The 115,343-nt window shown below is 39.2% G+C and carries 118 protein-coding genes, 1 pseudogene and 1 riboswitch (1 of these 120 running past the window's edge); of the genes and pseudogenes, 3 read left to right on the plus strand and 116 right to left on the minus strand.

What is annotated here, in order from left to right; all coding sequences use genetic code 11:
• The 86 genes and pseudogenes from P4V41_RS12010 to smc all read right to left on the minus strand — a co-directional run.
• Positions 1-188, minus strand: a pseudogene (locus P4V41_RS12010) (aspartate kinase); the annotation flags it as partial.
• Between the two features lie 21 nt (positions 189-209).
• Entirely contained in the window at positions 210-1,253 is a 1,044-nt protein-coding gene (gene asd, locus P4V41_RS12015) for an aspartate-semialdehyde dehydrogenase (RefSeq protein WP_328085126.1), read from the minus strand.
• Between the two features lie 153 nt (positions 1,254-1,406).
• On the minus strand, positions 1,407-2,000 hold the full coding sequence (dpaB, locus tag P4V41_RS12020; RefSeq protein ID WP_328085127.1) for a dipicolinate synthase subunit B: 594 nt from the start codon (positions 1,998-2,000) through the stop codon (positions 1,407-1,409).
• 5 nt (positions 2,001-2,005) lie between these two features.
• Complete coding sequence (dpaA, locus tag P4V41_RS12025; RefSeq protein WP_328085129.1) at positions 2,006-2,896, minus strand: dipicolinic acid synthetase subunit A; 891 nt, start codon at positions 2,894-2,896, stop codon at positions 2,006-2,008.
• A 305-nt stretch (positions 2,897-3,201) separates the two neighbouring features.
• Complete coding sequence (locus P4V41_RS12030) at positions 3,202-4,443, minus strand: pitrilysin family protein (protein WP_328085130.1); 1,242 nt, start codon at positions 4,441-4,443, stop codon at positions 3,202-3,204.
• Positions 4,444-4,519: 76 nt separating this feature from the next.
• Positions 4,520-5,494: a polysaccharide deacetylase family protein gene (locus P4V41_RS12035; RefSeq protein WP_328085132.1), complete on the minus strand. Its 975-nt coding sequence runs from the start codon at positions 5,492-5,494 to the stop codon at positions 4,520-4,522.
• A gap of 166 nt (positions 5,495-5,660) precedes the next feature.
• Positions 5,661-7,775 carry a polyribonucleotide nucleotidyltransferase gene (gene pnp / locus P4V41_RS12040; RefSeq protein ID WP_328085134.1) on the minus strand — a complete coding sequence of 705 codons (2,115 nt, stop codon included), beginning with the start codon at positions 7,773-7,775 and terminating at the stop codon, positions 5,661-5,663.
• A 193-nt stretch (positions 7,776-7,968) separates the two neighbouring features.
• Positions 7,969-8,238 carry a 30S ribosomal protein S15 gene (rpsO, locus tag P4V41_RS12045; protein WP_066240919.1) on the minus strand — a complete coding sequence of 90 codons (270 nt, stop codon included), beginning with the start codon at positions 8,236-8,238 and terminating at the stop codon, positions 7,969-7,971.
• 139 nt (positions 8,239-8,377) lie between these two features.
• Entirely contained in the window at positions 8,378-9,316 is a 939-nt protein-coding gene (locus tag P4V41_RS12050; RefSeq protein ID WP_328085138.1) for a riboflavin biosynthesis protein RibF, read from the minus strand.
• Positions 9,317-9,340: 24 nt separating this feature from the next.
• Positions 9,341-10,252: a tRNA pseudouridine(55) synthase TruB gene (gene truB / locus P4V41_RS12055; RefSeq protein ID WP_328085139.1), complete on the minus strand. Its 912-nt coding sequence runs from the start codon at positions 10,250-10,252 to the stop codon at positions 9,341-9,343.
• Between the two features lie 81 nt (positions 10,253-10,333).
• Entirely contained in the window at positions 10,334-10,717 is a 384-nt protein-coding gene (gene rbfA, locus P4V41_RS12060) for a 30S ribosome-binding factor RbfA (protein WP_198767069.1), read from the minus strand.
• A 31-nt stretch (positions 10,718-10,748) separates the two neighbouring features.
• Entirely contained in the window at positions 10,749-11,027 is a 279-nt protein-coding gene (locus P4V41_RS12065; RefSeq protein ID WP_328085140.1) for a DUF503 domain-containing protein, read from the minus strand.
• Entirely contained in the window at positions 11,024-13,315 is a 2,292-nt protein-coding gene (gene infB, locus P4V41_RS12070) for a translation initiation factor IF-2 (RefSeq protein ID WP_328085141.1), read from the minus strand. Before infB ends, P4V41_RS12065 begins: the two co-directional genes overlap by 4 nt.
• Before the next feature lie 15 nt (positions 13,316-13,330).
• Positions 13,331-13,636 (minus strand): YlxQ family RNA-binding protein, encoded by a 306-nt coding sequence (locus P4V41_RS12075; RefSeq protein ID WP_328085142.1) that lies wholly within the window; start codon positions 13,634-13,636, stop codon positions 13,331-13,333.
• Positions 13,633-13,899: an RNase P modulator RnpM gene (rnpM, locus tag P4V41_RS12080; protein WP_197127751.1), complete on the minus strand. Its 267-nt coding sequence runs from the start codon at positions 13,897-13,899 to the stop codon at positions 13,633-13,635. Before rnpM ends, P4V41_RS12075 begins: the two co-directional genes overlap by 4 nt.
• A gap of 20 nt (positions 13,900-13,919) precedes the next feature.
• Positions 13,920-15,023 (minus strand): transcription termination factor NusA, encoded by a 1,104-nt coding sequence (gene nusA, locus P4V41_RS12085; RefSeq protein WP_328085145.1) that lies wholly within the window; start codon positions 15,021-15,023, stop codon positions 13,920-13,922.
• Between the two features lie 19 nt (positions 15,024-15,042).
• Positions 15,043-15,513: a ribosome maturation factor RimP gene (rimP, locus tag P4V41_RS12090; protein WP_197127750.1), complete on the minus strand. Its 471-nt coding sequence runs from the start codon at positions 15,511-15,513 to the stop codon at positions 15,043-15,045.
• 156 nt (positions 15,514-15,669) lie between these two features.
• A complete protein-coding gene (locus P4V41_RS12095; protein WP_328085147.1) occupies positions 15,670-19,971 on the minus strand; it encodes a PolC-type DNA polymerase III in 4,302 nt (1,433 codons plus the stop codon).
• A gap of 211 nt (positions 19,972-20,182) precedes the next feature.
• Positions 20,183-21,895 carry a proline--tRNA ligase gene (locus tag P4V41_RS12100; protein WP_328085148.1) on the minus strand — a complete coding sequence of 571 codons (1,713 nt, stop codon included), beginning with the start codon at positions 21,893-21,895 and terminating at the stop codon, positions 20,183-20,185.
• Positions 21,896-21,922: 27 nt separating this feature from the next.
• Positions 21,923-23,185, minus strand: a complete 1,263-nt coding sequence (gene rseP, locus P4V41_RS12105; protein ID WP_328085149.1) for an RIP metalloprotease RseP — start codon at positions 23,183-23,185, stop codon at positions 21,923-21,925.
• 5 nt (positions 23,186-23,190) lie between these two features.
• Positions 23,191-24,348, minus strand: coding sequence for a 1-deoxy-D-xylulose-5-phosphate reductoisomerase (gene dxr, locus P4V41_RS12110; RefSeq protein WP_328085151.1), 1,158 nt, complete (start codon positions 24,346-24,348; stop codon positions 23,191-23,193).
• 16 nt (positions 24,349-24,364) lie between these two features.
• Positions 24,365-25,153, minus strand: a complete 789-nt coding sequence (locus tag P4V41_RS12115; protein WP_328085152.1) for a phosphatidate cytidylyltransferase — start codon at positions 25,151-25,153, stop codon at positions 24,365-24,367.
• Between the two features lie 13 nt (positions 25,154-25,166).
• The gene (locus tag P4V41_RS12120) at positions 25,167-25,925 is read right to left on the minus strand and encodes an isoprenyl transferase (protein ID WP_328085153.1); all 759 of its coding nucleotides are present in this window, start codon (positions 25,923-25,925) and stop codon (positions 25,167-25,169) included.
• 166 nt (positions 25,926-26,091) lie between these two features.
• Positions 26,092-26,649 carry a ribosome recycling factor gene (gene frr, locus P4V41_RS12125; RefSeq protein ID WP_328085154.1) on the minus strand — a complete coding sequence of 186 codons (558 nt, stop codon included), beginning with the start codon at positions 26,647-26,649 and terminating at the stop codon, positions 26,092-26,094.
• Positions 26,649-27,374, minus strand: coding sequence for a UMP kinase (pyrH, locus tag P4V41_RS12130; protein WP_328085156.1), 726 nt, complete (start codon positions 27,372-27,374; stop codon positions 26,649-26,651). The genes frr and pyrH overlap by 1 nt, the downstream gene beginning before the upstream one ends.
• Before the next feature lie 283 nt (positions 27,375-27,657).
• On the minus strand, positions 27,658-28,536 hold the full coding sequence (gene tsf, locus P4V41_RS12135; RefSeq protein WP_328085158.1) for a translation elongation factor Ts: 879 nt from the start codon (positions 28,534-28,536) through the stop codon (positions 27,658-27,660).
• A gap of 102 nt (positions 28,537-28,638) precedes the next feature.
• Complete coding sequence (gene rpsB, locus P4V41_RS12140) at positions 28,639-29,364, minus strand: 30S ribosomal protein S2 (protein WP_144700734.1); 726 nt, start codon at positions 29,362-29,364, stop codon at positions 28,639-28,641.
• A 157-nt stretch (positions 29,365-29,521) separates the two neighbouring features.
• Positions 29,522-29,947 (minus strand): DUF6115 domain-containing protein, encoded by a 426-nt coding sequence (locus tag P4V41_RS12145; RefSeq protein ID WP_328085161.1) that lies wholly within the window; start codon positions 29,945-29,947, stop codon positions 29,522-29,524.
• 10 nt (positions 29,948-29,957) lie between these two features.
• Positions 29,958-30,233, minus strand: coding sequence for a hypothetical protein (locus P4V41_RS12150; RefSeq protein ID WP_328085162.1), 276 nt, complete (start codon positions 30,231-30,233; stop codon positions 29,958-29,960).
• An 18-nt stretch (positions 30,234-30,251) separates the two neighbouring features.
• The gene (locus P4V41_RS12155; protein WP_328085163.1) at positions 30,252-31,592 is read right to left on the minus strand and encodes a FapA family protein; all 1,341 of its coding nucleotides are present in this window, start codon (positions 31,590-31,592) and stop codon (positions 30,252-30,254) included.
• Positions 31,593-31,603: 11 nt separating this feature from the next.
• Positions 31,604-32,368 carry a FliA/WhiG family RNA polymerase sigma factor gene (locus P4V41_RS12160; RefSeq protein WP_328085165.1) on the minus strand — a complete coding sequence of 255 codons (765 nt, stop codon included), beginning with the start codon at positions 32,366-32,368 and terminating at the stop codon, positions 31,604-31,606.
• Between the two features lie 31 nt (positions 32,369-32,399).
• Positions 32,400-32,888, minus strand: coding sequence for a chemotaxis protein CheD (locus tag P4V41_RS12165; RefSeq protein WP_328085166.1), 489 nt, complete (start codon positions 32,886-32,888; stop codon positions 32,400-32,402).
• Positions 32,881-33,513 (minus strand): chemotaxis protein CheC, encoded by a 633-nt coding sequence (locus tag P4V41_RS12170; protein WP_328085167.1) that lies wholly within the window; start codon positions 33,511-33,513, stop codon positions 32,881-32,883. The genes P4V41_RS12165 and P4V41_RS12170 overlap by 8 nt, the downstream gene beginning before the upstream one ends.
• Position 33,514: 1 nt before the next feature.
• A complete protein-coding gene (locus P4V41_RS12175) occupies positions 33,515-33,979 on the minus strand; it encodes a chemotaxis protein CheW (protein WP_328085169.1) in 465 nt (154 codons plus the stop codon).
• An 11-nt stretch (positions 33,980-33,990) separates the two neighbouring features.
• A complete protein-coding gene (locus P4V41_RS12180) occupies positions 33,991-35,997 on the minus strand; it encodes a chemotaxis protein CheA (protein WP_328085170.1) in 2,007 nt (668 codons plus the stop codon).
• Between the two features lie 18 nt (positions 35,998-36,015).
• Positions 36,016-37,062: a chemotaxis response regulator protein-glutamate methylesterase gene (locus P4V41_RS12185; RefSeq protein ID WP_328085172.1), complete on the minus strand. Its 1,047-nt coding sequence runs from the start codon at positions 37,060-37,062 to the stop codon at positions 36,016-36,018.
• 7 nt (positions 37,063-37,069) lie between these two features.
• A complete protein-coding gene (locus P4V41_RS12190; protein ID WP_328085174.1) occupies positions 37,070-37,924 on the minus strand; it encodes a MinD/ParA family protein in 855 nt (284 codons plus the stop codon).
• A complete protein-coding gene (gene flhF / locus P4V41_RS12195; RefSeq protein ID WP_328085175.1) occupies positions 37,917-39,038 on the minus strand; it encodes a flagellar biosynthesis protein FlhF in 1,122 nt (373 codons plus the stop codon). The genes P4V41_RS12190 and flhF overlap by 8 nt, the downstream gene beginning before the upstream one ends.
• Positions 39,038-41,071, minus strand: a complete 2,034-nt coding sequence (gene flhA / locus P4V41_RS12200) for a flagellar biosynthesis protein FlhA (protein ID WP_328085177.1) — start codon at positions 41,069-41,071, stop codon at positions 39,038-39,040. The genes flhF and flhA overlap by 1 nt, the downstream gene beginning before the upstream one ends.
• 23 nt (positions 41,072-41,094) lie before the next feature.
• Entirely contained in the window at positions 41,095-42,177 is a 1,083-nt protein-coding gene (flhB, locus tag P4V41_RS12205) for a flagellar biosynthesis protein FlhB (protein ID WP_328085179.1), read from the minus strand.
• A 1-nt stretch (position 42,178) separates the two neighbouring features.
• Positions 42,179-42,952 carry a flagellar biosynthetic protein FliR gene (gene fliR / locus P4V41_RS12210; protein ID WP_328085181.1) on the minus strand — a complete coding sequence of 258 codons (774 nt, stop codon included), beginning with the start codon at positions 42,950-42,952 and terminating at the stop codon, positions 42,179-42,181.
• Positions 42,953-42,956: 4 nt separating this feature from the next.
• Positions 42,957-43,226, minus strand: a complete 270-nt coding sequence (gene fliQ, locus P4V41_RS12215) for a flagellar biosynthesis protein FliQ (RefSeq protein ID WP_328085183.1) — start codon at positions 43,224-43,226, stop codon at positions 42,957-42,959.
• A 13-nt stretch (positions 43,227-43,239) separates the two neighbouring features.
• The gene (gene fliP / locus P4V41_RS12220; protein WP_137789655.1) at positions 43,240-43,920 is read right to left on the minus strand and encodes a flagellar type III secretion system pore protein FliP; all 681 of its coding nucleotides are present in this window, start codon (positions 43,918-43,920) and stop codon (positions 43,240-43,242) included.
• Positions 43,913-44,575 carry a flagellar biosynthetic protein FliO gene (locus P4V41_RS12225; RefSeq protein ID WP_328085185.1) on the minus strand — a complete coding sequence of 221 codons (663 nt, stop codon included), beginning with the start codon at positions 44,573-44,575 and terminating at the stop codon, positions 43,913-43,915. The genes fliP and P4V41_RS12225 overlap by 8 nt, the downstream gene beginning before the upstream one ends.
• A gap of 7 nt (positions 44,576-44,582) precedes the next feature.
• The gene (locus tag P4V41_RS12230) at positions 44,583-44,945 is read right to left on the minus strand and encodes a response regulator (RefSeq protein ID WP_066240809.1); all 363 of its coding nucleotides are present in this window, start codon (positions 44,943-44,945) and stop codon (positions 44,583-44,585) included.
• A gap of 18 nt (positions 44,946-44,963) precedes the next feature.
• On the minus strand, positions 44,964-46,097 hold the full coding sequence (fliY, locus tag P4V41_RS12235; RefSeq protein WP_328085186.1) for a flagellar motor switch phosphatase FliY: 1,134 nt from the start codon (positions 46,095-46,097) through the stop codon (positions 44,964-44,966).
• Positions 46,091-47,083, minus strand: coding sequence for a flagellar motor switch protein FliM (gene fliM, locus P4V41_RS12240; protein WP_328085187.1), 993 nt, complete (start codon positions 47,081-47,083; stop codon positions 46,091-46,093). The genes fliY and fliM overlap by 7 nt, the downstream gene beginning before the upstream one ends.
• A 34-nt stretch (positions 47,084-47,117) precedes the next feature.
• Entirely contained in the window at positions 47,118-47,546 is a 429-nt protein-coding gene (fliL, locus tag P4V41_RS12245; RefSeq protein WP_328085188.1) for a flagellar basal body-associated protein FliL, read from the minus strand.
• Positions 47,547-47,759 carry a flagellar FlbD family protein gene (locus P4V41_RS12250; RefSeq protein WP_328085190.1) on the minus strand — a complete coding sequence of 71 codons (213 nt, stop codon included), beginning with the start codon at positions 47,757-47,759 and terminating at the stop codon, positions 47,547-47,549. It abuts the gene before it with no gap.
• A 48-nt stretch (positions 47,760-47,807) separates the two neighbouring features.
• Entirely contained in the window at positions 47,808-48,602 is a 795-nt protein-coding gene (flgG, locus tag P4V41_RS12255; protein WP_328085191.1) for a flagellar basal body rod protein FlgG, read from the minus strand.
• 82 nt (positions 48,603-48,684) lie between these two features.
• Positions 48,685-49,059, minus strand: a complete 375-nt coding sequence (locus P4V41_RS12260; RefSeq protein WP_328085192.1) for a TIGR02530 family flagellar biosynthesis protein — start codon at positions 49,057-49,059, stop codon at positions 48,685-48,687.
• A 12-nt stretch (positions 49,060-49,071) separates the two neighbouring features.
• Positions 49,072-49,524, minus strand: a complete 453-nt coding sequence (gene flgD / locus P4V41_RS12265) for a flagellar hook assembly protein FlgD (protein ID WP_328085194.1) — start codon at positions 49,522-49,524, stop codon at positions 49,072-49,074.
• 6 nt (positions 49,525-49,530) lie between these two features.
• Positions 49,531-50,691: a flagellar hook-length control protein FliK gene (locus P4V41_RS12270; protein ID WP_328085324.1), complete on the minus strand. Its 1,161-nt coding sequence runs from the start codon at positions 50,689-50,691 to the stop codon at positions 49,531-49,533.
• 23 nt (positions 50,692-50,714) lie between these two features.
• Positions 50,715-51,281, minus strand: coding sequence for a hypothetical protein (locus tag P4V41_RS12275; RefSeq protein WP_328085195.1), 567 nt, complete (start codon positions 51,279-51,281; stop codon positions 50,715-50,717).
• Positions 51,282-51,295: 14 nt separating this feature from the next.
• Complete coding sequence (gene fliJ, locus P4V41_RS12280; protein WP_328085197.1) at positions 51,296-51,733, minus strand: flagellar export protein FliJ; 438 nt, start codon at positions 51,731-51,733, stop codon at positions 51,296-51,298.
• On the minus strand, positions 51,733-53,049 hold the full coding sequence (gene fliI, locus P4V41_RS12285) for a flagellar protein export ATPase FliI (protein ID WP_328085198.1): 1,317 nt from the start codon (positions 53,047-53,049) through the stop codon (positions 51,733-51,735). The genes fliJ and fliI overlap by 1 nt, the downstream gene beginning before the upstream one ends.
• Positions 53,049-53,843: a flagellar assembly protein FliH gene (gene fliH / locus P4V41_RS12290; RefSeq protein WP_328085200.1), complete on the minus strand. Its 795-nt coding sequence runs from the start codon at positions 53,841-53,843 to the stop codon at positions 53,049-53,051. The genes fliI and fliH overlap by 1 nt, the downstream gene beginning before the upstream one ends.
• Entirely contained in the window at positions 53,836-54,849 is a 1,014-nt protein-coding gene (gene fliG, locus P4V41_RS12295) for a flagellar motor switch protein FliG (protein ID WP_066393658.1), read from the minus strand. Before fliG ends, fliH begins: the two co-directional genes overlap by 8 nt.
• A gap of 14 nt (positions 54,850-54,863) precedes the next feature.
• Positions 54,864-56,456, minus strand: coding sequence for a flagellar basal-body MS-ring/collar protein FliF (gene fliF / locus P4V41_RS12300; RefSeq protein WP_328085202.1), 1,593 nt, complete (start codon positions 56,454-56,456; stop codon positions 54,864-54,866).
• Positions 56,457-56,537: 81 nt separating this feature from the next.
• Positions 56,538-56,837, minus strand: coding sequence for a flagellar hook-basal body complex protein FliE (fliE, locus tag P4V41_RS12305; protein ID WP_328085203.1), 300 nt, complete (start codon positions 56,835-56,837; stop codon positions 56,538-56,540).
• An 11-nt stretch (positions 56,838-56,848) separates the two neighbouring features.
• Positions 56,849-57,295, minus strand: a complete 447-nt coding sequence (flgC, locus tag P4V41_RS12310; protein ID WP_328085204.1) for a flagellar basal body rod protein FlgC — start codon at positions 57,293-57,295, stop codon at positions 56,849-56,851.
• A gap of 2 nt (positions 57,296-57,297) precedes the next feature.
• Positions 57,298-57,684 carry a flagellar basal body rod protein FlgB gene (gene flgB / locus P4V41_RS12315; RefSeq protein WP_328085205.1) on the minus strand — a complete coding sequence of 129 codons (387 nt, stop codon included), beginning with the start codon at positions 57,682-57,684 and terminating at the stop codon, positions 57,298-57,300.
• A gap of 466 nt (positions 57,685-58,150) precedes the next feature.
• Positions 58,151-58,930: a GTP-sensing pleiotropic transcriptional regulator CodY gene (gene codY / locus P4V41_RS12320; RefSeq protein ID WP_197127713.1), complete on the minus strand. Its 780-nt coding sequence runs from the start codon at positions 58,928-58,930 to the stop codon at positions 58,151-58,153.
• A 24-nt stretch (positions 58,931-58,954) separates the two neighbouring features.
• The gene (hslU, locus tag P4V41_RS12325; protein WP_328085207.1) at positions 58,955-60,349 is read right to left on the minus strand and encodes an HslU--HslV peptidase ATPase subunit; all 1,395 of its coding nucleotides are present in this window, start codon (positions 60,347-60,349) and stop codon (positions 58,955-58,957) included.
• A gap of 22 nt (positions 60,350-60,371) precedes the next feature.
• Entirely contained in the window at positions 60,372-60,911 is a 540-nt protein-coding gene (hslV, locus tag P4V41_RS12330; RefSeq protein WP_328085209.1) for an ATP-dependent protease subunit HslV, read from the minus strand.
• Positions 60,912-60,935: 24 nt separating this feature from the next.
• Positions 60,936-61,841 carry a tyrosine recombinase XerC gene (xerC, locus tag P4V41_RS12335; RefSeq protein WP_328085210.1) on the minus strand — a complete coding sequence of 302 codons (906 nt, stop codon included), beginning with the start codon at positions 61,839-61,841 and terminating at the stop codon, positions 60,936-60,938.
• 61 nt (positions 61,842-61,902) lie between these two features.
• A complete protein-coding gene (gene trmFO / locus P4V41_RS12340) occupies positions 61,903-63,207 on the minus strand; it encodes an FADH(2)-oxidizing methylenetetrahydrofolate--tRNA-(uracil(54)-C(5))-methyltransferase TrmFO (RefSeq protein WP_328085212.1) in 1,305 nt (434 codons plus the stop codon).
• A 13-nt stretch (positions 63,208-63,220) separates the two neighbouring features.
• Positions 63,221-65,296: a type I DNA topoisomerase gene (topA, locus tag P4V41_RS12345; protein WP_328085214.1), complete on the minus strand. Its 2,076-nt coding sequence runs from the start codon at positions 65,294-65,296 to the stop codon at positions 63,221-63,223.
• A 99-nt stretch (positions 65,297-65,395) separates the two neighbouring features.
• Complete coding sequence (gene dprA, locus P4V41_RS12350; RefSeq protein WP_328085215.1) at positions 65,396-66,262, minus strand: DNA-processing protein DprA; 867 nt, start codon at positions 66,260-66,262, stop codon at positions 65,396-65,398.
• An 81-nt stretch (positions 66,263-66,343) separates the two neighbouring features.
• Positions 66,344-67,258 carry a succinate--CoA ligase subunit alpha gene (gene sucD / locus P4V41_RS12355; protein ID WP_153238551.1) on the minus strand — a complete coding sequence of 305 codons (915 nt, stop codon included), beginning with the start codon at positions 67,256-67,258 and terminating at the stop codon, positions 66,344-66,346.
• A 35-nt stretch (positions 67,259-67,293) separates the two neighbouring features.
• Positions 67,294-68,454 (minus strand): ADP-forming succinate--CoA ligase subunit beta, encoded by a 1,161-nt coding sequence (gene sucC, locus P4V41_RS12360; protein WP_144700801.1) that lies wholly within the window; start codon positions 68,452-68,454, stop codon positions 67,294-67,296.
• 202 nt (positions 68,455-68,656) lie between these two features.
• Positions 68,657-68,815 (minus strand): small, acid-soluble spore protein, alpha/beta type, encoded by a 159-nt coding sequence (locus P4V41_RS12365; protein WP_328085218.1) that lies wholly within the window; start codon positions 68,813-68,815, stop codon positions 68,657-68,659.
• Between the two features lie 44 nt (positions 68,816-68,859).
• On the minus strand, positions 68,860-69,135 hold the full coding sequence (locus tag P4V41_RS12370; protein WP_328085220.1) for an EscU/YscU/HrcU family type III secretion system export apparatus switch protein: 276 nt from the start codon (positions 69,133-69,135) through the stop codon (positions 68,860-68,862).
• On the minus strand, positions 69,132-70,514 hold the full coding sequence (locus P4V41_RS12375) for a hypothetical protein (protein ID WP_328085222.1): 1,383 nt from the start codon (positions 70,512-70,514) through the stop codon (positions 69,132-69,134). The genes P4V41_RS12370 and P4V41_RS12375 overlap by 4 nt, the downstream gene beginning before the upstream one ends.
• Positions 70,515-70,584: 70 nt before the next feature.
• On the minus strand, positions 70,585-71,370 hold the full coding sequence (locus P4V41_RS12380) for a ribonuclease HII (protein ID WP_328085224.1): 786 nt from the start codon (positions 71,368-71,370) through the stop codon (positions 70,585-70,587).
• Positions 71,371-71,709: 339 nt separating this feature from the next.
• The gene (gene ylqF / locus P4V41_RS12385; protein ID WP_328085226.1) at positions 71,710-72,573 is read right to left on the minus strand and encodes a ribosome biogenesis GTPase YlqF; all 864 of its coding nucleotides are present in this window, start codon (positions 72,571-72,573) and stop codon (positions 71,710-71,712) included.
• 11 nt (positions 72,574-72,584) lie between these two features.
• Positions 72,585-73,136, minus strand: a complete 552-nt coding sequence (lepB, locus tag P4V41_RS12390; protein ID WP_328085228.1) for a signal peptidase I — start codon at positions 73,134-73,136, stop codon at positions 72,585-72,587.
• An 84-nt stretch (positions 73,137-73,220) separates the two neighbouring features.
• The gene (gene rplS, locus P4V41_RS12395; protein WP_066393605.1) at positions 73,221-73,562 is read right to left on the minus strand and encodes a 50S ribosomal protein L19; all 342 of its coding nucleotides are present in this window, start codon (positions 73,560-73,562) and stop codon (positions 73,221-73,223) included.
• A 113-nt stretch (positions 73,563-73,675) separates the two neighbouring features.
• The gene (gene trmD, locus P4V41_RS12400) at positions 73,676-74,416 is read right to left on the minus strand and encodes a tRNA (guanosine(37)-N1)-methyltransferase TrmD (RefSeq protein ID WP_328085231.1); all 741 of its coding nucleotides are present in this window, start codon (positions 74,414-74,416) and stop codon (positions 73,676-73,678) included.
• Positions 74,416-74,931, minus strand: a complete 516-nt coding sequence (gene rimM / locus P4V41_RS12405; RefSeq protein WP_197127701.1) for a ribosome maturation factor RimM — start codon at positions 74,929-74,931, stop codon at positions 74,416-74,418. Before rimM ends, trmD begins: the two co-directional genes overlap by 1 nt.
• Before the next feature lie 415 nt (positions 74,932-75,346).
• On the minus strand, positions 75,347-75,574 hold the full coding sequence (locus tag P4V41_RS12410) for a KH domain-containing protein (RefSeq protein ID WP_066393598.1): 228 nt from the start codon (positions 75,572-75,574) through the stop codon (positions 75,347-75,349).
• Between the two features lie 21 nt (positions 75,575-75,595).
• The gene (gene rpsP, locus P4V41_RS12415; protein ID WP_066393596.1) at positions 75,596-75,868 is read right to left on the minus strand and encodes a 30S ribosomal protein S16; all 273 of its coding nucleotides are present in this window, start codon (positions 75,866-75,868) and stop codon (positions 75,596-75,598) included.
• 82 nt (positions 75,869-75,950) lie between these two features.
• Complete coding sequence (gene ffh, locus P4V41_RS12420) at positions 75,951-77,297, minus strand: signal recognition particle protein (protein ID WP_328085236.1); 1,347 nt, start codon at positions 77,295-77,297, stop codon at positions 75,951-75,953.
• A gap of 15 nt (positions 77,298-77,312) precedes the next feature.
• A complete protein-coding gene (locus tag P4V41_RS12425) occupies positions 77,313-77,636 on the minus strand; it encodes a putative DNA-binding protein (protein ID WP_328085238.1) in 324 nt (107 codons plus the stop codon).
• A 392-nt stretch (positions 77,637-78,028) separates the two neighbouring features.
• On the minus strand, positions 78,029-79,018 hold the full coding sequence (gene ftsY, locus P4V41_RS12430) for a signal recognition particle-docking protein FtsY (protein WP_328085240.1): 990 nt from the start codon (positions 79,016-79,018) through the stop codon (positions 78,029-78,031).
• 14 nt (positions 79,019-79,032) lie between these two features.
• Positions 79,033-82,599, minus strand: a complete 3,567-nt coding sequence (smc, locus tag P4V41_RS12435) for a chromosome segregation protein SMC (protein WP_328085242.1) — start codon at positions 82,597-82,599, stop codon at positions 79,033-79,035.
• Between the two features lie 228 nt (positions 82,600-82,827).
• Here smc and P4V41_RS12440 point away from each other — a divergent pair, with 228 nt between their 5' ends.
• Positions 82,828-83,052 carry a DUF1128 domain-containing protein gene (locus P4V41_RS12440; RefSeq protein WP_328085244.1) on the plus strand — a complete coding sequence of 75 codons (225 nt, stop codon included), beginning with the start codon at positions 82,828-82,830 and terminating at the stop codon, positions 83,050-83,052.
• Between the two features lie 50 nt (positions 83,053-83,102).
• Here P4V41_RS12440 and rnc read toward each other — a convergent pair whose 3' ends face one another.
• From rnc to P4V41_RS12495, 11 genes are all read right to left on the minus strand, one after another.
• On the minus strand, positions 83,103-83,813 hold the full coding sequence (rnc, locus tag P4V41_RS12445; protein ID WP_328085326.1) for a ribonuclease III: 711 nt from the start codon (positions 83,811-83,813) through the stop codon (positions 83,103-83,105).
• 183 nt (positions 83,814-83,996) lie between these two features.
• Positions 83,997-84,230 carry an acyl carrier protein gene (gene acpP, locus P4V41_RS12450; protein ID WP_066240701.1) on the minus strand — a complete coding sequence of 78 codons (234 nt, stop codon included), beginning with the start codon at positions 84,228-84,230 and terminating at the stop codon, positions 83,997-83,999.
• 280 nt (positions 84,231-84,510) lie between these two features.
• Positions 84,511-85,251 carry a 3-oxoacyl-[acyl-carrier-protein] reductase gene (gene fabG, locus P4V41_RS12455; protein ID WP_328085247.1) on the minus strand — a complete coding sequence of 247 codons (741 nt, stop codon included), beginning with the start codon at positions 85,249-85,251 and terminating at the stop codon, positions 84,511-84,513.
• Complete coding sequence (gene fabD / locus P4V41_RS12460; RefSeq protein WP_328085249.1) at positions 85,244-86,194, minus strand: ACP S-malonyltransferase; 951 nt, start codon at positions 86,192-86,194, stop codon at positions 85,244-85,246. The genes fabG and fabD overlap by 8 nt, the downstream gene beginning before the upstream one ends.
• Before the next feature lie 3 nt (positions 86,195-86,197).
• The gene (gene plsX / locus P4V41_RS12465) at positions 86,198-87,196 is read right to left on the minus strand and encodes a phosphate acyltransferase PlsX (RefSeq protein ID WP_328085251.1); all 999 of its coding nucleotides are present in this window, start codon (positions 87,194-87,196) and stop codon (positions 86,198-86,200) included.
• Between the two features lie 6 nt (positions 87,197-87,202).
• On the minus strand, positions 87,203-87,775 hold the full coding sequence (gene fapR / locus P4V41_RS12470) for a transcription factor FapR (RefSeq protein ID WP_328085253.1): 573 nt from the start codon (positions 87,773-87,775) through the stop codon (positions 87,203-87,205).
• A 170-nt stretch (positions 87,776-87,945) separates the two neighbouring features.
• Positions 87,946-89,982 carry an ATP-dependent DNA helicase RecG gene (recG, locus tag P4V41_RS12475; RefSeq protein WP_328085255.1) on the minus strand — a complete coding sequence of 679 codons (2,037 nt, stop codon included), beginning with the start codon at positions 89,980-89,982 and terminating at the stop codon, positions 87,946-87,948.
• A gap of 2 nt (positions 89,983-89,984) precedes the next feature.
• The gene (sdaAA, locus tag P4V41_RS12480) at positions 89,985-90,872 is read right to left on the minus strand and encodes an L-serine ammonia-lyase, iron-sulfur-dependent, subunit alpha (RefSeq protein WP_328085257.1); all 888 of its coding nucleotides are present in this window, start codon (positions 90,870-90,872) and stop codon (positions 89,985-89,987) included.
• A gap of 12 nt (positions 90,873-90,884) precedes the next feature.
• Positions 90,885-91,547: an L-serine ammonia-lyase, iron-sulfur-dependent subunit beta gene (sdaAB, locus tag P4V41_RS12485; RefSeq protein WP_328085259.1), complete on the minus strand. Its 663-nt coding sequence runs from the start codon at positions 91,545-91,547 to the stop codon at positions 90,885-90,887.
• Between the two features lie 96 nt (positions 91,548-91,643).
• A complete protein-coding gene (locus P4V41_RS12490) occupies positions 91,644-93,320 on the minus strand; it encodes a DAK2 domain-containing protein (protein WP_328085261.1) in 1,677 nt (558 codons plus the stop codon).
• 15 nt (positions 93,321-93,335) lie between these two features.
• Positions 93,336-93,698 (minus strand): Asp23/Gls24 family envelope stress response protein, encoded by a 363-nt coding sequence (locus P4V41_RS12495; protein WP_066240675.1) that lies wholly within the window; start codon positions 93,696-93,698, stop codon positions 93,336-93,338.
• 234 nt (positions 93,699-93,932) lie between these two features.
• Between P4V41_RS12495 and rpmB the strand changes: the two genes are divergently transcribed.
• Positions 93,933-94,121, plus strand: coding sequence for a 50S ribosomal protein L28 (gene rpmB, locus P4V41_RS12500; protein WP_328085266.1), 189 nt, complete (start codon positions 93,933-93,935; stop codon positions 94,119-94,121).
• Between the two features lie 328 nt (positions 94,122-94,449).
• Here the strand turns inward: rpmB and spoVM are convergent, their stop codons facing one another.
• The 17 genes from spoVM to P4V41_RS12585 all read right to left on the minus strand — a co-directional run bounded on the left by spoVM (position 94,450) and on the right by P4V41_RS12585 (position 112,210).
• On the minus strand, positions 94,450-94,530 hold the full coding sequence (gene spoVM, locus P4V41_RS12505) for a stage V sporulation protein SpoVM (RefSeq protein ID WP_007202502.1): 81 nt from the start codon (positions 94,528-94,530) through the stop codon (positions 94,450-94,452).
• Between the two features lie 104 nt (positions 94,531-94,634).
• On the minus strand, positions 94,635-95,279 hold the full coding sequence (locus P4V41_RS12510) for a thiamine diphosphokinase (protein WP_328085268.1): 645 nt from the start codon (positions 95,277-95,279) through the stop codon (positions 94,635-94,637).
• On the minus strand, positions 95,276-95,848 hold the full coding sequence (gene thiT / locus P4V41_RS12515; protein WP_328085269.1) for an energy-coupled thiamine transporter ThiT: 573 nt from the start codon (positions 95,846-95,848) through the stop codon (positions 95,276-95,278). Before thiT ends, P4V41_RS12510 begins: the two co-directional genes overlap by 4 nt.
• An 87-nt stretch (positions 95,849-95,935) precedes the next feature.
• Positions 95,936-96,042, minus strand: a riboswitch (TPP riboswitch).
• 21 nt (positions 96,043-96,063) lie between these two features.
• Positions 96,064-96,711 (minus strand): ribulose-phosphate 3-epimerase, encoded by a 648-nt coding sequence (gene rpe, locus P4V41_RS12520; RefSeq protein ID WP_328085271.1) that lies wholly within the window; start codon positions 96,709-96,711, stop codon positions 96,064-96,066.
• Positions 96,711-97,601: a ribosome small subunit-dependent GTPase A gene (gene rsgA, locus P4V41_RS12525; protein WP_328085273.1), complete on the minus strand. Its 891-nt coding sequence runs from the start codon at positions 97,599-97,601 to the stop codon at positions 96,711-96,713. Before rsgA ends, rpe begins: the two co-directional genes overlap by 1 nt.
• A gap of 2 nt (positions 97,602-97,603) precedes the next feature.
• Positions 97,604-99,628 carry a Stk1 family PASTA domain-containing Ser/Thr kinase gene (pknB, locus tag P4V41_RS12530; RefSeq protein ID WP_328085275.1) on the minus strand — a complete coding sequence of 675 codons (2,025 nt, stop codon included), beginning with the start codon at positions 99,626-99,628 and terminating at the stop codon, positions 97,604-97,606.
• Positions 99,625-100,479 (minus strand): Stp1/IreP family PP2C-type Ser/Thr phosphatase, encoded by an 855-nt coding sequence (locus tag P4V41_RS12535; RefSeq protein WP_328085276.1) that lies wholly within the window; start codon positions 100,477-100,479, stop codon positions 99,625-99,627. The genes pknB and P4V41_RS12535 overlap by 4 nt, the downstream gene beginning before the upstream one ends.
• Complete coding sequence (gene rlmN, locus P4V41_RS12540; RefSeq protein WP_328085278.1) at positions 100,391-101,476, minus strand: 23S rRNA (adenine(2503)-C(2))-methyltransferase RlmN; 1,086 nt, start codon at positions 101,474-101,476, stop codon at positions 100,391-100,393. Before rlmN ends, P4V41_RS12535 begins: the two co-directional genes overlap by 89 nt.
• On the minus strand, positions 101,469-102,842 hold the full coding sequence (rsmB, locus tag P4V41_RS12545) for a 16S rRNA (cytosine(967)-C(5))-methyltransferase RsmB (protein ID WP_328085280.1): 1,374 nt from the start codon (positions 102,840-102,842) through the stop codon (positions 101,469-101,471). The genes rlmN and rsmB overlap by 8 nt, the downstream gene beginning before the upstream one ends.
• A 2-nt stretch (positions 102,843-102,844) precedes the next feature.
• A complete protein-coding gene (gene fmt / locus P4V41_RS12550) occupies positions 102,845-103,774 on the minus strand; it encodes a methionyl-tRNA formyltransferase (RefSeq protein WP_328085282.1) in 930 nt (309 codons plus the stop codon).
• A gap of 2 nt (positions 103,775-103,776) precedes the next feature.
• Positions 103,777-104,250, minus strand: coding sequence for a peptide deformylase (gene def, locus P4V41_RS12555; protein ID WP_328085283.1), 474 nt, complete (start codon positions 104,248-104,250; stop codon positions 103,777-103,779).
• A gap of 18 nt (positions 104,251-104,268) precedes the next feature.
• Positions 104,269-106,677 carry a primosomal protein N' gene (priA, locus tag P4V41_RS12560; protein WP_328085285.1) on the minus strand — a complete coding sequence of 803 codons (2,409 nt, stop codon included), beginning with the start codon at positions 106,675-106,677 and terminating at the stop codon, positions 104,269-104,271.
• The gene (gene coaBC / locus P4V41_RS12565; protein ID WP_328085331.1) at positions 106,674-107,882 is read right to left on the minus strand and encodes a bifunctional phosphopantothenoylcysteine decarboxylase/phosphopantothenate--cysteine ligase CoaBC; all 1,209 of its coding nucleotides are present in this window, start codon (positions 107,880-107,882) and stop codon (positions 106,674-106,676) included. Before coaBC ends, priA begins: the two co-directional genes overlap by 4 nt.
• Positions 107,883-108,022: 140 nt before the next feature.
• Positions 108,023-108,229, minus strand: a complete 207-nt coding sequence (gene rpoZ / locus P4V41_RS12570) for a DNA-directed RNA polymerase subunit omega (RefSeq protein WP_197127679.1) — start codon at positions 108,227-108,229, stop codon at positions 108,023-108,025.
• Positions 108,229-108,846, minus strand: coding sequence for a guanylate kinase (gene gmk, locus P4V41_RS12575; protein WP_328085287.1), 618 nt, complete (start codon positions 108,844-108,846; stop codon positions 108,229-108,231). Before gmk ends, rpoZ begins: the two co-directional genes overlap by 1 nt.
• 15 nt (positions 108,847-108,861) lie before the next feature.
• Positions 108,862-109,119 carry an extracellular matrix/biofilm regulator RemA gene (gene remA, locus P4V41_RS12580; protein ID WP_066240628.1) on the minus strand — a complete coding sequence of 86 codons (258 nt, stop codon included), beginning with the start codon at positions 109,117-109,119 and terminating at the stop codon, positions 108,862-108,864.
• 418 nt (positions 109,120-109,537) lie between these two features.
• Positions 109,538-112,210 carry a calcium-translocating P-type ATPase, SERCA-type gene (locus P4V41_RS12585; RefSeq protein WP_328085289.1) on the minus strand — a complete coding sequence of 891 codons (2,673 nt, stop codon included), beginning with the start codon at positions 112,208-112,210 and terminating at the stop codon, positions 109,538-109,540.
• Positions 112,211-112,308: 98 nt separating this feature from the next.
• On the opposite strand from P4V41_RS12585, the gene P4V41_RS12590 reads away from it, so the two are divergent.
• Positions 112,309-114,021, plus strand: coding sequence for an Rqc2 family fibronectin-binding protein (locus P4V41_RS12590; protein ID WP_328085290.1), 1,713 nt, complete (start codon positions 112,309-112,311; stop codon positions 114,019-114,021).
• 315 nt (positions 114,022-114,336) lie between these two features.
• Here the strand turns inward: P4V41_RS12590 and P4V41_RS12595 are convergent, their stop codons facing one another.
• Positions 114,337-114,996, minus strand: a complete 660-nt coding sequence (locus tag P4V41_RS12595; protein WP_328085333.1) for a class I SAM-dependent methyltransferase — start codon at positions 114,994-114,996, stop codon at positions 114,337-114,339.
• A 30-nt stretch (positions 114,997-115,026) separates the two neighbouring features.
• On the minus strand, positions 115,027-115,343 hold the 3' portion of the coding sequence (gene pyrE, locus P4V41_RS12600; protein WP_328085292.1) for an orotate phosphoribosyltransferase. Its footprint extends 322 nt past the window's final position; the window shows 317 of its 639 coding nt (coding positions 323-639); the start codon falls outside the window, past its right edge — the gene reads right to left on this strand; the stop codon is at positions 115,027-115,029.

Consider the following 115,343-nt stretch of genomic DNA (forward strand, 5'->3'; position numbering starts at 1 on the left):
TTTTTATCTCCTACAAGGCTCAATAAAGTATCCGTAGCGTAAGGATCACCGAAACGTCCCATTGCTGAAACCACACAAACCACTTTATAGCCTTCATCTACAGCTTTTTTAATGTGACGGATCGCTTCGACGCGTCCTGTATCATCTTTTAAAGAAGTTCCCCCAAATTTTTGCACGATTATCTTCATGAATGCACCTTCTTTGTAAAATTAAAGCAGATTTAATTTAATTAAGCTCTCTGCGATTTGTACTGAATTATATGCAGCACCTTTAAGTAAGTTATCTGACACGACCCACATATGATACGCGTTATCACGGTCTAAGTCTTTACGTATTCGCCCTACAAAAACATCAGGCAGGCCAGCTGCTAACGCAGGCATAGGATAGATCTGTTCTTCAGGCTGATCTTGAAGTGTAATACCAGGAGCTGTATTTAATAGTTCTCTGATTTCTTGAACAGAAGGGTTTCCATTCTCGAACTCTGCATATAAAGATTCTGAGTGTCCTGTTTCAACAGGTAATCGTACACATGTTGCAGCAATCTCTAAATTTTCTAAATGCATGATCTTCTTTGTTTCGTTCATCATCTTTAGCTCTTCAAATGTATAGCCGTTCTCTTCAAATTTATCAATTTGTGGAACTGCGTTAAAAGCGATCTGATAGTGCTTTTTGTCTGAAGCACAAGGCATGATAGAAGCCTCGAAAGATTCATCGTTTAAAATCGCTCTTGATTGTTCTTTTAATTCCTCAACTGCTTTAGCTCCAGCTCCTGAAACAGCTTGATAAGTAGAAACAATTACTTTTTTAAGCCCGAACTTTTCGTGAAGAGGCTGAAGAGCTACAACCATCTGAATCGTTGAACAGTTCGGATTTGCAATAATTCCGTTATGTTTTAATAGATCTTGTTCGTTAACTTCAGGTACAACGAGTGGTACGTTCGGATCCATCCTGAATGCGCTCGTGTTGTCTACAACGATCGCGCCTCTCTTTACCGCTTCGTGTGCAAGAGCCTTGGAAACTGAACCTCCAGCAGAGAACAAAGCAAGATCTACACCTTCAAATGCTTCTGGTGTTGCTTCTTGAATCGTATGAGATTCCCCATTATATGAGATGACCTGTCCTGCAGATCTTTTGCTAGCAAGAAGAGAAAGTTTCTTTATTGGAAAATTTTTTTCACTTAACGTGTTTAACATCTGCTGGCCAACTGCGCCAGTTGCTCCTACTACAGCTACATGAAATGATTTTTGGCTCATACTTTATTAACTCCTTTATTGTTTAAGGTAAGCAATCTACAACAGAAGGAGAAACTCAAAGTTTTAGTTTCTCCTAGTTAATCCATATAATTTATCATATTTTATCATAAACTTTGAGGTTATGAACGGATTTTCTTCTGTTGATTCAATCTATTACCCTAAATCTCTTACCCTAATAACGGGCTGGAGCTGTTTGCCTTGAATGGCTAGTTCAATCGTCTCAATAAGGGTATCCATATGAGCCACTAATGAATTCTGCTTTTTGACTGGATCATCTTGGCTAAACGGAATAAAATAAATATTTTTTGTCGCCATCAACCTCATAATGTTCACACCGTTCAATCCAAGACCATCGTTTGTAGATATCCCTAGAACAACCGGTTTTTGGTTTCGAAGTGTTGCTTTAGCCCCCATTAATACAGGAGAATCCGTCATAGCATTAGCAAATTTACTTATCGAGTTTCCTGTTAACGGAGCAATTACCATACAATCAAGTGGTGTTTTCGGTCCATATGGCTCAGCCTTTACGATGGAGTCAACTGGTTCATTTCCAGTGATCTGTTTAATCTTTTCCACCCATTCTCCTTCTGTTCCAAAACGTGTAGAGGTGTGCCCTACGGTATGTGTAAAGAATGGAGAAACATTCGCTCCGAGCTCCACAAGCTTTTGAATCTGTGGAAACACGGCATCATACGTACAGTGAGATCCTGTTAAGCCAAAACCGATATGCTTACCTTTAAAATCCATAATAATTACCCCTTCCGCTTAAATTCATTGATTAAGAGCTGCGAAAGTACGTTTGCAACAATCTTACCGGCTGTTTTAGGAGCTACAATTCCTGGCAGCCCAGGTGCAAGAAGTGCTTTAATCCCTCTTTTTTCTGCATACCTAAAATCAGTTCCTCCAGGCTTTGAAGCCAGATCAACAACTAGTGTATGTGAAGGAAATTTTGAGATCACATCTGCATTAACAATCTGTGTAGGAATCGTATTGATACAAACATCCGTTTCATAGACTTCATTTTTCAAATTATCTAAATGAAACGGAATCATCCCCATTTCTGAGATCCTCGCCATATGTTCAGATTTTCTTGCACCCACTTTTACGTGCGCTCCTAATGCTTGGAATGTTCTTGCTACACTCATTCCTACACGTCCAAAACCTAAGACTACCGTATTCGATTGATGGATAGTGATATCTGTATGTTGGATGACCATCATGATCGTTCCTTCAACAGTAGGAATGCTGTTATAGATCGCAACATCGTCTCTTTCAAACAACTTCGTCAGTTTTCTGTTAGTGTTTGAAGTAATACCATCTAAATAAGGGTTACTGATGCCTGAAAATACTTGGCAATGATCTTTCGTCCTTTTAAGGTGGTCTTCTGTAAGGATCATTTTTTTATTAGAGAAAATGGTATCGATCTCCCCTTGCAGCCCTGTTCCACTCACAGGAAGAATGATACTGTCTAACTTTGAGAAATCTACTTCATCTAAATTCATTTTTGAAGCACCAGTGAATCCGTGATCAAGTTGGTCATAACCGATAAGTGTAAGTATCGCATCCAGTTCTGTTAGTTTTCGAATAACCTCTAACTGTCTCGCATCGCCGCCAAAAACAGCGATATGCAAATCCGTTAACATTCTTTCTCCCCTTTCTCCGTTGTTCCTTTTTTTGCAGGGGATTGCTATCCATGTTCATCATCATATGAACACCCCGCCTATCTGGTTACAGAAAAGACATTCTGCACAACGGCACAACTGATATTTAATCATCGTTTTTAAAACGCTAAATAACACGATCATAAGCTTTCAATCAACACCATTATATTCATGAGCAACTCCTATGTTTGGGGCATTTTATGAAACGTTAAGCCCATTTTTAAAAAAGGATTTCTAAAAAACGCAAAAAAACCCGGATGAATTCCGGGTTTTGTAATGAGTATATGCTATTGTAGTCCTTTTGGAAGTTCTCCATTTGGACTGACAAGTGATGCTGAGCATCCTTCACTAAATATAGCTTGAATTAACGTGTCCACATCGACTTTTGACACTTTATCAATCGATTCCACCATATCATCAAGGGTACGGTGGTAACCTAAGATGAGCTCATGTTTACCATTACGGCTCATTCTACTATTGGTGCTCTCAAGACTCAGCATTAAGTTTCCTTTTATCTGTTCTTTAGAGTTCTTTAACTCTTTGTCAGTAATTCCGTTCTCTTTTAAATCATCTACTATATTTAAGATCGTATTATACAGCTCATCTAGTTGATGTGGAGCTGTTCCTCCATAAATAGTAAAGATTCCATTATCCTGAAACGCTGAATGGTAAGAGAACACAGAATAAGCTAACCCCTTCTGCTCTCTTACTTCTTGGAACAAGCGACTAGACATGCTTGATCCAAAAATGTTATTGAGGATAATCAAACTATAGCTGCGTTTATCTTTAAGAGAAAGTCCAGGGAAGCCAAGACATAGATGTGCTTGTTCTGTTTCTTTTTTACGAGAAAGTTTCTCTGGATGAAAAACAGGAGTTTCAATTTGAGGTTTGATAACTCCGCTTGTTTTGTAGTCACCGAACCATTTCTCTACTTCCTTAATGAACGATTCATCGACGTTTCCTGCGACAGAAATCACTACTTCTTCAGGAACATAATGAGTATCCATATAATCTCGAAGTGTATTCCCAGTAAACGTGTTCAATGTTTCTTCCGTTCCTAGAATTGGAAACCCGAGTTCATGGTTTTGAAAGCTAGCTCGACTTAGCATATCATGAACAATATCATCAGGTGTATCTTCATACATTTTAATTTCTTCTAGGACAACATTCTTTTCTTTGGATAACTCACCTTCATCGAAAGTAGAGTTAAAAAACATATCTGCTAGTACTTCTAAAGCATACGGTGAGTGTGTATCAAGAACTTTAGCATAATAACAAGTGTATTCTTTTGAAGTAAAAGCATTCACTTGTCCACCGATGCTATCAAAAGATTCGGCAATTTCTCGTGCAGTTCTCGTCTTTGTTCCTTTAAAGAACATGTGCTCCAGAAAATGCGAGATTCCGTTGTTTTTTGTGTTTTCAAATCTTGAACCTGTGCCGATCCATACACCGATCGCTACAGAACGTACGGTTGGAATGTTCTCCAGAACTATTCGCACGCCGTTTGAGCATGTATATCTATTAATCAAACTTGTTTCCCCCTAGCTGTCAGTTGTTCCATTAATCATAGGAACAATATACCATTATCATAACACGTACACAACTTTACTTGATGGTTTTAGGTACTAATCTCTTTTCATCCATCAAGTCTGACACCGTTCCAATACTGTATCCTTTTTCTTTTATTCCTTTAATTAGTTTATCTAAACCAGCAGACGATGATTCCGTTGGGTGCATCAAAATCATTGCACCAGGATGTAATTTACTAAGGACTCTGTTAACCATTTCATCAGGATTAGGTTTTCTCCAATCGATCGTATCAACCGTCCAAAGAATTGTTTTCATATCCATCTCTGAGGCAATTTGTACAACGTCGTTTCGAAAACTTCCACTTGGCGGAGCAAACCATTTTGGATGGATGTCTAGTGTTGCATGTATCACTTCATTGGTCTGTTTGAGTTCCTCTGTAATCCTTGAATTAGTCATCTTTTTTAAATCCGGATGGGAGTATGCGTGATTACCGATCTCATGTTTTTCTTCTGCAATCATTTTTGCGAGCGAAGGGTTCTTCTTCACCCATGAACCATCTAGAAAATAAGTTGACTTCACATTATTTTTTTTCATCGTCTGAAGCATACCAGGCAGATACTCATTTCCCCAAGCAACGTTCACTAACAGCGTAACCATAGGTTTTTCTGGGTTACCTCTATAGATCGGTGACGCAGGAAGGTTTTCAAGATGAACGCTTGGATTTATTTGTTTAATCACAAGTTTATTCTCATCAAATTTATTCGCTTTTTTCATCGCTTTAAAGGATGCTTCCATATCAACAACAATACCATTATAACCGGGAGTGGCTTTCCAGACTGGATCGATCTCTGCATTTTTAGGAGGGCGATTTAGCTCCTTCGCTTTCTCTTTGATCTGTTGATAGATTGAATTCGACTCCATCTGTGAAACGGCTGTGCTCTGAGCCTTCAAACTTTCGATATAGGTGCTTGTAAATGGGTTATGCAACGAAAACGCTATTGAAGTGATAACCAATACTACTAATGACCATTGAAGAATTTTATTTTTCACGTAAACTCCCTCCCTGTAACCAAAGTATGTACGAGTTGGACAGGTTAGAACGCTTAAACAACCTTCAAAGATGATCATTCTATTCAAACAACATGTAAAATATACAAATAAAAGACTGACCAATAGGATAAGAAGTATCCATTGGTCAGTCTTTTTAATTACTTTATTAAACGTTTTGCTGCTGTTCGCTCTTTGCTTTTTCTTCTTTCAGTACAACTTTGCGAGATAAGTTAACGCGACCTTGGTTATCGATCTCCATAACTTTAACCATGATTTCGTCACCAAGCTTCACAACATCTTCTACTTTTCCTACACGTTCTTCAGCGAGTTCAGAGATGTGAACAAGTCCATCCTTACCACTGAATAGTTCTACGAACGCACCAAACTTTTCGATACGTTTTACTTTACCCATGTAGTACTCTCCTACTTGAACTTCACGAACGATATCTTCAATGATTTTCTTCGCTTTTTTGTTCATAGCTTCGTCAGTTGAAGCGATGAAGACTGTACCATCTTGCTCGATATCAATCTTAACACCAGTTTCTTCAATGATCTTGTTGATGATCTTCCCACTTGGCCCGATTACATCACGGATTTTATCCGGATTGATCTTCATCGTTAAGATCTTAGGAGCATATTGAGAAAGTTGTGTACGAGATTCTGAAAGTGTCGCAAGCATAGACTTTAGAATGATCATACGCCCTTCTTTTGCTTGTGTTAAAGCTTCTTGAAGGATTTCACGATTAATACCTGAAATCTTAATGTCCATTTGAAGAGCAGTGATACCGTTTGGTGTACCTGCTACTTTAAAGTCCATATCTCCAAGATGATCTTCCATGCCTTGAATATCCGTTAACACTGTTACGTCTTCACCGTCAGAGATCAGACCCATCGCAATACCAGCTACAGGAGCTTTGATCGGTACACCAGCATCCATCAATGCAAGCGTACTTGCACAAATACTTGCTTGTGATGTTGAACCATTTGACTCTAATACTTCTGAAACGAGACGGATCGTGTATGGGAATTCTTCTTCATTCGGAATAACTTGCTCTAAAGCACGCTCACCTAGAGCACCATGTCCGATCTCACGTCTACCTGGTCCGCGCATGAACCCAGTTTCACCTACACTGAATGGAGGGAAGTTGTATTGATGCATGAATCGTTTTGACTCTTCCACACCAAGACCATCAAGAACTTGAACATCGCCAAGTGCTCCTAACGTACAGATGCTAAGTGCTTGAGTTTGCCCACGTGTAAATAGACCTGAACCATGAGTTCTTGCTAGAATACCTACTTTAGAAGAAAGTTGACGAATCTCATCCGTTTTTCTTCCGTCTGGACGAACTTTCTCCTTAAGGATCAAGCGCCTCACTTCTTCTTTGATGAGTTTATGTAAAACCTCTTTTGCTTCACTGGCTTTATCTTCATCTTCTTCATAGCGAGAAGCGACGTTTGCACTTACTGCGTCTAAAGCTTCCTGACGTGCGTGCTTTTCCACGACTTTAACAGCTTCTTTTACATCATTACCAACAAATTCACGTACTTCTTGCTCGATATCTTTATCCAGCTCATGAAGAACAACTTCCATCTTTTCTTTACCGATTTCAGCAACGATTTGTTCTTGGAAAGCGATTAACTTTTTGATTTCTTCATGACCAAACATGATCGCTTCAAGCATCACTTCTTCAGAAACTTCTTCTGCACCAGCTTCAACCATGTTGATCGCATGTTTAGTACCCGCAACAATCAGTTGAATATCACTTTTTTCGTTTTGTTCAACAGTTGGATTGATCACAAATTCGCCTTCGATTCGACCAACAGTAACACCAGCTATCGGTCCTTCAAAAGGAATATCAGAAATAGACAACGCAAGTGATGATCCGATCATTGCAGCCATTTCTGAAGAACAGTTTTGATCCACACTCATTACTGTGCTGACAACTTGTACTTCGTTACGGAAACCATCTGCGAATAAAGGACGGATAGGACGGTCGATCAAACGACTCGCTAATACCGCTTTTTCACTTGGACGTCCTTCACGTTTAATAAAACCACCTGGGATTTTACCTACTGCATATAAACGCTCTTCGTAGTTTACTGTCAGCGGAAAGAAACTAAGATTTTTAGGCTGTTTTGATGCAACAGCTGTTGAAAGTACTGCAGTATCACCATATCTGACCATTACAGCACCGTTCGCTTGTTTTGCTAATTCTCCAATTTCGAACGTAAGCGTTCTACCCGCCCAGTCCATTGTAAACGTTCTTTTTTGTTGATCCATTTTACTTGGTACTCCTCTCAACACTTAGAAAAATCCTATCATATTATGGTTCTATTATATCCTAACGTAGTCCTTCCTAAAAAGAAAAACTCGAAAGAATTTACTCATACATACCAAGAATAACATGTTTATTGCCGTTTATGGATGAATGCTTGCAATAAAAAAAGCGGGAAATATATCCCGCTTTGCTGGATTAACGACGTAATCCAAGTCTTCCGATCAATTCGCGGTAACGCGTGATGTCCTTGTTACGTAGGTACGTTAACAAGTTACGACGCTTACCAACCATTTTCAATAGACCACGACGTGAGTGGTGATCTTTCTTGTGTGTACGCAAGTGATCATTCAACTCATTGATTTGTTCAGTAAGGATAGCGATTTGAACTTCTGGAGATCCAGTGTCCGTATCATGTACCTTATACTCGCTGATTAGTTCGTTCTTACGCTCTTGAGTAATAGCCATCCTTTTCACCTCCTTAATTATAGAAACACCAATTACCGAGCAAACGTCGGTGACTCGATTTGCCAAGCAATGGTTATGTGCACATTAAAATGTACAGTTATTATCATAGACTTTTTATAGAATAATTGCAAGTTTTTTATTATAGGGATTGCTTGATTTCATATGTTTTGCTTTTATCTTCATGAAGCTGGGCGATAAGCTCGTCAATTCCACTAAATTTTTTCTCGTCACGAATCCTTTTCAACCAAGTAATTCGAACATCTTCACCGTATATTTCATTGTTGAAGTCAAAAATATGAACTTCAAGAGAAGGTTTTTTTTGATCGTCTTTAAATGTAGGTTTATACCCTACATTTGCCATCGCTAAATAACTTTTGTTATCGATGGAAACCTCTACTGCGTAAACTCCTACTTTTGGCAAAGAATATTGATCGGTGTCAAGGTTCGCAGTCGGAAACCCGATTGTACGACCTCGCTTATCACCATGAATCACTGTGCCGTTAAGTTTATATCTTCTACCCAGATAGGACTCAATCTCATCGACCAGTCCTTCTTTTAGATAGTTTCGAATCAATGTGGAACTTATCTTTTGACCATCTTTTTCTATCTTTTCAATAACAGTCTGCCCAAATTGTCCGTTAGACTCTTTTACTAAAGTTTCAACGTTTCCTTTTCCATACTTTCCATACGAAAAATCAAAACCGGTAACAACATGGACTACATGAAGTCCAATCACATACTGATCAACAAACTCCTTCGTTTCTAGACCGGCAAAAACATGATCAAATTTCACAAGATAAAATCTCTCTACACCCATCTCCTCTAGAATCTTCTTCTTCTCTTCTAAAGGTGTGATATATGTCCAATTTTGATCACTTTTGCCTAATACGACAGACGGATGAGGGTGAAAGCTCATTACAGCAGGAATAGCGTTGTTCTTCTTAGCAAGTTCTACTGCTGTGTTAATCACCCGTTGGTGCCCTACATGAATTCCATCAAAATAACCTAGCGCCAATACAGCTGGTGGCAGGTCATCTTGTTGAAAATGATGTGGATGACTTATAACAATCGTTTCCAAAAACTCACCTACTAACTTCTTTCGTTAATCAATGGCTAACACTTTAACAGGTTTTATTAAACCTGGTTTTGAAGGATGAATCTCATAAATGGCTAGACATTTTCCATCTTCATTATATACACCAAACGGGCTTTGTACCAAATCATTTGGTGCTTCAAGCACAGAACCATTTTTTATCTTGAACAACAGATCTTCAGTAACTGTCCATTTTGGAAAGTGAGAGATTCCTTTTTCAAGAGGAAACAGATAATCTTCTAAAGGCGTCTCACCGCTTTCAAGCTGCTCAAACGTCACACAGTCTTCGATCGAGAACGGCCCTGATGCTGTTCTGATCAAAGATGACATATGTGCTGGATATCCAAGTCTCTCACCGATCTCAACAGCAAGGGTCCTTACATATGTACCTTTGGAACATCTTACACGGAAAGAAAATACAGGGTCCTCTTTGTGCAAAGTATCACCATCAGCTAGGAGCTCAAGTTCATAGATGGTTACGTTCCGCTTTGGACGTTCAACAGTCATTCCTTGTCGTGCATATTCATAAAGTTTTTTCCCGTTAACTTTTACAGCTGAATACATGGGAGGAACTTGTTCAATTTCTCCAGTCAACGCTTTTAGGATGTCTTTGACCACAGAGAATGAAATATCAGCGTCAACGTGTTTCTCTTTAACTTTTTCCCCATGAGCATCTTCTGTTTCTGTAGAAAATCCTAAAGTTACTTCTCCGATATACTCTTTGCCATAGTCCGACATGTACTCTGCTACTTTAGTTGCTCTACCAATACATATGGGGAGAACTCCAGTAACTTCAGGATCTAATGTCCCTGTATGACCCACTTTTTTTGTCGAGAAGATTCTGCGGATCTTTGCTACACAGTCATGAGAAGTCATACCAGCAGGTTTTTTCAATGCTAAAATTCCTTGTCTTGCAGTCATAAACGAATTCTCCTTGTATCACTTTATCTCTTTTTAAATCAAAAAATGGATAGACAATATGAATTGCCTATCCATTTGCTATTATGGTTTCGGATGCTCTTCGTTTTCTTCGTCTTCTTCATCATCACGTTTGATATCAGATAAAAGACTTTCGATCTTGCTTCCATAATTTAAAGATTCATCAAATTTAAAAAAGATGTCTGGTGTTTTACGCATGCGGATTCGTTTCCCAATTTCTGTACGAATAAAACCTGTTGCTTTCGCTAAGCTTCGTAATGTTTGTTCCTTTTGATCGGCATCACCAAATACAGAAACATATACCGTAGCCTGCTGTAAATCACCTGTTACATCTACCGCCGTAACAGTCACAAAACCTACGCGGGGGTCTTTGATTTTTCGGCCTATAATGTCACTAAGCTCTTTTTTCATCTGTTCCCCAATACGATTGGAACGGATTGTGCCCATTTTTACTACACCCCGTTTCTTACCACTTGCGTTACAGCCACTCAATGTTTGATCGTGTAACTTCCAACTCAGTAATAGATGTAATGATCGCAAGTGCTCTTTGCAATTCTTTTTCTGCTATTATTTTGTCCGAAGAAACGGTAACCATACTTATCTCTGCGCGCTGCCACAAATCTTGATGACCTGTTTCAGATACAGCTATATTTAAACGTTGACGTAGCCGGTGTACCGCTTTTTGAACAACTGAACGTTTATCCTTTAACGACTGTGCTTCATATATGAAAAACTCAACCGTTAAGAACCCGATCATTTCACTTTAATTTCTTCCATGATGTAAGCTTCAATGATGTCGCCTTCTTTAATATCATTGAACTTTTCTAACGTGATCCCACATTCGTATCCAGCTGAAACTTCTTTAGCATCATCTTTAAATCGTTTAAGTGCATCGATCTTACCTTCGTATGATACAACACCGTCACGAATCAAGCGAACTGTGGAATCTCTTGTGATTTTACCTTCAGTAACGTAACATCCAGCGATCGTACCCACTTTAGAAACTTTGAAAGTCGTACGAACTTCAACTTGCCCGATAACTTTTTCTTCAAATTCCGGATCAAGCATCCCTTTCATTGCTGATTCGATCTCTTCGATTACGTTGTAGATAATTCTATGCAGACGAACATCTACTTTTTCAGCGTCAGCCGTACGTTTCGCACCATTATCAGGGCGAACGTTGAAACCAATCACGATCGCGTTTGAAGCTGAAGCAAGCATGATATCATACTCGTTGATCGCTCCAACACCTGAGTGGATGATTTTAACTTTTACGCCTTCAACATCGATTTTTTGTAATGATCCTGCAAGTGCCTCTACAGAACCTTGAACATCACCTTTGATGATGACGTTAATTTCTTTGATGTCACCCTCTTTAATCTGATTAAAGAGGTCATCAAGATTTAGTTTAGAAGACTCTTTACGCTGTGCATCCTGCTGTTTTTTGAAGCGAGATTCACCAACTTGACGAGCTTTTTTCTCATCAGCGAAGACCATGAACTGATCTCCAGCTTGTGGAACATCATTCAATCCAGTAATTTCAACTGGCGTTGAAGGTCCTACCGTTTTAACTCTGCGGCCAAGATCGTTCACCATCGCACGAACACGACCATATGTGTGTCCAACTACGATTGGATCTCCAACGTTTAACGTACCCGATTGAACAAGAAGAGTTGCTACAGATCCACGGCCCTTATCAAGCTGTGCTTCAATTACAGTCCCAATTGCAGTACGGTTTGGATTTGCTTTTAATTCTTCAACTTCAGAAACAAGGTTGATCATTTCAAGCAGGTCGTCAATTCCGTCACCTTTAATCGCAGATACGTTTACGAAGATCGTGTCTCCACCCCAAGCTTCAGAAACAAGTCCGTGCTCAGTTAGTTCTTGCATAACACGATCTGGGTTAGCAGATTCTTTATCCATTTTGTTTACAGCTACGATGATTGGAACTTCAGCAGCTTTTGCGTGGTTGATCGCTTCTACTGTTTGAGGCATTACACCGTCATCAGCAGCTACAACAAGAATCGTGATATCTGTTACTTGGGCTCCACGCGCACGCATAGTTGTAAACGCAGCATGTCCAGGAGTATCTAGGAAAGTAATCTGTTTTCCATTGTTCGTAATCTGATAGGCACCGATGTGCTGTGTAATACCACCAGCTTCGCCTGCAGTTACCTTCGTATTACGAATCGCATCAAGTAGTGTTGTTTTACCGTGGTCAACGTGACCCATGATCGTAACAACTGGTGGACGAACTTGAAGATCCTTTTCATCATCAACGATTTCGTAGTTTTCAAATTCAGTCTCGTCTACGATGATCTCTTCTTCTACTTCTACATCATAGTCAGCTGCGATTAATTCAATCGCTTCTTTATCAAGCTCTTGATTGATCGTTGCCATGATTCCAAGACCCATTAACTTTTTAATGATCTCCGAAGTATCTTTGTTCAACTTTTTAGCAAGTTCCCCTACTTGAAGTGATTCAGTGAAAGTAATCTTACTTGGCGTTTCAAGAACTTTCTTCTGAGGAGCTTGTTGTTGTTGGTTTCCGCCACTTCTGTTTTGCTTGTTGCGGTTGTTATTGTTCTTGTTGTTATTTCTATTGTTGTTTTGGTTTCTATTGTTATTATTCTTGTTGTTTGAATGATTGCTATTGCTCTTGTTTTGATTATTGTTGCTAGATTTATTTTGATTATTTTGGCTGTTATTCGTGGACTTTTGTCCTTTAGCTTGTGACGAGTTATTGTTCTCTTTTTTTATTTTCATATTACTCTCTTTTTGAACTTCCTTTTTATTAGATTTGGTGTCATTACCAGGGTTGCTATGTTTCACATCTGATTTAGGGAGTTGATTTTGATTTGTTGCTTTTGGTTGATCTTTGTTCGTCTTCGGACGATAGGCTTCATCCAATTTTTTAAGAGCTGCCTGATCAATCATAGACATATGATTCGCAACGTGGACATCCATCGTTTTTAGCTTTTCAATAATGTCTTTACTTTGAACATTTTTCTGTTTCGCATATTCGTATACGCGGATTTTACTCATATGTTCACCCCCGAGTTAGTGATCAAGAAGTTCCTTTAATTTCTTAGAAAACCCTTGATCATTTACAGCAACTACAACTCGTTGCTCCTTACCAATAGCCCTACCTAAAATATTGCGATCTTCTATCCAAGCAAGATCTATTTTGTAAAAGAGGCATTTATCGGTAACTTTTTTCTTTGTATTATCAGAAGCATCTTTTGATAGCAGAACAATTTTAGCGTTTTGCTTTTGGATGCTTTTCACAACTAGTTCTTCGCCGGAAATGACTTTACCGGCTCGAGCTGCTATTCCAAGAAAGTTTGCCCAAGGAGTTGGTTTCAAGATGTATGACTTCCTTTTTCTAGCTGTTCAAATAGATCAGCTGGAATCTTTGTTTTGAGATGTGACTCAAGAACCTTTTTCTTTTTTGCTTGTTCAATACAAGCTGGTTCATGACAAAGGTAGGCTCCTCTTCCGGATTTCTTCCCTGTTGTGTCGACAGAGACTTCTCCTTCTGGTGAGCGGACAATACGTGTTAATTCTTTTTTAGCCTTCATCTCTTGACAGGCTACGCATTTTCTCATCGGAATTTTACGTGTTTTCATTGTCTCCACCTCGTCTTTTCTTACTCTTCATCCTCATCAGTATCTTCAAAAAAATCACTTTGAGCGTTTGATGGATCGTACACACCTGACTCTATTGCTTCTGTTTCACTTTTAATATCAATCTTCCAACCTGTTAACTTTGCAGCTAGACGAGCATTCTGGCCTCTTTTACCAATCGCTAATGAAAGCTGATAGTCTGGAACGATAACTGTAGTCATCTTTTCTTCTTCATTCACTTGTACTTCTAATACTTTTGCTGGACTAAGTGAATTCGCTACATATACAACAGGATCTTCACTCCATCGAACGATATCAATCTTTTCACCGTTCAATTCGTTTACAATTGTTTGAACACGTGCACCTTTTTGTCCGACACATGAACCAACCGGATCTACCTCTGGATCAGCAGCATGAACGGCAATCTTTGAACGGTCACCCGCTTCACGAGCAATCGATTTAATCTCGACCGTACCATCATAAATCTCTGGTACTTCAAGCTCGAATAAACGTTTTAAAAGACCTGGGTGAGTTCGTGATACTAAAATTTGAGGACCTTTTGTCGTCTTTTCAACTTTAGTGATGTAAACTTTGATGCGGTCGTTCGTTGTATGAGATTCCCCAGGCATCTGTTCAGCAGCAGGAAGAAGAGCTTCCACTCTGCCTAAGCTAACGTACATATAACGGTGGTCTTGACGCTGAACAATTCCCGTGATGATATCTTCTTCACGATCAATAAATTCTGAGAAGATGATCCCACGCTCTGCTTCACGTACGCGCTGTGTTACTACTTGTTTAGCTGTTTGAGCAGCAATACGACCAAAATCTTTTGGTGTAACTTCTTCTTCTACGATATCTTCTAATTCATAGCCAGGGTTGATTGCTTGAGCTTCAGCCACTGAAATCTCTTGACGATCGTCCTCAACTTCTTCAACCACATTTTTTCTTGAAAAAACACGTATACTTCCTGTGTCTCTGTTAAAATCAACACGAACATTTTGCGCTTGATGAAAATTGCGCTTGTACGCAGAAATAAGGGCTGCTTCAATCGCTTCAATAATTACTTCTTTACTAATCCCTTTTTCTTTTTCTAACAATGTAAGTGCATCCAAAAGCTCGGTACTCATTTTTCTTCTCCCCTCTTCATTAAAAAACAACCGCAAGACGGGCGTTGGCCACTTTAGCATAAGGTAACTCTACCTTTTTCACTTGCGTTTTCACTCTAATTTCCATGAACAGCGTTTCACCGTCAAAGTCTTTTAAAAGTCCTTCATATACTTTTTCGCCGTTTAAAGGCTCATAAAGTTTAATGTTTACATTTTTGCCAATAGCATTTTTTACATCTTCAGGTTTTTTTAGCGGTCTTTCAACACCTGGAGAAGATACTTCTAAAAAGTAGGGCTGTTCGATCGGATCAAGTTCATCTAATTTTTCACTTAATTGTTCACTGACAGTCCCGCATTCCTCGATATCAATCCCATCTGTGGAATCGATATATACACGGAGAAACCAGTTTTTACCCTCTTTAACAAATTCAACGTCAACAAGTTCAAGTCCTAGTTTTTCAACGATTGGGGTTACAAGCTCTGTTGTGAGCTCTGTAATCTTCTGACTCATTGCTGCCCTCCTTCTTACTGAATGACCTCAAAACGTAACGAAAGAGTGGGGAGCCCCACTCTTTCGCCGACAGTTATTCATTCAACAGTATTTCCAAAAATACTATACCATAACCAATAAAATACTGCAACTTATCAAGCCTTCAGAAAGCCCTTGTTAAAAGAGTGAAAGCTGGTTTGCATCAGGCATTCCTTCCAAACATCCTTGATCATCTAAGTACTCAATAATAGTCTTAGATAACTTCGCACGCTGCTGAAGATCTTCTTTAGAAAGAAATTCACCTTGTTCTCTTGCTTTTACAATGTTTAATGCTGCATTTGTACCTAAGCCTGCGATTGAATTGAAGGGTGGTATTAATGTATCACCTTCTACTAGGAAGTCTGTTGCGCTCGATCGATACAGATCGATCTTCTGGAATGATAGCCCTCTTTCACACATCTCAAGTGCGAGTTCTAGAACCGTTTGCAAGTTCTTCTCTTTTGTAGAAGCATCAAGACCTTTAGCTGAGATCTCTTCAATTTTAGTACGCAGTTGCTTTGAACCTCTGATCATAGAGTCCACATCAAAATCATCCGCTCTTACGGTGAAATATGCCGCATAGAACCAAATTGGATAGCGAACTTTAAAATATGCGATACGAACGGCCATCAACACGTATGCTGCTGCATGGGCTTTAGGGAACATGTATTTGATCTTCAAGCATGAACCAATATACCAATCAGGTACATCGTTCTTCTTCATCTCTTCGATCCACTCATCCGGCAGACCTTTTCCTTTACGTACACTTTCCATGATCTTAAATGCAAGTGATGGCTCAAGGCCTTTATAGATCAGATAGACCATAATATCATCACGACATCCGATAACGTCTTTTAACACACAAGTGCCGTTTGCGATCAGTTCGTTGGCGTTGTTCAGCCACACGTCAGTACCATGAGATAGTCCTGAAATCTGTACAAGTTCAGAAAAAGTACTTGGTTTTGTTTCTTCAAGCATTTGTCTTACGAACTTTGTTCCGAACTCTGGAATACCTAATGTACCTGTCTTACACATGATCTGTTCTTCTGATACACCTAACACCTCTGGACCAGAGAAAATTTTCATCACTTCTGGATCAGAAGCAGGTATTGTCTTCGGATCAATACCGCTTAGATCTTGTAGCATACGGATAACGGTTGGATCATCGTGTCCGAGTATATCAAGTTTTAATAAATTATCGTGAATCGAGTGAAAATCAAAATGGGTCGTCTTCCATTCTGAATTACTATCGTCAGCTGGGAACTGCACGGGACAAAAATCATAGATATCCATATAATCTGGAACAACAATGATTCCACCCGGATGCTGACCTGTTGTTCTCTTTACACCTGTACAGCCAGATACTAGGCGATCCACTTCTGCCGATCGAATCGTTAAGTTATTATCTCCAGCATATCCTTTTACATAACCATAAGCCGTTTTTTCAGCTACAGTACCAATCGTACCTGCACGATACACATAATCTTCACCAAACAGTTCCTTCGTGTAATTATGCGCTCTAGGTTGATATTCACCAGAGAAGTTTAAGTCGATATCCGGTACTTTATCTCCTTTAAATCCAAGGAACGTTTCAAACGGTATATCTTGTCCATCTTTTATATAAAGCACTTCGCATGTTGGACATTCTTTATCTGGAAGGTCATAACCAGACCCAACGGAACCATCATTAAAGAAATGGGATTCTTTACATTTCGGACAAACATAATGTGGAGGCAGTGGGTTCACTTCAGTTATCTCAGTCATTGTCGCAACAAACGATGATCCGACTGATCCACGTGAGCCTACAAGGTATCCATCGATCAACGATTTCTTTACAAGCTTATGTGAAATTAAGTAAATAACCGCAAAGCCGTGTCCAATGATACTCTTTAACTCTTTTTCCAATCTCTTCTCAACAAGTTCAGGAAGATTTTCACCATAGATGCTTTTAGCTCGGTTATAACTCATTGAGCGTACTTCATCATCTGCTCCTTCAATCTTTGGTGTATAGAGATCATCAGGAATCGGCTTGATCTCCTGAATCATATCCGCGATTTGTCTCGTATTTTCACAGACCACTTTTTGCGCTCTTTCCTCTCCTAAGAAAGAGAACAGGTCCAACATCTCATCTGTTGTTCTAAAATGCACTTCCGGGAGAGTTTGCCTGTTAAGCGGATTTGCTCCACCTTGAGAAGAGATTAAGATCTTTCGATAGATCGCATCTTCAGGGTTTAAATAATGAACGTTTCCTGTTGCAACAACCGGTTTGTTCAATTTCTCACCAAGCTTAACGATATTAGAAAGGATTTCTCTTAAGTTCATCTCATCTGCGACTAATTCTCTTTCGATAAGATGATAATAGTTACTTGGCGGCTGAACTTCTAAGTAATCATAAAACTCCGCGATCTTTTCAACTTCTTCGATCGGTTTTTGCATCATACCTTCAAACACTTCACCTTTATCACAAGCTGAACCGACGAGTATACCTTCTCGTAGTTTACTTAGTCGTGATCTTGGGATACGTGGTGTTCGATAAAAATAAGAAAGATGTGACTCAGAGACGAGTTTGTATAAATTCTTCAGACCTTCTTGTGTCGCAGCTAAGAGTGTACAGTGAAACGGCCTAGATCTTTGAAATCCACCTTGCCCCATGTTATCGTTCAACCGATCGTGATAGAAGATATCCTTTTCAAACGTCTCTTTTAGAAGTTTCCACAAAAGATAGCCGGTTGCTTCAGCATCATAGATAGCTCGGTGATGCTGAGTAAGTTCGATATCAAACCTTTTACAAAGTGTATTCAATCTATGATTCTTTAATTGTGGAAGCAAGAACCTTGCTAATTCAAGCGTATCAATAACAGGGTTCTTCGCTTCTCCCAAACCAATCTTGCGTAATCCTTCGTTCAAGAACCCCATGTCAAAGCTAGCGTAATGTGCTACTAAGATATCTTCACCCATAAACGCGTGAAAATCCCGAAGTACTTCTTCGATCTCAGGTGCGTTTTCAACCATATCATCTGTAATTCCAGTTAATTCGATCGTTGTTTGAGATAGTGATTCATGAGGATTTGCAAACCTTTCAAAACGGTCAATAATCTCTCCACCACGAATTTTCACTGCTGCGAGCTCAATGATTTTATTGTAAACCGCTGACAAACCCGTTGTCTCAACGTCAAAAACAATATATGTTTCATCTGTTAATTTTCTTGGTGCCTCGTTGTAAGCGATCGGTACACCATCATCTACAAGATTCGCTTCAAGTCCGTACAGAATCTTAATCCCATTTTTCTTCCCGGCACTATATGCTTCTGGAAAAGATTGAACACCAGCATGATCGGTTATGGCGATAGCTGGATGACCCCATTTTTTTGCCTGTCCCACCAAAGATGAAACAGAAGATATCGCATCCATCTGACTCATGGGTGTGTGAAGGTGAAGCTCAACACGTTTGTTATCTTCATCTGCTAAATCTTTTCTAAATTCAGGTTTAATCTCATTAATATCGTTCGCAATCATGACTAGATCTCTTACAAACGTGTCATTTTGAATCCCGCCTCGGACTTTTAACCACATTCCCTTTTGAATCCCTTGAAGGATAGGAATATCTTCTTTGTCTCGAGAGAAGATTTTAATTAATAGAGAGTCCGTGTAATCGGTAATTTTAAATGTTAATAAAGTCCGTCCGCTTCTAAGTTCTCTCGTTTCGGAGTGAAAGACATAACCTTGAATCGTTATGCGTCGTTCTTCATCTTGAATTGTTTGAATCGGAACAGGATCATCCTTGATCGAGTAACCTATCATAATATCTGTTCTTGCTGCAGGTCCTTCAGATCGATTAGCAGCTTTTTCTTTTTCAACCAATGCTTCCATTACTTTGTTTTGATCTTCTTGTTTTCTCTGTTCGATAAACTTTTGAAAATCTTCTTCTGAGTGTTTAATCTCTGTTTTAACCATTACAGAATGAAAGCCAAACTGACTGTACATCTCTTTAATAACAGGAGATAGCTTTCTTTGCACAAGTGCTTCTTCTGCATCATTTCGTACCGTCAAACACAAAAAATTCCCTTCCGCTATAGGGTCTTGTGTAGAGAGCATACTTCCTAGACTCGGTGCAGCTGTCTCTACTAACCTTTCTTTACACAAAGGCCAAAATCCGAGAAGCTCCTCTGCTTGAAAACTCTCTTGTGTTTGAATAGAGAATGTTACTGAAGCAATATGTTTAAAAGTTTGTTGAAGACTGGCACTAAACCAAGCATAGCTTTCCGGTGTTAGTGGACGCAGGAGTCCTATAATAAAATGCCAGCTTCTATTTGTTTTATCTATCGTTAGTTTTTCGATCGTTCCTTCCGAAAAACCAGCTTTCATCTCATGGGGCATACCTAGTTGTTCTAAAAGAAGCGATAGCCTTTCTTGTCTGATCTGCTGATCATTTCCGCTCATACGAACCTCCTTTTAAAGGGGTTTAATTATGTTTTCACATACTAACCAACATTTTTATTCGTTACTTTTTTTATTATACTATAGCTATAAATCGTAAGCCTCGATTACCATCATAAAGATTAGATCCTTATTCGTAAAGTACAAAGAGAAAGACACCTCTTGTATGAGAGGCGCCTCCTCTATTAGTATTATAGATTAACACAAAAATTTATTAATTCTTAAGCTTGTCCCACTCATTTTTAATAAAGCTGCTAAGTTCAGAAGCAGGTACTTCATAAGATTCTCCGCTCTTACGAATCTTTACTTCAACGATTCCTTCTGAAGCACGCTTTCCAACCATTACACGAATTGGCAATCCGATAAGGTCACTATCTGTAAATTTCACACCAGCACGTTCAGGGCGGTCATCATATAAGCAATCAAACCCATCGTTTTTAATTTGAGTATACAATTCATCGGAAAGAGCTGCTTGTTCGGCATTCTTACTGTTTACAGCAATTAAATGAACATCGAACGGAGTTAGTGATAACGGCCAGATTAAACCTTTGTCATCATTGTTTTCTTCAGCTACTGCCGCTAATGTACGAGAAACACCGATCCCGTAACAACCCATGGACATGATCTGATTCTTACCATTTTCGTCTAAGTAGGAGGCTTTCATCGGCTCACTGTATACTTTACCAAGTTTGAACACATGCCCGACTTCAATTCCTTTTGCAAAAACGATTGTCCCTTTTCCATCTGGTGACAGATCACCTTCTACTACAAAACGAAGATCAGCTGTTTCATTAAACTCAAAATCTCTATTTGGATTAACATTCGTGTAATGGTAGCCTGTTTCATTTGCACCACAAACTGCGTTTACCATATAAGGTACTGCTTGATCCGCGATGACTTTCACTTCTTTTGAAGTATGAACTGGTCCGATAGATCCGTGTTCAGCATTCAACCATTTCTTTGTTTCTTCTGCCGTAGCCAATTCTACTTCTTTAACAGAAAGCACATTCTTAAGCTTAATCTCATTAACCTCATGATCTCCTCTGACTAACACTAAAACAGGTTGTTCGTCAGCGATATATAGCAATGATTTAATGACTTTTGAAGGTGCAACTTGTAAGAAATCTGAAATTTCTTCAATCGTTTTTGCATGTTTCGTTTCTACTTTTTCTAGCACCATCAAAGCTTCAGATGAACGATCTTCTCGAAGTACAACAGGAGCCATCTCTATGTTCGCTGCAAAATCTGAATCCGTTGAATACGCGATCAAATCTTCACCAATTTCTGATAAAACCATGAACTCATGATTATCTTTACCACCGATCGCACCTGAGTCCGCTAAAACAGCACGGAAGTTCAGTCCGCAACGGCTAAAGATCGCTGAGTAGGCATCTTTCATCGCTTCATACGTTTCATCAAGACTTTCTGGTTTATCATGGAAAGAGTAAGCATCTTTCATAATGAACTCTCTTCCGCGTAACAGACCGAAACGAGGGCGCTTTTCATCCCTAAACTTTGTTTGAATTTGATATAGATTAAGAGGAAGCTTTTTATATGATTTCACTTCGTCTCGAACAATGCTCGTAATCACTTCTTCATGTGTCGCTCCAAGAGCAAAATCACGCTCGTGTCGGTCTTTCAATCTCATTAATTCTGGACCGTAGCTATACCAACGCCCACTTTCTTGCCATAGTTCAGCAAGCTGCAGCGCAGGCATCATCATCTCTTGTGAACCGGCACGATTCATTTCTTCTCGTACTATATTTTCTATTTTATGAAGCACTTTTTTCCCCAGAGGCAAAAAAGAATAGATACCTGCAGCATTTTGGCGGATAAAACCAGCTCTTAATAAAAGCTGATGACTCTTTACATCTGCGTCTGCAGGTACTTCCCGTAGTGTTGGCATAAACAACTGACTTTGTCTCATAATCTCTACTCCTCAAATCATCCCTAATTAACCAAGAAAAATTTTCTGTATATCATTCCATGTTACAACAAGCATCAATAACATCAGAAAAGCAAACCCGATAAAATGAACCATTCCTTCTTTTTGCGGATCGATCGGTTTCCCTCTCAATGCTTCTACTCCTAGGAACAGAAGTCGACCTCCGTCAAGTGCCGGTAATGGCAATAAGTTAAAGATCCCTAAGTTAACACTTAATATAGCTGCCCATTGCAATAGCATATAAACTCCAGCTTTAGCAGCTTGATCTGTATATTCATAGATTCCAAGTGGCCCAGATAACTGATCAATTCCATGCTGACCCGTTATCAGTTGGCCGAGCCCTGTAAATATAGCCGTTGTCATAAACCATGTTTGTTTAGCGCCATATTCTAATGATCCAACAAAAGAGGATTCCGTATATGGATGTGCTCCGATAAACCCTTCATTCTTATCATCAGCACCTTTACGAGAGCCAAGCGTGACAGGAACCACTTTCTCTTCTCCATTACGGTTGATCGTAAACATTAATTTTTCGCCAGGATTTTCTTGAATGACGGAAACTAACTCTTTCCAGTCGTCCATTTTTTCGCCCTGAACAGCAATAATTTTATCCCCTTTTATTAAACCTGCTTTCTCAGCGCCTGCACCTTCTTGAAGTGTACCTAGTCGTGATTCATTTGTCGGGATACCTTGCATGAGTGAGAATACAACTAAGATCACAAAAGCAAGTAAAAAGTTCATTGCTGGCCCAGCGAAAATTGCGAGTGTTCTCTGCATGATCGTCTTAGATCCAAACTGTCGATTAAATGGTGCAATCTGCATCTCTTGGTGATCTGCTACAAACAGCGCATCTTCTTTAACTTTATAAGTCGAAGTTCCAGAGTCTTCATTTTCAAAACCTGTTAAATACAATTCACGTTCTAGATCAGCTTTTTCAATGGTAATCGTTTTTTGAACCGGATATTTATCACGGTGATTGACAATGATCTTCTCAACTTCATCTGCTTGGTTGAAGATCATACCAACTCTGTGACCTGCCTTAAGTTCTATACCTTCTGGATCTTCTCCAGCCATACGTACGAACCCTCCAAGCGGTAAAAGACGAATCGTATAGACCGTTTCCCCTTTCTTGAAGGCAAACACTTTTGGGCCGAATCCAATAGCAAACTCACGACACAAGATGCCTGCACGTTTTGCTAGCAATAGATGTCCGAGTTCATGAAAGAAAATTAAAGCACCTAAAATGATGATAATGGCTATCACAGTGTTCATTCCCATTACCTGCCTTTACTAAGTAGTGACTCCACATATTGACGAGTCCTATTATCTGTTTCTTGTATTGTCTCAAGGTCTGGCGTACTGACATTAGACAACTCTTGCATAGCACGTTCAATCATCTCTTCAATCTCAAGAAACGAGATATGACCATTCAAGAATAGCTCAACCGCTTTTTCGTTCGCAGCATTTAAAACCGTCGGCATCAAGCCTCCTGCTTTTCCTGCTTGAAATGCCAGTTTTAAACACCTGAACCGGTCGTAGTCCATTTCTTGAAAATGTAACTTCCCAACTTCCCATAAGTTTAACCTTTTCCCGTTTATTAATTCAAGCCGATCGGGATATGTAAGAGCGTACTGTATCGGCACTCTCATATCTGGTTGTCCCAAATGAGCGATAATGCTTGTATCAACAAACTCTACCATAGAGTGTATGATACTTTCCTTATGTAAAATGACGTCTATTTTCGAATAATCAAAGGAAAATAACCAGTGAGCTTCAATTACTTCTAACCCTTTATTCATCATTGTTGCGGAATCAATCGTTATTTTCGCACCCATAGACCAGTTTGGATGATTTAAAGCTTCTTGTACCGTAACGTGTTCTAGCTCATCGCGTGTTCGATCTCTAAAACTCCCACCTGAAGCTGTTAATATCAATCTCTCAACACGTTCACTATCTTCGCCATTCAAACATTGATAGATCGCTGAATGCTCAGAATCTACCGGAAGTATGGCCACGTTGTGCTTCTTCGCTTTTTCCATTACGAGATGCCCTGCAGTAACAAGGGTTTCTTTATTGGCTAAAGCAATTGTCTTCTTAGCTTCGATCGCTTTTAATGTAGGAAGTAAGCCTACACTTCCGATCACAGCATTCACAACAACCGTTGAATCAGTAGAAACCGAGGCTTCAATCAATCCGTCCATCCCTGAGACAATTTTTGTTGATGAATTTACTTTAGACCGAAGAACTTTTGCATCTTCTTCATTTTGAACGGCACAAATTTCAGGTTGAAATTTCTGTATGATATGTTCAGCAGCCTCAATATTCTTACCTACAGACATCGAACTTAATTTGAACTGTTCTGGATGTGAGGCGATCACATCTAATGTCTGAACGCCGATTGAACCTGTTGCACCAAGTAAACTAACCGATTTCATACTATACCTCCTAGCGTTATCCTATCAAATGAAGTACGTGGAGCAACGGGAATACAAATAACGCACTGTCTAGTCTATCTAATATTCCACCGTGTCCAGGAAGCAAAGTACCAGAGTCTTTCACATCATAGATTCGTTTGAATGCGGATTCTGCCAAGTCACCTATCTGACCAAAGATACCAACGATAATTGAAATCAGTAGAATATTTGGTAACGACATATCCACAAAATGAGTCAAATAGCTGATTACACCAACAACAAGACTAAAGAAGATACCTCCAACTGCCCCTTCAATTGTTTTGTTTGGAGAAATAACCGGCCAAAGTTTACGTTTCCCGATCGATTTTCCAACGAAATATGCGCCAGAGTCAGTAGCCCAAATCATGAATAGAATCAAGAATAGAAGTTGGACTCCACCTTCTAATATTCTCGTTTCTAGTAGATAGAAAAACCCAAAACCTACGTAAATAGAGCTAAATAACACGAACGATATATGATTGTATTCTGTATTGTTCTTTTGTACAACAGTTACGACTAGTAGTAGAAGTACTGCAAGAATAATGGCATCAGTTTTAGTGAAAGGATCTAAGAAACTCATCCAGTCTTGTGGCAATGCGATCAAGATTGCTAATAAAAATCCCATTACACCTACAAAACTTAGTTCCATCCTTTTCATACGCAATAATTCAAACATGCCAATCCCAGTTAGCAATAGTATTAATAATGAGAACGGCCAGCTTCCATAAAGGGTAATCCCTATAAATAAAACGGCTGCGATTACACCTGTTATTATCCGTTGTTTCATAAGTCCTCCTTAATTAAACACCGCCATACCGCCTGCCTCGTCCGGCAAATTGTGATACAGCTTCTCGTAGATGCTCTTCAGAAAAATCTGGCCATAACACTTCAGTAAACCAAAATTCAGAATACGCAAGCTGCCAGAGCATGAAGTTACTTAATCGAACTTCACCACTTGTACGAATCAAAAGATCCGGATCCGCTAGATCATGTGTCATCAAATGCTGTTCAATCATTGAATCATCAATTTGTGATGGCTCCAACCTTCCTTGTTTCACTTCAGAAGCCAAAGCTTTAACTGCAGCTGTAATCTCATCACGGCTGCCATAATTCAGAGCGAAGTTTAGGATTAAACCACTGTTGCTCTTCGTTTTGTTAATCGCTTCATCTACTGCTTTTACAGTGTGAAGTGGTAACAACTCCTTTTTACCCATTATTCGCACTTGTACGTTCTCTTTAATCAAATCTGGAAGAAAAGTGTTTAAAAATTCTCCAGGAAGTTTCATTAAAAAGTCAACTTCTTCACGAGGACGTTTCCAATTTTCAGTTGAAAAAGCATAAAGGGTAAGCACTTCAATCCCAATCTTATTCGCTTCTTTAACGATTTTTCGAACTGTTTTCATCCCTTCATGATGCCCGGCGATCCGTGGCATAGCTCGCTTCCGGGCCCACCTGCCGTTGCCGTCCATAATAATAGCAACATGTTTAGGGATATTTTCTTCTTTAAATGTATGATTCTTTTCTGGACTTTTTTTCTTAAAGAAAAGCTTGTCAAGCATGTATAAGCCTCCACATCTTCTTAGACTTCATAGAATCAACCTCTTATAGAGGCTTTCTCCATATGCCTATCACCGTGTTATTTAAAGTCTGGCATGGTGATATTGTCTAATAAAAAAGCCCCCTTTTATAGAGGGCTTTTTATATTTAATTGTACATGGAAAAGCTTTATACTTCCATGATTTCTTTTTCTTTTGCTGAACTTACAGAATCAACTTCAGCTGTGTATTTATCAGTAAGTTTTTGAACATCATCATTATAACGGCGAAGTTCATCTTCTGTAATCTCAGCTTCTTTTTCAAGTTTCTTCAAATCGTCATTTGCATCGCGGCGAACGTTTCTTAGAGCAACTTTCGCTTCTTCAGCAAACTTTTTAACAAGTTTAACCAATTCTTTTCTGCGCTCTTCTGTAAGAGCTGGAATCGCAATACGAATCACCTGACCATCGTTAGAAGGTGTTAGACCAAGATCAGACTTTAGGATTGCTTTTTCGATATCTGCCATGGCAGATTTGTCGTAAGGCTGGATCACAAGTAGTCTAGCTTCTGGAGTTGTTACACCTGCCAATTGATTGATCGGAGTTTGAGTTCCATAATAATCAACTTGTACTCTGTCTAATAGTGAAGGGTTTGCTCTACCTGCACGTAGAGTAGAATACTCGCGTCTTAGTGCTCCGATTGCTTTTTGCATCTTTTCTTCTGCTTGAGTTAAAACTTCTTTTGCCATTAGTTTCTCCCCCTTATAACGGTTCCTATTTTTTCTCCGGCAACTGCTCGTCTGATGTTTCCTTCTTCCATAATCGAGAAAACAACTAACGGGATATCATTATCCATACATAGCGATGAAGCTGTTGTATCCATTACAGCTAGGCCGTCTTTTAAAAGATCAAGATAAGATAATGTCGTATACTTAACAGCGTTCTCGTCCAATTTAGGATCTGCTGAATACACACCATCGACGTTGTTTTTAGCCATCAAGATGACTTCTGCTTCAATTTCTGCTGCTCTAAGTGCTGCTGTCGTATCTGTTGAGAAGTAAGGGTTACCCGTTCCTGCAGCAAATATGACAACTCGCTTCTTTTCAAGGTGACGAATGGCTTTTCTTCTGATATAAGGTTCTGCAACCTGACGCATTTCTATAGATGTCTGTACTCTTGTTTGAACCCCGATGTTTTCAAGACTGTCTTGAAGAGCTAATGAATTCATAACTGTAGCAAGCATGCCCATATAGTCTGCTGAGGCACGGTCCATTCCCATCTCACTGCCCGTCTTACCGCGCCATAGGTTACCACCACCTACAACTACAGCAACTTCTACGTCGAGTTCAACGATTTCTTTTACTTGTTCTGCAATTGACTGAACGATTTTTGGGTCGATTCCAGAAGTTTGTTCACCTGCTAGTGCTTCTCCGCTTAATTTCAAGACGACTCGTTTATATTTTGAAGTAGTCATTTGTCCCTCCATCACCTAAAAAAAATGTATTTACTTTGGTAATAAGGCTTTTCGTGTAAAGCTTTGTTGCTTGTGAAAGAGGTTGATTTCCGTTTCAGGTGCTCGGTTTCCGCGGGGCGTGCGGTGAGCCCGCAGGAGTCTCGCACCTTACACTTCAATCAACTAGTCAATGATGTCTTAAAAAGCACAAGCAACGATCTTTTTTAAAAAACCATAAATAAACCAAGGTTATTTCTGTAAAAAAAGAGGAACACAACGTGCTCCCCTCTTTTTCAAACTGTGCTTACTTTTTAACTTGAGACATTACTTCTTCAGCGAAGTTGTCTTCACGCTTTTCAAGACCTTCTCCTACTTCAAAGCGAATGAAGGCTTTAACAGTAGCACCTTTGGAAGCTACATATTTACCAACTTTTTGGTCTGGATCTTTAATGAAAGATTGGTCGTTTAAGCAAATATCTTCGAAGTATTTACCAAGACGTCCTTCTACCATTTTAGCTACGATGTTTTCAGGTTTCCCTTCGTTAAGTGCTTGTTCCGTTAACACTTTACGCTCACGTGATACTTCTTCTTCACTAACTTCGTCACGAGAGATGTATTTAGGGTTTACTGCTGCAACGTGCATTGAAACGTCTTTCGCAACTTCTTCTTCTGTAGTCCCTTCAACAACTGAAAGAACTCCAATACGACCACCCATGTGAAGGTATGCGCCGAATGCTGCATTGTCGTCTTTTTTCAAGATTTCGAAACGACGAAGTGTAAGTTTTTCACCAATTTTTGCAATTGCAGCGTTGATGTAGTCATTTACAGTTGTTCCGTTGAAATCAGAAGCCAATGCATCTTCAACAGAAGCAGGCTCTGTAGCCAACAAGTGGTTACCTAGTTCAGCGATTAAGTTTTTGAAGTTTTCGTTTTTTGCAACGAAATCTGTTTCAGAGTTCACTTCAAGGATTACTGCTTTGTTTCCTTCAACGATTACTGAAGTTAAACCTTCTGCAGCGATACGGTCAGCTTTCTTAGCAGCTTTCGCGATCCCTTTTTCACGAAGGTAATCAATTGCCGCCTCCATGTTACCATCTGTTTCAGTTAGTGCTTTCTTACAATCCATCATACCTGCGCCAGTTTTCTCACGCAATTCTTTAACCATTTGTGCTGTAATAGCCATGTGTTTTTGCCTCCTTATGGGATATGTAGTGCTGATTGTGTTTTTACATAAAAAGGGTGATAAAGGGTCATCCCCTCTACCACCCTTGAGCATTCCATTTAATTAAGCAGTAGTTTCTTCTTCAGCTGCTTCTGCTACTTCTTCTCCGCCTTGGTTAGCTTCGATGATAGCATCTGCCATTTTACCAGTAAGAAGTTTAACTGCACGAATTGCATCATCGTTACCAGGGATAACGTGATCAACTTCGTCCGGATCACAGTTCGTATCAACGATAGCGATGATCGGGATGTTTAATTTACGAGCTTCTGCAATCGCGATGCGCTCTTTACGAGGGTCAACTACGAATAATGCGTCAGGAAGCTTGTTCATGTCTTTAATTCCGCCTAGGAACTTTTCAAGACGTTCCATTTCCTTTTTAAGAAGAATAACTTCTTTCTTAGGAAGAACTTCAAAAGTACCGTCTTCTTGCATTTTTTCAAGATCTTTTAAGCGGTTGATACGCTTGCGGATAGTACCGAAGTTTGTTAATGTTCCACCTAACCAACGTTGGTTGATGTAGTACATGTCAGAACGTTCAGCTTCTTCCTTAACTGAATCTTGAGCTTGTTTCTTTGTTCCTACGAAAAGGATCTTTCCACCGTCAGCTGCGATGTTACGCATAACATTGTAGCACTCTTCAACTTTCTTTACTGTCTTTTGAAGATCGATGATGTAGATACCGTTTCTTTCTGTGAAAATGTAACGAGACATTTTCGGATTCCAACGGCGAGTCTGATGACCGAAGTGTACACCAGCTTCTAACAATTGTTTCATTGAAATTACTGCCATAATGGCACCTCCTAGGTTTTTTTACCTCCGTTTGTTTCACCTTTGAGCAATAACTGACTTGGTCAGCACCACATTACTCAAATCCGCAAACGTGTGTGATTAACACCGAGAAATAATATAACATGTTTCGTGCAATTTCTGCAAGTCTTTTTGCTTGTTATCGATAAAATTTTAAAAGCAACTCTACTTCACCTTTACCTCTGTGCAGCATTTTTGCAATTTCTTCAGCATTATATCCCTCTTGAGCTAATATTAATACTTCATTCGTATCTTTAGTTAAGCGATCATCTTGTGAAGCATTGTAATCGGTTTCGGGATCTTCAGACAGAACTGATGATTTTTCTGCCGTATCTGTCGAAAGATTTTGCTGTTGTTGGTCTTGCATAAATTTCACGATCATATTATGCAAGTGTTCATTTTCAAGCTTCATTTCTTCTGAAAACAACTCAAGAAGTTCTTCTAGCTCTTCACTTATTCTTGTGTCATTTAAATTACTTTGCTGCTGTAGTTTTTTACGCAAATTTATAACAAAATAAAAACAGACTATATTTAATAAGAAACTAAGAAAAACTAAAGCATACATCACATTCATCCTAACCTGTAAAATCAATTTTCTTCCCTTTATAAGGATGACACGGACTCTTTGAACTCATCTTTTCTTGCTGGTGCTGGTGATAGGATGGAAACAAACCTGCCTCCGCTGCTTCTTTCTGATTGACCCGTTTAGATTCATTCTTGTCTTTCTTCCGTATTTCTTCTGTGGTCTCTTGAAGTTGAAGAAGTCCTCTGTTCATAAGATCTATACTTGCTTTTGACGCATCAACTGTTCTTGGAATAGCAACTTGAAGCTCTATTAATTTCAAACTCACAGCATCCACATCCAATTCTTATAGGGAGTGAACAACAATTTCCTTCTCTTCGATAAATACTCTTGCAGCATTAAATGAAGATTGAATTTTTCGTTTGTACTTTCCGATACAGATCTCAACATTTGGGTGAAGCGTACCTTTAATAATAATAGTAGAATTTGAAGAACTTTTACATTTTTGAATTTCTTTTTGAAGGTTAACAATATCACGTTTCGCTTGAGAAATTGTATTAATGATACGATTAATCGTTTGTTGCTCTGAATTTTTCTGGATCAATACAGTCTTTAAATGATTTAGTTTCTCCAAATTCTTTTGCAGTTCAAGAATTTTTTGTTCATATTGTAAGATATCGGTCTCCATTCTGGCAATCGTTTTTAAGTGTAAAATCGTTTTGGAGTACGTCTCATTTCCTATATCATTCGCTGATATTCCCTTTCCAGCAATACACGTGCCACCTGATATATTCCCTTTTCCGCTTGTACATGTAACAGTCAATTCTGCCTCACAATGACTGTGTAGAATCGTTTGAGCTACCCTTATATTTCCTCCCGCGTATATGTTTCCTTGACTAATATACAGCGAAGTGAAATCTCCATTACAACGAACCGTTCCTTTTCCTTGACCTACGACACCACCACCGATAACAACGTTCCCGTCTGTTGTGATATCCGCTGCCTCTACAACTCCTTCGACTCTCACATCACCTTTTGCTGATATTTTAAATCCTGAAGGTACATCGCCGGTTATATGTACATTTCCTACAAAATCAATATGGCCAGTCTTTAAGGAAACATCTCCGTCCACTCGATAGACAGGATAAATATTCACACTATTTCTTTGAAAAGTTACTTCCCCGCTAGCTGAGGCATAAACGCATTGCTCTTTTTCGTTAAATACGGTATTCACACCATTCTTCACTATCAGATCTTTACCTTTTTTTGCTGGTATCACATTTCCGTATACACTGATTCCTGCGATGCCTTCTGTAGCTTTTTCTTTTCTAGCTAGCATCTCTCCGAATTCAGCTGTTGGTATTGTAAAAAGTCGTTTAAAATCAAGCTTTGCATTTTCGTTTATTTTAAGGCTTTTTTCATTTGAGAAAGATGAAACAAGTCTTGCAGGTTCTCCGTCCATCGGTAGTTTACCTTTTGCGATCTCAGCAGGGAATTTAAAAGTATCTAGATTTTCTGCTACTAAACTCAATACTTCATTTCTAATTCCATATCGTATACCTCTTGATTCGATCCAAGCTAAAAGGCGCGAAAATGTGACTTCACCTGATGGGATTTCAACTCCTTTTTTTAATAAGAGAGCCTGCGTTTCACTATCTTCCAATTTTATATGAAACCATTGATCCATATCCCTACTCCTTACATATATCGTTGTAGAACCTGTCGAATTCTAAAGAGTGCTTTCGAGTGTATTTGAGATATTCTGGATGTTGATAGACCTAGTACTTGCCCGATTTCGGTCAATGTTAGTTCCTCAAAATAGAACAAACTTACTACAAGTTGCTCTTTTTCAGATAATTCCTTGATCACTTCTGCAAGTTCGCCATGAAGTTCTTCCTGTAGCAAACTATTTTCAGGGGTGATTGCTTTTTTATCTTCTATTGTATAACTAACTTTTTCACGACTTTCTGTTTCTTTGTTCTCTTCGTCAATCGATAATACATTAGCAAGGAAACTTTCAGACATAACGGTTGTGACTTCATTTTCTGAGAATCCTAATTCATCAGCAACTTCTTTTGCACTTACGGAACGTAGATTTTCTTGTTCTAACCTTTCAATAGCAGCTTCAACTTTTTTCGTTTTTTCTCTTAAACTTCTTGGTAGCCAATCCTCTCTTCGTAAGCCATCCAATATGGCTCCACGAACACGAAATGAAGCGTATGTATCGAATTTCAGGTCTCTTTCAGGCTCAAACTTTTTTAGAGCATCGTATAACCCTAGCATACCAAGGGATCGGAGTTCATCTTTGTTAACACTTTTAGGTAAACCAACCGATATACGTTGTACATGATAATTGACAAGTGGTAGATACGCCCGCATCAGTTCGTCACCTGCTTCTCGATCACGACTAGTGTTCCACTTTTCCCAGCAAGATTGTTCTTCTACTAAAGATGGCTCCGTCATGGTAATCCTCCTCGTTTTTTTTTGTAAAATTCTAAATCACTTTCGTTCCTGCATTAACCGTTTTAATTGTTAATAATGTGTTCTCTGGATTGAATTCAATGGTTCTTCCACTCGAGCCTCCTACATCACTTGCTAATAAAGGAATTTTAAGAGCAGACAGTTCTTCTTTAACACGTTCAACGTTTCTTGGACCGATTCGCATCATTTCACTTCCGGAAGAGAACTTAAACATCTGTGCGCCGCCAGCTATTTTTGCTTTTAGCGCTTTTCCGTTAGCACCCCTCTTGATCAGCATGTTATATAAACTCTTGATTGCAGTATCTGCATACTTACCTTCATTTAACGTGGGAGTTTTTGATAGAGACGAATCTGGAAGCATGATATGCGCCATTCCTGCTATTTTTTTTACTTGATCAAAAAGTATAACGCCCACACATGAACCAAGACCTGTTGTTCTAATTGTGTTTGGAGGGGAAACGAGATTTATATCAGCGATTCCCACCTTTATGATTTCACTCATCCAACGGAACTCCTAATGCTTGAAAAATTTTTGAGAAGGAAAGAGGGTCAGGTAACAAAAAAAAGTGACCTTTTACTTCGTCTTGCCTTTCAATATCTGTAAAAGCAGTATCTATTACAATGGCATAATCGCTCACAGTAGAGATTTCGAACAGGCCAAAACTCAAGATCGCCCCAGCCATATCAATACTTGTTGCAGGTACAGATGGCTGCAGATTCAGCCCTGTGAAATCAGAGAACGATGTTAGATAGGAGCCTGATAGAATGTTCCCTACTTCCTGGAGAGCAGATAATGAAATGTCAGATTCTTCTCCGTTTGTTAACTTCACTGTTTGGCCGACTAATAAATCTTCTAAAAGCTGTTCAGCTTGTTCAACCGGAAGCATGAAGAACATACATCCGGGAGCATCGCCAACGATTCTCAAGAAAACAGAAGCCACAACATTTTCTGCTCCGCCAACCATCTCAGAAATCTCTTCAAAAGAGATCACATTCACTGAAGGGACTTTCATATCAACTGCTTTGTTCAACATCGTCGATAATGCTGTGGCTGCATGTCCTGCTCCAATGTTTCCGATCTCACGTAAGACATCTAGATGAATAGGCTGAATTCTTAAAAAATCCATCTTAAAGGATACTCTCCTTTGTAGGATGAACTTCCAACTTTTCTGGGTTCAAAACCTTCACAAGATCAAGCAGTATCAAGAGTCGCTTTTCAATCTTCGCAACACCTTCAATATACTCTGCATCAACACCACCTACTACCTCAGGAGGCGGCTCGATCGACTCTTTATCAAGATCGATTACATCGTTTGCCGCATCGACAATCAGTCCAGCTTCAATCGAACCGACTGAAACAATGATGATTCGTGTCGTATCCGTATGACTTACTTCTTCAATGTCAAATCGTGAACGTAGATCGATAATGGGACTAACGACTCCTCTTAAGTTAATTACCCCTTTTACGAAGGAAGCCGTTCTTGGAATTCTAGTAATTGGTTGCATTCTTTCAATCGATTTTACGTGCTGAACTGGCACTGCATATTCTTCATCTTTTAATTGAAATATGATCACTTTTTCTTCATTCATCATGATTAACCACCTTATTTTATGAGTGCATTGCAATCGAGAATTAATGCTACTTGTCCATCTCCTAGAATTGTTGCTCCGGAGATAGCAAATACCGATGTCAAATACTGACCAAGTGATTTTAAAACGATCTCTTGCTGTCCGATAAACGAATCAACGACTAATGCTGCCATCTTGTCCCCTTTTCTCACTACAACTACAGGAACGTGCTCACTGGATTCAAATGAACCAGGAACTTCAAATATGTCTTTCATGTTTACAAGCGGTACAACTTTACCTCTAAAATCAATCACCTTCTGGTTATGAGCTGAAAGAATATCTTCTTTCTTAATAATGGCCGTTTCAATGATCGATGATAAAGGGATTGCATATTTTTCTCGGCTAATTTCAACGAGCATAACTGACATGATTGACAGAGTCAGTGGAAGTTGTATGGAAAAAATCGTTCCTGAACCTTCCGTTGAATCGATAGCGATAGAACCACCTAAAGATTCAATCTTGTTTTTCACAACATCTAAACCTACTCCACGTCCTGAAATGTCAGAAACAACATCTGCTGTAGAAAAGCCTGAAGCGAACAATAATTCAAAACACTGTTTATCGGTCAAATTTTCAGACATTTCTTTCGTAAGAATCCCATTTTCCATCGCTTTATTTAATACTTTTTGTTTATTTATACCCGCTCCATCATCTTGAATCTCAATAAACACATGATTTCCGCTATGAAATGCTCTTAAATAGATCGTGCCTGTTTCATTTTTACCTTTAGAAGAACGTACCCCTGGGTTCTCGATGCCATGGTCAATCGAGTTTCTAAGTAGATGCACAAGTGGATCGCCGATCTCATCAATTACAGTTCGATCTAGTTCAGTTTCAGCACCTATGATCTCAAGATTAACTTTTTTACCAAGATCTTTCGCTAATCCTCTTATCATCCTTGGAAAACGATTGAAAACTTGCTCTACCTGAACCATTCTCATCGTCAGGATAATATTTTGTAGATCTCCTGAAACACGAGACATTCGTTCAACCGTTTCATTAAGTTCCATACTTTTTAATGATTTCGATATTTCTTCAAGCCTGCCCCTGTCAATGACGAGTTCCTCAAACAAATTCATAAGCTGATCGAGCCTCTCAATATTGACACGAATCGTTTTTCCGCCGCTACCTGAATTTGAGGTTTGTTGAGTTTCACTTTTTTTATCTCCTAGTGGCACTTCTTGTTGCTCTAATTTATTGTTACCCTCGTTCTCAGAGTTTGAAGAGATGTTAAGTTTATCTGCTTGTATGTCTACCACTTCTACTACATCTATCTCAGAAACTTTTAAGATACGTTCCTTTACGTTTTGAGCCGACTCTTTCGTGAGGATGGAAAGCATAAAATGAGTTCCAAATTGTTCTGTTTCAAGCATATCTACTGCTGGCATTGTTTTTATGATCTCACCGATCTGTTCGATCACTTCAAATACCATATATACTCTTGCAGCTTTTAAGATACAGTCGTCTCTTAATGAGATTGATAGCTCGTAAGCATGAAATCCTTGTTCTTTTGATTGGATAATAATCTGCTTTTCATATTGATCATAAGCTTGTAACGACTCAGCTTCATTTTTTGTATCGGGTTGAATCGTCTTCGGTGTTTCACCTTTTTCTAGTGACTCTAAATCTCTCACCGTTTCTGTCACATTACGTTTACCGCTTCCACCTTCTGAAATTTCCATTACCATTGCTTCTAAGTGGTCAAGCGATGCGAACAGAACATCCAGGACAGAAGATGAAACTTCTATTTTGTTATTACGAATTGCATCAAGAACATTTTCCATACAGTGCGTAAGATTTGCTAAATCTTCATACCCCATCGTAGCTGACATTCCTTTTAATGTATGAGCAGAACGAAATATCTCATTTACGATCGAAAGTTCTTCTGGTGTCTTCTCCAGGAGAAGCACTTGTTGATTAATAGACTGTAAATGCTCTTTGCTTTCCTCAATGAATATGTCAAGATATTGTGTCATTTCCATCGTATAATTCCTCCTAATTTACAAATGGTTCAAAATAGCTAATCCAATTGACTCTAAATGGACAACTTCATCTACTTTTTTAGTGAGAACTGCGGCTTTAGGCATCCCATAAACGATGCAAGATTCTTCAGCTTCCGCAATAACTATGGTTGAACCAGCTTCCTTTAAGTCCACGATTCCATTTGTACCGTCGGAGCCCATTCCAGTCATGATAACAGCGACCTTTTGGTAGTTTTTAAGCTTGCAAGCAGAGCTAAAAAGCACGTTTACCGCTGGCCGGTGCCCTCCTACAGGATCATCACTATCTAACGAAACATGCAATCGTCCCATTTTTTCGTACAGTCGTACATGAAAACCGCCTGGTGCGATGTAAACATGACCTTTTTGTAATAGTTCATGATCCTCAGCCTCTTTTACAGAAACGTTTGATAAGGAATTTAATCGATCTGCTAATGATTTCGTAAATCCTGCTGGCATATGTTGAACGACTACTACAGGTGCATCTAGCTCTCTAGGAAGCTTTGTGATTACTTGTTGCAAAGCTCTTGGACCGCCTGTAGATGTACCTATTAAGACTAGTTTCTCTCTATGATCAATTCTGTTTAATCTTTTAGGCGCTTTGTTTTCAAGTGTATAAGGTGCCAGCGCTTTTTTTGTTACAATATTAGCTTTAGTGGAAGCGACCACTTTTTCTATCAAACTAGTCTTTACTTTATGTAAATCTAAGGATATCGCTCCTGATGGCTTAGCAATAAAATCAATAGCTCCTGCTTCCATAGCTAGAATGGTATTTTCTGCACCGACTTTTGTTGTACTTGATAACATGATGATTGGAACAGGAAAACTTTTCATAATTGTTCTTGCCGCGTCAATCCCATTTAAAATGGGCATCTCAACATCCATCGTAATAACATCTGGTTTTAATCTTAGTGTTTTTTCAATTGCTTCTTGTCCGTTTCTTGCTGTATCAATCACAATAATCCTAGGATCTTCACTTAAGAATTCTTTGATCAGCTTTCTCATAAAGGCAGAATCATCCACAATTAGCACTCTGATCTGTTTCATGCAGCATCTACCTTTCTCTGAAAAATGACTTTAATTTCCCGATGAAGGACTTATAAGATACATTTTGTTTCACAGTACCAACATACGTTTCCGCTAACTCATAGACAGCTCTAGATGCCATTGATGATGGTTTATGAATAGAAAAGGGAACTTGTTTTTTCACTGCATGTAATACATCCTGATCCATCGGTATCTTACCTAAACAGATCAGCTCTTTTTGCAGGAACTGTTTACAAACATGACTTAATTTTTCAACCGTTTCTTTTCCTTCTCTCTCATTTTCATATCGATTAATGACTAAGTAGAAGGGAAGGTCCTTATCCTTCATATAAATGAATTTCATCATAGAATAGGCATCTGTTAGTGACGTGATCTCAGGTGTAGCTATCACCAATATCTCATGGCTTGATAGGACAAATTTTAATGCCGTTTCTGTTGCCCCTGCACCCATGTCTAAAAATATAAAGTCATAAAACCTCTCTAGTTCTTCCAGTTGCTTCATAAAATGTACCAGCATCTCATCCGTTATGCTTGTAAGAGACCCGAAATTCCTACCGCCAGCAATCGTATGAAGTCCGTCTTTTCCTTCTTCAATGATCTCCCATACAGATAATTGATTATGCAGCATATCCATCATGTGTTTGTCAGATCTTCTGCCTAGAATCAAATCTACATTTCCCATGCCTATATCAAGGTCTAGCACTAACACGCGCTTTCCCATTTGAACTAATGAAAGAGCTAGATTCACCGTTACATTTGTTTTACCGACTCCGCCTTTACCACTGACTACTGAGATTACTCTTGCACTATTTGTTGAGGCAGAGACCAATTGTTTACGAAGGCTAACTGCTTGATCAAGCATGATTTAACTTTTCCTTTAATAAGTTCTGAATAAGTTCATCCGCATCAGCCTCAAACATATCATCAGGAACGTTCTGGCCATTTGTAACATATCCGATCGGTACGTTGTTTAAGATTGCAAGGTTTAATAAAGAACCGTAAGTCTTTGTTTCATCTTTCTTCGTAAATATCACCTTATGAACCGGGAGACTCTTAAACTGACTATAAATGGTTTCCATATCTCGGTATTTTGAAGTTAATGAAAGGACGAGATAGTTTTTCATATCCTTATCAAAATGAATGATTCGTTGTAATTCTTCAATGTAAAAACGATTTAAGAAATTTCTACCTGCTGAATCTACGAGGACTAGATCATAGTCTTCAAACTTTTCCTTAGCTTTCTTAAAATCATCAGCTGTATAAGCTACTTCACACGGAATGTTTAATATTTCAGCGTACGTTTTTAGTTGGTCGATAGCTGCAATCCGATACGTATCAGTCGTAATAAACGCTACTTTTTTTCCATCTTTTAAAACCGCTTTTGCTCCAATCTTGGCTATCGTCGTCGTTTTTCCAACACCAGTAGGTCCGATTAAGTTTAAAAATTTCGATTCATAATGAAATCCGCCAAACTCACTTTTAGCCATTCTCGCGCTTAAATGACTGCTGATCCACGCATTCCAGTCATAGCTGTCTCGCTCAACTTCATCGAGACTTTCGTATTTGTTCGATAAAGATGGAATGAGTTCTTCCATTATCGTTACATCTACTTCTTGACTTAAAAGAAAAGTTTCCCACTCTTTAATGAACGGAGTTGTAACTTCTGAAGATTTAGATTGTACGGTCAACGAGTGAACCATCTTTTTCAGCTGTCGAATCTCCTTTGTCAGCTCTTCTTCTTGGAAAGCAGGTTGCTGTTCTTTTACAATATTCTTGTTATGATTCTTTGTTTGATGATAACTTACGTCTTGATCTAATCCAGCGAAAATTTCAACGTTTTTCTTTGTAAAGAATCCGAAGAAACCACCAACTTGAACCTCTCTTGTATTTAAAATGACTGCACCGCTGCCCAGATCCGCTCTAACTAATTTCATTGCTTCTGGCAAGTTCTGTGCTGTATACTTCTTTACTTTCATCAGATGTTCACCACCCCTACACTTTTCACTTCGAGCTCAGGTTCCAATTCGTTGTATGATAATACCGCAACATCCGGAAGATAACGTTCAATAAGTTGTCTTACATACATCCTTACAGCCGGAGAACATAATAGAACAACAGATTGATCAAAACTTCGCCCAGATTCAAGTTCAGTAGTAATACTGTCAAAAATCACTTGAGAATCTTGCGGATCTAGCGATAAATAATTACCATGTTCGGTTTGTTGAACAGCATCAGCTATCTTCTTTTCGACAGAGCCTCCAAGTGTAATAACGTGTAAGGGCTCATTTTCATTGCTATAGCTTTTTGAGATCTGTCTGGATAAACCCTGTCTAACATACTCTGTTAATAGATCTGTATCTTTTGTCATTTTTGCAAAATCCGCTAAAGTTTCAAAAATTATGGCTAAGTTTCGAATTGAAATCCGCTCTCGCAAAAGTTTAGATAACACTTTTTGAACCTCTCCGATCGTGAGAGCATCTGGAGTTACCTCATCCACGATTGCTGGATACGATTCTTTTAAATGATCTACAAGTTGTTTCGTTTCTTGTCTGCCAATCAATTCGTGTGCGTGCTTCTTAATTACTTCTGTTAAATGAGTAGAGACTACAGACGGCGGATCCACAACGGTATATCCTGAGTATTCAGCCCGCTCTTTCATCTCTTCACCGATCCAAATAGCTGGAAGACCAAAAGCTGGTTCCATCGTTTCTATACCTTGCACCTCTTCATCGTCAATCCCTGGGCTCATCGCTAAATAATGATCCAACAGCAATTCACCTTTTGCGACTTGGCTGCCTTTAATTTTAATTCTATATTCATTCGGTTGAAGCTGAATGTTGTCACGAATTCGAACGACAGGTACGATCATTCCAAGCTCTAGTGCAAGCTGTCTTCTGATCATAACGATCCTATCCAACAGGTCACCGCCTTGTGAAGTGTCTGCTAATGGGATCAGACTGTAGCCGAATTCAAATTCGATCGGGTCGATCTGCAGAAGGTTCACAACTGATTCAGGGCTCTTCAGCTGTTCTGTTTGAATATCTTCTTCCACCACTTCCTCTTTTACTTTTTGTTCACGTTCTGCTTTTAATAGAAGGTATCCACCGATCGCTAAAATCCCTCCGATCGTAATCGTAAAAAAGTCATTGATCGGTGTGAACAAGCCAAGCATGATGATGGTGCCGCCAGCAACAAAAAGCATGATAGGGTACGCGAGCAATTGTTTACTGATATCAAACCCTAAATTTCCTTCTGATGCCGCACGTGTAACTATAATTCCTGTCGCTGTAGATATGATCAGCGCCGGAATCTGAGAGACTAATCCATCACCAACCGTCATTCTTGTAAACAATTCTGCACTCTCACCAAAGCTAAGACCCATCTGAAGCATACCGATGATAATTCCAAACAGCATATTGATCAAAACGATGATGATACCTGCTATAGCATCACCTTTTACAAATTTACTCGCACCATCCATCGCTCCATAAAAATCTGCTTCGCGTTCAATCGTTTCACGTCTTTCTTTCGCTTCCCGATCTGAAATCATGCCAGCGTTAAGATCTGCATCGATACTCATCTGCTTACCAGGCATCGCATCGAGTGTAAATCTTGCCGCTACTTCTGATACACGTTCAGATCCTTTCGTTATTACGATAAATTGAATGATGATTAGAATGAAAAATACAACGATACCAACAAGAATATTTCCACCAACTACAAATTCACCGAAAGTATGTACAACGTTCCCTGCATCTCCCGTTGAAAGGATACTCCTCGTTGTCGAAACGTTTAGCCCTAGTCTAAAAAGCGTCACTAACAATAACAATGACGGAAATATAGAAAATTGGAGAGGCTGTGTTGTGTTCATGGCAATCAATATGATTAAAAGTGCCAGAGATATATTCGTTATGATTAAGAAGTCCAACATAAACGTTGGCATTGGTATGACGAGCATGGCGATAATAAGAATGACGCCTGCTAAAACACTCATGTCTCTAGCTTTCATCTGTTAACTCTCCTATTCATTCCTTACGCTTTTTTCTTTACACGGTATACAAAGGCTAAAATTTCAGCTACTGCTTTAAAAAGATCTTCAGGAATCACATGCCCGATCTCAACACGAGCGTAGAGCGTTCTTGCTAGAGGCTTGTTTTCAACAACCGCTACGTTATGCTCTTTTGCGATCTCTTTGATGCGTTGAGCGATAAGATCCACTCCCTTTGCCACAACAACGGGAGCATCCATGTTGTGGTCGTCATACTTTAAGCAGATCGCATAATGTGTAGGGTTTGTGATGATCACATCTGCATTAGGCACTTCTTGCATCATACGCCTCATTGCCATCTGTCTTTGTTTTTCCTTGATCTTTCCTTTAATCTTTGGATCACCTTCAGATTTTTTGTATTCATCCTTGATATCTTGTTTAGACATCCTAATATTTTTTTCGAAATCGTATTTTTGGTACATATAGTCAAGAAACGCAAGAAAAAGTAAAACGAGTGAGGCTGCAAAACCCATCTTGACCGCAAGTCCTCCAAAGACTGGAAGTGACGATTCAATACTCACTAGGCTCATTCTTAAGTAGATGTCACGTTCACTCCACAGAATGAAAAAAGTTACACCGCCAATCAGTAAAATCTTCAGCATCGATTTAGAAAGTTCAACAAGGGCACGGACTGAATAGATTCGTTTAAAACCAGATAATGGGTTGATCCGTTCAAGTTTCATTTGAATCGCCTCTGTTGATAATAAAAAGCCGACTTGCAAATAGTTCCCTAAGACACCGGCTATCATAGCAGCAATCATTACGGGTGCTATGATTATCGCCACTTCCAGCGAAAGTTCCCAAAATAACTTAGGAATGCTCGATTCCGTTACGTTATATAGAAGTTTCTTATCTAAACTATAAGCGAAGAGATGAAGCAACCTCTGACCCATCCAGCTTCCCATAAATGAAAGAAACATAACGGATGCAAACAGAACAAGCGCAGCATTGATATCAGCACTCTTTGCTACTTGACCTTTTTTTCTGCTCTCCTGCCTTTTTTTCGGTGTTGCTTTTTCCGTTTTTTCTCCTGAAAAGTATTGTAGATTGACTGGATATCTCTTCAACTTAAGCCGCCCCCAACAATTCCATTAAGTTAATCATGCTGTCACGCATCTGATCAACAAGCATCTGAACAGATACGAAGAATGCGGGCATTACTACTAAAAACAACACTAGAGCAATTAATATTTTCACTGGGAGACCGATAACAAAAATGTTCATCTGAGGAACGGTTCTTGCTACGATCCCAAGCGCTAGATCAGCTAGAAACAACGTACCTACGATAGGAATCGCCATCTGCAGAGCGACTAAGAACATACCTGAGAAAACACTTATAACAAATCTTGTAATACCGCCATCTCCAAAGTTTGATATGGTTGAATCAAGCGGCAAAAATTTATAACTATAAAAGATTCCATCGAGCAGCATGTGATGCGCATCTGTTGCTAACAAGAAAAGTATCGCAAACGTATACAAATATCTACCCATCAATGGCGTCTGAATCCCTGTCTGCGGATCAAACACGTTAGCGATCGCAAAACCCATCTGTAGATCAATAAATCCACCGGCTACTTGAATTGCATAGAAAACGATCGCTGCAATAAATCCGATAGATAGTCCTACCATTGCTTCTTTAATGATTAACAGAAAAAATGTAGCATCTAACGGAATCGGTTTTGGATCAACAGCGTATAACATGATCCATGCTAAGAATAGCGATAACCCGATTTTATGCATCACAGGTAAATTTTTATTAGAAAACACAGGAATTGTTAAGAAAAATGCCGATACTCTAGTTAGGATTAATAAAAAAGCAGGGAAAGCCACTAAATCTACCATTTCATCATCCTATATAAGTGTGTAAATTTTGAAAGATATTTGATGTAAAACTTAGTATTTGAGAAAGCATCCAGGGTCCGAAAAACACGAGTCCTACTAGAACGGCAACAATCTTTGGTATAAAAGCAAGTGTTTGTTCCTGAATCTGTGTTGTTGCTTGAAAAATACTAACGATTAAACCTACAATCAGGGCTAATAACATAAGCGGACCGCACAATAGCAAGGTCATGTATACCCCTTTTTCAGCTAAAGAAATGACAAATTGAGAATCCATGCTTCCACCTACCCTAATAGCTTAATAGCAATGATTTAACGATGAGGTACCAGCCATCAACCAGTACGAATAACAAGATCTTAAATGGCAGTGATATCATAACGGGTGGCAGCATCATCATCCCCATAGCCATCAAAATAGACGCAACGACCATATCAATGATCAAAAAAGGTACAAAAATCATGAATCCTATCTGAAAAGCTGTCTTTAGTTCACTGATCGCAAACGCTGGAACAAGAGTAGTTAAAGGAATATCCTTAATACTTTCTGGCTTCTTCGCTCCTGAATATTCCATAAACAGCATTAAATCTTTTTGTCTTGTATGCTTTGCCATAAATTCTTTGATGGGAAGACTTCCTTTATCAAAGGCTTCTTCTTGAGAGATCTCACCTTTTACTAATGGCTGAACAGCCTCTTTGTTTACTTCATGCATTACTGGCGCCATGATAAAAAAAGTTAAGAACAATGCGATCCCAATCAGAACTTGGTTTGGTGGCATCTGCTGCGTCGCTAGTGAAGTCCTAACAAAAGATAAGACAATGATAATCCTCGTAAAACAAGTCATTAGAATTAAAATACTTGGAGCAAGCGAAAGGACCGTTAAAAGCAACAATAGTTGAATGGTAGTTTCCATGTTCGCTGGATCGCTATTATTTATAAAATCCAAGTCTAAACCAGGAATAAATTCATTCATGATGTTTCCCTTTCTCTAACACTCTCTGAAGTTCTTTTTGCTGATTCTTCTTATCTTGAACGATCGATTGAAGTAGATTTTTAAATGTTTGGTTGTGATCCTTTGTCCCTGTTTCATTTGCAGGCTTACTCGATTCTTCGTTTCTGCTTTTCAGCCACTTTAATTTCAATTGATTTGTCATCGTTGTAACGTTTTGAGACGGACGCTGATCGAGCATCATTTGAACTTCATTTTCATCTGTAATCTCTTTTAGTAGTGTTACCGAATCCCCAACACCTACTACCAAGACAGAATTACCCGATTTGATCAGTTGAACAGAACGGTTCTGTCCAATTCCAATCCCCCCTAGAGATTGAAGGTTTTTCCCGTCTTGAAAACTGACAGACTTTCTTTGAATAAATCGCAAAACGAAATACAAGATCGCTAAAACGATACCCAGCATGAACACTAGCTTGACGAGCATCATAAATGTACTCTCACTTTTAGATTCTACAGGGCTAGTGTCTGTTGGTGCTTTTTCCTTCTCGCCCTTTTGATCAGAACTATTAATGGCGTCATAAACACTTTTCCCTGAACTGCTGCCTTCCGCTTGTACACTAAGTGGTACAAGCGAAAGACAAACTGCTGCAAAAAAACTAATTAACCATCGATACATGAAACGCTTAGCCTAAAGTCTTCTTGATCGCTTCAATTACACGGTCAGCTGCAAAGGGCTTTACGATAAAGTCTTTTGCGCCTGCTTGGATTGCATCGATTACCATCGCTTGCTGCCCCATCGCTGAACACATGATAATTTTTGCTTCAGGGTTCGTTTTCTTGATTTCTTTTAAAGCTGAGATGCCGTCCATTTCTGGCATCGTAATATCCATCGTAACGAGATCAGGTTTTAACTCTTGGAATTTCTCGATCGCTTGCGCACCGTCTGCTGCTTCGCCTACTACATCAAATCCATTCTTAACTAAGATATCCTTGATCATCATTCTCATAAATGCTGCATCATCAACAACTAAAATACGTTCTCCCATTTCACTTACCTCCGATAATTATTTCAATTTTTCTAGACGATCACGCTGGCTTAAAATCTCTGTTACACGGACTCCGAAGTTCTCATCAATTACAACGACCTCGCCTTTTGCGATCATCTTATGGTTTACAAAGATATCAACTGGTTCACCAGCTAGTTTATCGAGCTCTACAATCGAACCTTGTGACATTTCCAAAATATCTTTGATTGTTTTCTTTGTTCTTCCTAGCTCTACTGTGACTTGAAGTGGAATATCTAACAGCATGTCTAAGTTCTTCGTATCTCTTTGGTTCACCTCATAATCTCCAAAGTCTGAAAAACTTGCCGGCTGAATGGAAACGTCTCTCATCTGTGGTTGATAAGTAGGCTCTGGATCGTTTCTTGAGTCACTATGAACACGTTCTTGATAATGATCTACCGGTGATGGTGTTGCAACATCTTCATGAGGGACATAATCGGCAACCGGTTCATTTTCAACAATAGGTTCAGGATTCATTAGCTTATGTACAAGGTCCTTTGAGAACTCAGCATCAATCAGCTGCATGATATTTGAATCGATCAGCTCACCTACTTTAAGTCTGAAAGAAACTTTTACTAAAATCTCTTCATCAGGAATCAAACTCGTGTTTGATTCAACATCTAGAAAATCAATCTTTGGAGGTGATATATCTACCTTTTTATTAAAGATCGTAGACATCGATGTTGAAGCTGATCCCATCATCTGATTCATCGCTTCTCCAACAGCGCTTAGTTGCAGTTCTCCAAAATCTGGAGAAGGATTAGTCCCTTCACCACCAAGCATCAAATCAGCAATGATCTGTGCATCCGTCTTACGAATCACTAACAAGTTAGCTCCTTCGATTCCTTCTGTATAAGTAACTTGGACCGCAACATGCGGTATCGGAAACTCATCTTTTAACTCCGTGCGTTTCACAACAGTTACTGCTGGCGTAGTGATGTCTACCTTTTGATTTAAGAGCGTAGACAGTGCTGTTGCAGCACTTCCAAACGAAATATTACCAATCTCACCTAACGCATCGCGTTCGATCGATGATAGGTATTCTTCGGTTTCGGTCGCTCCGGACGAGGAAGGACTTCCACCATTCAGCAAAGCATCAATTTCGTCTTGTGAAAGCATATCTCCACTTACCATTGATCCTCATCCTCCTTAATGGTTTCGATAATTTGAACAGCTAGCTTTTTCTTCACTTTTCCAGGTTGACCGTAAAACTTTGGATTGTTTTCTACTTTAATCACAAGCGGTTGGTTGATTCTTTGATCTAGTTCAATACAGTCACCGATTGATAAGTTCAGAAACTCTTCTATCGACATGTCTGAAGATCCTAACTCAACCTTAAAAGGCAAAAAAGCGTTCTTTATCTTTTGTTCAATAAATTCAGTTTCTCCCGGAATTCTTGTTTTCTTTTTATTCTGCATCCAATGATGAACCGATAGCTTTGGTATGATCGGCTCAATGACAACATGTGGTAGGCAAATATTTATCATACCGCTCGTTTCACCAATCGTCGTGTTTAAAGAGATGACGACTACCGTTTCATTTGGAGAAACCATCTGTAAAAATTGTGGATTCACTTCCAAGTCGAGCATGAACGGATCCAATTCAATCACACTCGCCCATGCTTCTTTAAAACTATCAAGTGTGTTTTCGAACAACTGATTCATAATTCTTGTCTCGATCTCAGTTAAATTCTCAATCTTATTCATCCCCGCGCCGCTGCCACCCATCACTCTATCCAGCATGGCATATGCAATATTCGGATTGACCTCCATTAAGATGCGCCCTTCAAAAGGATGTGCTTCAAACACATTCAAAAGAGTCATCTTCGGAACAGAGCGGATGAATTCCTCATAGGGTAGCTGATCAACAGACGCTACGCCGATCTGGACGTACGTTCTAAGCTGAGCCGAAAAATAAGTCGTTAAAAGTCTTGCAAAGTTCTCATGCAATCTCGTTAAACTCCGAATCTGCTCTTTCGAAAAACGAAGGGCTCTTTTAAAATCGTAAACTTTAACCTTATTCTCTGACTCTTCCTTTTTAAGCTCTTCTGCATCCATCTCTCCGGTGGAAAGGGCGGAGAGAAGAGCATCTATTTCGTTTTGTGACAAAACATCAACCAAGAGTCTCACCTCTTTTCATGCCGTTTTTAGTGAATTATTGTATGATCTTTTGAGTTGTGTAGACTCTGACTACTTTCCCATCTTGCATAACCTTATTAATCTCAGATTTTAATTTATTCTCTAATGAGATCAACCCTTCTTGACCAGATAGTTCTTCTGTTTTTTTGTTCGAGATCTCATAGATGATAAGGTTGTTTACTTGGAACAATCTTTTTTCAAGTTCGTGTTTCGCATCTTCATTATCCGCTTGAATCTTGAACTGAATCTTCACATAAGACTGATCTGCAAGATTGGTTGTCATTTCATTGGTTTCGACCATAAGCTTGTCCAGTTCTTCTGCTGTTGGTTCAGAAGCTTCGGTTTTAGGTGAGAACTGTTTGAACCCGTAATAACCTGCTGCACCGATGAGACCAATCGCTACAAGCATGGAAAGCATGATCGTTACCGCTTTATTTTTTCCCAACTACAGACCCTCCTTTTTCTGACTTAGTGGCAGCATGTTAATATTTCTATAGAAAGTCGATATCAATTGAGCAACCTGTTCTTCACTTTCTTTAACAACAAACTTTTTGCCTGTTGTTAAAGTGATCGTCGTATCGGGAAACGATTGGATCTGTTCAATATAGATCGCATTCAGCGTAAATGTATTGCCATTTAACTGAGTTAAAGAAATCATGAGTTTCGGAGTTAAGCCGTTTCCCGCTCACCCCTATCTCCCTTCACATTAACGTTTTAAGTTCACCAGTTCTTGAAGGATCTCGTCCGATGTTGTAATGATTCTTGTATTCGCTTGAAATCCACGCTGAGCAACAATCATCTCCGTGAACTCTTCAGATAAGTCTACGTTGGACATTTCTAGAGCACCAGCTACTAGTGTGCCTGCTCCGCCAGCTCCACCAGGAGTAGATGCTGATGGTGTTCCTGAATTTACACTAGCACGGTATTCATTACTTCCTGCTTTTTCTAACCCTTCATTGTTTGGAAACTTAGCAAGTTCAATTTGACCAGCTGTAATAAGTGCACCTGCATTATCAATATAGCTCACTGTTCCATCTGCACCTACACTAAAACTTTTTGCAGAAGGTGGAACTGTAATTCTTGTATTACCAGTCCCTAATAAAAATTTACCGTCTGCGTTAACGATTTGACCTGTACTATCTAAATAAAAATTTCCTGCTCTAGTATAAGTAGTCTCTGTACCTGACAGTAACTTGAAAAATCCATCTCCAGAAATTCCTAAGTCAAGGGGTCTAGCTGTGTTTTGCAAGCTCCCTTGAGTATGAACAGTATCAATCGTAGCCAATTGTGAGCCTAATCCTACTTGCTTGGGATTTACTCCTCCTTTAGCAGCAGTTCCTGCACTCGCTCCAGCAATCTGCTGACTCACAAGATCTTTAAAAGTGGTACGGCCTTTCTTAAATCCGTACGTATTAACGTTTGCGATGTTATTCCCAATTACATCTAACTTCACCTGAAAGTTTTTCATACCACTGATTCCTGAATACATAGAACGTAACATTTGTTTTTATCTCCCTTACTTGGTTAAATGACTGCGTCTGTCAATCGGCAGTTTGTGAGCCTCCTGTAAAGGTCCAGCCCGTTTATTCGTCTATGACGATGGCACCATTGATGTTTGTAAAGATCTGAGATGTACTTTCGTTTCGATCTAACGCTGTAATTACAGTTTGATTTGAAGTATTAACGACAAGAGTGACATTTTTCATGATCACTAACGAGTCTTTAATACCTTTTTGCCGAGCTTCGATCACCTTTTCACTTATCTTGTTCCAGCTTGTTTCTGATATCGTAATATTTCTATCAAGTAATCTTTTTTGAGCGTGTTTACTAACGGTTAGTTGGTTTTTAAACTCTTTATGAAGAACTGATTGAAAAGATTGATCTACTTTTTTCTGCTGTCGATGATTCGGGTAAAGGATCGGCTGGTACAATTGATGAGCGTGGATACGTTCGCTCATATTTTCCACTCCTTACTTTGCCTGATCAGCTATTTTGATCACTTGATAACTTGTGATTTTTGTTCCGTCACTCATTTCCAACATGACAGATCCTTTCTCAAATAACACAGATTTTACTACAGCTTCTTTTTCTTCTATCTTTTTGTTACCTTCATCATCTACTGTTTCGGTTTCATAAGTTACTTGTTTACCAATCATCTGGCTTTGCTGTAACAAGGAAGATTCTGTTTGGAAAGATAGGAACTGCTGCATCGTTTGGTTCAAATTTGTCATCTGTTCTAACGATGAAAAGCTTGCCATCTGTGCGATAAATTCACGGTCTTGCATGGGACTTGTAGGATCCTGGTTTTGAAGCTGAGTCATTAAAATTTTAAGAAAATCATCTTTTCCTAGAATATTTGAACCAGTTTGCTTTGTTTTGGTTTGGTAATTCGACAGCATAAGATCTTCAGAGATCTTAGTCATTGCTCATCACACCTTTTCGTTTAATACCAATTGTGATAATTGTTCATCAAATGTGAGATGATCTGATTTTTCATCATCAGTCATGTTCTCGTCTGCATGGTGTTGATCTTCATATCCTTGACTATTTTGATCACGAAAATCAAAGGTTGGTTCGTCACCGTTTAGAAAGACATCGATCTTCTCAAAGTCTATATCTTGACTAGTGAAGGCTTGTTTCAATTGTGTGAGCTGACTATCTAAGGCATCTTTCGCACCTTGACTAGATGCAATGATCTTTGCCGTGATTTCACCATGCTTTTGGATAAGCTGTATCTCGATGTTACCGAGGTGTTCAGGTGTTAAACGAATCTGCATCTTCGTAAATCCAGTTTCTGTAACGAACAGCTTTCCTCTTGAGATAATCTGTTGAACCTCACGAACAAATTGCTCTTTTGGTCCTTCTCCACCTGAAAAAGGTATTTTCAAAGTCCATTGTTCTACTGGAGAAAGCGGACTTTGTAACGTTTGAAGTTCCTTTGGAGCTGATACATTTGGTTCAATTGACTTTGCTGTCGGTAAGTATCGCTGAAAGACTTGATCCGCAAAGCTCTTCACCTTTTTTTCAGCAGATAGTGTTTCAACAACTTTTAAAAAAGCATTTTTATCATTACTTGATGACTCGCTAAGAAGCTTTTTTATCTCTCCAAAAACCTGTTCTGTCTGTTTTGTTATAGAATCTTTTTGATCAAGCTTAATTCCCGGAAACCATCGGCCAATCATATCTGTGATCTGCTTCTGGTCTTTTTGAGAGAATAGCTCGGTTTCTTCATAAACAACAAACTGCAACAATAGTGCTAGCTTCATCTCAGGCATAGGATTAACTCCAATCTCGGAAAAATCAATCTCGCTTTTCAAAAGCTTCTCAACGACTTCTTTTATCTCAGGTGGCAGTTCTTTTAATAATGATTGAACCGTTTCGTTATTTAGTAGGTCATCATTCTGGTCAAGCCCCTCAATGCTTCTTAAAATACTTGCGATCATATCTCCTAAACCTTCAGAAAGCGGTTCACTTTCAACGCCAGAAGATGCTAGTAATTGAGAAAAGAGAGAATCCGTACCGTTTCCTTTTTGTGAAGAAACGGATATAGGTGAAGTTTGTGCTCCTGAAACAGCTGACTGCGATATCATCAATTGCACGTTTATCACCTCCTTTATAGAGACTTATTTGCCATGAGTACCGTAAGCTCTGCTGCGCGTTTTGCATCAAGTTTGGCAAGGATCGCAGCTTGCGTTTCGGATTGTAAAAGCACTAAGATGCCCATGATTTGATTGTTGTTCATCTCTGACATTACAGCTGCAGCATCTTTTGCTGACATTGCTTCATATAATTTCTTTAATTGCTCATTTTCTTCTTCTTTCACACTTGTTTCTGCATCTTCTACTTGCTTTTCTAATAGTGCGATATTACTTTTTAAATCAGTGACTTCTTTTTCTTTCTTTTGTAGATCAGCAGATAGTATTTTGATGTAATCTTCTTGCTCATCAAACTTTGATTTCCACTGTTTCTCTTGCCCAGAGTTTGTTACAGCTACTTCGGACTTTTCATTAAATATATTTTTGATAACAGGTATGTTTTTACCAGTGCTTTTTGCCTCTTCCCACACGTCCACTCCCATGAACGACAGAACGATACCAAATACAGTTAATGCAAAAACGAAAGGTACCAACACTACTAATAAAAACCAAACCATTTTACTGGATTTTTCGTTCTGTTTCATCTGATCACCCGATTTTATGACTTCGCAAAACGCAATACTGAAAATTCGTCGTTCTGCTTATTCTCATAAGAAGCAACTTCCACTTTATATGCGCTGAGTTGTCTTTCTTTTAGCTTTTCGTATTTCTTCACTTCAATCGTCTGTTGTAATAACCTTTGTTGGATAACTTGCATTCTCTCTCTGGCTCTTTGTAATAATGGCTGTAACTCTTTGATCTTGTTCGTCATGGATAACAGAAAACGCTGTGTATTTTGTAGATCATTTACTATGATTCTCTGCTGAAAGGTAAAATTCGATTGGTTCTCGACGTCTTCTTTCCTTTTAAGAAGGCTGTAAATCTCTTCTGCGATGCTCTCGAATGCTTGTACAGCCTCTCCTAATTCTTGTTCGATCGATTCTTTTTCCTTTTGTTTAACAGACAAAACTTTTTCCATAGAGAAATGAAATGACATCAACGTTCATCCTTTCCAAATTCAATCAACAGCCGCTCGAGAGCACCTTCGTAACTAACATCTTCATCTACTTGCTGTTTTAGAAACGCTAAAATGTTAGGGTACATCTGAATCGCTTCATCCACTGATTTAGAGGAACCCCTCTTATATGCGCCAATGCTGATCAAGTCTTCTGCTTCGACGTAAGCTGACAAAAGTTCTCGGAGACGTTCAGCTGCTTGCCGATGCTCTTTTGGAACGATATCGTTCATCACCCTGCTAATACTCTTTAGAATGTTGACAGCAGGAAACTGCCCTTTATTGGCTAAACTTCGATCTAAAATAAAGTGTCCATCCAAAATACCTCGAACAGTATCTGAAATCGGCTCGTTAAAATCATCACCATCAACTAATACAGTGTAAAAAGCTGTAATCGTTCCATTCTTATTCGTTCCAGAACGTTCTAATAATTTCGGAAGAACCGCAAATACGCTTGGAGTGTATCCCTTTGTTGTTGGTGGCTCACCAACAGCTAAACCGATCTCACGTTGCGCCATAGCAACGCGTGTTACTGAATCCATCATCAGCATGACGTTCTTGCCTTGGTCTCGAAAATATTCAGCGATGCTCGTTGCCGTTAATGCTCCTTTTATCCGCATTAAAGCCGGTTGGTCTGAAGTCGCAACGATTACAATCGATCGCTTTAAACCTTCTTCACCTAGATCTCGTTCAATAAAATCCAGAACTTCGCGTCCTCGTTCACCGATTAGAGCGATAACATTAAGGTCAGCTGTCGAATTGCGTGCGACCATACCGAGCAACGTACTCTTACCGACTCCACTTCCGGCAAAGATACCCACCCTTTGTCCTTTTCCAACCGTTAACAAACTATCAATCGACCGAATACCGAGCTGAATGCTTTCATGAATTCTAGGTCTTTCCATCGGATTCGGCGGCTCGTTCTCTGAAGGATACCGAAACAACCCACGAGGCAGTGGTGATCCATCTAAAGGAACACCCATACCATCTAGTACTTTTCCTATCAAAGAAGGTCCCACCTTGATTTCCAACGCTCGATGTGTTGCTTCTACCAAACTGCCAACTGCAATATTCTTTACATATGTAAATGGCATCAATAAGACATTCTCTTCCTGAAAGCCAACTACTTCTGCTTTGATTCTTTGCTTGTTGTTTCCAGTGTGTATATAACAGACATCGCCGATTGACGTTTTAGGTCCTTTTGATTCAATCATTAGCCCAACTACCCTAATCACTTTTCCATATCTTTTATATGAATCTAGTGATTGAAGGGAATCGATCATGTGTTCCACGTTCATTAATCTGACACCTCAAGTTGTTCTAACAGTTTTTCTCTGATCTCTTTCAACTGAACGTCGAGTGTTGCTTCGATCTTTCCAAAAGGAAACTCGATTATTGCACCATTCTCAGTTAAATTCTCATCTGGATAGATAAAAAGTGTCGCTGTAGATTGCAGCATGTTCTTTAATTCCTCGCGATAGTTTTGCGTAAGTTCGAACCATTGTGGAGGAACATAGAGCTTGATTTCTTCAAATTCTCGAGCTTCTTTTACGAGTTGCTTTACGATAGCAATCCACGTTTCTGGAGCTTCTTGTAGCTTTTTCCCTAAGATTTTTTCAGCGGCTGCCATAGCAAGAATGACCATCTGTGGTTCTGCTTCACTCAGAATGTTATGGTAGTCGTTTCTTAACATATCCATAAAGTTTTTAACTTCATTTAATTGCACAGCCCAGCTTTCGTGACCTTGTTCTAAACCATTTTGAAAGCCAGCATCGTATCCTTCATTCTTCGCCTGTTCATAAGCCTCTTCCAACTTCATTTTCCAAGATGCTTCTTCTTCAGCAAATTTTTTATGTTGCGCCGCCTTGTATTCTTCTACTTCCTTTGTTATAGAAGCTGCTTCGTTCTTCGCTTCTTCTAACAAGGTATAAGCTTGATTTTTTAAACGAATGACCTTTGACTCTTCGTCTTCATTCTCTAAATTCGCATGATTGCTCGCAGTAAATAATGAGAGTGATTGTATACCGATTACCACTTCACTTGTTTCAGACTTCTCTTTGTGATCGTGAAAAGATTTTATGACTTTAGACAATCACATCATCTCCTCCGCCTCGAGCGATCACGAGCTCTCCAGCTTCTTCAAGTCTTCTAATTGTTCCAACGATCCTAGACTGAGCTTCCTCTACATCACGAAGTCGAACAGGTCCCATAAACTCCATCTCTTCTTTAAAGTTCTCAGCCATACGCTGTGACATGTTATTGAACATCACTTCTTTTACTTCCTCGCTTGAGGCACGTAAAGCAAGAAGTAAATCTTCGTTCTGTACTTCACGAATAACTCTTTGAATCGCACGGTTATCAAGAGTAACGATATCTTCGAACACAAACATTCTTTTCTTGATCTCTTCTGCTAACTCAGGATCTTGGATTTCAAGCGCATCCAGAATCGTTCGTTCTGTGCTCCGATCTACACCGTTTAACACCTCTACAACTGCTTCAACTCCACCAGCTTGCGTGAAATCTTGTGTAACAGTAGCAGATAACTTTCTTTCTAATATCTGCTCCACTTCATTGATCACTTCAGGAGATGTTCGATCCATCAATGCAATCCTTTTGGCTATATCTGCTTGCATCTCTTGTGGGAGTTCAGAAAGTATCTGTCCAGCTTGAGAGGAATCCAAATAAGATAGGATCAGAGCAATCGTTTGTGGGTGCTCGTTTTGAATAAAGTTTAATATTTGACCTGGATCTGCTTTTCGAGCAAAGTCAAACGGCCTTACTTGCAAAGTTGAAGTTAAACGATTGATGATCTGCATCGCTTCATCTTTACCTACCGCTTTCTCAAGTACCGTCTTCGCATAGCCGATTCCACCTTGAGTAATATAATCTTGCGCAAGAGCTAACTGATGAAATTGTGTGATAATCTCATCCTTTAACGTTGAATCTACTTTTCTTACTTGTGAGATTTGAAGCGTTAATCTCTCAATCTCTTCTTCACTTAAATGCTTATATACTTGTGCAGCCACATCAGGTCCTAAAGAGATAACGAGGATTGCCGCTTTCTCTTTACCAGATAGTTCTTTCATCCCTTTTGCCATCGATCGTTACCTCCTTACTCTTCTGATAGCCATGTTCTTACTAGCTTGGCAAATTCTTCCGGCTTTTCTTTTGCCATTCGCTCTAACTGTTCCTTGCGAACGGTTCCCTCTGACCCTTTTTCTTGGTTTACGTCTGGAACATAGTACGACTCTTGTGGCTCATCCATCTGGAATTCTTCAATCCTAGTATCGGTCTCTCTTCTTCTTTTTCGCGAAAGCAAAAAGATCAATAGAATAATTACGATCAATAAAATTCCACCAACAATGTAGATCCATACTGGAATACCTGTAGAAATGGTACTTGTTTCTTGCTTACCGTTGAACGGCTGTGCAGATACAAATATTTTTTCTTGAATATCATCTTCTGTTAATGTCTCGTTAATGTCTTTAGAGATACTTGTCCTAACGATCGCACTCAAAATTTGTTCTATATCATCTAATCGTTCTTGCGGAAGAGATTCTGGTTTGTTTGGAGTAGGTGGCTCTACCATCACTTGAATACCTAAATCTCTTATTTCATAAGGACTTTCCACAATTTCTTTACGAATCTTGTTTACTTCGTTATTAATACGTTCTTCAACTTTTTCATAGTCACCGTTTGATCCCGCAGCTGAACCTGGATAGGTTGGAACCTCTTGGTCACCTGTTCCTCCTACTCCACCTTCTCCTGCACCTTCTCCTGTAAACGTTTCTCTTATTCGCTCTACGCTTACTTCAATGCCTTTCATGTTCTCTTTATCAACTGGTTCTACAATGCTTTCTTCACGTTTTTCTTCTGTAAAATCAATATCCGTCGTAACTGTAGCAACTACTTTACCTTGCCCCATGATTGTTGATAACATCTGTTGAACTCTTCGTTGTAAGTCTCTTTCAACGTCCTGTTTAATCTTTCTTTGCTCCTCGTATTTTGAAGCTGAAGAAGTAGAATTTACAGAATTTAAGTCATAATAATTAAAGTATTGATCTGTAATGACGATATTTTCCATAGGAAGATTGCTTACACTCTTTGAGACAAGGTGATAAAGAGCTTTTACTTGATTTTCATTTAATTTCGCCCCAGCTCCTAAAGAAAGTACAACAGAAGCTGATGCTTTCTCTTCTTCTTGGTTCACCCAGACACTGCTTTCAGGGAGAGTGATCATAACGCTTGCATCTTCAACCCCGTTAATGCTCTTTATTAAACTAGCAATCTCTGTCTGTGTCGCTTCTCTTTCTAGTACACCAAACTCTTTGTCTGTTATCCCAAAACCTGATTTCTCACCAAAGTATGAAAAATCAATATTTCCGCTTTCAGGCAATCCTTCTGCAGCAAGCTGCACTTGCAGGTTATTTACTTGTTCTTCAGGAACTAGTATTGTTTTCCCGCCATCTTGTACTTCATTCGCCACACCTTTGCTATTTAAATTCTCTTGTATTTGACCTGCTTCCTGAGGGGAAAGATTTGAATACAAAGGAACAAGGTTAGGTGTTGACATCATGATTGTTACAAAGATAAAAGCTACGATAATTAGAAAGATTCCTCCGAGAATAAATCCCTTTTGTAAATTGGAACGAGTTTTAAACCGCTCTGTCGTTTGCTTGATGATGTTTTTCCATTTTTCTTTCATTTTTTCCCCCGATAAACGCAATAAAAATTTTTAACAGCTACCCCCAAAACCGAATGCTAATATCGAATCATATAAAAGAGCCTATACTTGCATCCTCATAATTTCTTGGTAGGCCTCAACAACTTTATTACGAATCTCTAGAGTCGTTTGCATCGTTACACTTGCCTTTTCGGCAGTAATCATAACTTGGTGAAGATTATCCATGTTTCCGTTCATTAAACCCTGAGTAGCTTGATTAGATTGCGCTTGCGTTTCACTCAACGTATCTAAAGCTCCCTTTAAATAGCTTTTAAAGTCCTCTTGAGCTTCATATGGTGTAACTTTTGCAACTGATGTAGGGTTACTCATATTCTGAAGTGAACCGATTGAAATTTTGTCCATGTTTCACACCCCTAACGGCCAATTTCTAATGCTTTTAAGTACATTCCTTTTGCTGCGTTTAGTGCAGTAACATTTGCTTCGTAAGAGCGAGTAGCACTCATTAAATCGACCATTTCTTTTAGTGGATCTACATTTGGAAGCTGAACATAACCTTCTTCGTTAGCATCAGAATGTTCAGGTTGATAGACCGTTTTAAATGGCGTTTGATCATTGATTACTCCATTGACTTTAACGCCAGACATCTTTCCGTTACTTACAGCTTTATTAAACATGTTCTTAAAACTTGATTCACCTGAACCTAGTACAACCATTTTGCGTCGATAAGGTTCCCACACACCGTTCTTAAATTCACCTCGTGTCGAATCAACATTTGCCATATTAGAGGAAGCAACATCCATTCTAAGCCGCTGAGCAGTTAAACCGGATGCCGATACATTCATTGCATCAAAAACTCCCATATTTATCTCCCACCTTTAACAACCATCTTAATCGAATTAAACTTCCCATTAATCCGCTGTACAAGTGTCTGATAATAAAGCTGATTCTTCGCTAATTCAGCCATCTCTTTATCTACATCTACATTATTTCCGTTATGATTCATCACAGTATTTGTTTTTTCTTTAACACTAAAAGAAGATGATGATCCATTACCAAATGAAAAATGACGCTGATCTGTTCGATGTGCTTGCAAGCTTTTTTTGAATTCCTGGTTAAAAACAGTTTCTTTTGCTTTATATCCAGGTGTGTCCACATTAGCTAAGTTATTTGAAATGGTCTTTTGTTTTAATGCTGATCCATCTAGTGCCATTTCTAAGTTTTTCAAGACTGAGCCAGAGAACAAGTTCACCACTTCCCTCTTTTTTACTATAGAAGTTTCATATTATGTTAAATCTTACCTCACTATCATATTTTAAGTGATATATCCAAAAAGTGTCTATGTATTTTTTCCCAAACTGACTTTTTTCGATAGAAAGGACTATATTTCGACCGTGACTTTATACCCAATTTAAAAACTAGTAATAAAATCCCTATATTTACACTGTTTTTGGTACCTCTTTACCATAATTAATTGAATCGACAATTATCTACAATCTAGCACTTTTTTGTTACGGCTATAAGTGATAGTTGTTAAAGAATTTTTATTTTTTTCCTTAACAAACTCACGATGTCCATTTTTTACATTTAATAAGAAGGATGCAAATCAATAAATGACCACTTTTACCTGCACATGTGTTTAGTAAAATAACAATGAATATGAAAAATAAACAAACAAAAAAACCAGCTCTGATTTTCAGAACTGGTTTTTTTGTTATTTATGAAGTTTTAAGCTTTTCAAGTTCAAGCAAGAATTTGTCGTTCAACACTTTGATATAAGTACCTTTCATACCTAGAGAACGTGATTCAATTACACCAGCACTCTCTAATTTACGAAGTGCATTGACAATAACAGATCTAGTAATTCCTACTCTGTCTGCAATCTTACTTGCAACTAACAATCCTTCGTTGCCTTCTAATTCTTCAAAGATGTGTTCGATTGCTTCTAGCTCACTATAAGAAAGCGAACTAATCGCCATTTGAACAACCGCTTTATTACGGGCTTCCTCTTCGATTTCTTCCGCTTTTTCACGAAGGATCTCCATACCTACTACGGTAGCACCATACTCTGCTAGTACGAGATCATCTTCTTCAAATGCTGTAGAAAGTCTAGAAAGAATAAGAGTTCCTAGTCTTTCACCGCCGCCCACGATTGGAACGATCGTTGTTAATCCTGTAGAGAACAAATCTTTGTTTTCAACAGGAAACGCCGTATAATCGCTCTCTATATCAATATTAGAAAGAGATTCTGTAATGTTGAAAAGATTTTTCGTGTAATCTGTAGGGAATTGACGATCCTCGATCATCTTTTTCATACGTTCGTTCTCAATTTCTTGTTTAAGAGCGAGACCTAATAGTTTCCCACGTCGGCTAACTACGAAAATATTTGCTTCAATCACCGTACTAAGTGTTTCAGCCATCTCTTTAAAGTTTACTTGTTTACCACCTGTTTGTTGAAGCATCGAGTTAATGCTTCTTGCTTTGTTCAATAAATTCATTGTCTTTCTTCCTCCTACTGCATCCTATAATATATATTGGCTCAGATCCTTGTTCTTTGCGATGTTAGCCAGTTTTTCTTCTACATACTCGGGTGTAATGGTAATTTGATCTAAGCTGATATCAGGCGCTTCAAAAGATAGATCCTCTAATAAGCGTTCCAATATGGTATGAAGCCTTCGTGCACCGATATTATCGGTGTCTTGATTCACTTCATAGGCAATGCTTGCAATCTTAGCAATAGCATCGTCAGAAAATTCAACATTTATACCTTCCGTACTCAATAGAGCTTTATACTGTTTTATGATCGCATTATCAGGCTCTATTAATATACGTGTAAAATCCTCAACAGACAAGCTATTTAGTTCAACTCGAATCGGAAATCTTCCTTGCAACTCTGGAATAAGATCTGACGGCTTAGAAATATGAAAAGCTCCAGCTGCGATAAACAGGATGTGATCCGTCTTGATCGAACCATACTTCGTCATCACTGTAGAGCCTTCAACGATCGGAAGGATGTCACGCTGAACACCTTCACGGCTCACATCGGCAGAGTTTTGGTTCTTTCCTGCAATCTTATCGATCTCATCTATAAATATAATACCTGTTTGTTCGGTCTTGTAAACTGCTTCACTTGTAACATCGTCCATATCGATTAGTTTAGCCGCTTCATCTTGCGTCAATACTTTACGAGCTTCTCGAACAGTGAGTTTTCGTTTTTTCTTTTTCTTCGGCATAAGCCCGCCGATCATGTCCTGCATGTTCATTCCTACTTGTTCTAGACCTGAACCTTGGAACATGTCTAGCATCGAAGGGTTCTGTTCTTCAACTTCTACCGAAACAAGATGATCCTCCATCTCACCGAGCGCCAGTTTCTGCGCCATTTGATTTCGTCTCTGTCTAAGATCCTCAGCGTCGTCTTGCTGTGGTTTTTGCTCTTGTTCTGCATTACCGCCACCAAAGAACATCTCTAGCGGGTTTTTAAAGCTCGTTTCCGTTTTCTTACCAGGAACTAAAAGCTCTACCAGTCTTTTATTAGCATTTTGCTCAGCTTTGTCTTTTACATCATTCATCTTTAGCTCTTTTACAAGTCTCACTGAGGTTTCTACTAGGTCACGGACCATTGAATCAACGTCTCTCCCTACATAACCAACTTCAGTAAATTTAGTTGCTTCTAGTTTAATGAATGGAGCCTGAGCTAGTTTTGCTAACCTTCTAGCAATCTCTGTCTTTCCTACACCGGTAGGTCCGATCATCAGAATATTTTTTGGTGAGACTTCATCACGCAGCTTATCATCGAGCAAACTTCTTCTATAACGATTTCGAAGCGCAACAGCGACAGCTTTCTTAGCATCATTTTGACCTATAATATACTGATCTAATTTTTCAACAATCTGCCTTGGAGTTAATTGACTGTTCATTGCAACCGCTCCTTTACTTTTTTTACAATTCTTCTAAAACAATCTCTGTATTCGTATAAACACAAATTTCGCCAGCAGTCTTTAGAGATGCAAGAGCGATTTCTTTTGCAGAGAGATCTGGTGCATGATTCTTCAGTGCCCGACCAGCGGCTAGAGCATAGTTGCCACCTGATCCGATCGCGAGAATTCCATCATCAGGCTCAATAACTTCACCAGTACCTGAAATCAATAACATATGCTCTTCGTTCATTACGATAAGCAGAGCTTCAAGTTTTCTAAGAACTTGATCCGTTCTCCATTCTTTAGCCATCTCTACTGAAGCACGCTGCAGATTTCCGCTATATTCTTCTAATTTGCTCTCAAACTTTTCATAAAGCGTAAATGCATCTGCAACCGAGCCTGCAAATCCGGCAAGCACTTTTCCTCCAAACAGCTTTCTAACCTTCTTAGCTGTATGTTTCATTACAACCGCGTTGCCGAATGTAACCTGACCATCTCCAGTCATAGCGGATTTACCGTTATGCTGAATCGCAAAAATTGTAGTAGCATGAAATGTTGACATTGAAAAATCCCTCCCTTTTTGTTTTTATGCTCGAGGATGCGCATTATTATAGATTTTTTTTAAATGACTTTTTGAAACGTGCGTATAAACTTGTGTAGAGGAAAGGTTTGAGTGCCCTAAAAGTTCCTGTACCGCTCTTAGATCTGCACCTTCATTCAGCATGTGCGTCGCAAACGTGTGCCGCAAAACATGCGGGCTGATATGTATGGTAAGGGAAGATTCCTCAATTAGTTTATCTAATATAGTTCTTACGCCTCTCGCGGTTAAAGGTTCCCCTTTATAGTTTAAAAATAATGCATCCGACTTCTTTTCTGTTTTTTCTAACAGCAGCTTGCGGCCGTTCTGTATATATTTTTCAAGAGATTCTCTTGCAAACGATCCAATCGGTACATATCTTTCTTTTTTCCCTTTTCCTTTTACAAGTGCTATCTCTACATTTAAATCAAGATCCTTCAGCTGCATCTTACATAATTCACTGACACGTATCCCAGTTCCGTACAGTATTTCGAGGATTGCTTGATTTCTCTGTCCCATAGGTGTTGTAACATCAGACACATTAAAAAGCCTCTCCAACTCTTTTTCATAAAGAAATTGAGGAAGCATTCTTGCTTTTTTAGGGAGTGATGCCATAGCGAAAGGATTATGTTCTTCGACGATCTTTTCGCGGTTTAGGAAACGATAAAAACTTCTCATCGCCGATATCTTTCTTGCTACCGTATTTCGAGCATACTTCTTCTCATGAAGTGTCACTAAATATTGCCTGACTAAAACATAAGAAACAGCAGCGAATCCTTCGATTGCTTGCTGTTTCAAAAAAGAAGTAAAATCATTAATGTCTTTTTCATAGTGTTCAATCGTATAAGGTGAACAGTTCTTCTCGATCATTAAATAATTCAAGAAATCCACCACATGTTGGCGTTCTGATACCATTACATACACCTCACAAAGCCCCTAAATCGTAACACAATTTAGGGGCTAAATCAATACATGTTCACAATTTTGTTATAAAATTCTGAATTGTTTCCAGTGCTCTTTCAGCTAGAGCAGTATTACGTTCTTGTTTGTTTTTAATCCTCTTATCAAGGGGTGGAAGAAGGCCAAAATTAGCATTCATCGGCTGAAAATTATCTGGATTTGCAGTCGTGATATAATACGCCATGCTTCCAATCGCTGTTTCTTTCGGGAAAACGGCAAGTTCTTCGTCTTTAACAAGCTTTGATGCGTTGATACCTGCGATTAAACCTGATGCAGCACTTTCAACATATCCTTCAACACCTGTCATCTGACCTGCAAAGAAAAGATCTTTTCTTGCTTTTAACTGATACGTCTCTTCTAAGAGGCGCGGAGAGTTCAGAAATGTATTACGATGCATTACACCATAACGAACTACCTCTGCATTCTCTAAACCTGGAATCAGTCTTAAAAGCTCTTTTTGCGGTCCCCATTTAAGATGGGTTTGAAAACCTACAATATTATACAGGGTTCCTGCACTGTTATCTTGTCTTAATTGAACAACGGCATAAGGAATCTTACCTGTTTTTGGATCTTCAAGACCTACTGGCTTCATCGGCCCAAACAATAAAGTCTTCTTTCCTCTTTTAGCCATCACTTCGACAGGCATACATCCTTCAAAAAAGATCTCTTTTTCAAATTCTTTAAGAGGTACGGTTTCAGAAGTGATTAATGCTTCATAAAAACGGTCAAACTCTTCTTCTGTCATCGGACAGTTTAAATAAGCTGCTTCACCTTTGTCGTAACGTGACTTTAAGTACACCTTGTCCATGTCGATGCTGTCTACTTCGATGATCGGTGCAGCTGCATCGTAAAAATAAAGATACTCTTCACCCGTTAACGAGTTTAGTGATTTAGATAAGTTATCAGAAGTTAAAGGGCCAGTTGCAATAATTGTTGGACCTTCAGGAATCTCTGTTACTTCTTCAGTGATAACTTCTACATTAGGATGGTTCTTTACTCGCTCTGTTACAAGGCTAGCAAATTCATGACGGTCAACCGCCAGAGCTCCTCCAGCTGGAACAGCACAATCATCTGCTGATGAAATAATAACAGAGTTTAACTTTCTCATCTCTTCTTTTAGTACACCAACAGCATTCGTTAGCGTATTTGCACGAAGTGAGTTCGAACACACTAGCTCTGCAAACTTCTCTGTATGATGAGCCGGTGTTTGTCTAACCGGTCTCATCTCGTATAATTTTACTTGAATTCCTCGGCTAGCGATCTGCCAAGCTGCTTCACTGCCAGCAAGACCTGCTCCGATTACGTTAACATGTTGATTCATGAAGATAAACTCCTTACTTTGCTTCCTCTTCAGCATAATCGCAAGATACACACTGTACGACTTTGCCTTTTTTCGTTTTCTTTTCTACTAACATACTATTACACTTCGGACATGTTCTGGCAATAGGTTTATCCCAAGAAACAAATTCACAATCTGGATAACGGTTACATCCGTAGAAAAGTCTTTTTTTCTTACTCTTACGCTCTACGATCGTTCCTTCATGACAGGTCGGGCATGTAACACCGATTTCTTTCACAATTGGTTTCGTGTTTCGGCAATCTGGAAAATTAGAGCAAGCCATAAACTTTCCAAAGCGTCCCATCTTAAAGACCATTTCATGTCCACATTTCTCGCAATCTTCACCTGCTGGCTCATCTTTAATCTCAACTTTTTGCATTTCTTCTTCTGCAATCTTAAGTTTCTTTTCAAAGCCTTTGTAGAAGTCATCAATGATTCTGATCCAGTTTTCTTTGCCGTCTTCTACTTCGTCAAGATCACTTTCCATCTTAGCAGTAAATTCAACATTGAAAACTTCTGGAAAGAATTCCAGTGTCATCTCTAAAACGAGACCACCAAGTTCTGTTGGAATAAACTTCTTTTCGTCGAGAGCTACATATCCGCGTTTTTGAATGGTATCAAGTGTTGGTGCGTATGTTGATGGCCTGCCTATCCCCAGTTCTTCCATCGTACGTACAAGTCTTGCTTCCGTATAGCGCGGAGGTGGCTGCGTAAAATGCTGAGTTGGTTCAAGATCTTTCTTTTCTACTTTCATGCCTTCTTGAACATCTGGTAGAATACGATCTTCTTCTTTTTTTCCGTCATCATTGCCTTCAACATAGACTTTCATGAATCCAGGAAACTTAACCTTAGATCCAGTCGCACGGAAGTTGATTCCGTTATTTTCGAGATCCACTGTCATCGTGTCAAGAACTGCTGACGCCATTTGGCTCGCTAAGAATCGCTCAAAGACTAGCTTATATAATCTGAGTTGATCTCTAGAAAGATAAGCCTTCAAATCTCGTGGGTGATACATAACAGAAGTAGGACGAATCGCTTCATGGGCATCTTGAGCGTTCTTTCCAGTTTTCTTTTCCACTCTTGATTTGTTCAAGAATTGCTCTCCATATTCTTTCTCGATGAATTCAGCAGCTTCCGTTTTCGCGGTATCAGAAATACGTGTAGAGTCTGTACGCATATAGGTGATCAGACCAACTGTACCTTCTTTTCCTAGATCAATTCCTTCATATAATTGCTGTGCGAGCATCATTGTTTTTTTAGCTCGGAAATTCAATTTCCTAGCCGCCTCTTGTTGAAGTGAAGAAGTGATGAAAGGTGGCGAAGGATTTCTGCGTCTTTCTTTCTTCTGAACAGAATCGATCTTAAATTGTTTGCCCTTTATCGTGCTTAGTATCTCTTTAACTTCTTCTTCGTTGGAAAGTTCTTTTTTCTTGCCGCCCGTTCCGTAGAACTGAGCTTCGAAATCCTCTCCAGAAGCACTAAAGATTCCTTTGATTTTCCAATACTCTTCCGGTTGGAAAGCTTCTATTTCTTTCTCACGTTCAACGATCAAGCGGACCGCAACCGTTTGAACACGGCCAGCGCTCAATCCTTTTTTAATTTTCTTCCATAATAATGGACTGACTTTGTAACCTACTAGTCTGTCTAGCACCCTTCTTGCTTGCTGGGCATCAACTAAGTCCATATTGATCTTTCTTGGTCGTTTAAATGAATCTTTTATCGCATTTTTTGTAATCTCATTAAACACAACTCTACATTCAGAATCTAAATCCATATCTAAACTGTGAGCAAGATGCCATGCAATTGCTTCACCTTCGCGATCCGGGTCAGCTGCGAGAAAAATACGTTTCGCTTTTTTTGCTGCAGTTTTTAAGTCTTTTAAAATTGGACCTTTACCGCGGATCGTAATGTATTTCGGTTCATAGTTTGCCTCAACATCTACGCCAGTCTGGCTTCTGGGAAGATCACGAACATGTCCCATAGATGCTTTAACGTCATATTTGCTCCCTAGATATTTTTTTATTGTCTTTGCTTTTGCGGGAGACTCAACAATGACTAAGTATTTTTCCATTTACAGTTTATCCCCCTTTAAGGGTTTAGTGAAATCTTCCCTATTATTAAATAATGTATCTGCATTTGTCAAACTGTTTCCTCATTAAAATGAAAACGGTTAGAAACTTTCATTTTGAATATCTTCTGCACTCATGACTAATTTTGCTCCATTTTGAATCAAAAAATTGGTCCCGTTCGCACACTCTTCTAATATCGATCCTGGAATTGCAAACACATCTCTTCCTTGCTCAAGTGCTTGATCAGCTGTAATTAACGAACCACTTTTTGTTCTTGCTTCAGCAACAAGCGTTGCACGGGTGAGACCGCTTATTATACGGTTACGCAAAGGAAAATGCCAGCGTTTTGGTGTAACATGTGGCGAAAACTCTGATAGCACAATTCCTTGCTCACTAATTTTATTTGCTAGTTCTCTATTTTCTTTCGGATAGATCTGTAATAAGCCAGAACCCAGAACTGCTGCAGTCAAAGAATTCTTTTGTATACATAGCTCATGAGCGAACGTGTCTATCCCTTTCGCTAATCCGCTGATCACGACCCACCTATTATCAATTAACGGACCAAGAACCTTATGCAAAGCTTGTTTTCCTTGGTTGCTAGGATTTCGAGTTCCAACCACACTAATCATTTTATCCCGATTTAGGACTGTCCAATCGCCTTGTCCATAAAGAACCCACGGCGGGTCATAAATGCTCTTTAACAACAGAGGGTAATTTTCATCGAAAATCGTTACAGATGAAATAGATTGTCTTACTAGATTCTTCATTATGTATGTACTATTATTTTGTTTCATGTGTTGATAGAGACGCTTTGCCGTCGGTTCACTCAAACCATACGACATTTTCAACCTGCGAATATCCATTGAAAAAACAGATTTCAGTTCAGGATCAGCAACAACTATTGACCGTAATTGATTCCAAGTAAGTGCCTCGCAATGATGAAGAAAGATTAAGCGTTCTTTATCCAAACTTCATTCCTCCTCATGAAACAAATCAATGTAAATAAAAAGCTCCCGATCTGGGAGCTTTTCACGTTGTAGTCGTTGATGTTACGCTTTTGCTTTATTTGTTACACAACGATCGTATAAATCGTTTTCTTTTAAAGCTTCAACTAAAGTCTCACCCATAACAGATGGTGTTGCTGCAACTTTAATTCCACAAGCTTTCATCGTTTTGATTTTCTCATCTGCCGTACCTTTACCACCAGAGATGATCGCACCAGCGTGCCCCATACGTTTTCCTGGAGGTGCTGTTTGACCACCGATGAATCCTACTACAGGTTTAGTCATGTTCGCCTTTACCCATTCAGCAGCTTCTTCTTCTGCTGTTCCACCGATCTCACCGATCATGATAACTGCATAAGTATCCTCATCTTCGTTAAATGCCTTTAATACGTCGATAAAGTCTGTACCATTGACTGGGTCACCACCGATACCAACTGCAGTAGATTGACCGATTCCACGCTCTGTAAGCTGGTGTACAGCTTCATAAGTTAATGTTCCAGAACGTGACACTACGCCTACATGGCCTTTTGTATGGATATAGCCTGGCATGATACCGATCTTACATTCTTCAGGAGTGATTACACCCGGGCAGTTCGGACCAACTAGACGTGTCTTCTTGCCTTCCATATAACGCTTAACTTTTACCATATCCAATACTGGAATACCTTCAGTAATACAGATTGCTAGATCAAGTTCAGCGTCAACAGCTTCAATGATCGCTTCTGCAGCAAATGCAGGCGGAACATAGATGACAGAAGCGTTAGCTCCTGTTTCTTTAACTGCATCAACAACCGTGTTGAAAACAGGAAGACCTTCAACTTCCGTACCACCTTTACCTGGTGTAACACCGCCTACAATTTTCGTACCATATTCAAGCATTTGTTTTGTATGAAAAAGACCAACAGAACCTGTAATACCTTGAACGATAACTTTTGTATCTTTATTAATAAAAATGCTCATGCATCAATCCATCCTTCCTACGATGTTTTCTAAGATTACTTAACTAAAGCTACGATTTTCTCTGCACCATCAGCCATAGAATCAGCAGCTGTAATGTTTAGACCAGATTCTTTAAGAATCTTTTTACCAAGATCAACGTTAGTACCTTCTAAACGTACAACAAGAGGTAACTCAAGACCAACTTGTTTCGTTGCTTCAACAACGCCGTTTGCGATGATATCACATTTCATAATTCCACCGAAAATGTTAACAAAGATTCCTTTAACATTTTTGTCAGAAAGAATAATCTTGAATGCTTCTGTTACCTTCTCAGTAGTTGCGCCGCCCCCAACGTCAAGGAAGTTAGCCGGGTCGCCGCCGTAATGTTTAATGATATCCATCGTTGCCATAGCAAGTCCTGCACCATTAACCATGCAGCCGATATTTCCATCAAGAGAAATGTAGCTAAGATCATATTTAGATGCTTCGATTTCTTTTGCATCTTCTTCTTCTAGATCTCTGTATTCTAAGATGTCTTTGTGACGGTATAAAGCATTAGAATCAAAGTTCATCTTTGCATCAAGTGCCATAACATTTCCATCACCTGTTACAACTAATGGATTAATTTCTGCGATTGAACAATCTTTTTCTACGAAAGCCGTATATAGACCAATCATGAATTTAACTGCTTTTCCTACTAATTCAGTAGGGATGTTGATGTTATAAGCAAGTCTTCTCGCTTGGAATGCTTGAAGGCCGATCGCTGGATCGATTACTTCTTTGAAGATTTTTTCAGGTGTCTTTTCAGCCACTTCTTCAATTTCAGTTCCGCCTTCTTCAGATCCCATCATAACAACACTTGATGTTGCACGATCTAATACAAGACCGATATAGTATTCTTTCTTAATATCACAGCCCTCTTCGATAAGTAAGCGCTTAACTTCTTTACCTTCTGGACCTGTTTGATGAGTTACAAGAACTTTTCCTAAAATTTCATTTGCGTATGTACGCACTTCATCGATATTTTTAGCGACTTTTACGCCACCTGCTTTACCGCGGCCACCTGCGTGGATCTGTGCTTTAACAACAGATACAGTGCTCCCCAGCTCATTAGCAGCTTCTACTGCTTCTTCAACGGTAAATGCTACCTTCCCGTTTGGAACAGCCACACCATATTTTCTAAGTATCTCTTTACCTTGGTATTCGTGGATATTCATTTACTCTCCATCCTCCTATCATGGTGAAAACTTAAAGTACCGTTATCATTGTATAAGACCTAGTCTATTATGTCTACTATTCTTCAGAAAATTGCAAGCGCATACACATTTTTAACCAAAATAAAAAACCAAAAATCACTAAAAAATGACTTTGGTTTTATCGCTTTTTCGTCCCCTTTAGAAACGAAAACACCTTCTCTTTTCATTTGTTTTTTTCGTTTTTCTGTTTCTTTATTATTTTCGGTGTTACCGCTTCAGATTCGGCTGCTGATCGATACATCCCAAATTCTTCAGCCATCTCTTCTTTGAATTGATTTACTAGCTGTTCGGATTGCTTTACGACTAATTTATTTCTAGGCATTGAATACACTCCTTTTATGATAGTTTGCCCTGTTTTCACTACAATTATGTAGATTTACCAGCTTCTTTATCCAATCTATAAATAAAAGCAAACAGTTCAGCTACCACTTCATACAATTCTTCAGGAATACTATCGTCTATCTCTAACTTAGATAAAAGGTGGACAAGAGACGGATCTTCCTGAATAGGAATATCATGATCTTCTGCTGATCTTAGTATCCGCTCTGCTGTTTCGCCCTTACCCTTTGCAATAACGACAGGCGAGCTTGATTCTATAGGACTGTACTTTAACGCCACAGCTTCTTTTTTACGCTCACTCATACTCTTAAATCCAACCCTTTATATGAAATAGAAGTTTCGGTATTTTTAATCTTTTCGTCTTGAGCACTGAATGTAACGGAAGATAGCGTATAATTCATATTCTTCATACTAACCTTTAACGAGTTCAATAACGGTTCTGAAAATTTTTCAATAGCTGGATGTGCGTTATAAACCTTTAATGAGACAATTCTGTTCTGAATCTGAACATCTACAGCTACATCTTTAAGATGCTTCATCTCTAACCAAAATAGCATTCTACAATGATCTGGATCGATCCCTTTTCCATCTTGCTTTTTGCTTTCCCAACGAACGGTCATCTCTTTCGGATTCTCCGATTGACTAAAAGGAATATGAAGGATAAATTGATGCATGTTCTCGTTACTTTGTATATTCTGTAACTGCTGGCCAGTTAATTTATTCAAAGCTTGTTCTGTTTTTTGCAGTAAACTTTCAGGCAGTTCTAGATGGTCAGCGTTCTGATGCAGATATAGCAGCTGTGACTTTAACGTTTCCGTTTGTTTTAGTTGTATAGGGTCTAGGAATATGTTCTTTTCATGCAACAGCCCCGATTTAATCAGCCACTTTTTTGCGGCTTCAATAAATTCTTGTGATGGGTCCAGTATTGTTTCTCTAGTAACTTTTATCACATCGTCTTTAAATAAGGTTGGCATGTTTTCTTGCATATGATCTATGCCTCTTTGAACCTTCACTGTATCTGGAAGCTTCCCATTTAACGGCATAACTAATTCTGCTGTATTTTTCATATCCATACTTCGCACTCTATCTTGAATAGGAGCCGACTTTTCACTTGGCTCGTTACCTTTAAATACAAAGAGGTCTTTTAATAGTTCTACTGTTTTCAAAACAGTTTTATCTTTATGAATAAATGGGATGAGAGCATCAAAGAGCTGTTTGAATTCACCTGATCCTGAACTACTTTTCAGACTAAAAGCAACTGCTTGCACGATCTCCTGCTTAGGAGGCAGGTGAAGCTCTAGCATACGCTGAACAACTGCTCTTTTTTCGTGAAGTGGCAACTCATTTGTTACATGGAAAATCTCTGAAATGGTTTTAATGTTTTCTTTTAATAGAGGCAACTTTTCTATGACAGCAAAATCAATTGCTTTCTTGTTTAATACGGTAGCCGGAAGGTTCCATTTTGATAAAATTTGTTCCGAAGTAGACTTAACTGGGTCCATGTCTATCTTTTTTAAATTGATCGTACCGTTCTTCTCAGATACTTCAAATAGATAGTTATTTCCTTTTATTAAAGGGGCTTCTAATTTTGCATGAAGCGTTGTGCCATTATATAGAACCTTCGCTGATTGATCCGGAAAGATTTCTAAAATCTTAGCCGAAATGAACTGATTGAGCTTCAATATTAAAGGCTCTTCTGTTGGTCTAACCGGGATTAACGTTTTACCACTAATTTGGTTGAATTGTAACAGGTTAATCACTTCCTGTAATGTTAATAAGTTCTCCTACCGGACTAAATGATTTGCGATGGATTTCTATCGGACCAAACTTCTGAAGTGCGTTTAAATGATCCTTCGTTCCGTAACCCATATTGGAATTCAATCCATATTGAGGATATTTTTCATGTAACATCTTCATATAGCGGTCTCTTGTAACTTTAGCTACGATTGATGCAGCCGCGATAGAAATACTCTTCTCATCGCCTTTTATTATTTTTAACTGGTCTATGCCTAAAGGAACTTCCATAGCATCAATCAATAGCTGATCTGGACTAACATCTAGCGAACATATCGCTTCTGTCATTGCCAATTTAGACGCTTGATAAATATTAATCGTGTCAATCTGCTCAGGTTGAACTAAATGTACACTGTAAGAAATTGCATCTTTAACAATAATCTCATATAAAGCATCTCTCTTTTTCTCAGATAATTTCTTAGAATCATTAACCCCTGGCAACATATACCCTAAAGGTAAGATCACTGCTGCTGCCACGACGGGGCCAGCTAATGGCCCGCGGCCGACTTCATCTACTCCTGCAATCAAGGTTTTCCCTTGTGCTTGGCATTGCTCCTCGTAAGTATGCATAAGCTTCAGTCTCGTTCTCTCAGCTTTTTCTCTCTCTAAGCGTTTTGAGAAGGTTTGAAACAATTTTTTTGCACCTTGTCTTTCATCTAGAGAGAGGATTTCTAGTAGATGGATCAACTCATTGTCTTCACTGGATTTTAATTTTTGTTCCCATTCTTTTATCGACAGTTTCATGTTCATCACGCTCTTTATGTATGTATTATCGGCTTAACCTTTTGTTCTTTTTAGAACGGTGTTTTCTAATAGTAGTTGCTTATGACTTATTCTTAAAAGACATCATTGACAAGTTGATTGAAGTGAAAGGTGCGAGACTCCTGGGGGATAAGCGGGACAGGTGAGACATCTAATAGTGCAGAGCGCTAGGTGGCTCACCGCACGCTCCCCGGAAAGCGAGCATCCTGCAACGGAAATCAACCACTTCCAAAGAGCAACTATGTCTAGAGAAAACTGACTTTTAGAAAGTCCAAAAATTTTAAAAACAGGCACTTTACGTCAGCGCCTGTTCAGTTTACTCTATTTAATTTCAAACTCATTTGGTCGCTCATAAGACAAGCGTCCTAGCTTTTCTGCACGGAGATCTCGTAGAACAATCTCAGCAGTCTTTTCAAGATCTACTTCTCCGCCACTCATCATACATCCACGTTTCTTTCCGATCTCTTCGAAAAGGGGCAGTGAGTCATCTGGAATCTCAGACAACTTGTATCGTTCCACTAGACGTTCTTCATAGTGCTCTTTTAGATATTTGATCGCATATAAGACGACTTCAGTAAAATCAAAGAGTGTTTCTTTAATCGCTCCTGTAACTGCTAATTTTAAACCGATTGACTGGTCTTCAAATTTTGGCCACAGAATCCCTGGAGTATCTAATAATTCTAATGTCTTACCCGCTTTGATCCATTGCTGTTTTTTTGTTACACCAGGCTTGTCACCTGTTACAGCAATGTTCTTACCCGCCATACGGTTGATGATCGTTGACTTACCAACGTTAGGGATACCAACAATCAGTGCTCTAACCGCTCGTGGTTTGACGATTCCCTTTGCTCTCATCTTATCGAATTTTTCTTTCACTAGCTCATGAGCAAGTGGTTCTATTTTTTTAATCCCTTTACCATCTTGCGAGTTAATAGCAAGAGAGGGAATTCCTTTTTCTGAAAAATAACTTTCCCACATCGATGTCACTTTTGGATCAGCCAGATCTGCTTTGTTTAATAGCACAATACGAGGTTTCTGACCCAGAATTTCATCGATCATAGGATTTCTAGAGGCTAGAGGAATCCTAGCATCCACTAACTCAAATACGACATCGATCATCTTGAGTTTTTCAGTTATTTCCCGGCGCGCTTTGGCCATATGTCCAGGAAACCATTGAATCGTCATGTTATCTCACCCTACTTTACAAATCCAATATCCTTTAACGGCCAAAAACGGAAAGATGCTTTTCCTAAAATCGTATCATCATCCACAGTTCCAATATTTCGGCTGTCTTGAGAATTTCTTCGGTTGTCACCTAATACAAATAGTTGACCTTGAGGAACCTTTTGCTTACCCGTTACTTCAAGTAACTTAAAATCATAAGTGAAGTTTCCATCCCTTGTTTGCTTTTTATACGCTTCTAAATATTCTTCTTTTACCTGCTTACCATTTACATAAAGAGTATCATCTTTATATTCGACCGTATCTCCAGGTAAACCGATTACTCTTTTTATGTAATCCTTTTCTTCAGTTGCATGAAAGACTACAATATCGAATCTTTTTGGATCGCCAATCACATAAGAGAACTTGTTAACGATCAGGCGATCTCCGTTGTGCAGAGTTGGCATCATAGATTGTCCATCGACCACGACGGGTGCAAAAAGGAAAAATCTTATGATCCCTGCTAATAATAAGGCTGCCGCTAATGCTTTAATCCATTCCCACGTTTCGTTTTTTGTACGTGCCATTCTTAATCCTCACCATCTCTAGAAATTCCTTACTTATAATATGGAAAAAGGAGCTTGATTAAGTCAAGCTCCTTTCGAGAATTATTAGCGAATTTCTTTAATACGAGCTGCTTTACCGCGAAGTGCACGTAGGTAGTATAGCTTCGCACGACGAACTTTACCACGACGAACTACTTCAAGGTTCGCGATCTTCGGTGAATGTAATGGGAACGCACGCTCCACTCCTACACCGTAAGAAATTTTACGAACAGTAAACGTTTCAGAAATTCCTGATCCACGCTTCTTGATAACTACACCTTCAAAAAGCTGGATACGCTCACGAGTACCCTCGATTACTTTCACGTGTACACGAACAGTGTCACCTGAACGGAATTTTGGTAAATCTTTTAATTGATCTTTCGCTAGATCTGCAATAAGCTGTTGCATAGTTTATTGCCTCCCTTCCCATGGATGTTCTTGCTAAATGATAAAGCAGCGGAACACCGGATTAAACGGGCATAAGCCACAAATAATATAATACCATATAACTCAAACAGTGTTCAAGTTGTTTTATTATCTTTTATCTCATTAAGCCAAATTTCTTCTTCTTTTGTTAACTTGATTTTTTCAAGCAAGTCAGGTCTACGTTCATACGTCCTTCTTAAAGACTCTTTTTTGCGCCATGTTTCAATGTTCTTATGGTTTCCTGACATCAGAACATCAGGAACTCTCATACCTCGAAAATCTGCAGGTCTCGTATACTGAGGATGTTCTAACAAACCTGTGCTGAATGAGTCCTCTTGGTGTGATGCTTCTTTTCCTAGAACATTAGGAAGCAATCTCCCAACAGCATCTATAACGACCATTGCACCAAGCTCTCCACCGGTTAACACATAGTCACCGATTGAAATCTCATCCGTTACAAGGTGTTTCCTAACACGTTCATCATAACCTTCATAATGACCGCACAAGAAAATAAGATGTTCTTCTCCAGCCAACTCTTCTGCTTTTCCTTGAGTAAACGTTTCACCTTGAGGACATAGAAGGATGATTCTAGGTTTTACAGTTGCCTCTTTCGTTAGATGATCAACCGCATCAAACAAAGGCTGTGGAGTAAGGACCATGCCTGCTCCTCCTCCGTATGGGTAGTCATCTACATTACGATGTTTGTTCGTTGAGAACTCACGGAAATCAATCACTCGAAGTTCTAATGCATTCTTTTCCTGCGCCTTTTTTAAGATCGATTGACCAAAAACGCCTGAAAACATTTCTGGAAAAAGGCTTAAGACATCTATTTTCATTAGAATAATCCTTCTAATGGCTCAATAACAATCTTTGACTCTTTCACATCCACAGATTTAACAACAGAAGGAATGTAAGGGATAAGAATATCAGATCCAAATCCTTTTCTCTTCACTACCCATACATCGTTTGCTCCAGGAGACAATATTTCTTTTACTTTTCCTAGTTCTTCACCTTCAACCGTGAAAACTGAGCAACCGATGATATCATGATAGAAAAACTCTCCTTCATCTAACGAAACAGACTGTTCTTTTGGCACTTTAAGAAGATTGCCTTTAAAACGTTCTACATCATTTATGTTATGCAGGTTTTCAAACGTCAAAAGATCAAATTGCTTATGTTTTCTATGCGTTTCAATCTTTACAGGTATATGATCTGATCCCATATCTACATATAATGTGTTTCCGATCTTATAGCGTTCCTCAGGAAAATCAGTTCTAGAGATCACTCTGACTTCTCCTCTAATTCCGTGTGTATTTACAATCTTACCTACGTTCAGCCATTCATTTTCCATATTGATACACTACCTCCGTACAAATTAATCAGTTACTTATAATCTAAATTTTAGCATAAAACTCGATATGTATACTTTATAATAGGTCATTTTCGCAAGCTTTGTTGCCCTTGATAGTAGTTGATTTCCGTTCCAGGTGCTCGCTTTCCGCGGGGCAGGCGGTGAGCCACATTCGTACGTATCACTCTTAAGTGTCTCACCTGCCCGCCTGTCCCACAGGAGTCTCGCACCTTCCACTCCAATCACCTATTCAAAGAAGACAATAAAAAAGATTTAAAAGTAACAGTCCTTTAGAAAATAGCCCTTTAATAAATCGTTACGAAACTTAGTTGAACATAATTTCTTGAATATCTAAAGTTATTTAAGTTTAAGTATTTTAATAAAGAAAAAAGGAAGAGGTTTCCCTCATCCTTTTTTAGACGATTTCGATTGAAATCCTTTTATTTTGATTCGTACCCGCTGCATTCACAACTGTCCGAATCGCTTTAGCCACTCTTCCTTGCTTACCAATCACTTTTCCCATGTCTGTCTGGTTAACAGTTAGTTGGTAAACAAGGCGGTGTCCTTCTTGAACCTCTTTGACGCTAACTTCATCTGGGTGATCAACTAGAGCTTTCACAATTGATTCGATCAACTCTGTCATATCTGTTCCCCTTCGTCAAAATTATTTTTGGTTTTTCGCGTTATGGAATTTCTCCATAAGACCAGCTTTTGAGAATAGGTTACGAACTGTATCAGATGGTTTCGCACCGTTAGTCATCCACTCAAGAGCTTTTTCTTCGTTAATTTTAACTTCAGCTGGGTTAGCAACTGGGTTATAAGTTCCGATCTCTTCGATGAAACGTCCATCACGAGGAGAACGAGAATCTGCTACTACTACACGATAAAAAGGAGCTTTCTTAGCACCCATACGTTTTAAACGAATTTTTACTGCCATTATAACTTGCACCTCCGAAAATAGTTCACACAAAATAATATAATAGTATAAATTGACAGGTTTGTAAACCTGAAAATTCAGTTTACATAAAAGGGAATTTAAATCCACCTTTTTTCTTTTTGCCATTCATCATTCCAGACATTTGTTTCATCATTTTCTTCATGTCCTCGAATTGTTTGATGAGGCGATTTACTTCTTGTACCGTTCTTCCGCTTCCTTTAGCGATGCGGCGTTTCCGGCTAGCATTAATGATCTCAGGCTGTTCTCTTTCATGAAGAGTCATCGAACGGATGATGGCTTCTACGTGACCGATCTGTTTTTCATCGATCTGAACGTTTTTTAGGCCTTTCATCTTGTTCGCACCTGGTAGCATGCCAAGTATTTCATCAAGCGGTCCAAGATTTCTCACTTGTCCCATTTGATCAAGAAAATCATCGAACGTGAATGACATATCACGCATCTTCTTCTGAAGATCTCGCGCTTTCTCTTCATCTACTGTGGTTTGTGCCTTTTCAATAAGAGTAAGCATGTCTCCCATTCCTAAAATTCTAGAAGCCATACGATCGGGATGGAAAGGCTCTAAAGCATCCATCTTTTCACCTAGCCCCACAAACTTAATAGGAAGGCCTGTAACGGCTTTAATAGAAAGGGCAGCACCACCACGTGTATCCCCGTCAAGTTTGGTTAGAACAACACCGGTGATTCCTAACGCTTCATTAAAGCTCTCAGCTACATTCACTGCATCTTGACCTGTCATTGCATCGACAACTAAGAAAATTTCATCAGGTTTAGAAATTTCTTTAACCAGTTTCAATTCATCCATCAGCGTTTCATCGATGTGTAAACGCCCAGCTGTATCAATAATGACATAATCGTGATGATCTTCTTTTGCTTTTGCTATGGCTGACTCAGCAATTTTAACAGGACTTACTTGATCTCCCATCTGAAACACAGGAAGATCTAACTGCTTTCCTACTGTTTCTAATTGCTTGATCGCAGCAGGACGGTAGATGTCAGCTGCGGCAAGTAGCGGTTTGCGATTTTGCTTTTTGCGTAAATGATTTGCAAGTTTTCCTGTTGTTGTTGTTTTACCAGCACCTTGCAGACCAACCATCATAATAACAGTCGGTGGTCGGTTTGAAACAGCAATCTTGCTTTGTTCCCCACCCATGAGGGTTGTCAGTTCATCATTAACAACTTTTACGACTTGCTGTCCTGGTGTCAGACTTTTTAAAACTTCTTGACCAACAGCACGCTCAGATACTTTTTTCACAAAATCTTTTACTACTTTAAAGTTAACGTCCGCCTCAAGAAGAGCAAGGCGTACTTCCCTCATCATTTCCTTTACATCCGCTTCATTTACTTTCCCTTTTCCACGAATTTTCTGTAAAGTGTTCTGAAGACGGTCGGCTAAACCTTCAAATGCCATCTCACTGAACGCCTCCTATTCCATATTTTCAAGGCGATCGATAATTGCAATTACGTTATCAGGTCCAGAATTCAGAAGCTCTCTTAAAGATGACAGCAACTGTTCACGTTCCTGAAACTTTGCAAAAAGCCCTAACTTTTCTTCATATTCTTCCAGCATCGCCTCTGTCCGTTTAATATTATCATAAACGGCCTGGCGGCTGACATTATATTGTTCAGCAATTTCACCGAGAGAATAATCGTCCAAATAGTACAAACCCATATAATTCTTTTGTTTAGGGGTTAATAATGCTTGGTAAAAATCAAATAGATAATTAATTCTCATTGTTTTATCTAGCATTCTTCCACAACCCTTGTTAAGTGAAATGCCTTTACGTGATTACTATACAACCCATGGTTTTAGATGTCAAGTTTTTTTCTTAACACAGTTGTTGTTAAAAAGGTGCTTGGAAATCGTTTTGTAAGTGCGTTCTATCCGATACGGTGAATCAGTGAGTCAGAAAGTCACCTGTTCCATAGAAGACAACCAAAAAAGATACCTCACAGGGTATTTTAGTCGTAATATTAAGGATTAATCCACATAAAAGAGGCTTGAATCCAAAAATTTTAATCATCTATCCGCGAGTTTACTATCCTCGACAATTTCCTATACCGTGATTCCCCCTCATAAAACAAAAAGCCATCTAGCTCCCAAGTAAAGAGAGCTGAATGGCTTAATAAAAGAAAACAGATTTACTCTGCGCCTTCTTCTTCCGTTCCTGCAAATAATCCATATACAAATTGATCTGCATCAAATTCCTGAAGATCATCAATTTTCTCACCGAGTCCTACAAACTTGACTGGAATATCTAGTTCATGACGAATCGCTAAAACAATTCCGCCTTTTGCCGTTCCATCAAGCTTTGTTAAAACTAAACCAGTTACATCTGTTGATTGTCCGAATGTTTTTGCCTGGTTCATTGCATTCTGACCCGTCGTAGCATCTACAACAAGAAGCACTTCATGAGGAGCACCCGGGATCTCACGTTCGATAACACGTTTCACTTTCGAAAGCTCGTTCATCAAATTCACTTTATTTTGAAGTCTTCCGGCGGTATCACATAGCAATACATCAGCTTTTCTAGACTTAGCAGCTTGGATGCTGTCGTATATGACTGCTGCAGGGTCCGCTCCTTCGTGATGTTTGATCACATCAACACCAGCGCGTTCACCCCAAACTTCAAGTTGGTCGATCGCACCTGCACGGAAAGTATCACCGGCAGCTAAGATCACTTTCTTACCATCGTTCTTCAACTGATGAGCAAGTTTCCCGATCGTTGTTGTTTTACCAACACCGTTTACTCCTACGAAGAGAATAACTGTCATTCCATCAGTCTGTAAGTTCAGTTTATTATCACTTTCTTCTTTTTGTAGCATTTCAGCTAATTTCTCAGTGATCGCTGAACGAAGCTCTATCGGATTTTGAATGTTGTTCGTTCGAGCAACATCTTTAAGTTGATCAATAATATCAAGAACGGTATGAACCCCAACATCAGCTCCGATCAAGATCTCCTCTAACTCTTCAAAGAACTCTTCATCTACTTTTCTAAATCGCTTTAAAAGATCGTTAACCTTGAATGAAAAAGAGTTCCTCGTTTTCTCGAGGCCACTTTTAAATTTTTCAGATGACTCCTCAGATTGCTGTGTTGAAAATTTTTCTTTTAATCGTTTCAAAAAACTCACTATCAATTTCCTCCCTATGATGTTACAAGTTCTTTTGTTTCTTCAAGTCTTACAGAAACAAGCTTTGAGACACCAGACTCCTGCATGGTAACTCCATAAAGTACATCCGCTTCTTCCATCGTACCTTTACGATGAGTAACAACGATAAATTGTGTCTCTTTACTAAATGCTCGCAAAAATTTAGCAAAACGATTTACGTTCGCGTCATCTAGCGCTGCTTCAACTTCGTCTAAAATACAGAACGGAACTGGCCTTACTTTTAGAATTGCAAATAATAACGCAATAGCTGTTAAAGCACGCTCTCCACCAGATAACAGACCTAATTGCTGCAGCTTCTTGCCAGGTGGCTGCGCCATAATATCTACACCTGTTAAAAGCATATCATCAGGCTGCGTTAAAACGAGATCCGCTCGACCACCACCAAACAATTCTTTAAAAATAACACCAAAGTGTGAACGAATAGAAGTAAATGTCTCTTCAAAGCGATTCTTCATCTCTTCGTCCATTTCAGAGATCACACCATAAAGAGTATCCTTAGCTTCTGTTAGGTCGTTTCTTTGTTCAGTAAGAAAATCAAAGCGCTGGCTCACTCTGTCGTATTCTTCGATCGCTCCAATATTTACAGAACCGAGCTCTTCGATCGCCATTTTAATTAGCTTTACTTTTCGTTTTGCATCTTGAAGTGGTACCTCTAATCGATGCTTTAGCTTTGCCCCTTCATATGAAAGTTCATATTCTTCTCTAAGATGCGTTAGCCTTGATTCTAATTCAACGTCAAGACGATTAATACTAACTTCTTCTGTTCTAAGTCCGTCATGAAGTTGTTTATATTGCCTTTTTGCCTCTTTTAGTCCGATTTCCATACTTTCGATCGATCGGAAGGAATCCGTTCTTTCTTTTCTTCGTTCTGCAATTAATTTCAACGCATTATTCTTTTCATGTCTTCTCTGTTGAATTTGTTCGTCAAGAGAATCTTCACCAGAAGAGCTTGAGTTCATCTCTTCCTCAAGAAGCCAGTAATCTTCTTCTGTTTCTTTACTTTTAGCTTCCATTTCGTAAAAATCTTCTTGAAATCTTAAGCACTTCTCACGTTGATTGGCAACCTGCTGTTCGAGTTCAGCTGCTTTAATCTTTAAACGTGTAAGTGCTTCTCTAATTTCTTCTTTAGAGCTCTGATTGTTCTTCTTTTTCTCTGTAAGGTCAGCAATCGTTTTTTCAAGTTCATTCCCAGATTCAAATGCAAGATCAAGTTTTTTCTGAAGATCAGTTAGACGAGTATCTGCAGCAGACCTTTCAGATTCATAGGAATTCTTTTCGCGATCATACAGCTGAAGCCTGTCATTTACACTTTTTTCTTCCATCTCAACTTCACGTAATGAAGACTTTAACTCTTGTTCCTGTTCTCTTAAGAATTCACCTTCTGCTTGAAGCGATTCGAGGACTTCTTTCTTCTTAATTACTTTAGATCGTAATTCACTTACTTTTGCCTCTAGTTGAAGTGTTTGTTTCTCCATGGTCGCCACTTTGTCTGTAAGAGAATCAATCTCTCTTTGTCTGCTCAATAGAGAGTTGCTTTTTTGTTTCAGACTTCCTCCAGACATTGAACCTCCTGGAGACACCACATCTCCTTCAAGAGTAACAATTCGGTAACGGTAGTTCACTTGCTTTGCGATTTTGTTCGCACCTACTAAATCTTTTGCTATGATAATATTTCCCAAAAGATTGCCTACAATGTTTTGATATTTAGGATCAAACGTAACAAGATTCGCAGCAACCCCAACAAAAGCATCAATAGCGCTTGCCTGGTGTGCATCTGTACTAGAAATCTGTCGCGGTTTAATCACATTCAATGGTAGAAAAGTTGCTCTTCCTGCTCTCGTTTGCTTCAAAAATTGAATGGCTTTCATGGCATTTTGTTCATGATCTACAACAATATGCTGCATAGAAGCGCCTAGAGCCGTTTCGATAGCGGTTTCAACATCAGAAGGTACTGATAAAAGCTCAGCTACTGCTCCTTCAATACCAGAGAGCTTTGTATCTTTCGCTTTTAAAACCTCTTTAACGCCTTGCATGAAACCTGCGTATTCGTCTTGCATCGATTCTAGCATCTCTTTTTTGGATTTGAACTGCTGAATAAACTGATACGCTTGATACAATTTATCTTGAAGTGTTCTCGTTTCCTGATCCTCGATCGAGATCTCTGATTTTAATGTTTGATATTCTTCTTGTTTTGATTTCAATTCTGTTTCAACTGCTTGATAGGCAGCTTCCGCGTTCTTTCTTGTCTCTTTTAATGCTTCTCTTTGTTCCAAGTATTTTGTATTCTCTTCATCTAAACGAGTGCTTTTGGAGCTCTGCTGTCTAGCCTGATCCTCTAGATAACGCATCTCGTTCTTAATTGTTGTTTGTTCGTTCAATCGCTCGAAATAATCACTTTTTAATTTTTCAAGTTCTGCTTCAACGTCCATCTCGAGAACAGACAATCGTTCTTCCTCGTCTTTCAATTGCTTTTTTATGCTTTTTAATTGCTTTTCTTTGCCCTGCAACGCATCTTTTTCAACAGAAAGCTGTTTTCCCAACTCTTCCTTTTTTGCTTTGTAGAGCTGAATTTGTTCTAATAGCGACGTCTTATTTTGATCGTAATTCTTTTTACGTTCTTTTAAAACTTCTTTCTTACCTTCTAACTTTTCCAATGTCTCACTTGCTAAAAGAAGAGCATTTTGCAGTTCGTCGATTGATTCATCCATCGCTTGCATATCAAGTCTTGCTCTTTCAATTTTGGTTTCACCTTGTTTCACTCGTACTGAAAGAATTCCTTCTTGCTTCTCTAACTCTGAAACAAGTTCTTTTTGCTTTTCCCATCGTATGTGCAAGTCTTCGATCTCTTGAACAAGAACAGCCGTTTCAACGACCTCTAGCTCTTCCTTCTTCTCAAGATAGTCTCTTGCAATGGAAGCTTGGATTTTGAGAGGCTCTACTTGACCTTCTAATTCGTGAAGAATATCTTCAACACGATTCAGGTTTTCTTGCGTTTCAGTGAGTTTCGCCTCCGCCTTTTGCTTTCGAGTCTTATACTTTAATACACCGGCAGCTTCTTCAAAAATCTTTCTGCGCTCATCAGATTTGCTGCTTAAAATTTCTTCTACCCGACCTTGTCCGATTATAGAGAAAGCTTCTCGTCCGAGTCCTGAATCCATAAAAAGCTCTACGATATCTTTTAATCGACACTGTTGTTTATTGATTAAGTATTCACTGTCTCCTGAACGATAAACTCTACGTGTGATCGATATTTCACTGTAATCAAGCGTCAGATGCTGATCCTCGTTATCTAGCGTAAGTGTAACTTCAGCCACGTTTAATTGTTTACGGTTATCACTACCTGCGAAGATGATGTCTTCCATCTTAGAGCCGCGCAAAGACTTCGCTGACTGTTCACCAAGCACCCAGCGTACAGCATCTGAAATATTACTTTTACCACTTCCGTTCGGGCCAACTACTGCTGTAACCCCTTGTACAAATTCAACTTGTATCCGCTCTGCAAATGATTTAAATCCTGCTACATCAATTCGTTTGAGGAACATCATTAAATCCCCCTTTATTTCTCACATTATGCTTTCCCGTTTTTATAATTTCGGGCGCTCTATTTAAATTGCTTATGTATTGTATTCTTTAACCTTTATATTTTATCATAGATTCACTCATACATAGTCACAAAGATTGCAGTGTGCTAAAATGAAATGTGTTTAACCTTAATATATGCATTGAGTAAATTCTCACATAAAGTTATGTGGATAAAAAAGGAGCCTCCTATGGACTTGACGAATCAAAATCATGAGAACTTATCATTTATGATTGAAGGATTAAAAAAGAAACTGCAACTAGTTAACAGCGGCCTCATTCAACCAGAAGATTATGAACTCTCAAAGTACGAAGACATTAAAGAACTGTATGATATGGTCATGAAGATGCCCTCATTCAGTATTCGAGACATGGAAGGCATCGTTGAAGAACTTGCATCTCTTAAAACAAAGTAACAGAAACCCCCTCACACGGCTTATTGCCTAATGTTAAGGGGGTTTTTTGTTTAGCTCTTTTTAGTAACTCTCTCTATCGCTTCTTGTGCTGCATGCTGTTCAGCTTCTTTCTTGGATCTCCCATATCCAATTCCGAAACTCGCTTCATTCAGTCTTACCTCTGACACAAACTCTCGATTGTGTGCCGGTCCTTTTTCTTGAATGATTCGATAGTCGATATGACCTAATCCTTCACGCTGTACATATTCTTGTAACTGACTTTTAAAATCCATCACATGAGAAAAAGCACCTTCGTTTATTCGTGGTACCACATACTGATTTAAAAACTCTTTTACTTTTTCGAGTCCTTGATCTAGATATAGCGCTCCAATAAATGCCTCAAAAACATCTGCTAAAAGAGCTGGTCTTGATCTTCCTCCAGTATTCTCTTCACCTTTTCCCAATAAAACAAAGTCACCAAAGTGTAGGTCGTTTGCAAAAAGAACTAACGACGGCTCACATACGATCGCTGCTCTAAGTTTCGTAAGCTCACCTTCACTCATATTAGTAAACTTGCTGTATAAATATTGAGATATGGTCAATTCAAGAACGGCATCACCTAGAAATTCGAGTCTTTCATTATCTTCAAACGTTCTTCCTCGATGCTCATTCACATATGATGAATGCGTAAATGCTTGAGCTAACAATTTTTCATTCTGAAACTTAATGTTTAAACGCTCTTGTATAGGGGCTACTTTTTGAATGCGCACCTTATCATCCATGCCCTTTTTGGAAGCAGATTTAAACCGATTTTTTACCGTTTTCTTTTGAGTTGATTGTTGTTTTGAACCTTTCATAAACTTCCTCCAAAAATCTCGTAAAAGGGCTATTTTGTTATTGTTTTTTTCCTGCTAAAAAGGGAAGAAAGCCCCGCTGTATCGCACGGGACTTTATCCGTCTTACACTTATTGTTTGCTGTTTATGTAATTTACAACGTCACCAACAGTTGCAATTTTCTCAGCATCTTCGTCAGAAATTTCTAATTCGAACTCATCTTCAAGTTCCATTACTAGTTCAACTACATCAAGAGAGTCAGCACCTAGATCTTCTTTAAAGGAAGCTTCTGGCTTAACCTCAGATGCATCAACACCTAAACGGTCCACAACAATCTTTGAAACTCTATCTAAAACATCTGCCATTTTGTGTGTCACCTCCTTTCAATAGTATATTCTTTTTCCCATTAAAAAACTAGAGGGATTTATAGTCATTGAAGGTTATTTTGGAACGATTGCAGCATTTCAAGGACTTTAAGAAGGCATCATTGACAGGTTGATTGTAGTGTCATGCGCGAGAAACCTAAGTACGTTAAGCACCGCGGTGGCTCACCGTCCGCTCCCCGGAAAGAAGAGCGCCTGAAACGGAAATCAACCACTATCAAGTTCAACATATGGAAACAGCCTCGTTTAAAGTCTATCTTTACTACATCACCATTCCTCCGTCGACATGGAGTGTTTGGCCAGTGATATATGAACTTGCATCACTTGCTAAGAATGCTGCTGCCGATGCGATATCATCAGGCTGTCCAAAACGCGCAAGTGGAATGTTTCGAAGCATATCAGACTTGATTCCTTCTTCTAATTTTCCAGTCATATCCGTCTCGATAAAACCTGGTGCTATCGCATTAACCGTGATTCCTCTTGAAGAAAGTTCTTTTGCAGCTGTTTTTGTTAAACCGATTACCCCTGCTTTTGCAGCTACATAGTTAGCTTGACCTGCGTTTCCAGAAACACCAACAATAGATGCAATATTAATGATGCGACCTTTTCTTTGTTTCATCATCTGTCTTGTTACAGCTTTTGTGGTCAGGAAGACTCCTTTAAGATTTGTATTAATTACAGCATCCCAGTCTTCTTCTTTCATTCTCATCAGAAGGTTATCTCTAGTTATTCCAGCATTGTTTACAAGAACGTCAAGACTTCCAAACTCTTCAACAACCGTTTTTACCATGTTCGTAACATCATCTGAAGAGGAGATATCCGCTTTAATCGCAAAAGCAGTACCGCCGTTCTCTTTAATCTCATTCACGACTTCATTTGCTCTTTCTTCACTGCCAGAATAATTAACCGCTACTTTGGCACCATTTCTTGCAAAATATAAAGCAATCGCTCGTCCGATCCCACGAGATGCACCTGTTACTAAAACTGATTTGTCATTAAGCATCCACAGACTCTCCTTTTAGTTTTTCTACGGCCATGTTAATTGTTTCTAGATCACTCACTGCCATTACATTAGCTCTTCTGTTTACCTTTTTAACTAATCCTGATAGTACTTTTCCTGGTCCGATTTCAACAAACGTATCAACACCTAAATCCATTAACTCACGAACAGTTTCTTCCCAACGAACTGGTGAATACAATTGCTCGATTAACTTTCCTTTAATCTCTTCACTATTGGTAATAGCTTTCGCCGTTACATTAGCGATTACAGGTGTTTTTGCTTCATTTATCACTATTTGATTTAGAATTTCGTTGTATTTCTCTGCAGCAGGTTTCATAAGGGAGGAATGAAACGGTCCGCTCACCTGAAGTTGAATCACTTTCGCTCCTTCTTCTTTAGCAAGAGCACTAGCTTTTTCAACTCCTCCAACCGTACCAGAAATAACGATCTGCCCTGGACAATTAAGATTAGCGATTTGCACGCTCTCTTCTCCGTTCGAGACTTCTCTCGTTATTGCTTCTAATCGTTCTTGATCAAATCCAATAATGGCTGCCATCGTTCCTACACCTGCAGGAACTGCTTCTTCCATGAGCAACCCTCTATTTCTAACCGCGTAAACAGCATCTTCAAAAGAAAGGCTGCCTGCTGCAACAAGTGCAGAATATTCACCAAGGCTATGCCCTGCCACATAATCAGCCTGAATTCCACGCTCTTTTAACAGTTCAAGAACAGCTGTTGAAACTGTTAATAATGCTGGCTGTGTATTTTCTGTTCTCTTAAGTACTTCTTCCGGTCCTTCAAGAATAATATCAGAAAGCTTTAAAGCAAGTTTTTCATCAGCTTTGTCAAAAATAGCTTTTGCTGATGCCTCCTGAGATACTAGCTCTTTACCCATTCCTACTACTTGAGAGCCTTGTCCTGGAAAAAGAAAAGCGATTTTCCCCATTTCTTACTCCTCCTTGTTATCTTGGGATTGTACATGATTTTGAATCGTAGGTACCACGTTTTTCTCTATCATGCTTTTTGTTTGTCTGATTGCATTCAACATCGCATTGGCATTTGAAGAACCATGCGCTTTAATAACAGGTGCTGCAAGTCCGAATAAACCAGCCCCACCATACTCTGTATAGTCAAGTTTATCTTTAATGCCTCTTAATTTAGGCTTTAATACACCAGCTGCAAGTTTAGAAGTTAGACTTGAAGTTAGCTGTTCCTTAATCATCGAAAACATGCTCATAGCTGTACCTTCAATAGACTTTAGGACCAGGTTTCCAGCAAAACCATCACAAACAACTACATCTGCTGCTCCCATTAAGAGGTCTCTCGCTTCAACGTTACCGACAAAATTAATATCAGCTTCCTGTAAGAGAGGAAATGCAGCCTTAGTTAGACCGTTTCCTTTTTCACTTTCTGTTCCAACGTTTAACAATCCTACACGCGGCTTTTCGATGCCTCTAACTTCCCTCCAATACACAGAACCCATCAGTGCATATTGTAATAGGTGCTCAGGCTTAGCATCCATATTGGCACCTACATCTAAGAACAAAAACCCGTCCCCATTTAACGTCGGAAGTGTCGGAGCAAGTGCTGGACGATCAATGCCTTTTATACGACCAACATAAAACAACCCACTCGCCATCAATGCTCCTGTGTTACCCGCAGAAATATACGCATCAGCTTTTCCTGATTTGACTTCATTTGCTGCGATTACCATCGAGGCATTCTTTTTACGGCGAACAGCTCGAACTGGCTCCTCTGATGTTTCGATCACTTCATCGGTATGAATGATCGTAAAATCGTGCTTTCCAGGTAAATATTTTGCGATTTGATTTTGATCTCCAACTAACATAATTGATAGCTCTGGATATTGCTCTTTCGCTAGTATTGCGCCTTTAACGATCTCTTCTGGTGCATTGTCGCCGCCCATTGCATCTATTGCGATATTCATGTTGCTTTAACTTCCTTCCTTCGTATCTTGTGCGGATCTATACATTGTAAATTCACCTTTAAAAACAGGCTCATTCTCTACATAACTGTTTACTTCTACGATGGTTCGCTCTTGACTCGTCTCTTTGACTTTGGCTTTTGCAACCACTCTCTCACCAACTCTAACAGGACGAGAAAACCGAATATTAGCTTTTGCCGTTAAAGCTAGTTCATCATTTATTATCGCCACCGCTAGTGAATTCGCCTGAGCAAAAACGTGATGACCTCTTGCAATCTTGTTACGAGAAAAAACGTGTTCTTCTTTTATGTCTAAAATAGAAATGGCTGATTCATCTAACTGAAGGTCAATGATTTCTCCGATGACCTCTTCAAGCGGCAGCGCTTTTACATCATCCAGTTTTGTTTCAGCGACAGACTTTATTCTTTCTCTTAGCTCTGGAATGGAAAGTTCCAAGCGGTCAAGCCTAATTGTCTGTACACTAACACTGAATTTTTCTGCCAATTCTTCATCTGTTATAAAAGGGGTTAACTTAATCGTTTCCCTTAACAGCTCTTGTCTCTCTTTTTTTGATTTTTTCATAGTTTCTTCCTTCTTCCATACAAAGGTCTCATATATGAGAAAGATAGCAAGTGAAGATGCAGTGCGTAGAAAAGCAGGTAACGCCATTACAGCGTACCTGCTATATATCTTTCTGCTATTAAGAGCTGGTACTAATAGTAGTATATAGTATCAATCCTCTTCTTTCAAGATTAATCTAGTCTTTCTTTATCGAGCACACCTTGTCTTGTTAAAACTTCTCTAATCGACCGATACGTTTCGTCACTCCAGAACTCTTCTGATTGAACGAGTTTAGCCGCATCATTTCTAGCTGTTTCTAGAATCCGATAATCATGCACGAGGTCCGCTACTTTAAAGTTCGGAACCCCACTTTGCTTATTCCCAAAAAAATCACCTGGCCCCCGAAGCTCAAGATCTTTTTCTGAAAGCTCGAATCCGTTTGTTGTTTCTGTCATAATCCTCATTCGTTCTTGACCTTCTTCAGATTTCGGATCTGCGATGAGTACACAATAAGATTGTTCGTTACCACGGCCAACTCGCCCTCTTAACTGGTGTAGTTGAGAAAGCCCAAATCGTTCTGCATCATATATGACCATAATGGTAGCGTTTGGAACATTTACCCCGACTTCTACTACTGTCGTAGATACTAGGATTTGACATTCATTTGCTGCAAACTTTCTCATCACTTCATCTTTTTCAGTCGAATGCAGTCTTCCATGCATCAAACCTACTTGATAAGTATGAAAGTAAGCACTTAGTTGAGCATGAACGTCTATAGCATTCTGAACATCTACCTTTTCTGATTCTTCGATTAATGGACAGATAACATAGGCTTGTCTGCCAGATTCAATTTCTTTTTTTATGAAATCAAGAACACGTTCAAGCATTCCGTGTTTAGCCCAATGAGTGATAATCGGCTTTCTTCCTGCAGGCATTACATCAATAGTTGAAACATCCATGTCTCCAAACGCTGATATAGCAAGTGTTCGGGGGATAGGAGTCGCCGTCATAAAGAGTACATCCGGACTCTCACCTTTCTCCCTTAACACCCTCCTTTGGTTAACACCAAAACGATGCTGCTCATCAGTAATCACTAGCCCGAGACTATTAAAATCAACTTCTTCTTGAATAAGAGCGTGTGTACCAACCATGATCTGTATCTCCCCTTGCTTTAAAAGGGTTAATGTTTCCTTACGCACTTTCCCTTTAACAGAAGACGTTAAAAGAGCTACTGTTATTCCGAATGGAGCAAAAAGCTCTTTTAATGATTGAAAATGCTGTTCAGCAAGTATTTCTGTCGGTACCATCAATGCACCTTGTCTGTTCGCCGTAACCGCAGCATATAAAGCTACAGCCGCGACCACTGTTTTACCAGAGCCAACATCGCCTTGAAGCAACCTGTTCATTCGGCTTGTATCTGATAGATCTTTTAATATCTCATCTACTACCCTCTTCTGTGCTTCGGTTAGTTGAAACGGTAGGGAACGAATGAACTTGTCTACTTGGTCACGATCAAACTTCAAAGCAGCTCCTTTAGATTGCTGTCTGTTCCATTTCCTAAAGATCTGCATCTTTAATTGGAAATACAACAGTTCTTCATAAGCAAGCCTTCTTCTTCCTGACTTTAATGCTCTAAAATCTTCAGGAAAATGCATCATCCTAAGAGCTGATTCTCGATCAGGAAGTCGATAAGATTCACGGATTTTCTGTGGAAGAGGATCCTCTATCTGGCCAGAAAATTGCCGAAATGCCGAATCTATAATCTTACGCATCGTTTTTCCATACAGTGAGCCTTTGACCGAATAAACCGGTTCAATTTTATGGTCTTCACTGAATGTTCCAAAATGAACATCGCTTACAGTTAACGTCATTTTATTTCGATCCCATTTACCTGTTACGGTAAGTGTTTGGCCGAGAATAATCTGATTCTTTAAGAAGGGACGATTGAAGATTGTAGCTGTGATCAAATATTTTCCGATCAACATCCTAAATGTTAATCGTGATTTTTTCTTCGGAAAATAACGCAGAGAAGGTTCAGAATGAACCTTCCCTTCAATCGTTGCTTTTTCATCATGTGCAATCTCCGCGAGATCTTTCTTTTGGTAATCTTCATACCGATAAGGTAAATATTCTAAAAGATCCTCTACAGAATGAATACCCATGCTAGCTAGCTCTTCAGCTTTCTTCTCTCCAATTCCATTTACAGTTGTTATGGATTGATTCAGCATCGTTATTTCTCGTTCAGCGGTATGCCAAAGATTTTTGCTTCAAGCTCTCTTCCTGTTGGTGTAGCAGCTAGGCCCCCAAGTGCAGTTTCACGAAGAGCAGAAGGCATAGATAGACCTATCTTGTACATAGCATCAATCACTTCATCACATGGTATACGGCTAACGATTCCAGCAAGTGCCATGTCCGCTGCGACGATTGCATTGCTTGCACCCATCGCGTTTCTTTTTACACAAGGTACTTCAACTAAGCCCGCAACAGGATCACAAACGAGTCCTAGCATGTTCTTTAGTGCAATCGCCATCGCTTCGGCTGATTGCGATGGAGACCCTCCAGCAAGTTCGACGATCGCCGCTGCCGCCATTCCTGTAGCAGAGCCTACTTCGGCTTGGCATCCACCTGCTGCTCCAGAAATTGAAGCGTTGTTTGCGACAACAAAACCAAATGCTCCAGCAGCGAATAGGTATTCGATCATCTGTTCTCGAGTAGGATTTAATTTTTCTTTTAACGCAAACAGAGTACCAGGAACGACACCTGCAGATCCTGCGGTAGGTGTAGCACAGATGGTCCCCATCGCCGCGTTCACTTCATTCGTTGCCATCGCTTTACTTACAGCATCAAGCATCAGTGCGCCAGATAGAGACTTTCCAGATTTAATATAGTTCTGTAGGAGCTTTCCATCTCCGCCTGTTAGACCAGAATGGGATTTCACATCTTCAGTAATTCCCCGCATAACTGCTTCTTCCATCACTCTCAAATTTCGATCCATGAACCCTAGAACTTCTTCTCTTGAACGTCCAGTTACATCCATCTCTTGCTGAATCATAATCTCTGAGATCTTACATTTTTTTGATTCTGCTAATTCTATTAATTCAGCTACATTACGAAACATACTTCTCACCTCTTAATCGTGTATCTTTACTACTTGTTGAACAATCGGGAGAGAATTTAGTTCGTTTATGATGATCTCATCAGCATTTTGATCGATCTCAATAACCATCAATGCTTCTTTCCCTTTTTCTTTTCGTGAAACTTCCATATGACCAATATTGATCTCATGCTTTGCCAAAATATTTGCCACTCCTGCTATCGCTCCATATTTATCATTATGAACGATTAAGAGAGCTGGATGATTTCCTGATAATCGTAGTGCAAATCCATTCAGTTCTGTAATCTCAATTTTACCGCCACCGATTGAAATTCCAACAACTTCGATTCTTTCATTCTCATCCCCAATAATGACTCGAGCTGTATTTGGATGGTCTGTTATGGCATCCTCAGCAGTCATCGTGACCTCGATACCTTCTTGCTTCGCTATTGTAAGCGCATCCACAATTCGAGTATCAAACGTGTCATAATCTAGAATTCCGCCAACAATCGCTACATCTGTACCGTGACCACGATAGGTTTTAGCAAAAGAACCATAGAATGAGATTGTTGCGTATTTAGGTTTTCTACCAAAGAGGCTTCTCGCTACCCGTCCGATTCGTGCAGCGCCAGCTGTATGTGAACTAGAAGGTCCTATCATAATGGGACCTATAATATCAAATACACTTTTATATTTCATGACGTTCTCCTTCAAGTTGCGTTTTTTCCCAATAAAATAAGTATTCCCTCTTAACTTTATCACACTTTAAGTTAAAGAGAGAATACTTTTCATTTTTTACTCTACTGATAAGATGAATGAATAGATCGGCTGCTTACCATTATGAATTTCAGCTTCCGCATCGGGATACTTTTCTTCAATAAATTCAGCAAGTTCCTGCGCTTCTTCTTCAGAGCTATCTTCACCATAAATGATCGTAACGATCTCTGAATCTTCATCAAGCATATTTGAGAGTAGTTCTTTCGTAACTTCTTGTTTATCTGTCTTAGAAGTTAGAATTTTCCCCTCTGAAATCCCCATAAAATCACCTTTTGCAATTTCAACACCATCGATGGATGTATCACGAACTGCATAAGTGACTTGACCTGATTTAACAGATGAAATGGCTTCGTTCATCTTCTTTTCGTTCTCTGCCATATCTGCAGAAGGATTGAAAGCTAGAATAGATGCGATACCTTGTGGCACAGTTTTTGTGCGGATGATAACTACTTCTTCATCAACAACACTTGCAGCTTGTTCTGATGCCATGATGATATTGCTATTGTTCGGAAGGATGAACACTTTCTCAGCGTTGACCTCAGCAATTGCTTTTACAATATCTTCAGTACTAGGGTTCATTGTTTGTCCACCTTGGATCACTGATGCACCCATTGATGAAAACATCTCTTCGATTCCTTCACCCATTGCAACCGTAACGATACCATATTCCTTTTTCTTCTCAGGAATTGATTGTGAGTACGAAGGGATAACTTCATTCTCACTCTCTAGAATCGCTGAGTGTTGCTCACGCATGTTTTCAATCTTAATGTTGATCAAACTTCCGTAACGGTGTGCAAGTGTTAGCATGTTACCTGGTTGTTCTGTATGGATGTGAACCTTTACTACATCTTCATCAGCTACAACAAGCAAAGAATCACCATGTTGACTTAACTCATTACGGAAATTAATTTCATCGAATGGATTCGCTTTGATCTTTTTATCTTCGAACCTTACCATGAATTCTGTACAATATCCGAAATGGATATCTTCAGTCTTCATGTGCATCTGTGCTTTATGATGCTCAGCGTTAACAAGTTCGCCCATCGAAGGAGCGTTAACAGATACTTTTGGCAGCTCTTTGCCTTCAAGTACCGCTAAGAACCCTTCATAAACAGTAACTAACCCTTGTCCACCAGAATCAACAACACCAACTTCTTTTAAAACCGGGAGTAGATCAGGAGTACGGTTTAAGGAAGCTTTTGATTCTTTAACAAGCTCTTTCATAATGTATAGAATATCGTCTGATTTTTTAGCTTCTTTAACTGCTTTTTTTGCAGCATCTTTAGCTACAGTTAAAATCGTACCTTCTACTGGCTTCATTACGGCTTTATAAGCAGTTTCTACACCTTTATCAAATGCGTTGGCAAACTCGGCAGCATTAATCGTCTCTTTTCCTTCGATTGATTTAGAGAATCCTCTAAACAACTGTGAAAGAATAACACCAGAGTTTCCACGCGCTCCCATCAATAAGCCTTTAGCAAAAGCACTGGCAACAGCGCCGATTTGATTGGAAGTGTTCTTTTCTACTTCTTTTGCACCAGAAGTAATCGTTAAATTCATATTTGTTCCTGTATCACCATCTGGTACAGGAAAAACATTAAGTGCGTCGACCATTGCTGCATTTCTTGTTAAGTTTGAAGCACCCTCGAGTACCATTTTTGAAAACTTTTTTCCATCTAATACTTTTAAAGACACAAAACTTCCTCCTAACTAAGGGGTTGTCACCCTGACACCCTGAACATAGATATTGACTGAGTCAACCGCTAAACCAAGCATTTGATCCAGGGTATATTTCACTTTGTTCTGAACGTTATGAGCCACTTCAGAAATCTTTGTTCCGTAACTAACGATAATGTACATATCAATATGTACTTCATCCTCTTCTTGTCGAACAACGATCCCTCGGGAGAAATTTTCACGTCCTAAAAGTTCAGTTATTCCATCCTTTAATTGCTTCCTTGATGCCATGCCGACAATTCCGTAACAATCAATTGCGGCTCCACCGGCGATAGTGGCAATAACTTCATTAGAAATATCAATTTGACCATAGGTTGTTTTCATTTCAATGGACATGCTTACATCCCCCTTTAATTTGTTAAATGGCTAACAAATATTTTACTATACATTAGCCTATTTTGAAAGGACTACTACATTTCACACTATGTAAATAGTATTGTCAAGGAAATTTACTTGAAAACCTTTTACGAATATGTTGCATTGCTACTGAAGTCATGCTAATATTATTTAGTATTTAACATACGATTGAATTGATGCAAAGCTTTTTTGCTGTAAAGGAGGTTCACCTACATGGCTCGTAAATGTTTTATTACTGGAAAAGGACCTAAAACTGGTAACAAGCGTTCTCACGCAATGAACAAATCAAAGAAAAGCTGGGGAGCTAACGTTCAAAAGGTTCGTATTCTTGTGAACGGAAAGCCTAAACGCGTATACGTTTCTGCTCGTGCCCTTAAATCTGGCAAAGTTGAACGTGTATAAATAAAAACAGCAGCAACCGCTGCTGTTTTTTTCTTTGCCCAAAAACTCTGTGGTGTCAAGAATATGGTCAAGTGGACAGTATTTTTGTAAAAGTGGACAGTAAAAAGCAGAAAACGGACAGTATTTTCTTATAACTGGACAGTAAGTTTTTAAAACTAGACAGTATTTAATTATATAAAAAGATGTTTCGACAGGAGGCTCACCGTTCACTCCAAAAGCGAGCAAGTGTGAGCGAAAACCAACTACGTCCATCGATTCACATTATATACGCAAACAGCTATAAATAAAAAACAAACAAAAAAAGCGCACAATGCGCTTTTTTTGTTTGTTATCCTTTTTTGAAAGATCCTAAGACGGCACGTACGAATCCTCCCAAGAATTTAGGAAGTTTAATGGTATAAAATTTCATCTTACCCCTCCTCCAGGCCCATAAAAAATGATAAGAGCTAAACAATAATTACTTTATTCCCCTTTTTATAAAAAGGTGCTTTGGGGCCTGTATTCCGTGATTTTTTAATCACGGCTCTTTACCATCAATATTATGCCGGAGTCAAAAGAATAAGTACCACTTTTATTTACAAGCTCATTGGAAACACATAATGATGAGCCAGCCTGAAGGTCGGCTTGTTCTAACGGATATTTAAATCCCTCTAATGTTATGCCTGTCACTTTTTCACTTTTAGCGAGAAATGATATATAGGAGTATCTATGATCTTGCTCAATATTATAACATCCCGGTAAATGTAAAGAGATCTCGTTCCTAGTATCTAAGATTCTTACATCTGCTCGTACACTCAGAGTTCTATATAATAACTGGATGTTCATTAGTTCGTGGTCTAACCTTCCACCAGTAGCACCGAATATGAGTATTTGTTCTGGATTCTGTTTCAACGCCCACTCTAGTGCGATCTCCATGTCTGTAGCATCTTTTTCAGATTGATATTGGTTCACTTTTATGGATGAGTTCATAATAATTCTTTTCTCATCATCAGAAACAGAATCAAAATCACCATATGCATGCTGTGGAAAGAATCCACTTCTCAATAAAAAGAGAGTTCCTCTATCGACTCCGATCCAAATATGATCCGATGCTAGATCATATGGCTTCAAATCAGGAATTAAGAGCTCTGGACCACCTGCAACAATGCTAATCTTCATGCGGCTTGATGGCGACCGTTTTTAGCAGCGTGCAATAGTTTTGGAGCAGTGTTTGTTAATAGGATAACAACTAGCGCAGTAATCGCGAAAATAACGACCATGAATGAACCGTTATACAAGAATGAATAAAGCCACACATTCATTCCTTTAGGAGCAAATTCGCTAAAGAAAATAACACCAGACAATACATGCGAGATTAATCTTAACGTGCATCCTACAAAAATCCCAAGAACCATCAAAGCTGTTCTTTTGGATGTATTTTGTGTTAGGGATGGAGCGAATGCACCTGCAACTCCCGCTAAAGCAAATGCAAGCGGATAATCAAGAATAACTTGTGCAAAATAGTAAATTTGAGGATTGATAAGAAGTTGTAACAATCCAACAACTAGACCAGTGAAAACACCTGCTTTTAACCCTCTTCTAAATGCTAAAAGAAATATTGGTACCATTTCGAGAGACACCGAACCACCTTGTGGCCATATCCCTTTGAAGCTAATCAACCCTAAAATGAGTGAAAGTGCAGCCATAATTGCGATTTCAGCCATCAATAATACTTTACTATTGTTCATTAATATTCCCCCCTAGTATGTCGTAAGAATAAACAAAAAAAGCAACCGGCATGTGAGCTCGGTTGCTTTTTAGATTTACATTCAAAAAGTCATACGACTCCACATTCCTACGCAGGTATGATCCAGCTTCAGGTTCAAAGGGTCGGGAGAACACTCCCCTCTCAGCCCTTTAAAGGACTCCCCCTGTGGTTGCTTATTTTATTTTATCCATTCAATTATACACCACGAATGGCTTCTATTGCATCCTTTAAATCATTCTTTCCATAAATGGCAGATCCAGCAACTAATACATTTGCCCCTGCCTCGACACAAAGGCGAGCCGTTTCAGGATTCACTCCACCATCAACTTCAATCTCAATATTTAATCCTTGTGTTTTTACTAGATCAGAAACTTCTTTGATCTTCGGAACTACGCTTTCTATGAACGCTTGTCCACCAAAACCAGGATTAACGGTCATTAACAACACAAGGTCAACATCTTGTAATATATGTTTAATGGAGTCGACTGGTGTAGCTGGATTAATTACGACACCCGCTTTTACACCTTGTTGTTTAATGAGTTGAACCGTTCGATGTAGATGAGGTGATGCTTCTACATGCACTGAAATAATATCAGCACCTGCTTTTGCAAACTCTTCAATATATCGATCTGGATTTTCAATCATTAGATGTACATCTAATGGCAGTTTCGTAACAGGTCGTATCGCTTGAACAACAAGCGGTCCAATCGTGATGTTTGGAACGAAATGTCCATCCATCACATCAACATGAATATAATCCGCACCCGCTTCTTCTACAGCTTTTATATCATCGCCTAACCTTGAGAAGTCAGCCGACAGAATGGAAGGAGCTATCTTAATCATTAGTACCTCCGTTTTTGATCTTTAATTTCTTGTAAAAAACTTACGTAATGGTCGTAGCGGAACTCTGGAACATACCCGTCCTCTACTCCCTTTTTAACAGCACATTTCGGTTCTGACGTATGTGAGCAGCCTCTGAACTTGCAATCGCCTCGAAGCTCGTTCATCTCTGGAAAGTACATTGATAAATCTTCTGCTTCAATGTTCATGAAGTCTAACGAGCTAAAACCAGGTGTATCAGCAACTAAGCCATTTCCGAATGGGATGAGCTCCACATGACGTGTCGTGTGCTTCCCTCGGCCTAAATGACTTGAAATCTCGTTTGTTTCGAGCATGAGCTCTGGATTAATAGCATTTAAAAGAGAAGATTTCCCCACACCAGACTGCCCTGCAAAGACGGTTACTTTATCTTTAAATAATGGATAAAACAAATCTAGGCTATCATCTGATTTGGTTGAAGTGGGTATTACCTCATATCCTAATCGTTTGTAGATTTCAATATATTTCTGAATCTCATCCATTTCTTCAGATTGTTGAACAAGATCCATCTTAGAGATACAGATAACAGGCAAGATATCGTTTGCTTCAATATGAACAAGGAAACGGTCTAATAAAAGCGTGCTAAAATCCGGTTCAGTAGCTGAAAAAACAAGAATAGCTTGATCTACGTTAGCGATAGGAGGACGAACTAACTCGTTTTTTCGTTCCTTCACATCAAGAATGTATCCATCTGTAATGTTGCTTGACTCGTATTCTACCCAGTCACCTACCAATGGATTAACTTTCTTTTTGCGAAAATTCCCTCTTCCTCTGCATTGGAAAACTTCAGACTTACCATTTTCCTTAACGTAATAAAAGCCAGCGAGCGCTTTAACAATTCTTCCTTCAGGCATGCTTAATCACCATCGTCCCCTTCCTCATCATCATCTTTACTCATTCTTCCGCTAGCACTTCTAGCATCATCATAATTGATCGTCTCAGATTCCTCTTCTTGTCCGTTAATATATACAACGTAAGAAGCAGAACCTCCCTCAGCAATCGTTAGAGGCAGCTGATAGTTCTTTTTGTCTGTGATCTGTTCTTCCACAAAAACTTCATTTGAAGCGTTTTTATCGGAATAGACGATCTTTACTGTAACTGGTTCTCTTCTGTCTTTCTTATCTACCTTAACTTCGATATCCTTCGTCACTGTACGGTCTTCGGAGGGAGGTTCCTCTTCGGCTGGCGGCTCCTCTGACTCTTCTGGGCCATCTGAAAGAACGACAGAAATCGTTGCCCCTTTTTCTACCTGAGTAAAAGGAGATGGATCTTGAGAGATCACTCTGCCTTTTTCAACTGTATCAGAGAACTCTTTTGAAAATTCAACGGTAAGTCCAGCATTATCAGCAAACGTTTTTACATCTTGTTCAGATGCACCGATTAAGTTCTCAACTTGAACCGTTGGTGTTCCCGAACTAACCGTTAGCGTTACTTCCGTCTCTGCAGGAGTCACTTTCTCATCGCGATCTGGACTTTGTTCCAGGACAGTACCTTCTGTCTCAGAGTCCGACTCTTCATAGTCGATATTGATCTGCGTGAAGCCATCTTCTTTTAAGCGTTCTTTCGCATCTTCTATATTATACCCTTCTACATCAGGCATACTTTCCTTTTCAGGTCCTTTTGATACGAATAACGTGACGATTGCTTGCTGTTTCACTTTTGTTCCAGGTGATGGATCCTGCCTTACTACAACGCCTTCTTCAATCTCAGGATCAAATACTTCCTGCCGTTTCACTTCAAGCCCTTCGGCTCTCAAGCTATCAAATGCATCAACATATTCTTTACCCGATACATCAGGAACACTTACCTCTTCAACATAAAAGATAGAAGGCATCATTGTGAAAGCAGCTATTGCCGCTCCACCTAATAATAAAAGTGAGATAAGAATAATAACCCACCAACTTCGTTTTTTCTTTGGTTTTTCGGGCTTTTTTTCTTTTTCTTTTTCTGCTGCTTCTACTTTCTTCACAGGTGTTTCAACAGGTGGTACTGTGATAGGAGGAATATATTTGGTTTTTTCATCTTCCTCGTTCTCTTCGTTCCACTTTTGTTCATACATACGGTCTGGATCTAAAGCTGAATTCATATCCCTCAACAATTCATCAGCACTGTCATATCTTCTTAAAGGATTTTTAGCCAAAGACTTTAATACAATATTCTCCACACTTTGTGGAATTTCTGGATTCAATCTCCGCGGTTCGATCACGTTTTCTTGAAGATGCTTTAACGCAACAGACACCGGTGAATCTCCGACGAACGGTACTCTTCCTGTGACCATCTCATAGAGTACAGCTCCGAAAGAATAGATATCGGATTTTGCGTTCGCGATTCCCCCTCTTGCTTGCTCAGGTGAAAAATAATGAACAGACCCGAGAATAGAGTTTGTATGCGTAATCGTAGCTGAAGTAATAGCGAGCGCGATCCCAAAGTCTGTTAACTTTGCAGTACCGTTATCTGTAATTAAAATATTATGCGGTTTAATATCGCGATGTATGATTCCATGATCATGAGCGACCGCCATCCCTGAAACGATCTGCTTCATAATATGCAATGATTCTTCAACAGATATTTTGCCATGTTCTTTTATGTATTGCTTTAGTGTTTTTCCCTGCACATATTCCATAACGATAAAATAGATCTCTTCATCTTCTCCAACATCATAGATACTAACAATGTTCGGATGGTTAAGACTTGTTGCTGATTCAGCTTCTCTTTTAAAACGTCTGATGAAATCTTCGTCTTTATTAAACTCTGAACGTAGAACTTTTACTGCTACATCTCTATCTAATATTAAATCTTTTGCTCTATAAACGATGGCCATTCCGCCGTCACCAATAACTTCTAAAAGCTTGTAGCGGCCACTGACTCTTTTTCCTATCATGTTATTGCTTCCCCTTTTGTTTCTGTGTCAGAACTGTTCTGTATAAGGATAGCAGTAATGTTATCTTCTCCACCGGCATCTTTTGCCCAAGTGATCAATCGTTCTACCTTCTCGGTAACGGATTCCATAGAATCTTCAAATACTTCTTGGAGGCGTTTAGACGAAACTTTATCTGATAGACCGTCTGAACAAAGCAAAAGATAGTCACCGTTCTGCCAAGTGATCGTATTAAACTCAGCTTCTACGGTTTCATCAGTACCGACAGCTTTCATGATCATGTTTCTTCTTGGATGAATCTCCGCCTCATCCTCAGTAATCTGACCAGATTTCACTAATTCTTGGACAAGTGAATGATCATCCGTTACTCTTTTCAGTTTTCCATCGGAATACAGATAACATCGGCTGTCACCGATATGAGCGACTGTAATTTCTTTATTCGTACCTAGAGCAGCCACAACTGTAGTACCCATACCTCTTGTTTCAGGATTCTCTTGAGAAAAATCAAAGATATGTTTATTCGTATCTTTTAAAACGTTCTGGATCCATTCTTTCACATTTTCCATATTTTCTTCAAATTGAGACCATGCTTCTTTCATCACTTTTAGGGCTTCTTGGCTAGCGATATCCCCTGCTTTATGTCCACCCATACCATCTGCGATAACTGCAAGAAAGTGTTCACCCTTTGTGAACACTTCCCCGCTGTCTTCATTATGCTTCCTTACCATTCCAACGTCTGTTTGAAAGGCAATTTGCATCATCCCGTCACCTCGTCTCTTCTTTACGTTCCTTCGCACGCAGCTGACCGCATGCAGCATCAATGTCATGTCCTTGTTCTCTTCTGATGGTGGCATTAATGCCTCTTGAGGTTAACGTCTCTAAGAACTTAAAAATTTGTGTTTTTGGTGTTCGGACATAGTCTCTTTCTGGTACATAGTTTACTGGGATAAGATTTACGTGACACTTAATATCCTTGATCAAATCCGCTAATTCGTTCGCGTGTTCTACGGAATCGTTAACTTTACCGAACAAGCCATATTCAAACGTCACACGGCGACCCGTTTTTTTAATGTAATAACGAATAGAATCCATTAATTCGTTTAACGGATACATTCTATTTACAGGCATTAATCGGCTTCTCGTCTCTGTGTTTGGCGCATGCAAGGAGATAGCAAAATTGATCTGCATACCTTCGTCCGCAAACTTGTAGATGTAAGGTACAACACCACTCGTTGAAATCGTAATGTGACGTGCCCCAATATTAAGGCCTTGATCGTGATTGATAATCTTAAGGAACGACATGAGTCCTTCATAGTTATCAAAAGGTTCTCCGATACCCATAACAACAACTGAACTTACTCTTTCTTCTGTTTCGTCAAGGGCTCGTTGAACTTGAAGCACTTGAGCTACAATCTCACCAGCTAGAAGATTGCGTTTAAGTCCTCCTAATGTGGATGCACAAAACGTACAACCTAAGCGACACCCTACTTGAGTTGTTACACAAATACTATTTCCATATTCATGTCTCATAAGAACCGTTTCAATCGAATAACCATCTTGAAGCTCGAATAAAAATTTAATCGTGCCGTCTGATGACTCTTGACGCACAACTTCTTTTAAAGGTTTGATATAAAAGTCTTTCTCTAGCTTCTCACGAAGACCTAAAGGAAGGTTCGTCATTTCCTCAAAAGAAGACACACGTTTTTTATACAGCCATTCAAAAATCTGTTTTCCTCTGAACTTTGGTTCTCTTATATCTGTAAGCCACGCTTCTAACTCATGAAGTTCTAAAGAAAAGATAGAAGGTTTGATATTTGGTTTTGTTTGTTTATCTGTTAAAGGTTTAAGCATGTTTCTCACCACCTGTTGTCTTTTTTCTGTATGCTGCTATATAGAATCCGTCACTATTAAAATAATGAGGCATGATCTGAAGATCTGATCTTTCATCCATTATATAGGATTTTACGGTTTCCGGCATTTTTTCTGCAAAGTGAGGATCCCATTCAAAATCTTGATGGTTCGTTAAAAACCAATCAGCAACTCTATCGTTTTCTTCCTTATCTACTGTACACGTGCTATAAACAAGTAATCCACCGTGTTTAACCATCTCAGAAGCAGCGTGCAAAATATCCTTTTGAATACTATTAAGCCTCTTTACATCATCTTCTGTCTTTGACCATTTAAGATCTGGCTTTTTGCGGATAACACCGAAACCGCTGCAAGGTGCATCTACAAGCACTCTATCAAACGTTTCCGCCCTATACTTCTCGGATACTTTACGCGCATCCAAAACAGATGCTTCGATATTTTCTAGCCCAAGACGTTCAGCTTGTTTCTTAATCAATTCTATCTTATGTGCGTGAAGGTCCAGTGAAACGACTCTTCCTTCTCCTTGCATCAATTCTGCCATGTGAGTTGACTTGCCACCTGGAGCAGCACACGTATCTAAAACTGTTTCTCCTGAGACAGGATCAACTGCTCGCGCTACTAGCATGGAGCTTTCGTCTTGTATCGTCACAAGACCCTTCTTGTAAACCTCTGTAGCAGGCAGATAGCCTTCTTTAATGATGATACCTTCAGGAGACAATTCTCCTTCTTCTGCAATAATTCCTTCTTCGGAAAGAAGCTCCAAAACATCTTTTCGATTGCTTTTCTTTATGTTCACTCTTGCGGTTACAGGAGAAGCTAACAAGTTTGATTGTGCCATTTTTTCAGCATCATCTTGTCCGAACTGCTCTCTCCAGCGGTCAAACAACCATTGAGGCATACTGTATGAAAGAGCTTCTTTTTCTGCTCCTTCTTCAGCTTTCTTATCCATTGCGACTGTGCCTTCACGCTGTAGTTTCCGTAAGATTCCATTTACTAGCCCAGCTAACCCTAGGTTACCGCGCTGTTTCGTTATTTCTACAGCTTCGTGGATGATAGCATGATCAGGAACTCGATCTAAATATAGCATCTGAAAAATAGATAGCCTTAATAGCGTTAATACCCAGCGATCTTTTTTCTTAATGGGTTTGTTCAATAATTGATCTAAATAAAAATCAATGGTATTTTTACGTTGAATTGTCCCATAAACGATGTTAGTTAAAAGTCCTTTATCTATACTTTTCATGTTAGAATTCTGCAGTGTTTGATTCAGCTGCAAATTGCTGTATGCCTGATTTTGTTCTATTTTAAATAAAACGTCCAGGGCGATTGCCCGAATGTTGTTTTCCAACTTTACTCACCTAATCTCAAGCCCTTCGAAATGCTTGCTCCTTTAAGATAATCACTTGCTAACATTCTCTTTTTACCTGAGAGCTGCAAGTCTGTAATAATAATACTTGTTTTGTTTCCTGTTGCGACCTGAAGACCTTTTTCATGAACACCAATTACAGTCCCCGGCTCTCCATCTGCACTTGTTTCCTTCTTTTCACCCCACCACACCTTAAGTGGCTGACCGTTTAAATACGTATAAGCAACTGGCCATGGGTGTAGCCCACGAATGTGGTTATAAATTTCTTCACCTGACATTGTCCAATCTATTTTTTCTTGCTCTCGAGTGATATTCCAAGCAAATGTAACTTCTTCATCCACTTGTTGCACAGGATTTATTTTCCCTTCTACAAGATGAGGGATGGTTTCTGACAATAGTTTCGCGCCAGCTTCGCTAAGCTTATCATGCATAGAACCAACATGATCATTTTCTTCGATTGGAACTTCAACTTGGGTAAGTATATCACCTGCATCTAATTTTTCAACCATGTACATGATTGTAATACCTGTTTTGTCGTTTCCATCCATAATACTCTTGTGGATCGGAGCACCTCCGCGATACTTCGGAAGCAATGACGCATGAACGTTGATACATCCGTATTTAGGGGTTTCAAGAATCGCTTTTGGTAAAATTTGTCCATACGCTGCCGTTACGATTAAATCTGGTTTAAGAGCGATGATGTCTTCATAGTCTTCACGCAGTTTAATAGGCTGATACACAGAAATTCCATGTTTAATCGCTTCTTCTTTAACAGGTGTTTGTTTGATTACTTTTTTTCTGCCTACAGGTTTGTCAGGTTGTGTTACAACACCGACGACATTGTAACCATCTTCAACGAGCTGACGTAGGACAGGTACGGAAAAGTCTGGCGTTCCCATAAATAATACTTTCATGCTTATCCCTCCAGTTCTTCCGTTTCGTAATATTCGATTACTTTTGAAGTAAATAATATTCCGTGCAGATGATCGATTTCATGTTGAATGGCACGAGCGAGAAAGTCATTTGCTTTTAATGTGAATTCTTTTCCAGATACGTCCAAAGCTGTAACAGTTACTTCAAAAGGACGTTCTACTTCACCAAATAATCCTGGGAAACTCAAACAGCCTTCAGGACCACTTTGACTTCCAGACGCTTTATTGATAAGAGGGTTAATCAGAACAATCTGACCTGTCTCATCACCAATATCTACAACTGCAATCTGTTCTGCAATTCCGATTTGTGGTGCAGCAAGTCCTACTCCTTCTGCCTCATACATAGTCTCGAACATATCTTCAACTAACTTCTTTAACTTTTTATCGAATGTTTTTACTGGTTCACATTCAGTCTCTAAAACTGGATGTGGATGTTCAACAATTTTAAGAATGGTCATTTTAATCTCCTTAACTAACTACATAAGTGTTTGGGCGTTTAAATCACCCGTTATCAGAAGGTCTTTAATCTCTTTATCTTTTTGGAAATGAGCAATAATTTCTTCAAACCAGGTTCTTAGCTCCGGTTCATTTTTGTATTTTATCATGACCTGATAGCGATATCTATCCTTCACACGTGCAATCGGTGAAGTAACTGGACCAAGAAGCAGACTATCTGATGATAATCTCTTCGATAAGTAAGTTGCTGCTTTCTCGCTTGCTTCGACCACTTGCATGAGATCGAGATGGCTGAACGTTAACAATCCTAAATAATAAAAGGGAGGATACTGATGAAGTTTCCGTGTTTGCATCTCATGATTATAAAAGGTGTGATAATCGTGCTTGGATGCTAGTTGAATGCTGTAATGCTGAGTATCATACCCTTGTACGATTACCTTTCCTTCAAGTTCGTGTCTACCTGCGCGTCCACTCACCTGTGTGAGGAGCTGAAAGGTTTTCTCTGAGGCTCTAAAGTCTGGCAGGTGAAGCATAGTATCAGCAGCTAACACGCCAACTAATGTGACTTTTGGAAAATCAAGTCCTTTTGCAATCATCTGAGTACCGAGCAATATATCTGCTTCACCATTTTCAAAAGCCGTTAGCAGCTTTTCGTGACTGCCTTTCTTGGAAGTCGTATCAACATCCATCCGAATAACACGAGCTTCTGGAAGCACTTTTGCCAGTTCTTCTTCTACTTTTTGAGTTCCAGTTCCAAAAAAACGAATATGCTCGGATGTACAGCTCGGACAAACAGAAGGTGTATTCTCTTTATATCCGCAATAATGGCATTTTAATTCACCGAAACGTTTATGATAAGTTAAAGAAATGTCACAATGAGGACATTGTGCTACATATCCACAATCTCTGCAAAGAATAAAGGAAGCATAACCTCGTCGATTTAAGAACAGCACCGATTGCTCTCCTTTTTGAAGTCCGTTTTTCAGCTTATCCATCAATGTAAGTGAAAACATAGAGCGGTTCCCGTTCTTTAGTTCTTCTCTCATGTCTACTATGGTTACTTCCGGCATCGGATTAGCATGTACTCGACTCGATAACTCCGCTAACTGATACCTCCCCTTTTGAGCTCTTGCATAGGTCTCGAGGGCTGGTGTTGCGCTACCAAGGACAATTGGACACGAATGATACTTCCCTCTCCATATCGCTACATCTCTTGCGTGATACCGTGGGTGATCTTCTTGTTTATAGCTTGTTTCATTTTCTTCATCTATTATGACAATTCCTAAGTTTTGGAACGGTGCAAAGATTGCAGACCTAGCACCAACTACCACTGAAACTTCTTTTCTAAGAATCTTTCGCCACTCATCATATTTTTCTCCAATTGATAATCCGCTATGGAGAACAGCGACCGCACTACCGAAACGCCCTTTAAAACGATTTACCATCTGCGGTGTAAGTGAGATCTCAGGTACGAGGACGATCGCTTCTTTTCCTCTATCAAGAACATTTTGGATGGACTGAAGATAGATTTCTGTTTTCCCACTTCCCGTGACACCATGGAGAAGAACCGTTTCGTGTTCATTGTTTTCGATAGAATGCAGAATTGGTTTAATCGCATCTTCTTGATTTTCTGTTAAAGATAGAGGCTGTGTTCGTTTCATCGAACGGCCTTGAAACGGATCACGATAGACCTCTTTTTCTTCTATAGAAAGAATACCTTTTTTAAATAGTGATTGTGCTGTTGAGAGAGTAGCTCCTGTTTCATTTAAGATTTCCTGCAAGGAGTACTCTCCATCTGGACGATGTATGAGTTCTAAAAGAATTGCCTTCTGTTTCTCAGCATTCTTATTCAACTTTTGAATCAGTTCTTCTGCTAAACCCCGGTCTGTAATAGAAACGAATTTCCGCATCTTTTTGTTGGCTTTACTTTTCACTTTATAAACTACGTCTAGTATTCCTTCTTTCGCCAACGACTGCAAGAGTGGTAACAGTTCTGGATCTGATTTTGTCACATTACTTACATGAATATCGTTGTTTGCTGAAAGAAGGGCATGAATTGAATTTGGAAGTTTATCAGGTTTGATGACTTGAAACGACTTTTCGTAAGTGGCTTTCATAGCAGCCGGCAACATGGCTTGATAAGCTGTAATGTAAAAACTAAGCGTATTTTCTGCTAGCCACTTACCTAGCTCGATCAGTTCGGACGTTAATACAGGGAGCGGGTCCAGAATCTCTGTAATGTTTTTCATCCCTTTTACCGTTGATGTTGATTTTACCTCTAAAATAAAGCCTTGAAGCTTTCTCGGCCCAAACGGTACGATGACACGCATCCCTGGTTCCGCCCATTTTTCCCAAACGGGCGGAATTTTATAGTCAAAGGTTTTGTTCACACTTCCTGAAGGAACATCAACTACAACTGCTGCGATCATCTTTTCATCAGATCCATAACTTCAATTAATATTTCATGCGCTGCTCTTTCTTTTGATAGAATCGGCAGTACCTTCTTAGAACCATCCTTTTTGATCATGATGATTTCATTTGTGTCGCTTCCAAAACCTGATCCTTCTTTTGAAACATCATTTCCTACAACCATATCGAGGTTCTTTCTTACCAGCTTATCTTGAGCATAGTTTTCAAGGTTTTCAGTCTCGGCTGCAAATCCTACTAAAACTTGATGTTCTTTTTTCTCGCCTAGAGATTGAAGGATATCAGTCGTCTTTTTCATCTCGATCGTCCAATGATCGTTTTTCTTTTTAAATTTGTTTGAATGAACCGTGACTGGTGTATAATCAGCTACGGCTGCACATTTAATGACTACATCTTGTTCATGAAAACGAGACATTGTCGCTTCATACATATCTTTAGTAGAAATGATTTTCTCAATTGTAATGCCATCAGGTAAAGGGAGTGAGGTGGGTCCTGTAACTAGAGTCACTTCTGCACCTAATTGTTTCGCTACTGCAGCTATTGCATAACCCATCTTACCTGATGAATGATTTGTAAAATACCGAACAGGATCCAGTGCTTCTCTTGTTGGGCCAGCGGTTACAAGTATTTTTTTCCCTGTAAACGGCTTATGTTCTGCTTTTTCTTCATTAAAATAAGTCTGGACTGACTCTATTAATTCCTCAGGTTCAGCCAGTCTCCCCTTACCGATCCATCCACAAGCTAGAAGTCCTTCGTTCGGTTCTATGAAACGCCAACCGAATGAAGCTAACGTTTCCATATTCTTCTTCACTGCGGGATGATTGAACATATTTACATTCATTGCAGGTGCAATTAAAACATCTGCTTTTGTTGCAAGCAACGTTGTTGTGAGCATGTCATCTGCTATTCCGTTAGCAAGCTTGCCGATAGAGTTCGCCGTCGCAGGAGCGATCAAAACAAGATCTGCCCAGTCTGCAAGGTCTATATGACTAACAACTGCAGGATTTTTTTCTTCAAACGTATCTGTATAAACTTCTTCTCTTGTCAGCGTTTGAAAGGTAAGTGGTGTAATGAACTTTTGTGCAGATTGAGTCAGGATCACTTTTACTTCGTATCCGTTTTGATATAATCTGCTTGCTACTGTTGCCGCCTTATATGCAGCTATTCCGCCTGAAACAGCAAGCAATATTCTCTTCTTTTCCATAATATACCCCTTCCGCCGCTCTGGTCTTATCCATGCTAACTCTATTTTACAGCATTTATATGTATTAAAAAATCTATTGAAATTCATCGAGAACAAAAAAATAACAACCTTTAGCCAAGGTTGTATATTTTTTCGCTGTTCTATTAATCTTCGGGTGTTTCTCCGACTTTCATTAATACACCGGATTGAATTTCTTCAAGTGCTTTACCAACAAACTTGTGTGATACAGGTTTTGCAATCTGCTGGTTATCATATTGTTGAATTTCTCTAGCGCGTTTAGAGCTAAGAGTAACTAGCGAGTATTTTGAATCAATCTTTTCCATAAGAGAATCGATGGATGGATATAGCATTATTGGTCATCTCCTAAAATTTTTTCGTATTTTGGACGAACTCGGTCCACGCGGCAATGCTCTGTGGTTATGATGGCTTTAATTCGATTGCAAGCAGCTTCGATCTCATCATTCACTACAGAATAATCATAGTGTCTCATGAGTTCAATTTCTTCCTTGGCTACGGACATGCGGTTGTTGATCAAATCTTCCGTCTCTGTACCACGTCCAACAATACGACTTCTTAATTCGTCCAGACTTGGTGGTGTTAAAAAGATGAAAACACCTTCTGGAAATATGTTTTTTACTTGAAGCGCACCTTGTACCTCGATCTCTAGAATGACATCTTTTCCTTCATCAAGTGTACTGTTCACATATTCAATCGGTGTCCCATAATAGTTGCCAACATATTCTGCCCACTCGAGCAGCTGTTTATTTTCAATCATATCAAGGAACTCTTCTTTTGTTTTAAAGAAGTATTCTACCCCATGCCGTTCGCCTTCACGCGGCTTTCTTGTCGTTGCTGAAACGGAATATTGAATGTTCAGCTTTTGTTCACGAAGCGCTTTACACACAGTTCCTTTTCCAACACCTGACGGACCGGAAAGAACAAACAGAATGCCTCTTTCTTTTTCCATAAAAACCTCCACAACCTAACTTTCTTCTGAGCCCTCATCAACCGACATCAGTCTGTGAGCTACTGTTTCAGGCTGAACAGCTGACAAGATAACATGATCACTGTCAGTCACAACAACCGCTCTCGTTCTGCGGCCGTATGTAGCATCAATCAGCATGTTTTTCTCTCGTGCTACCGTGATTAATCGTTTTATCGGTGCAGATTCAGGACTGACTACCGCAATAATTCGGTGAGCAGCAACAATATTTCCGTACCCAATATTAATTAATTTCATCTCTAAACGCCCCTAACCTGCTACTATTCTAGCCAAATGGAATAACGGGTCATACGCTAATTGTACGATATTGTGAAAAACTGTACACATGTTCTTATATTTTAGCACATAAATCCTGAAATCTAAACTAATTTCCCTATTTTTGCGGAAATATCGTTAAAAACTTGATAGCAATGCCATTTACATCGAATCACTCATAAAAGTCTAGAATCGCTCATAAAAGTCTAGAATCGCTCATAAAAGTCTAGAATCGCTCATAAAAGTCTAGAATCGCTCATAAAAGTCTAGAATCGCTCATAAAAGTCTAGAATCGCTCATCCAGCGTGCTTCACATCCGCTGGATGAGCGAATAAACCCCTTGTCTTGTTAAAAATAATAGAAGCTGGTACCCAAACAAACAGGAACCAGCTTTATTATTTTATCTAGCTTCTTTCTTAAATAATTGAAAGCCTGCTAGAGCGAATGTAGGGATAGAAGCCATGCCAAGAACGAGCAGCCATTGTCTTATTGATAGCGGAACCGTATGGAAAATACCTTGCAATGGTTCTACGTACATGACCACTAACAATAATAGAATAGATGAAATAACAGCCAAGACTAGATAACCGTTCTGAAACGGATTTCTATGAAAAACAGAACGCTCACTTCTGCAATCAAACACGTGGATCAATTGTGCCATAACGAGTGTTGCAAAAGCTACGGATTGCGCGACGATCAGTTGATCTGGATTTTCTTTTAATGTAACCCAGAAGGCAAGTATTGTCGCTCCACCGATCAAGAATCCCCTTGATACGATTTTCCATCCTAGGCCTCTAGAGAAGACTCCTTCTTTCGCTTGCCTTGGTTTTCTTCTCATAACGTCCTCTTCGGCCTGATCAACCCCTAGCGCCATTGCCGGCAAACCATCTGTAACTAAGTTTACCCAAAGAATCTGAATCGGGACTAGAGGAAGCGGTAATCCCATGATCATAGCAAAAAGCATAACCAAGATCTCACCTACATTGGACGCTAGAAGATAACGAATAAACTTTCTAATATTTTCATAGATGTTTCTTCCTTCTTCAATCGCTGAACGAATGGTGGCAAAGTTATCATCACCAAGCACAAGAGAAGACGCTTCTTTCGCAACGTCCGTTCCTGTTATACCCATTGCGATACCAATATTTGCTGACTTGATGGCTGGTGCATCATTTACGCCGTCACCTGTCATAGCAACAACATGTCCTCTTCTCTGAAGAGATTTCACAATTTTTAACTTGTGCTCTGGAGAAACTCGCGCGTATACGTACACATCTTCTGAAACTTTGTCCAATTCATCGTCACTTAATTGAGCGAGCTCAGCACCTTCCATCACTCTTCCACCGTTAGGTAACATGTTTAGTTTTTTTGCGATACTCGCTGCAGTTACAACATGGTCTCCCGTTATCATGACGGTCTTGATACCCGCAGTCTGACAATCTCTAATACTTTCTTCGACTTCAGGACGTGGCGGATCCATCATTCCCTGTAATCCTATAAAAGTGAGACTTCTTTCCGCAAAAGAAGCTTGTGAGTAGTGTTCGCCTTCTTTCAAAGGTCGAATCGCAACGGCAATCGTTCGCAGTGCTTGACTACCGAGAGCATAGATCGCTTCTTTTATTCTTTCTTTATGTGCTTGTTTGATCAATTGTTTTTTATCATCCCACACAATATAATCACTTTTCTCGAGCAATACGTCTGGTGCTCCTTTTACAACTAGCATTTGATTTCCTTCAGTATCACGAACAACTACACTCATCATTTTACGAGTAGAGTCAAAAGGAAACTCATGCTGAATCGTAAATTGTTCACTTAATGATTCTTTTGTGATTCCTGCTTTGTAAGCACTAACGAGTAATGCCGTTTCTGTTGGATCACCAACTTCTAATAATGATCCTTTCTTACCTTCTTCTATTGAAGCATTATTACAAAGAGCCGCATATGCCAAAACTTCTGTGAGCTTATCTTCTCGTTTATTGTTTTCTTGAATCCCGCCACCAACGACTTCAAAACCCTCTTCATTTACACTCCAATGTCTGCCTTGTGACCAAACTCGTGTAACGGTCATCTTATTCTGAGTAAGTGTTCCCGTTTTATCAGAGCAGATGACAGTTGCACATCCTAATGTTTCAACAGAAGGTAATTTTCTTACTATTGCTCGTTTTCGAATCATCTTTTGAACACCAAGCGCGAGTGCAATCGTAACGATTGCAGGAAGTCCCTCAGGAATGGCTGCAACAGCTAATGACACCCCTGCAAGAATCATGCTGTAGAGGTCATGTCCTTGCATAACACCTGCCAAAACTACTAAAACAGTTAATAACAGAGCAAGAGCAATCAAAATTTTCCCAAGCTGTTCAAGTTTCATCTGAAGAGGCGTCGCAATATTTTCGGCAGTTTGTATGAGATGTGCGATCTTCCCCATCTCTGTTTTCATGCCTGTCGCTACCACGATACCTTGTCCCGTCCCTCTTGTGACCATCGTGCCCATGAAAGCCATGTTCTCTTGATCACCAAGATTTAAGTCGTCAGCTGAAATGAGATTGTTGTGTTTTTGTGCAGGAACAGATTCTCCTGTGAGTGCTGATTCCTCGATCTGCAATCCGGATGTTTTTAAAAGTCTAATATCTGCTCCTACTCGATCGCCGCTTTTAACTTTTATCACATCACCTGTTACGACGTCTTTCGCAGCAATAGAAACCCATTTACCCTCTCTTAAAACCTGGGCACTGGGAGCAGATAGTTCTTTTAGTGAAGCTAAGGATTTCTCTGCTTTTCTTTCTTGGATAAAACCTAGGATTCCATTCATCACTACGATTAAAATAATAGCGATCGCGTCTAAGTATTCTCCTAAGAAACCGGATAACAAAGTAGCCGCTAAAAGGACGAGGACCATGAAGTCTTTAAATTGCGCAAGGAACATTAAAATGGCAGACTGCTTCTTTCCTTCTTCAAGTTGGTTCGGTCCATCTAACTTTAACCTTCGTTCTTGCTCGCTTTTCGTGAGCCCTTCTTCCATCCTGCTGTTAAGAACGGATTCAATTTCGTCTTGCGGCAGCTGGTACCAATTCATAGCTTCCACCTCTGATAAGATTAGTTAATAGCATTTATATGCAGGCATGTCCGCAAAAATGCTATACTATGAATCAGAAATAAGAGGTGAACCCAATCATGAGTTTTGATGGAATAATGACACGTGCAATAACAGCTGAATTACAGAACACACTTACGTCAGGCAGAATTTCAAAAGTGTACCAACCCCATAAGACTGATCTTGTATTTACTATCCGAGCAAACGGAAAAAACCATAAGCTATTATTATCCGCAAACCCCTCTTTTGCGAGAGTGCATCTGACAGAGCACACATATGAAAACCCGGACACTCCTCCCATGTTTTGTATGCTGCTCAGAAAACATTTAGAAGGTGCTTTCATCGAAAAGATCGAACAGCTTGACTTGGAGAGAATCATTACGATCACTGTAAAAAATCGAGACGAAATCGGGGACGAAACTACGAAGATCTTATACGTAGAGATCATGGGAAGACATAGCAATATTATTTTAGTTGACGAAAAATCAGAAAAAATTGTAGATAGCATTAAACATATTCCTAGCTTTCAAAATCGACACAGAACCATTCTTCCAGGATTTCAATATGTGATGCCTCCTGCACAGGAAAAGACAGATCCTTTTACCATTACAAACAAGGAAGAGTTTATCTCAAAGATATCGTGGAACGAAGGAAAATTAGATAAGCAGCTTGTAGCGAGATTCAGCGGATTCTCTCCGTTAATAGCAAAAGAAATCATTCACCGAGCTGGTCTATCTGTCAAAGAGGAAGTTGCGGATGCATTCTTTGAAGTAATGCAGCAGCTATCTCCACAACACTACGAACCTCAAATGATTACAAGCGAAAAGAAAGAATATTATTCTGTCATACCGCTACGTCATGTCACAGGTGAAATCCGTCAATTTGAAACAGTAAGCAAAATGCTCGATCGCTTTTTCTATGGTAAGGCTGACAGGGATCGCATTAAACAGCAAGCAAATGATCTCGAAAAATACCTTTCCAATGAGTATGACAAGATCACTAAAAAAATTGGTAAGCTTGAAAAAGAACTTCAGCAAACTGTCAATGCTGAAGAATATCAAAGAAAAGGTGAGCTGATTACTGCCTATATGTATTTAGCGAAAAAAGGCGATAAAGAAGTAGAAGTTGAGGATTATTTCTCAGAAGATCAGCCATTGATTAAAATTGCTCTCGACCCCCTTAAAACGCCGGCAGATAATGCGCAAAGCTACTTCAAAAAATATGCAAAACTAAAGAAGTCTGTTTCAATCATTAAAGATCAAATTGAAAAGGCAAAGAATGAATTGCTTTACTTCGAAAGATTGATCGTTCAAATGGATTCAGCATCCATGAAAGATGTTGAAGAAATTCGGGAAGAGCTCGGTGAAGGCGGTTATTTAAAACACAGGCAAAGTAAGAATAAGAAAAAACAAAACAAAGCTCCGCAGCCAGAGAAATTCGTTTCAACTGACGGAACAGAAATCTTGGTTGGAAAGAACAATAAACAGAATGATTACTTAACGTTCAAATTGTCACGAGCGAATGAAACTTGGCTTCACACAAAAGACATTCCAGGCTCACATGTGCTGATTCGTTCATCATCTCCAAGTGACTCAGCGATACAAGAAGCCGCGGTATTAGCAGGATTTTTCAGCAAAGCGAAGAATTCCAGCTCAGTACCCGTTGACTATACGCTAGTCAAACATGTAAAAAAACCAAACGGAGCAAAGCCTGGGTTTGTTATTTATGATAATCAGCAAACGCTTTATGTGACACCAGATGAAGATCTTATTTTTCGTTTAAAAAATAATTAACTGTTTAGTAAACTCTGTAGCTCTTGAAAGTGGTTGATTTCCGTTACAGGTTGCTCGCTTTTCGCGGGGCAGGCGGTGAGCCACATTCGTACGTTTCACTTTTAAGTGTCTCACCTGCCCGATTAAGTATTCTTGCTCCTGCGTCTACAAGTAAAAACTCACGAAGCGAGCTTCCTCGTAGCATGCCTTGCTAGAAGCTTCTCAAGTGGAAGACACGCACCTTACACTCCAATCAACTTTTCAATGAAGCGAATGAACAAGCAGCTAGATGCTACAATATACTTAATAAGAACTTAAAAAAGCAGGACAGCTTCATTAGCTGTTCTGCTCTTTTTTTGCTGTGGTAATCAGCGCAAGCCCGCCTAAAACTTCTTTATGTTGGATACAAGAAAACCCAAGATTTTGAAGTAACCCAGTCATTTCATTCTCTGTATAACGATGTCTTCTCGTACTAACATTTGACCATTTTAATAACGCCGTTCTTTCAAAGCCTGAGATTCCGTGTTCCTTACCATAAGAAGCAGCGGTTTCCTGACTCATCTTTTCACTAGGATTCAGCATAGCAATCATACCATCATGTTTGAGTACACGATGAACCTCTCGTATTCCGTTAGCAGGGTCTGGCAATAAGAACATTACACAGGTGGATAAAGCTAAATCAAAAGTTTCATCTTTAAGCGGCAAATTTTCGGCATCTGCTACTAAAAATTCACTTTTGGCACTTAATTCATGATAAAAGAATTGCTGAATGCTCGCTTTTACCATTTCAGACGACAAATCCACTCCAACTAATCTTCTAGCTTCCTCTGCCCCTCGCAACAATAACCTGCCCGTTCCACACCCTACATCCAGGACTTCTTTATCTACCCATGACGCTGTTGTTTCTTTTAACGTGTCATGAATTTTTCTTAGCCATGTTGTTCGTGCCATAGCATCAAAAAAAGAAACAAGTTCATCAAATTCCTCACCGTTCATTTTTCTCAAAATCGTAATCTCCTTAGAATACTATTTGGAAAAAGAGGCAGCTCCCCAATGTTCTGGGTCTTGTTGCCAATCTTTTAATAAAGAAAGCCCTTGCTCACTAATCTTACCGCTTTCTTGTGCTTCCTCTATTAATGTACTAAAGTTTGTAACGGTTTGAAAAGGAATATCTAGTTCACCAAGTGCGTCATCCGCCTTTTTCAGTCCGTAGCTAAAGATGGCTACAACACCTAAAACTTCAATTCCCGCTTCACGAAGTGCAAGAACGGATTGAATGGAGCTTTTCCCTGTGGAGATTAAATCTTCAACAACGACTGCTTTTTTGCTTTTTTCTGTTAAAC

Source organism: Fictibacillus nanhaiensis (assembly GCF_036213205.1).
GTDB classification, from domain to species: Bacteria; Bacillota; Bacilli; order Bacillales; family Fictibacillaceae; genus Fictibacillus; species Fictibacillus nanhaiensis_E.

Excerpts from the sequence above, each read along its gene's own strand:
- P4V41_RS12590 (WP_328085290.1), top strand. The coding sequence starts at position 112,309 with ATGAGTTTTGATGGAATAATGACACGTGCAATAACAGCTGAATTACAG.
- frr (WP_328085154.1), bottom strand. The coding sequence starts at position 26,649 with ATGGCAAAAGAAGTTTTAACTCAAGCAGAAGAAAAGATGCAAAAAGCA.
- P4V41_RS12120 (WP_328085153.1), bottom strand. The coding sequence starts at position 25,925 with ATGCTTGACAAGCTTTTCTTTAAGAAAAAAAGTCCAGAAAAGAATCAT.
- fliJ (WP_328085197.1), bottom strand. The coding sequence starts at position 51,733 with ATGTCATTTCATTTCTCTATGGAAAAAGTTTTGTCTGTTAAACAAAAG.
- sdaAB (WP_328085259.1), bottom strand. The coding sequence starts at position 91,547 with ATGAAATATAAAAGTGTATTTGATATTATAGGTCCCATTATGATAGGA.
- fliY (WP_328085186.1), bottom strand. The coding sequence starts at position 46,097 with ATGGTAAGTGGAGATATGCTTTCACAAGACGAAATTGATGCTTTGCTG.
- P4V41_RS12595 (WP_328085333.1), bottom strand. The coding sequence starts at position 114,996 with ATGAACGGTGAGGAATTTGATGAACTTGTTTCTTTTTTTGATGCTATG.
- P4V41_RS12155 (WP_328085163.1), bottom strand. The coding sequence starts at position 31,592 with ATGGATCAATGGTTTCATATAAAATTGGAAGATAGTGAAACGCAGGCT.
- sucD (WP_153238551.1), bottom strand. The coding sequence starts at position 67,258 with ATGAGCATTTTTATTAATAAAGATACAAAAGTTATCGTTCAAGGTATT.
- rsgA (WP_328085273.1), bottom strand. The coding sequence starts at position 97,601 with ATGCCTGAAGGAAGAATTGTTAAAGCGCTCGCTGGCTTTTATTACGTT.
- P4V41_RS12115 (WP_328085152.1), bottom strand. The coding sequence starts at position 25,153 with ATGAAACAACGGATAATAACAGGTGTAATCGCAGCCGTTTTATTTATA.
- topA (WP_328085214.1), bottom strand. The coding sequence starts at position 65,296 with ATGGAAAAATACTTAGTCATTGTTGAGTCTCCCGCAAAAGCAAAGACA.
- rpe (WP_328085271.1), bottom strand. The coding sequence starts at position 96,711 with ATGATTAAGATAGCTCCTTCCATTCTGTCGGCTGACTTCTCAAGGTTA.
- P4V41_RS12380 (WP_328085224.1), bottom strand. The coding sequence starts at position 71,370 with ATGAAACTGTCGATAAAAGAATGGGAACAAAAATTAAAATCCAGTGAA.
- rnc (WP_328085326.1), bottom strand. The coding sequence starts at position 83,813 with ATGGATGATAAGGTGCGCATTCAAAAAGTAGCCCCTATACAAGAGCGT.
- def (WP_328085283.1), bottom strand. The coding sequence starts at position 104,250 with ATGACCATTCTTAAAATTGTTGAACATCCACATCCAGTTTTAGAGACT.
- rpoZ (WP_197127679.1), bottom strand. The coding sequence starts at position 108,229 with ATGCTATATCCATCCATCGATTCTCTTATGGAAAAGATTGATTCAAAA.
- rseP (WP_328085149.1), bottom strand. The coding sequence starts at position 23,185 with ATGAACACTGTGATAGCCATTATCATCATTTTAGGTGCTTTAATTTTC.
- fliP (WP_137789655.1), bottom strand. The coding sequence starts at position 43,920 with ATGAATGAATTTATTCCTGGTTTAGACTTGGATTTTATAAATAATAGC.
- flgC (WP_328085204.1), bottom strand. The coding sequence starts at position 57,295 with ATGGGAGTTTTTGATGCAATGAATGTATCGGCATCCGGTTTAACTGCT.
- flhF (WP_328085175.1), bottom strand. The coding sequence starts at position 39,038 with ATGAAAGTAAAGAAGTATACAGCACAGAACTTGCCAGAAGCAATGAAA.
- P4V41_RS12250 (WP_328085190.1), bottom strand. The coding sequence starts at position 47,759 with ATGATTTCTTTAACTCAGTTAAATGGCAATACATTTACGCTGAATGCG.
- P4V41_RS12100 (WP_328085148.1), bottom strand. The coding sequence starts at position 21,895 with ATGAGACAAAGTCAGTTGTTTATGCCAACACTACGGGAAGTACCTGCA.
- trmFO (WP_328085212.1), bottom strand. The coding sequence starts at position 63,207 with ATGAATCAACATGTTAACGTAATCGGAGCAGGTCTTGCTGGCAGTGAA.
- dxr (WP_328085151.1), bottom strand. The coding sequence starts at position 24,348 with ATGAAATCGGTTAGTTTACTTGGTGCAACAGGTTCAATCGGCGTTCAG.
- smc (WP_328085242.1), bottom strand. The coding sequence starts at position 82,599 with ATGTTCCTCAAACGAATTGATGTAGCAGGATTTAAATCATTTGCAGAG.
- truB (WP_328085139.1), bottom strand. The coding sequence starts at position 10,252 with ATGACTGCAAGACAAGGAATTTTAGCATTGAAAAAACCTGCTGGTATG.
- hslU (WP_328085207.1), bottom strand. The coding sequence starts at position 60,349 with ATGAACAGTCAATTAACTCCAAGGCAGATTGTTGAAAAATTAGATCAG.
- P4V41_RS12510 (WP_328085268.1), bottom strand. The coding sequence starts at position 95,279 with ATGAAGATTAGCATTGTTGCAGGTGGTCCAGAGCTCTTAATTCCTGAT.
- P4V41_RS12425 (WP_328085238.1), bottom strand. The coding sequence starts at position 77,636 with ATGCTAGATAAAACAATGAGAATTAATTATCTATTTGATTTTTACCAA.
- fliR (WP_328085181.1), bottom strand. The coding sequence starts at position 42,952 with ATGGTAGATTTAGTGGCTTTCCCTGCTTTTTTATTAATCCTAACTAGA.
- P4V41_RS12495 (WP_066240675.1), bottom strand. The coding sequence starts at position 93,698 with ATGTCCATTGAAATGAAAACAACCTATGGTCAAATTGATATTTCTAAT.
- fliE (WP_328085203.1), bottom strand. The coding sequence starts at position 56,837 with ATGGACAAAATTTCAATCGGTTCACTTCAGAATATGAGTAACCCTACA.
- ffh (WP_328085236.1), bottom strand. The coding sequence starts at position 77,297 with ATGGCATTTGAAGGTTTAGCCGACCGTCTTCAGAACACTTTACAGAAA.
- gmk (WP_328085287.1), bottom strand. The coding sequence starts at position 108,846 with ATGGAAAAAGAAAGAGGCATTCTGTTTGTTCTTTCCGGTCCGTCAGGT.
- P4V41_RS12160 (WP_328085165.1), bottom strand. The coding sequence starts at position 32,368 with ATGACGGAGCCATCTTTAGTAGAAGAACAATCTTGCTGGGAAAAGTGG.
- pyrH (WP_328085156.1), bottom strand. The coding sequence starts at position 27,374 with ATGACTACTTCAAAATATAAACGAGTCGTCTTGAAATTAAGCGGAGAA.
- P4V41_RS12370 (WP_328085220.1), bottom strand. The coding sequence starts at position 69,135 with ATGAGTGAGCGTAAAAAAGAAGCTGTGGCGTTAAAGTACAGTCCTATA.
- rlmN (WP_328085278.1), bottom strand. The coding sequence starts at position 101,476 with ATGCTTAAACCTTTAACAGATAAACAAACAAAACCAAATATCAAACCT.
- fliF (WP_328085202.1), bottom strand. The coding sequence starts at position 56,456 with ATGAAAGAAAAATGGAAAAACATCATCAAGCAAACGACAGAGCGGTTT.
- rplS (WP_066393605.1), bottom strand. The coding sequence starts at position 73,562 with ATGCAACAGCTTATTGCAGATCTAGCGAAAGATCAATTAAAAGATTTA.
- P4V41_RS12095 (WP_328085147.1), bottom strand. The coding sequence starts at position 19,971 with ATGAGCGGAAATGATCAGCAGATCAGACAAGAAAGGCTATCGCTTCTT.
- P4V41_RS12260 (WP_328085192.1), bottom strand. The coding sequence starts at position 49,059 with ATGAGCGAACGTATCCACGCTCATCAATTGTACCAGCCGATCCTTTAC.
- P4V41_RS12535 (WP_328085276.1), bottom strand. The coding sequence starts at position 100,479 with ATGCCACCATCAGAAGAGAACAAGGACATGACATTGATGCTGCATGCG.
- P4V41_RS12180 (WP_328085170.1), bottom strand. The coding sequence starts at position 35,997 with ATGGAAATGACACAATATCTTGACATATTCATTGAGGAAAGCAAAGAG.
- thiT (WP_328085269.1), bottom strand. The coding sequence starts at position 95,848 with ATGAACAATAGTAAAGTATTATTGATGGCTGAAATCGCAATTATGGCT.
- pknB (WP_328085275.1), bottom strand. The coding sequence starts at position 99,628 with ATGATAGGAAAAAGAGTCAGTGGCCGCTACAAGCTTTTAGAAGTTATT.
- P4V41_RS12230 (WP_066240809.1), bottom strand. The coding sequence starts at position 44,945 with ATGGGAGAACGTATTTTAGTTGTTGATGATGCAGCATTTATGAGAATG.
- P4V41_RS12170 (WP_328085167.1), bottom strand. The coding sequence starts at position 33,513 with ATGGATTTTTTAAGAATTCAGCCTATTCATCTAGATGTCTTACGTGAG.
- recG (WP_328085255.1), bottom strand. The coding sequence starts at position 89,982 with ATGCTGAATCAATCCATAACAACTGTAAATGGAATTGGAGAGAAGAAA.
- asd (WP_328085126.1), bottom strand. The coding sequence starts at position 1,253 with ATGAGCCAAAAATCATTTCATGTAGCTGTAGTAGGAGCAACTGGCGCA.
- trmD (WP_328085231.1), bottom strand. The coding sequence starts at position 74,416 with ATGAAAATAGATGTCTTAAGCCTTTTTCCAGAAATGTTTTCAGGCGTT.
- spoVM (WP_007202502.1), bottom strand. The coding sequence starts at position 94,530 with ATGAAATTTTATACCATTAAACTTCCTAAATTCTTGGGAGGATTCGTA.
- P4V41_RS12365 (WP_328085218.1), bottom strand. The coding sequence starts at position 68,815 with ATGCCTAGAAATAAATTAGTCGTAAAGCAATCCGAACAGCTAGTAAAT.
- P4V41_RS12165 (WP_328085166.1), bottom strand. The coding sequence starts at position 32,888 with ATGAGTGAAATCATAAAGGTGGGAATCGCTGATATAAATCTCGTTTCC.
- P4V41_RS12190 (WP_328085174.1), bottom strand. The coding sequence starts at position 37,924 with ATGCTTGATCAAGCAGTTAGCCTTCGTAAACAATTGGTCTCTGCCTCA.
- P4V41_RS12145 (WP_328085161.1), bottom strand. The coding sequence starts at position 29,947 with ATGTATGCTTTAGTTTTTCTTAGTTTCTTATTAAATATAGTCTGTTTT.
- fliG (WP_066393658.1), bottom strand. The coding sequence starts at position 54,849 with ATGGCAAAAGGGATGAAAGAACTATCTGGTAAAGAGAAAGCGGCAATC.
- P4V41_RS12185 (WP_328085172.1), bottom strand. The coding sequence starts at position 37,062 with ATGAAACAGATCAGAGTGCTAATTGTGGATGATTCTGCCTTTATGAGA.
- rpsP (WP_066393596.1), bottom strand. The coding sequence starts at position 75,868 with ATGGCAGTAAAAATTCGTTTAAAACGTATGGGTGCTAAGAAAGCTCCT.
- acpP (WP_066240701.1), bottom strand. The coding sequence starts at position 84,230 with ATGGCAGATGTTTTAGATAGAGTTTCAAAGATTGTTGTGGACCGTTTA.
- rpsB (WP_144700734.1), bottom strand. The coding sequence starts at position 29,364 with ATGGCAGTAATTTCAATGAAACAATTGTTAGAAGCTGGTGTACACTTC.
- flgD (WP_328085194.1), bottom strand. The coding sequence starts at position 49,524 with ATGACTAAGATCTCTGAAGATCTTATGCTGTCGAATTACCAAACCAAA.
- sdaAA (WP_328085257.1), bottom strand. The coding sequence starts at position 90,872 with ATGTTTCGTAATGTAGCTGAATTAATAGAATTAGCAGAATCAAAAAAA.
- xerC (WP_328085210.1), bottom strand. The coding sequence starts at position 61,841 with ATGGTATCAGAACGCCAACATGTGGTGGATTTCTTGAATTATTTAATG.
- pnp (WP_328085134.1), bottom strand. The coding sequence starts at position 7,775 with ATGGATCAACAAAAAAGAACGTTTACAATGGACTGGGCGGGTAGAACG.
- P4V41_RS12410 (WP_066393598.1), bottom strand. The coding sequence starts at position 75,574 with ATGACAGAGTTGATCGAATCAATTGTGAAAGCTCTAGTTGATCACCCA.
- nusA (WP_328085145.1), bottom strand. The coding sequence starts at position 15,023 with ATGAGTACCGAGCTTTTGGATGCACTTACATTGTTAGAAAAAGAAAAA.
- P4V41_RS12065 (WP_328085140.1), bottom strand. The coding sequence starts at position 11,027 with ATGATCGGGTTCTTAACGGTTGAGTTTTTCATATATGAAGCACAGTCG.
- rpmB (WP_328085266.1), top strand. The coding sequence starts at position 93,933 with ATGGCTCGTAAATGTTTTATTACTGGAAAAGGACCTAAAACTGGTAAC.
- rpsO (WP_066240919.1), bottom strand. The coding sequence starts at position 8,238 with ATGGCTATTACTCAAGAGCGTAAGAACGAACTAATCAGCGAGTATAAG.
- fabD (WP_328085249.1), bottom strand. The coding sequence starts at position 86,194 with ATGGGGAAAATCGCTTTTCTTTTTCCAGGACAAGGCTCTCAAGTAGTA.
- remA (WP_066240628.1), bottom strand. The coding sequence starts at position 109,119 with ATGAAATTAATTAATATTGGGTACGGAAATATTGTTGCTGCTCACCGA.
- fliI (WP_328085198.1), bottom strand. The coding sequence starts at position 53,049 with ATGAACGTGGAACACATGATCGATTCCCTTCAATCACTAGATTCATAT.
- rbfA (WP_198767069.1), bottom strand. The coding sequence starts at position 10,717 with ATGGGCACAATCCGTTCCAATCGTATTGGGGAACAGATGAAAAAAGAG.
- P4V41_RS12440 (WP_328085244.1), top strand. The coding sequence starts at position 82,828 with ATGGACTTGACGAATCAAAATCATGAGAACTTATCATTTATGATTGAA.
- P4V41_RS12585 (WP_328085289.1), bottom strand. The coding sequence starts at position 112,210 with ATGAATTGGTACCAGCTGCCGCAAGACGAAATTGAATCCGTTCTTAAC.
- hslV (WP_328085209.1), bottom strand. The coding sequence starts at position 60,911 with ATGTCAACATTTCATGCTACTACAATTTTTGCGATTCAGCATAACGGT.
- priA (WP_328085285.1), bottom strand. The coding sequence starts at position 106,677 with ATGATCGCAGCAGTTGTAGTTGATGTTCCTTCAGGAAGTGTGAACAAA.
- plsX (WP_328085251.1), bottom strand. The coding sequence starts at position 87,196 with ATGAATATCGCAATAGATGCAATGGGCGGCGACAATGCACCAGAAGAG.
- tsf (WP_328085158.1), bottom strand. The coding sequence starts at position 28,536 with ATGGCTATTACAGCACAAATGGTTAAAGAATTGCGTGAGAAAACTGGC.
- P4V41_RS12275 (WP_328085195.1), bottom strand. The coding sequence starts at position 51,281 with ATGAAACAGAACGAAAAATCCAGTAAAATGGTTTGGTTTTTATTAGTA.
- fliQ (WP_328085183.1), bottom strand. The coding sequence starts at position 43,226 with ATGGATTCTCAATTTGTCATTTCTTTAGCTGAAAAAGGGGTATACATG.
- flgG (WP_328085191.1), bottom strand. The coding sequence starts at position 48,602 with ATGTTACGTTCTATGTATTCAGGAATCAGTGGTATGAAAAACTTTCAG.
- ylqF (WP_328085226.1), bottom strand. The coding sequence starts at position 72,573 with ATGACGATTCAATGGTTTCCTGGACATATGGCCAAAGCGCGCCGGGAA.
- rimM (WP_197127701.1), bottom strand. The coding sequence starts at position 74,931 with ATGGAAAATGAATGGCTGAACGTAGGTAAGATTGTAAATACACACGGA.
- codY (WP_197127713.1), bottom strand. The coding sequence starts at position 58,930 with ATGAATTTATTGAACAAAGCAAGAAGCATTAACTCGATGCTTCAACAA.
- dpaB (WP_328085127.1), bottom strand. The coding sequence starts at position 2,000 with ATGGATTTTAAAGGTAAGCATATCGGTTTTGGCTTAACAGGATCTCAC.
- rimP (WP_197127750.1), bottom strand. The coding sequence starts at position 15,513 with ATGAGTCAGAAGATTACAGAGCTCACAACAGAGCTTGTAACCCCAATC.
- fmt (WP_328085282.1), bottom strand. The coding sequence starts at position 103,774 with ATGAAAGTATTATTTATGGGAACGCCAGACTTTTCCGTACCTGTCCTA.
- fapR (WP_328085253.1), bottom strand. The coding sequence starts at position 87,775 with ATGAAAAAATCAAAAAAAGAGAGACAAGAGCTGTTAAGGGAAACGATT.
- lepB (WP_328085228.1), bottom strand. The coding sequence starts at position 73,136 with ATGGCACGTACAAAAAACGAAACGTGGGAATGGATTAAAGCATTAGCG.
- infB (WP_328085141.1), bottom strand. The coding sequence starts at position 13,315 with ATGAGTAAAATCCGCGTATACGAATATGCGAAACAGAAAAATGTTCAA.
- fabG (WP_328085247.1), bottom strand. The coding sequence starts at position 85,251 with ATGCTTAATGACAAATCAGTTTTAGTAACAGGTGCATCTCGTGGGATC.
- P4V41_RS12270 (WP_328085324.1), bottom strand. The coding sequence starts at position 50,691 with ATGATATCGCAGTCAGCTGTTTCAGGAGCACAAACTTCACCTATATCC.
- dpaA (WP_328085129.1), bottom strand. The coding sequence starts at position 2,896 with ATGTTAACGGATTTGCATATCGCTGTTTTTGGCGGCGATGCGAGACAG.
- sucC (WP_144700801.1), bottom strand. The coding sequence starts at position 68,454 with ATGAATATCCACGAATACCAAGGTAAAGAGATACTTAGAAAATATGGT.
- flhA (WP_328085177.1), bottom strand. The coding sequence starts at position 41,071 with ATGAAAGCTAGAGACATGAGTGTTTTAGCAGGCGTCATTCTTATTATC.
- P4V41_RS12175 (WP_328085169.1), bottom strand. The coding sequence starts at position 33,979 with ATGATGAATGAAGAAAAAGTGATCATATTTCAATTAAAAGATGAAGAA.
- rnpM (WP_197127751.1), bottom strand. The coding sequence starts at position 13,899 with ATGAAAACACGTAAAATTCCGATGAGAAAATGCGTAGCCTGTCAAGAG.
- P4V41_RS12225 (WP_328085185.1), bottom strand. The coding sequence starts at position 44,575 with ATGTATCGATGGTTAATTAGTTTTTTTGCAGCAGTTTGTCTTTCGCTT.